The sequence below is a fragment of the Kitasatospora sp. NPDC058170 genome, from assembly GCF_042883905.1.
Taxonomy (GTDB): Bacteria; Actinomycetota; Actinomycetes; order Streptomycetales; family Streptomycetaceae; genus Kitasatospora.
In genome coordinates this window covers 1-114,906 of the sequence record NZ_JBHVUV010000017.1, presented here as the reverse complement: position 1 = coordinate 114,906, position 114,906 = coordinate 1, and the positions used below count along the sequence as shown (strand labels likewise).

The 114,906-nt window shown below is 72.1% G+C and carries 95 protein-coding genes and 1 pseudogene; 44 read left to right on the top strand and 52 right to left on the bottom strand.

Annotated elements, in window-relative coordinates; all coding sequences use genetic code 11:
- Positions 1-813 precede the first annotated feature (813 nt).
- From ACFVVX_RS20390 to ACFVVX_RS20360, 7 genes are all read left to right on the top strand, one after another.
- Positions 814-1,473, top strand: coding sequence for a response regulator (locus tag ACFVVX_RS20390; RefSeq protein WP_387947596.1), 660 nt, complete (start codon positions 814-816; stop codon positions 1,471-1,473).
- A gap of 125 nt (positions 1,474-1,598) precedes the next feature.
- Complete coding sequence (locus ACFVVX_RS20385) at positions 1,599-2,663, top strand: sensor histidine kinase (RefSeq protein ID WP_387947448.1); 1,065 nt, start codon at positions 1,599-1,601, stop codon at positions 2,661-2,663.
- 232 nt (positions 2,664-2,895) lie between these two features.
- Positions 2,896-3,618, top strand: coding sequence for a helix-turn-helix transcriptional regulator (locus ACFVVX_RS20380; protein WP_387947446.1), 723 nt, complete (start codon positions 2,896-2,898; stop codon positions 3,616-3,618).
- A complete protein-coding gene (locus tag ACFVVX_RS20375; protein ID WP_387947444.1) occupies positions 3,611-3,868 on the top strand; it encodes a hypothetical protein in 258 nt (85 codons plus the stop codon). The genes ACFVVX_RS20380 and ACFVVX_RS20375 overlap by 8 nt, the downstream gene beginning before the upstream one ends.
- Positions 3,869-4,183: 315 nt before the next feature.
- Complete coding sequence (locus ACFVVX_RS20370; RefSeq protein WP_387947442.1) at positions 4,184-5,245, top strand: hypothetical protein; 1,062 nt, start codon at positions 4,184-4,186, stop codon at positions 5,243-5,245.
- Between the two features lie 559 nt (positions 5,246-5,804).
- Positions 5,805-6,659, top strand: coding sequence for a leishmanolysin-related zinc metalloendopeptidase (locus ACFVVX_RS20365; protein WP_387947440.1), 855 nt, complete (start codon positions 5,805-5,807; stop codon positions 6,657-6,659).
- A gap of 12 nt (positions 6,660-6,671) precedes the next feature.
- Complete coding sequence (locus ACFVVX_RS20360) at positions 6,672-7,085, top strand: hypothetical protein (RefSeq protein ID WP_387947438.1); 414 nt, start codon at positions 6,672-6,674, stop codon at positions 7,083-7,085.
- 36 nt (positions 7,086-7,121) lie between these two features.
- Here the strand turns inward: ACFVVX_RS20360 and ACFVVX_RS20355 are convergent, their stop codons facing one another.
- The 5 genes from ACFVVX_RS20355 to ACFVVX_RS20335 form a co-directional block, all read right to left on the bottom strand.
- Positions 7,122-7,976, bottom strand: a complete 855-nt coding sequence (locus tag ACFVVX_RS20355; protein WP_387947436.1) for an AraC family transcriptional regulator — start codon at positions 7,974-7,976, stop codon at positions 7,122-7,124.
- Positions 7,977-8,247: 271 nt separating this feature from the next.
- Positions 8,248-10,476 (bottom strand): RICIN domain-containing protein, encoded by a 2,229-nt coding sequence (locus tag ACFVVX_RS20350; RefSeq protein WP_387947434.1) that lies wholly within the window; start codon positions 10,474-10,476, stop codon positions 8,248-8,250.
- A gap of 511 nt (positions 10,477-10,987) precedes the next feature.
- Positions 10,988-11,773, bottom strand: a complete 786-nt coding sequence (locus ACFVVX_RS20345) for a DeoR/GlpR family DNA-binding transcription regulator (RefSeq protein WP_387947432.1) — start codon at positions 11,771-11,773, stop codon at positions 10,988-10,990.
- Between the two features lie 241 nt (positions 11,774-12,014).
- The gene (locus tag ACFVVX_RS20340) at positions 12,015-14,483 is read right to left on the bottom strand and encodes an RICIN domain-containing protein (protein WP_387947430.1); all 2,469 of its coding nucleotides are present in this window, start codon (positions 14,481-14,483) and stop codon (positions 12,015-12,017) included.
- 461 nt (positions 14,484-14,944) lie between these two features.
- Positions 14,945-16,282 (bottom strand): ROK family protein, encoded by a 1,338-nt coding sequence (locus ACFVVX_RS20335; RefSeq protein ID WP_387947428.1) that lies wholly within the window; start codon positions 16,280-16,282, stop codon positions 14,945-14,947.
- 371 nt (positions 16,283-16,653) lie between these two features.
- Here ACFVVX_RS20335 and ACFVVX_RS20330 point away from each other — a divergent pair, with 371 nt between their 5' ends.
- From ACFVVX_RS20330 to ACFVVX_RS20315, 4 genes are read left to right on the top strand one after another with little or no spacing between them, the layout of a single operon-like run.
- A complete protein-coding gene (locus tag ACFVVX_RS20330) occupies positions 16,654-17,952 on the top strand; it encodes an ABC transporter substrate-binding protein (RefSeq protein ID WP_387947426.1) in 1,299 nt (432 codons plus the stop codon).
- Between the two features lie 2 nt (positions 17,953-17,954).
- Positions 17,955-18,938 (top strand): carbohydrate ABC transporter permease, encoded by a 984-nt coding sequence (locus ACFVVX_RS20325; RefSeq protein ID WP_387947424.1) that lies wholly within the window; start codon positions 17,955-17,957, stop codon positions 18,936-18,938.
- Positions 18,935-19,795, top strand: a complete 861-nt coding sequence (locus tag ACFVVX_RS20320) for a carbohydrate ABC transporter permease (protein ID WP_387947422.1) — start codon at positions 18,935-18,937, stop codon at positions 19,793-19,795. Before ACFVVX_RS20325 ends, ACFVVX_RS20320 begins: the two co-directional genes overlap by 4 nt.
- Positions 19,796-19,828: 33 nt before the next feature.
- Positions 19,829-21,808, top strand: a complete 1,980-nt coding sequence (locus tag ACFVVX_RS20315; RefSeq protein ID WP_387947420.1) for a DUF5107 domain-containing protein — start codon at positions 19,829-19,831, stop codon at positions 21,806-21,808.
- Between the two features lie 199 nt (positions 21,809-22,007).
- On the opposite strand, the gene ACFVVX_RS20310 is transcribed toward ACFVVX_RS20315, so the two are convergent.
- The 7 genes from ACFVVX_RS20310 to ACFVVX_RS20280 form a co-directional block, all read right to left on the bottom strand.
- Complete coding sequence (locus ACFVVX_RS20310; protein WP_387947418.1) at positions 22,008-23,309, bottom strand: ABC transporter substrate-binding protein; 1,302 nt, start codon at positions 23,307-23,309, stop codon at positions 22,008-22,010.
- Between the two features lie 604 nt (positions 23,310-23,913).
- Positions 23,914-24,459 (bottom strand): hypothetical protein, encoded by a 546-nt coding sequence (locus tag ACFVVX_RS20305; RefSeq protein WP_387947416.1) that lies wholly within the window; start codon positions 24,457-24,459, stop codon positions 23,914-23,916.
- Between the two features lie 72 nt (positions 24,460-24,531).
- Positions 24,532-24,693 (bottom strand): hypothetical protein, encoded by a 162-nt coding sequence (locus tag ACFVVX_RS20300; protein WP_387947414.1) that lies wholly within the window; start codon positions 24,691-24,693, stop codon positions 24,532-24,534.
- Between the two features lie 312 nt (positions 24,694-25,005).
- Positions 25,006-25,476, bottom strand: coding sequence for a hypothetical protein (locus ACFVVX_RS20295; RefSeq protein WP_387947412.1), 471 nt, complete (start codon positions 25,474-25,476; stop codon positions 25,006-25,008).
- An 8-nt stretch (positions 25,477-25,484) separates the two neighbouring features.
- Positions 25,485-26,831 carry a NucA/NucB deoxyribonuclease domain-containing protein gene (locus ACFVVX_RS20290; RefSeq protein ID WP_387947410.1) on the bottom strand — a complete coding sequence of 449 codons (1,347 nt, stop codon included), beginning with the start codon at positions 26,829-26,831 and terminating at the stop codon, positions 25,485-25,487.
- 35 nt (positions 26,832-26,866) lie between these two features.
- The gene (locus tag ACFVVX_RS20285) at positions 26,867-27,415 is read right to left on the bottom strand and encodes a hypothetical protein (protein ID WP_387947408.1); all 549 of its coding nucleotides are present in this window, start codon (positions 27,413-27,415) and stop codon (positions 26,867-26,869) included.
- 380 nt (positions 27,416-27,795) lie between these two features.
- Positions 27,796-28,572 (bottom strand): AraC family transcriptional regulator, encoded by a 777-nt coding sequence (locus ACFVVX_RS20280; protein ID WP_387947406.1) that lies wholly within the window; start codon positions 28,570-28,572, stop codon positions 27,796-27,798.
- A gap of 55 nt (positions 28,573-28,627) precedes the next feature.
- Here ACFVVX_RS20280 and ACFVVX_RS20275 point away from each other — a divergent pair, with 55 nt between their 5' ends.
- Entirely contained in the window at positions 28,628-29,938 is a 1,311-nt protein-coding gene (locus ACFVVX_RS20275) for a CynX/NimT family MFS transporter (RefSeq protein WP_387947404.1), read from the top strand.
- Positions 29,939-30,033: 95 nt separating this feature from the next.
- On the opposite strand, the gene ACFVVX_RS20270 is transcribed toward ACFVVX_RS20275, so the two are convergent.
- Positions 30,034-32,769, bottom strand: coding sequence for a TIM-barrel domain-containing protein (locus tag ACFVVX_RS20270; protein WP_387947402.1), 2,736 nt, complete (start codon positions 32,767-32,769; stop codon positions 30,034-30,036).
- A gap of 823 nt (positions 32,770-33,592) precedes the next feature.
- Between ACFVVX_RS20270 and ACFVVX_RS20265 the strand changes: the two genes are divergently transcribed.
- The 3 genes from ACFVVX_RS20265 to ACFVVX_RS20255 all read left to right on the top strand — a co-directional run bounded on the left by ACFVVX_RS20265 (position 33,593) and on the right by ACFVVX_RS20255 (position 36,757).
- Positions 33,593-34,855 carry an extracellular solute-binding protein gene (locus tag ACFVVX_RS20265; protein ID WP_387947400.1) on the top strand — a complete coding sequence of 421 codons (1,263 nt, stop codon included), beginning with the start codon at positions 33,593-33,595 and terminating at the stop codon, positions 34,853-34,855.
- A gap of 73 nt (positions 34,856-34,928) precedes the next feature.
- Positions 34,929-35,837, top strand: coding sequence for a carbohydrate ABC transporter permease (locus ACFVVX_RS20260; RefSeq protein ID WP_387947398.1), 909 nt, complete (start codon positions 34,929-34,931; stop codon positions 35,835-35,837).
- Positions 35,837-36,757, top strand: a complete 921-nt coding sequence (locus ACFVVX_RS20255) for a carbohydrate ABC transporter permease (RefSeq protein WP_387947396.1) — start codon at positions 35,837-35,839, stop codon at positions 36,755-36,757. The genes ACFVVX_RS20260 and ACFVVX_RS20255 overlap by 1 nt, the downstream gene beginning before the upstream one ends.
- Before the next feature lie 206 nt (positions 36,758-36,963).
- Here the strand turns inward: ACFVVX_RS20255 and ACFVVX_RS20250 are convergent, their stop codons facing one another.
- A complete protein-coding gene (locus ACFVVX_RS20250) occupies positions 36,964-39,579 on the bottom strand; it encodes a collagenase (protein WP_387947394.1) in 2,616 nt (871 codons plus the stop codon).
- A gap of 610 nt (positions 39,580-40,189) precedes the next feature.
- Here ACFVVX_RS20250 and ACFVVX_RS20245 point away from each other — a divergent pair.
- Complete coding sequence (locus ACFVVX_RS20245) at positions 40,190-41,347, top strand: serine hydrolase domain-containing protein (protein WP_387947392.1); 1,158 nt, start codon at positions 40,190-40,192, stop codon at positions 41,345-41,347.
- Between the two features lie 156 nt (positions 41,348-41,503).
- Here the strand turns inward: ACFVVX_RS20245 and ACFVVX_RS20240 are convergent, their stop codons facing one another.
- Positions 41,504-41,671 (bottom strand): hypothetical protein, encoded by a 168-nt coding sequence (locus tag ACFVVX_RS20240; protein ID WP_387947390.1) that lies wholly within the window; start codon positions 41,669-41,671, stop codon positions 41,504-41,506.
- Between the two features lie 78 nt (positions 41,672-41,749).
- On the opposite strand from ACFVVX_RS20240, the gene ACFVVX_RS20235 reads away from it, so the two are divergent.
- Both ACFVVX_RS20235 and ACFVVX_RS20230 read left to right on the top strand, forming a co-directional pair.
- Complete coding sequence (locus tag ACFVVX_RS20235) at positions 41,750-42,142, top strand: hypothetical protein (protein ID WP_387947388.1); 393 nt, start codon at positions 41,750-41,752, stop codon at positions 42,140-42,142.
- A gap of 185 nt (positions 42,143-42,327) precedes the next feature.
- Positions 42,328-42,762 (top strand): hypothetical protein, encoded by a 435-nt coding sequence (locus ACFVVX_RS20230; RefSeq protein ID WP_387947386.1) that lies wholly within the window; start codon positions 42,328-42,330, stop codon positions 42,760-42,762.
- 41 nt (positions 42,763-42,803) lie between these two features.
- Here ACFVVX_RS20230 and ACFVVX_RS20225 read toward each other — a convergent pair whose 3' ends face one another.
- Positions 42,804-44,306 (bottom strand): MFS transporter, encoded by a 1,503-nt coding sequence (locus tag ACFVVX_RS20225; RefSeq protein WP_387947384.1) that lies wholly within the window; start codon positions 44,304-44,306, stop codon positions 42,804-42,806.
- Positions 44,307-44,421: 115 nt separating this feature from the next.
- On the opposite strand from ACFVVX_RS20225, the gene ACFVVX_RS20220 reads away from it, so the two are divergent.
- The 4 genes from ACFVVX_RS20220 to ACFVVX_RS20205 all read left to right on the top strand — a co-directional run bounded on the left by ACFVVX_RS20220 (position 44,422) and on the right by ACFVVX_RS20205 (position 46,940).
- Entirely contained in the window at positions 44,422-44,946 is a 525-nt protein-coding gene (locus tag ACFVVX_RS20220; protein ID WP_387947382.1) for a MarR family winged helix-turn-helix transcriptional regulator, read from the top strand.
- Between the two features lie 126 nt (positions 44,947-45,072).
- Entirely contained in the window at positions 45,073-45,651 is a 579-nt protein-coding gene (locus ACFVVX_RS20215; RefSeq protein ID WP_387947380.1) for a GNAT family N-acetyltransferase, read from the top strand.
- A 230-nt stretch (positions 45,652-45,881) separates the two neighbouring features.
- Positions 45,882-46,190 carry a hypothetical protein gene (locus tag ACFVVX_RS20210; protein WP_387947378.1) on the top strand — a complete coding sequence of 103 codons (309 nt, stop codon included), beginning with the start codon at positions 45,882-45,884 and terminating at the stop codon, positions 46,188-46,190.
- 129 nt (positions 46,191-46,319) lie between these two features.
- Positions 46,320-46,940, top strand: coding sequence for a hypothetical protein (locus ACFVVX_RS20205; protein WP_387947376.1), 621 nt, complete (start codon positions 46,320-46,322; stop codon positions 46,938-46,940).
- Between the two features lie 147 nt (positions 46,941-47,087).
- On the opposite strand, the gene ACFVVX_RS20200 is transcribed toward ACFVVX_RS20205, so the two are convergent.
- Complete coding sequence (locus tag ACFVVX_RS20200; RefSeq protein ID WP_387947374.1) at positions 47,088-47,642, bottom strand: hypothetical protein; 555 nt, start codon at positions 47,640-47,642, stop codon at positions 47,088-47,090.
- Positions 47,643-47,758: 116 nt separating this feature from the next.
- Here ACFVVX_RS20200 and ACFVVX_RS20195 point away from each other — a divergent pair, with 116 nt between their 5' ends.
- From ACFVVX_RS20195 to ACFVVX_RS20185, 3 genes and pseudogenes are all read left to right on the top strand, one after another.
- The gene (locus ACFVVX_RS20195; RefSeq protein WP_387947372.1) at positions 47,759-48,295 is read left to right on the top strand and encodes a DUF4240 domain-containing protein; all 537 of its coding nucleotides are present in this window, start codon (positions 47,759-47,761) and stop codon (positions 48,293-48,295) included.
- Between the two features lie 208 nt (positions 48,296-48,503).
- A pseudogene (locus ACFVVX_RS20190) lies at positions 48,504-49,184 on the top strand (SPFH domain-containing protein); the annotation flags it as partial.
- A complete protein-coding gene (locus ACFVVX_RS20185; RefSeq protein WP_387947593.1) occupies positions 49,161-50,141 on the top strand; it encodes a serine/threonine-protein kinase in 981 nt (326 codons plus the stop codon). The pseudogene ACFVVX_RS20190 and the gene ACFVVX_RS20185, both read left to right, overlap by 24 nt.
- Before the next feature lie 174 nt (positions 50,142-50,315).
- Here the strand turns inward: ACFVVX_RS20185 and ACFVVX_RS20180 are convergent, their stop codons facing one another.
- Positions 50,316-50,795 carry an RrF2 family transcriptional regulator gene (locus ACFVVX_RS20180; RefSeq protein WP_387947370.1) on the bottom strand — a complete coding sequence of 160 codons (480 nt, stop codon included), beginning with the start codon at positions 50,793-50,795 and terminating at the stop codon, positions 50,316-50,318.
- Positions 50,796-50,908: 113 nt separating this feature from the next.
- Here ACFVVX_RS20180 and ACFVVX_RS20175 point away from each other — a divergent pair, with 113 nt between their 5' ends.
- The 3 genes from ACFVVX_RS20175 to ACFVVX_RS20165 all read left to right on the top strand — a co-directional run bounded on the left by ACFVVX_RS20175 (position 50,909) and on the right by ACFVVX_RS20165 (position 56,474).
- Positions 50,909-51,640: an SDR family oxidoreductase gene (locus ACFVVX_RS20175; RefSeq protein ID WP_387947368.1), complete on the top strand. Its 732-nt coding sequence runs from the start codon at positions 50,909-50,911 to the stop codon at positions 51,638-51,640.
- A 186-nt stretch (positions 51,641-51,826) separates the two neighbouring features.
- Positions 51,827-54,751, top strand: coding sequence for an ATP-binding protein (locus ACFVVX_RS20170; protein ID WP_387947365.1), 2,925 nt, complete (start codon positions 51,827-51,829; stop codon positions 54,749-54,751).
- Positions 54,752-54,983: 232 nt separating this feature from the next.
- The gene (locus tag ACFVVX_RS20165) at positions 54,984-56,474 is read left to right on the top strand and encodes a hypothetical protein (RefSeq protein ID WP_387947363.1); all 1,491 of its coding nucleotides are present in this window, start codon (positions 54,984-54,986) and stop codon (positions 56,472-56,474) included.
- 153 nt (positions 56,475-56,627) lie between these two features.
- On the opposite strand, the gene ACFVVX_RS20160 is transcribed toward ACFVVX_RS20165, so the two are convergent.
- The 3 genes from ACFVVX_RS20160 to ACFVVX_RS20150 form a co-directional block, all read right to left on the bottom strand.
- Positions 56,628-57,035 carry a winged helix-turn-helix domain-containing protein gene (locus ACFVVX_RS20160; protein WP_387947361.1) on the bottom strand — a complete coding sequence of 136 codons (408 nt, stop codon included), beginning with the start codon at positions 57,033-57,035 and terminating at the stop codon, positions 56,628-56,630.
- Positions 57,032-57,694: a hypothetical protein gene (locus ACFVVX_RS20155; RefSeq protein ID WP_387947359.1), complete on the bottom strand. Its 663-nt coding sequence runs from the start codon at positions 57,692-57,694 to the stop codon at positions 57,032-57,034. Before ACFVVX_RS20155 ends, ACFVVX_RS20160 begins: the two co-directional genes overlap by 4 nt.
- 140 nt (positions 57,695-57,834) lie before the next feature.
- Complete coding sequence (locus tag ACFVVX_RS20150) at positions 57,835-58,776, bottom strand: alpha/beta hydrolase family protein (protein ID WP_387947591.1); 942 nt, start codon at positions 58,774-58,776, stop codon at positions 57,835-57,837.
- Positions 58,777-59,010: 234 nt separating this feature from the next.
- On the opposite strand from ACFVVX_RS20150, the gene ACFVVX_RS20145 reads away from it, so the two are divergent.
- Positions 59,011-59,577 carry a TetR/AcrR family transcriptional regulator gene (locus ACFVVX_RS20145; RefSeq protein WP_387947357.1) on the top strand — a complete coding sequence of 189 codons (567 nt, stop codon included), beginning with the start codon at positions 59,011-59,013 and terminating at the stop codon, positions 59,575-59,577.
- A gap of 13 nt (positions 59,578-59,590) precedes the next feature.
- On the opposite strand, the gene ACFVVX_RS20140 is transcribed toward ACFVVX_RS20145, so the two are convergent.
- Positions 59,591-60,325: a class I SAM-dependent methyltransferase gene (locus ACFVVX_RS20140; protein WP_387947355.1), complete on the bottom strand. Its 735-nt coding sequence runs from the start codon at positions 60,323-60,325 to the stop codon at positions 59,591-59,593.
- A gap of 161 nt (positions 60,326-60,486) precedes the next feature.
- A complete protein-coding gene (locus ACFVVX_RS20135; RefSeq protein WP_387947353.1) occupies positions 60,487-62,301 on the bottom strand; it encodes a ricin-type beta-trefoil lectin domain protein in 1,815 nt (604 codons plus the stop codon).
- A 547-nt stretch (positions 62,302-62,848) separates the two neighbouring features.
- Here ACFVVX_RS20135 and ACFVVX_RS20130 point away from each other — a divergent pair.
- Positions 62,849-63,208: a UBP-type zinc finger domain-containing protein gene (locus ACFVVX_RS20130; RefSeq protein ID WP_387947351.1), complete on the top strand. Its 360-nt coding sequence runs from the start codon at positions 62,849-62,851 to the stop codon at positions 63,206-63,208.
- Between the two features lie 56 nt (positions 63,209-63,264).
- Here ACFVVX_RS20130 and ACFVVX_RS20125 read toward each other — a convergent pair whose 3' ends face one another.
- Together ACFVVX_RS20125 and ACFVVX_RS20120 are read right to left on the bottom strand one after the other, a co-directional pair.
- On the bottom strand, positions 63,265-64,209 hold the full coding sequence (locus ACFVVX_RS20125) for a DUF5996 family protein (protein ID WP_387947349.1): 945 nt from the start codon (positions 64,207-64,209) through the stop codon (positions 63,265-63,267).
- Between the two features lie 214 nt (positions 64,210-64,423).
- Positions 64,424-65,302: an alpha/beta fold hydrolase gene (locus ACFVVX_RS20120; RefSeq protein ID WP_387947347.1), complete on the bottom strand. Its 879-nt coding sequence runs from the start codon at positions 65,300-65,302 to the stop codon at positions 64,424-64,426.
- 155 nt (positions 65,303-65,457) lie between these two features.
- On the opposite strand from ACFVVX_RS20120, the gene ACFVVX_RS20115 reads away from it, so the two are divergent.
- The 3 genes from ACFVVX_RS20115 to ACFVVX_RS20105 all read left to right on the top strand — a co-directional run bounded on the left by ACFVVX_RS20115 (position 65,458) and on the right by ACFVVX_RS20105 (position 67,618).
- Entirely contained in the window at positions 65,458-65,787 is a 330-nt protein-coding gene (locus ACFVVX_RS20115; protein ID WP_387947345.1) for a PadR family transcriptional regulator, read from the top strand.
- Positions 65,788-65,789: 2 nt separating this feature from the next.
- Positions 65,790-66,179, top strand: a complete 390-nt coding sequence (locus tag ACFVVX_RS20110; RefSeq protein ID WP_387947343.1) for a DUF1048 domain-containing protein — start codon at positions 65,790-65,792, stop codon at positions 66,177-66,179.
- A gap of 197 nt (positions 66,180-66,376) precedes the next feature.
- A complete protein-coding gene (locus ACFVVX_RS20105) occupies positions 66,377-67,618 on the top strand; it encodes a serine hydrolase domain-containing protein (RefSeq protein ID WP_387947341.1) in 1,242 nt (413 codons plus the stop codon).
- A 228-nt stretch (positions 67,619-67,846) separates the two neighbouring features.
- Here the strand turns inward: ACFVVX_RS20105 and ACFVVX_RS20100 are convergent, their stop codons facing one another.
- The 7 genes from ACFVVX_RS20100 to ACFVVX_RS20070 form a co-directional block, all read right to left on the bottom strand.
- Entirely contained in the window at positions 67,847-68,854 is a 1,008-nt protein-coding gene (locus tag ACFVVX_RS20100; RefSeq protein WP_387947339.1) for a TolB family protein, read from the bottom strand.
- Entirely contained in the window at positions 68,851-70,140 is a 1,290-nt protein-coding gene (locus ACFVVX_RS20095; RefSeq protein ID WP_387947589.1) for an MFS transporter, read from the bottom strand. The genes ACFVVX_RS20100 and ACFVVX_RS20095 overlap by 4 nt, the downstream gene beginning before the upstream one ends.
- A 2-nt stretch (positions 70,141-70,142) precedes the next feature.
- Positions 70,143-71,417, bottom strand: coding sequence for a discoidin domain-containing protein (locus tag ACFVVX_RS20090; RefSeq protein ID WP_387947337.1), 1,275 nt, complete (start codon positions 71,415-71,417; stop codon positions 70,143-70,145).
- Positions 71,418-71,729: 312 nt separating this feature from the next.
- Positions 71,730-72,638 (bottom strand): DUF6585 family protein, encoded by a 909-nt coding sequence (locus ACFVVX_RS20085; protein ID WP_387947335.1) that lies wholly within the window; start codon positions 72,636-72,638, stop codon positions 71,730-71,732.
- Positions 72,639-72,830: 192 nt separating this feature from the next.
- On the bottom strand, positions 72,831-73,910 hold the full coding sequence (locus ACFVVX_RS20080; RefSeq protein ID WP_387947333.1) for an alpha/beta hydrolase: 1,080 nt from the start codon (positions 73,908-73,910) through the stop codon (positions 72,831-72,833).
- 135 nt (positions 73,911-74,045) lie between these two features.
- Positions 74,046-75,203 carry a serine hydrolase domain-containing protein gene (locus tag ACFVVX_RS20075; RefSeq protein WP_387947331.1) on the bottom strand — a complete coding sequence of 386 codons (1,158 nt, stop codon included), beginning with the start codon at positions 75,201-75,203 and terminating at the stop codon, positions 74,046-74,048.
- Positions 75,204-75,440: 237 nt separating this feature from the next.
- The gene (locus ACFVVX_RS20070; protein WP_387947329.1) at positions 75,441-78,041 is read right to left on the bottom strand and encodes a helix-turn-helix domain-containing protein; all 2,601 of its coding nucleotides are present in this window, start codon (positions 78,039-78,041) and stop codon (positions 75,441-75,443) included.
- 157 nt (positions 78,042-78,198) lie between these two features.
- Between ACFVVX_RS20070 and ACFVVX_RS20065 the strand changes: the two genes are divergently transcribed.
- Complete coding sequence (locus ACFVVX_RS20065) at positions 78,199-78,435, top strand: hypothetical protein (RefSeq protein WP_387947327.1); 237 nt, start codon at positions 78,199-78,201, stop codon at positions 78,433-78,435.
- Positions 78,436-78,468: 33 nt separating this feature from the next.
- On the opposite strand, the gene ACFVVX_RS20060 is transcribed toward ACFVVX_RS20065, so the two are convergent.
- The gene (locus ACFVVX_RS20060) at positions 78,469-79,914 is read right to left on the bottom strand and encodes a WGR domain-containing protein (protein WP_387947325.1); all 1,446 of its coding nucleotides are present in this window, start codon (positions 79,912-79,914) and stop codon (positions 78,469-78,471) included.
- Between the two features lie 230 nt (positions 79,915-80,144).
- Entirely contained in the window at positions 80,145-80,606 is a 462-nt protein-coding gene (locus ACFVVX_RS20055; protein ID WP_387947323.1) for an SRPBCC family protein, read from the bottom strand.
- 411 nt (positions 80,607-81,017) lie between these two features.
- Between ACFVVX_RS20055 and ACFVVX_RS20050 the strand changes: the two genes are divergently transcribed.
- From ACFVVX_RS20050 to ACFVVX_RS20030, 5 genes are all read left to right on the top strand, one after another.
- A complete protein-coding gene (locus ACFVVX_RS20050) occupies positions 81,018-82,088 on the top strand; it encodes a serine protein kinase RIO (RefSeq protein ID WP_387947321.1) in 1,071 nt (356 codons plus the stop codon).
- Between the two features lie 417 nt (positions 82,089-82,505).
- A complete protein-coding gene (locus ACFVVX_RS20045) occupies positions 82,506-83,093 on the top strand; it encodes a hypothetical protein (protein ID WP_387947319.1) in 588 nt (195 codons plus the stop codon).
- A 62-nt stretch (positions 83,094-83,155) separates the two neighbouring features.
- On the top strand, positions 83,156-83,815 hold the full coding sequence (locus tag ACFVVX_RS20040; RefSeq protein WP_387947318.1) for a hypothetical protein: 660 nt from the start codon (positions 83,156-83,158) through the stop codon (positions 83,813-83,815).
- A 79-nt stretch (positions 83,816-83,894) separates the two neighbouring features.
- Entirely contained in the window at positions 83,895-85,973 is a 2,079-nt protein-coding gene (locus ACFVVX_RS20035) for a hypothetical protein (RefSeq protein ID WP_387947316.1), read from the top strand.
- Positions 85,974-86,166: 193 nt separating this feature from the next.
- Positions 86,167-86,694 (top strand): NUDIX hydrolase family protein, encoded by a 528-nt coding sequence (locus ACFVVX_RS20030; RefSeq protein ID WP_387947587.1) that lies wholly within the window; start codon positions 86,167-86,169, stop codon positions 86,692-86,694.
- Positions 86,695-86,773: 79 nt separating this feature from the next.
- Here ACFVVX_RS20030 and ACFVVX_RS20025 read toward each other — a convergent pair whose 3' ends face one another.
- Entirely contained in the window at positions 86,774-87,607 is an 834-nt protein-coding gene (locus tag ACFVVX_RS20025; protein WP_387947314.1) for a PIG-L family deacetylase, read from the bottom strand.
- A gap of 236 nt (positions 87,608-87,843) precedes the next feature.
- On the opposite strand from ACFVVX_RS20025, the gene ACFVVX_RS20020 reads away from it, so the two are divergent.
- Positions 87,844-88,524 (top strand): class I SAM-dependent methyltransferase, encoded by a 681-nt coding sequence (locus ACFVVX_RS20020; protein ID WP_387947312.1) that lies wholly within the window; start codon positions 87,844-87,846, stop codon positions 88,522-88,524.
- Between the two features lie 148 nt (positions 88,525-88,672).
- Here the strand turns inward: ACFVVX_RS20020 and ACFVVX_RS20015 are convergent, their stop codons facing one another.
- The 11 genes from ACFVVX_RS20015 to ACFVVX_RS19965 form a co-directional block, all read right to left on the bottom strand.
- A complete protein-coding gene (locus ACFVVX_RS20015; protein ID WP_387947310.1) occupies positions 88,673-90,115 on the bottom strand; it encodes a M1 family metallopeptidase in 1,443 nt (480 codons plus the stop codon).
- Positions 90,116-90,197: 82 nt separating this feature from the next.
- Positions 90,198-90,725: a nucleoside 2-deoxyribosyltransferase gene (locus tag ACFVVX_RS20010; protein WP_387947308.1), complete on the bottom strand. Its 528-nt coding sequence runs from the start codon at positions 90,723-90,725 to the stop codon at positions 90,198-90,200.
- 86 nt (positions 90,726-90,811) lie between these two features.
- Positions 90,812-91,462, bottom strand: a complete 651-nt coding sequence (locus ACFVVX_RS20005) for a class I SAM-dependent methyltransferase (RefSeq protein WP_387947306.1) — start codon at positions 91,460-91,462, stop codon at positions 90,812-90,814.
- A gap of 117 nt (positions 91,463-91,579) precedes the next feature.
- The gene (locus tag ACFVVX_RS20000) at positions 91,580-93,463 is read right to left on the bottom strand and encodes a hypothetical protein (protein ID WP_387947304.1); all 1,884 of its coding nucleotides are present in this window, start codon (positions 93,461-93,463) and stop codon (positions 91,580-91,582) included.
- 151 nt (positions 93,464-93,614) lie between these two features.
- Positions 93,615-94,895, bottom strand: coding sequence for an MFS transporter (locus tag ACFVVX_RS19995; protein ID WP_387947302.1), 1,281 nt, complete (start codon positions 94,893-94,895; stop codon positions 93,615-93,617).
- 147 nt (positions 94,896-95,042) lie between these two features.
- Positions 95,043-96,284 (bottom strand): ATP-dependent carboxylate-amine ligase, encoded by a 1,242-nt coding sequence (locus tag ACFVVX_RS19990; protein ID WP_387947300.1) that lies wholly within the window; start codon positions 96,282-96,284, stop codon positions 95,043-95,045.
- Positions 96,281-97,462: a DegT/DnrJ/EryC1/StrS family aminotransferase gene (locus ACFVVX_RS19985; RefSeq protein WP_387947298.1), complete on the bottom strand. Its 1,182-nt coding sequence runs from the start codon at positions 97,460-97,462 to the stop codon at positions 96,281-96,283. The genes ACFVVX_RS19990 and ACFVVX_RS19985 overlap by 4 nt, the downstream gene beginning before the upstream one ends.
- A complete protein-coding gene (gene blsG, locus ACFVVX_RS19980; protein WP_387947296.1) occupies positions 97,459-98,625 on the bottom strand; it encodes an arginine 2,3-aminomutase in 1,167 nt (388 codons plus the stop codon). The genes ACFVVX_RS19985 and blsG overlap by 4 nt, the downstream gene beginning before the upstream one ends.
- Positions 98,626-98,820: 195 nt before the next feature.
- On the bottom strand, positions 98,821-99,774 hold the full coding sequence (gene blsF, locus ACFVVX_RS19975) for a CGA synthase-related protein (protein ID WP_387947294.1): 954 nt from the start codon (positions 99,772-99,774) through the stop codon (positions 98,821-98,823).
- Positions 99,762-100,751 (bottom strand): cytosylglucuronate decarboxylase, encoded by a 990-nt coding sequence (blsE, locus tag ACFVVX_RS19970; RefSeq protein WP_387947292.1) that lies wholly within the window; start codon positions 100,749-100,751, stop codon positions 99,762-99,764. The genes blsF and blsE overlap by 13 nt, the downstream gene beginning before the upstream one ends.
- 98 nt (positions 100,752-100,849) lie before the next feature.
- A complete protein-coding gene (locus tag ACFVVX_RS19965; RefSeq protein ID WP_387947290.1) occupies positions 100,850-102,103 on the bottom strand; it encodes a hydroxymethylcytosylglucuronate/cytosylglucuronate synthase in 1,254 nt (417 codons plus the stop codon).
- Between the two features lie 366 nt (positions 102,104-102,469).
- Here ACFVVX_RS19965 and ACFVVX_RS19960 point away from each other — a divergent pair, with 366 nt between their 5' ends.
- Positions 102,470-104,125 (top strand): ATP-binding cassette domain-containing protein, encoded by a 1,656-nt coding sequence (locus ACFVVX_RS19960; protein ID WP_387947288.1) that lies wholly within the window; start codon positions 102,470-102,472, stop codon positions 104,123-104,125.
- A 109-nt stretch (positions 104,126-104,234) separates the two neighbouring features.
- Here ACFVVX_RS19960 and lanL read toward each other — a convergent pair whose 3' ends face one another.
- From lanL to ACFVVX_RS19945, 3 genes are all read right to left on the bottom strand, one after another.
- Entirely contained in the window at positions 104,235-106,922 is a 2,688-nt protein-coding gene (lanL, locus tag ACFVVX_RS19955; RefSeq protein ID WP_387947286.1) for a class IV lanthionine synthetase LanL, read from the bottom strand.
- Between the two features lie 2 nt (positions 106,923-106,924).
- The gene (locus ACFVVX_RS19950) at positions 106,925-107,092 is read right to left on the bottom strand and encodes an SflA family class IV lanthipeptide (protein ID WP_387947284.1); all 168 of its coding nucleotides are present in this window, start codon (positions 107,090-107,092) and stop codon (positions 106,925-106,927) included.
- Between the two features lie 358 nt (positions 107,093-107,450).
- A complete protein-coding gene (locus tag ACFVVX_RS19945) occupies positions 107,451-108,221 on the bottom strand; it encodes a YqjF family protein (RefSeq protein ID WP_387947282.1) in 771 nt (256 codons plus the stop codon).
- A 261-nt stretch (positions 108,222-108,482) separates the two neighbouring features.
- On the opposite strand from ACFVVX_RS19945, the gene ACFVVX_RS19940 reads away from it, so the two are divergent.
- Entirely contained in the window at positions 108,483-109,856 is a 1,374-nt protein-coding gene (locus ACFVVX_RS19940) for an FAD-dependent oxidoreductase (RefSeq protein WP_387947280.1), read from the top strand.
- Here ACFVVX_RS19940 and ACFVVX_RS19935 read toward each other — a convergent pair.
- Positions 109,843-110,517, bottom strand: coding sequence for a DJ-1/PfpI family protein (locus ACFVVX_RS19935; RefSeq protein ID WP_387947278.1), 675 nt, complete (start codon positions 110,515-110,517; stop codon positions 109,843-109,845). The two genes, ACFVVX_RS19940 and ACFVVX_RS19935, sit on opposite strands and share 14 nt — an antisense overlap.
- A 71-nt stretch (positions 110,518-110,588) precedes the next feature.
- Between ACFVVX_RS19935 and ACFVVX_RS19930 the strand changes: the two genes are divergently transcribed.
- A complete protein-coding gene (locus ACFVVX_RS19930) occupies positions 110,589-111,542 on the top strand; it encodes a helix-turn-helix domain-containing protein (RefSeq protein WP_387947276.1) in 954 nt (317 codons plus the stop codon).
- Positions 111,543-111,577: 35 nt separating this feature from the next.
- Here ACFVVX_RS19930 and ACFVVX_RS19925 read toward each other — a convergent pair whose 3' ends face one another.
- Together ACFVVX_RS19925 and sigJ are read right to left on the bottom strand one after the other, a co-directional pair.
- Positions 111,578-112,984 carry an MFS transporter gene (locus ACFVVX_RS19925; protein WP_387947274.1) on the bottom strand — a complete coding sequence of 469 codons (1,407 nt, stop codon included), beginning with the start codon at positions 112,982-112,984 and terminating at the stop codon, positions 111,578-111,580.
- A 261-nt stretch (positions 112,985-113,245) separates the two neighbouring features.
- Positions 113,246-114,199, bottom strand: coding sequence for an RNA polymerase sigma factor SigJ (sigJ, locus tag ACFVVX_RS19920; protein ID WP_387947272.1), 954 nt, complete (start codon positions 114,197-114,199; stop codon positions 113,246-113,248).
- A gap of 171 nt (positions 114,200-114,370) precedes the next feature.
- Between sigJ and ACFVVX_RS19915 the strand changes: the two genes are divergently transcribed.
- Positions 114,371-114,775: a hypothetical protein gene (locus ACFVVX_RS19915; protein ID WP_387947270.1), complete on the top strand. Its 405-nt coding sequence runs from the start codon at positions 114,371-114,373 to the stop codon at positions 114,773-114,775.
- Positions 114,776-114,906 lie beyond the last annotated feature (131 nt).

Here is a 114,906-nt window from a genome sequence, read left to right as displayed (position 1 = left end):
TCGCAGGGCGACCCGAGGCGCGACGAGGGCCCAGCCGCGGGTTGCGGCTGGGCCCTCGCGGTGTGTGGCCGTAGCCGTTGGTGGGCGCACCTGCGGCGTTCGGGTCCTGCCAGTCGAGGTGGAGGGCGGTGAACATGGGGAAGGCCCGGAAGATCCGGGCGAGGGAGTCGGCTCACGCCTCCCGGGACTTGGCCTCCTTGGCGATGTTGTGGAAGGCCTCGCTCAGCTCTCCCAGCCGCCGACGTCGATCCTCGAGCAATGAGTCCGATCGCAGTCGTCGCAGAGCGACCCGAGCTCGGAAAGGTGTACATCCGGGCCGGTGTACGAAGGTCCCATTTTGCGGGGTGGAATCCACAGTTAGGTTCAGCCACGGAGGGAGAGGCGCTCGGCTTTCTCGTGCCCATCGGTTCAGAGGAATTGAATTACTCCCGTCGCGATTGTGCTGTTCCAGCCGTTCCAGCCGTTCCAGCCGACCGGTGCCGACTCGCCCCCAGGGGGAGGCGCCGCCGCAGGGATCGTGAGGCAAGCTGCACGGCGCGAAAAGGCCTACGACCACCGATTCATCCACTCACGACCATGCGGACCGGGGCCCGGCGAAGCGAGAGCCCGGAGGCACCCCCGGAGGCACCGGCTGGACCTGAACTTACCCGGCGATCGATCGGATACGGTCGGATATCGTCTGGCGGCGGCTGCGCGTTTGCGGCTGCGAACGGGGCGGGCCCGAAACGGTCGACCGGATCCGGTGGAACAGAACGACGTGGAACAGAACGACGTGGAACAGAACGACGTGGAACAGAACGGCAGGGCATGAGCGTGATCCGGGTTGTGGTGGTCGATGACGAGGCGCTGATACGGTCGGGTTTCAGCCTGCTCCTGAACGCCTCCGCGGACATCGAGGTGGTGGCCGCGGTCGCCGGCGGACAGGCCCTGGACGCCGTCGCCGCGCACACCCCGGACCTGGTGCTGCTGGACATCCGGATGCCCGACATCGACGGCCTGATGGTCCTGGGCCACCTGATGCAGCTGCCGCAGCGGCCCGTCGTGGCGATGCTGACCACCTTCGACTCGGACGAGTACATCGTGCAGGCCCTGCGCTCGGGCGCGTCCGGCTACCTCCTCAAGGACACCGACCCGGACGACCTCGCCCGCCAGGTCCGGTCGTTGTACGGGGGAGCCGCCGTGCTGGCCCAGAAGGTCGTCGCAGCGGTGATCGACGGCTACCTCAGCCACCACCGCGAACTCGCGGCCGCCGCCGCACACACCGCCCGCCTGAACGAACGCGAGCACGACGTCCTGCTGCTCATCGCGGAGGGCCTCTCCAACGGTGAGATCGGCCGACGTCTGCACCTGAGCGAGGGCACGGTCAAGGGCCACGTCAGCGTGGTGCTGGCGAAACTCGCGGTCGACAACCGTGTCCAGGCCGCCCTGTGGGCCCAGCGTGCGGGCCTGCTCGCCGAGAGCGGGGCACGGTGAGCGCGGCCGGGTGGGCCGTCGGTACACGGGTGAAGCCCCGGGCCGGGTGGTCCCTGCCGTCGTGGGCGGGGGATGCCCTGCCGGCACTGGGGCTGCTGGCCGTCGATTGGGCCAGTGCACTGGCCATGGCCCGCTACCAGTTGGACCCGCAGTACCACTTCGTGGGTTTCAACGCTCAGGTCGTCATCTGTGAATCCCTGGCCGCGCTGGCCCTGCTGTTGTGCAGGCGGTATCCGGTCCTGGTGTTCGCGGTCACCCTCCTGCTGATGTTCCTGCCGCAGGGAGCTTCGGTATTTCCGGCCCTGCTGGCGCTGTCCACGTTGGCGGAGCGCTCGTTGTGCTGGACGCTGGGCAGTTCGGCGGTCTATCTGGTGGTGGACTCCTGCCGGTACTGGCGGACGCCCAGTCCGTACGACCTGACGGCCGACCCCCTGTACGTTTCTCATCTGACCCATTCGGTCCTGCTGGTCTGTGCGGCAGTCTGTCTGGGGCGGTTGTGCCGGGCCCGTCGGGACCTTGCCCGGAGTCTGGCCGAGCTCCGCGAGGCCCAGGAGCACCAGCGCGAGCTGCACGCCCAGGCCGTCCTGGCGCGTGAACGGGCGCAGCTGGCGCGGGAGATGCACGATGTGGTCTCGCACCAGGTGAGTCTGATCGCGGTGCGGGCCGGCGCCCTGCAGGTCGGTACCGGGAGTGCCGACACGAGGGAGGCGGCCCGGACGATCCGGAAGCTGAGCGTGACCACGCTGGACGAGCTGCGGCACATGGTCACCCTGCTCAGGGCCTCCGGCAGCCGGGACACCGGGATCGCCCCGCAGCCCACCATCGAGCAGCTCGCGGACCTGGTGGCGGGCAGCGGACTGGACGCCCGGCTGGTGGGCGAGGTGCCCGCCGACGCCAGTGCGGCCGTGCAGCGGGCCGTGTACCGGATCGTCCAGGAGGCCCTGACCAACGTGCGCAAGCACGCGCCCGGGGCCACCGCCGTGGTCGAGATCTGCTCGTTGGGACCGGGCGTGGACGTGACCGTCACCAACTCCGCCCCCACCCGGCCCGGCCTGCGACTGCCCAGCTCCCGCCACGGGCTCATCGGCCTGCGCGAACGCGCCGAGAACCTCGACGGCACCCTGACCAGCGGTCCCACCGGCACCGGCGGGTACCGCGTCCACGCCGCACTGCCCAACCGCAAGCACTGACGGTGGCCACCGCGCCACGCACAGGTCCGCCAGGACCGGCCGCCGATACCTCCCCGGCCGGACCGGACCCCGCCGATCGGGGGTGCGAGGTCGGCCACCCGGCAGGCAACCCCCGGCCGACCGGCGGGCGGGAGGGCCGGCCGTCCGGCGCGTTCGTCCAGCCGATCGGGGGGTCGGCTTCGGTCGTCCGCCCCCGGCCTCGCCGACCCGCGCGAACCTAGGATTACCTGGCATGAACATCGCACTGCCCACGTGGACCGGCCCGGCCACCGTCGATCAGGTCGACACCGGATGGAACACCTGCCGTCCCGTACCGCCCGCCTCCGCGCGGCCTCTCGCGGCACCACCCTGCAAGGAACGGAAGACCTCATCGATGACACCCCGCACGCTGTCGAGGTCCGCCGACTGCCCTTGCGGGGGCACCGTACTTGCCACTCTCCGGTCACCGCGTGACCTGTCCGTCCTCACTGCGCGGGAGTCCGACGTCCTTCTCCTCCTGGGCTCCGGACTGGGGAACCTCCCCATCGCGCTGCGCCTGGGGATCACCGAGCGGACCGTCAAGAAGCACGTGACGGGAGTCCTCGGCAAGCTCGGCGTGCGCTCACGACTGGAAGCGGGCCTGGTCGCCTTCCTGCGGCACGACCACCTCTGCCGACAGAGGGTTCCGCCCGAGGCCGCGGACGCTCGGAACCCGGACGGGGCGCAGCGGGACGACCGCGAGGGCGGTACGGCCGGTACGGACGTCATGCGGACGGTGTTCGACTCCGCCGAGGCCGACGCCATGCGCGCCGCGGCCCGTGACGCGGCGCCGGAGGACCCGACCCTGGCCTACGTCCTGCTGGATCTGGCCGACCGCGGCATCGACCTGAACGGCCGCCACACCTGGGCCGAGTTGAAGGCGCAGCGTGGCCTGAGCGAGGACAGCCCCGGGGCCGGAGAGCAGTGCGTTGCCTGACCGTCAGCCCCGCCGCGCGCTCGTCATCTTCCACGAGGTCGCCGAACATCAGGTCGCCGCACTGGACGACGCAGCCCTCGCCCGCCTCGACCCCCACCTGACCGTCATCGCGTTGTGCCCGGACATCGCCGGTGTACGACTGCACCTCGACAGCCCGGTTCTGGAGTACGCCGAGGACGGTGTCCGGATCGCCTACCTCCCCATCGCCTTCGACACGATCGTCCTCATCGCCCATGTCGAGGTCCACTGACCCCAGGTCGAGGTCCGCTGACCTCCTCGCTCTGAGCCCCGGGCTTCGGGAACGGGAGGCCGTCCGGCCACCGCCAGGCGACTCAGTGGCAGTCCCCGAGTCGCGGTGGACCAGGTTTCGGGAGCGGGTCGCCTGCGGCATCCGGTTGAGGCGGTCGGACCGGTGGCGTGTCGGCCTCGGGTCGGGGGAGTCGGCGGCCGGATACTCGGGGCGCGAAGGCCGAGGTCGCCGCAGGCGCGGTGATCGGCCTGGTCAGGCGGCGTTCAGAGCCCGCCGGTGCGGTGGGTGGTGCCGCCCGTGAGGATCCCTTGAGGAGTGGATGTTCCCATGTCGAACACGTCTGTCCCGGTGCGCCGGGCATGCCGGGTGCTGTTGCCGATCCTGTCCGTCATCGCGCCGATCGCGGTGGTCGCCGCGACGCCCGTGCAGGCCGCCACGGTGTCCTGCACGGTCAACGGCAGCCCCGTCACGGGCAGGACCATCAGCGGCACGGACGGTGATGACACGATCGACTGTCACGCGATCCCGTCCGGGGTCGTGGTCAACGGGCTCGGCGGCAACGACACGATCACCGTCAACGTCGGGGAAGAGCCGAGCAGGGGCACGGTCGGCAACCGGGGCGAGATCAACGGTGGAACCGGTGACGACAGGATCACGGTGCGGGGAGGCGACGGCGACGGTGCCGGCGGCGCGGGAGCGGCCGGCAACACCGGGGAGATCTACGGCGGTGGCGGCAACGACACCGTGGACGTGACGGGCGGCAACGGGATGGAGGGCAAGCGGGCCGCGCTCCTCAGCTGTGGCAACGGCGGGCGCGGCGGTGATGGCAACGACGGACACATCAGCGCCCACGGCACCATCACCGTGACCGGTGGGAACGGTGGCAAGGGCGGCTTCGCCAGCGTCGACGAGGACTGCGACGGCGGTCATGGCGGCGACGGCAACAACAGCCGCATCATCGGCAGCGGGTTCGACAGCAGGGTGACGGCCATCGGCGGGGCCGGGGGCTACGGTGCCGCGGCCGGTGAGGGCGGCGACGGCGGGATCGGCAACGACGGGCGCATCACCATCGACCACGGCGTCGAAAGCTCGAAGCCCTCGGTGGAGGCCTACGGCGGACGCGCCGGCAACGGGGGTGAATCGAACAACCTCGAGCGCTACGTCGGCGGCGGGGGCGAAGGCGGGGACGGCAACAACCGCACCATCGACATCCTCGACGCGGGCAAGGGCTACTACGTGAAGGGCGGCGACGGCGGGAACGGCCAGCCTCCCGGCGCGGGGGGCAAGGGCAACGACGGCAAGGTCAACACCACGCCCGCGAAGAACTACGAAGCGCCCGGCGGGTCCCCGGGGACGAACGCCTCTCTGCCAGGGTGACGGTGGCGGGAGGGCGTCGTCGGGGTCCGGGGCGCGTACCCGACCCGTCGGACGCAGAGGTGCGCGGGCGCAGGAGGGGCACGGGTGACCGGCTGCCTGCGCTGCGTAGCTGGTGAATTGAAACCACCGCGAGAGTGGACCGGGTGGTTTTGATTCGCAACCAGCCTGCAGCCGGTCCGCAGCCGGTCCGGACCGGTCCGGACCGGCTGCGGACCAGCAGTGGGTGCGTCGAGCCGAGTTGTGACGAACCGTCACCCGCCGCCCTGGCAGGGCGACTCCGCAGGTCGCGGCCCGGCCGAACCCCCGATCCGCTACCGCCCGCATTGCCTCCGCCACTCAACGAATAGGGCGGAAAAGGACGGTGCCGCACCGCCAGAACGGAGGGACAATCGAAGGAGAGGGGCCGGACCGTCGACCGTGCCCACGGACGCGGCCGACACGGGAGCGCCACCCCGGCGCCCGGCCGAAGGACCCGACCCGGTGCGCCGAGCACCCGACACGCTCCCGCTCCCCACCGCCGGCACCCTGACGCAGACCTCCCCCAAAGGGGTCGGAACCCATGAGCATTCACGAAACCCACATCGAGCGCGCCGACCGCGCGGCCGCGAAGCGCCTCGCCGACACCGAATCCCCCTTCAGCATCGAAGTCGAGTTCCTCGGCGGACTGACCGAAACCCAGAAGAGCGCGTTCAAGGACGCCGCCCACCGCTGGACCCGCGTCATCGTCGGCGACCTACCCGACGTGGTCATCGGCGACCGGATCGTCGACGACCTCCTCGTCCAGGCCGAGGGCAAGCTCATCGACGGCCCCGGCGGCACCCTGGGCGAGACCGGACCGACCCGGCTGCGCCCCGGCCCCGGCCCCTCGAAGTTCCTCCCGGCCACCGCCCTGATGTCCTTCGACCAGGCCGACCTAGCCGCCATGGAGGCCACCGGCACGCTCGTCGACGTCATCACCCACGAGATGGGGCACGCCCTGGGCATCGGCTCGGTCTGGAGCCGCAAGCACGTCCTGCGCGGCGCCGGCACCCACAACCCGACCTTCGTCGGGCCGAACGCCCAGCGGGAGTTCGCCGCCCTCCTGGACGGCGGCGCGCCCAGGCCCGTCCCCGTGGAGAACACCGGCGGCCCGGGCACCGCGGACAGCCACTGGCGCGAGAGCGTCTTCGACAACGAGCTGATGACCGGCTTCGTCGGCCGGGCCGGCAACCCGCTGAGCCGGCTGACCGTGGCCAGCCTCCAGGACCTGGGCTACGTCGTCGACGTGGACGCCGCCGATCAGTACGCGTTGCCCAACCACCTCGAACTCGCCGTCAGCGGCAGGCTGCGGACGCGCACCGCTCCCATCGACATCGGCGTGGTGGTCCCCACCGTCCCCGAGATGTTGCCCGCCGACAGTCTCCAGGCCGCCTGAACGACGCCCGCCATGACGGACAACAACCCACCCCGCCGAGTGGGCGAGCCGTACGCCGTCCGGCGACCCGAGGCCGCCGTCCTCGGGAGCCGGTCCGTCGTCCCCCGGGACAACGTCGTACGCCCCCCGCCGAACCGGTTCACCCACGCCCTGACCACCGACCAGTCCTACTGGTACGACGACAGCGGGCCCGACGGGCCACCCGACGGAACCGTCTCCACCGGCACCGCCGTCGCCCTCCTGGTCCGGACCGACGGTCGCTGCCGGGTCGTCACCCCCGTCGGCCTCTACGTCACCGTCCCCTGCACCAGTCTCCGACTTCTCGACCAGCTCCCCGACGCACCCCGGTCCCGGCCGGGGCCACCCGACGACGCCGCGCCACCCGACGACGCCGCCGACCCGGGCGAAGCGGGGCCTCCCGGTTGAACCGGCCGGTCCACGGCTGCCCGGGGGCCTAGCCTCTCAACGAGGCTCCTGCTCAACGGACTTCCGGCTCAACGGGCCGCCGACCGGATTGTGCACCTTCCTGAAGTGATGCGGCGCCTGCCCCACCCGCCTGGTGAACAGGCGGGTGAAGTAGGCGGCATCGGAGTATCCGACGCGGCGGGAAATGTCCGCGACGGTGCGGTCCGTCGTCAGCAGGAGGCGCTTCGCCACGTTGATCCGGGTGCGCAGGATGTAGTCCTTCGGGGTGGTCCCGGTGGCCCGGAGCATCTCACGACGCAGCGTCGGCTCGTCCATGCCCAGTCGCCGGGCGTGCTCGCCGATGCTGACGGAGTCGGTCGCCCGCTCGTCGAAATGGCGGACGAACGGCGCGAGGTCCTTCGTCCCCTTGCCCGCCAACAGCTCGGCGAGGAGCCGGTGTACGAGGGACGAGGTGAGGACGTCGCGATGGGGCGAGCCGGAGTCCGCGGCCGCGAAGAGCTTGTCGAAGATGCGCTCCATCCCGTCCGGCGATCCCTGCAGCAGCGTCACCGCGGCGTCCCGCTCCAGGGTCCCCAGGACTTCGTGGGTGCGGGCGGCCGCTCCGTTGAAGAGGACCCAGCGCTCCGACCATCCCGTGGGGTCGGGCTGGTAGGCGTGGTAGACACCGGGGAAGACGACGAACACCGCCGGGGCGCGCAGGGGGACCCGCTTTCGCGGGAGGTCGCCCCAGGCGAACCAGCCGCCGCCCCTGACGACCATCATCAGGCCGTAGCAGTCGAGCACGCGCCCGTCGAACTGGATGCGCTTGATCTGCTGCCATCCCACTCCGAGACACTGCAGTCCGAGCCCGCTGTGCTCGGGGGCCGGGGTGAGATAGCGGGCGAACGCCATCAGGCCACGCTCCTTCGGGGGCGCCCGTTGACTCGATGTGACGGCTCGATGCGACGGTTGGGTGAGGGAAGTCTGCTTGTGAGTGACTGAAAGTAAGTGAATTCACGCAACTTCAATCACTCGATCTGCAAGGATGATGGGCGACCCGCGGTGCGCTGTCAACCCGGCCCGCGAGCCGGTCGTCGGGTGACGAGGGGGCCGCCCGGAGGCAGCCCCCTCACGCACGTCCCCTCACGCACGTCGTGTCGGGGAGGCGATCAGGTCACCGTGCTCACCGGATCGTCCACTGCTGGGCGGCGGAGCCGTTGCCCGGCTGCTGGGTGACCAGCGCGCCGTCGGCGGTCGAGGCGGTGGTGAGCAGCAGCCCGCTCCTGACGGACGCGACGGTGTACGCTCCGCCCGCCTGCCTGGTGACGGTCCAGTGCTGGTTCGTTCCGCCGTTGCAGGTCCACTGGACGACCTTGGCGCCCGCGCTGGTGGAGCCGCCGCTCACATCGGCGCACAACCCCGAACGGCCGTTGACGAGTTGGTAGGAGCCGTCGGGCTGCCTGGTGAACTGCCAGTTCTGGTTGGTTCCGCCGTTGGCGGTCCAGGTGACCAGCTGGGTGCCGGGCGTCGTGCTGTGGTCCGGGTCGTCCAGTGCCTTGCCGCCCGTGACGACGGTGCGTGTCCCGGTCAGGTCGGTTCCGGCCGCTCCGACCGCGGTCAGGGTGAGGGTCTGCTCGCCCGGGGCACGGGTGCCGCCCACCGGGTTGCCCGTGCCGTTGGTCCAGTAGCGGGCGGGGGTGGTCTCGGTGAGCCGGGTGGATTCCGCGGAGAGTCCGATCACCAGGCCGCTGTAGCGGTTGACCAGGCGGTACGTGCCGTCCTTGACCCCGGTGGCGGAGGCGTTCGCGATGACGAACCACTGCTGTCCGACGGTGGGCCCGCCCGTTCCGGGCGCGGTGACGGTCGGTTTGGCCGCCCAGGCCCGGCCCGAGGTCGCCGAGGAGTCGACACCCAGGAGGCGGCCGGTGGAGGAGTTGGTGATCCGGTACGAGCCGTCACCGTTGGCGGTGAACGACCAGGCCTCCAGGGCCGATCCGGTTCCGGCGGCCACCGACGTGGTCGTCGGGCCGCCGGCGGTCTGGGCCAGGACCCGACCGGATCCGTTCGCGATTTGGTACGTCCTGGCCGGGTCGAAGGGTGCGGTGGCGGGCGTGGGGGAGTCGATGGTGATGTCGGCGTACTCGCCCGAGGAGCTCGCGCACGCGATCGAGCAGTAGGCCCGGAAGGTCTTGCCGACGATGGTGGAGCCGGTCCTGTTCGCGCCGTCGAGGAACCAGCGGTACCAGGAGGCGTCGTGGTAGCTGCCGGTGTCGCCGATCAGCGTCCACTTCTGGGTGGCGAGGTCGTCGGTGGCGTAGAACTGCCTCGGCGCGTTGCCGCTCTGGTCGACCTGCTGCGGCTCGCCGATGTACAGCCCGAGGTAGGCGTTGTAGGTGACGTCCATCACGAACAGCGGTGACGTCGCCGGGGCCTTGCCGGCCGCGACCTGCTCGGTGACGGTACCGGTGTTGGCCGGGTCGTACTCCGCCGACGCGGGGGTGTAGCCGGTGCCGCCGGCACCGGTGACCGGCACCATGTTGCTCTCCCTGCCGCCCACACCGGGCTGCGACCAGGCGCCGTCGTACCACTTCTGCCAGGTCCCGGGCGCCATCTTGCCGGCGATCGGCGCGCGCGCCACGTGCTCGTGGAACGCCTTCCACCCGCCGGACTTGTCGACCAGGCGCGAGCCGTAGAAGACGTAGAAGTACCCCGAGGCGGTGTCCACCAGCAGGCGCTGGTCACCGTCGCCGTAGGAGTAGGTCTTGCCGGGGAACGCCGCGGTGTCGTTGCGCGTGGTGCTGTACGGGGAGGTGATGACCTTGGCCTTGATGGTCCAGGTCCTCCCCTGGTCCTTGGAGACCGCGTAGTCGATGGCGTCGAAGTGGAGCCCGTCGCCGAAGGGCTGCGGGGTGAACTCGTTGTGGACCAGGCCGTACCAGTCGCCGCTGTCCGGATCGACCCACACGCCGGACAGGTCGCAGTAGTTCCGCTGCGCGTAGCCCGAGCCGGCGGGGGCGGCCGTCGAGGTCAGGCCGGTGGGGCTGTTGTTGCACCGCCAGGTGGTGTCGTTGTTCCGGTCGCTGCTGTTGGCAGGGTTGACGGCGTCGCTGATCGCGCTCGACCGGGTGGCGGTGTCGAGGTTCGTGCCGGTGAAGAAGTCCCAGTAGCGGGGCTCGTTCGTGCCGTACAGCGCCGCGGACTGCTGGAAGTAGAACGTCCCGTCCTTGTCGGTGAAGGTGGCGGCCGGGGTGTCGGTCGGGTACGCGTAGGAACCGGTCGTACCGACGGTCACCGTGTAGCCGGGGGCGGCCGCCGCCGCGGTGGCGGCCGGCAGCACCGCCGTGCTGGCGGCCACCGCGAGAGCCGTGGTGACGGCCGCGGCGGCGAGCCTTCTGACGAGGGGTACTGGCATCGGTGAACTCCTTCTCCTTGACGGTCCGCCCGCTGAGGGTGCGGTGGACCGGCGCCACCCGGGCACCCGACTGGTCGACGCCGCCCGGCGCGCAGGTCCTGGTGCGCAGGCCCGGCGCGCACGTCCCGGCGCGCGCCGGGCGGGTCGGCGATGAGGTCGGCTGCAGCCCGGATGGCCGGCGTGAGGCCCTCTTCTCCGTCCGGGCTCGTCGGACGGAGGGCGGTGCAGCGCGTGGGCGTCCTGTGCGGGATCGCCTGTCGGCGCGAGGACGCGACGGGCCTGCCTGCCGCCGTAGCGGGGACCGGGGCCGACCGCCGCGGCTCTTGCGCGATCACTCGGTTGAGTCACGGACATCATGTGAGGCGCGGACGGCACTGTCCATCGACAATTCCTGACGATGACTTGGACTTTCCGTGTGCCGTGCCGTGCCGTGCCGTTCCGTGCCGTGCCGGGGCAGCCGGCCGGACAGGTGAGGGTGCTCAGCGGTCCCGTCGGCCGAGGCCCGGGCCGGTCACACGCACAGGACGTCGATGTTCCTGGACGCGAGCTGCTCGGTGATCTCCTTCGGCGCGTCGGTGTCCGTCACCAGGACCGACACCGAGCCCATCGGGCAGACCTGGGCGAACGCCCGCTTGCCCAGCTTCGAGGAGTCCGCCACGACGATCACCGTCGCGGCGCACTCCGCGAGCGCACGGTTGGCGGCAGCCTCCCCCTCGTCGTGCGTCGCCGTGCCGAAGTGCGGGTCGACGGCGTCGACGCCCAGGATCGCGTAGTCGAGCGAGAGTCCCTGGAGGGAGAGCGCCGCGAGGGGGCCGATCAGCTCGTAGGAGTTGGTCCTGGCGATCCCGCCGGTGACCACCAGTTTGATCTGCGGGCGGATCGCGAGTTCGTTGGCGATGTTGATCGCGTTGGTGACGACGGTCAGCGCCGGGGTCCCGGGCTCCCCGGCGAGATCGGCTCGGACGGCCAGTTCGCGGGCGACCTCGGAGGTCGTGGTGCCGCCGTTGATCCCGACGGTCGAGCCGGGCGGAATCAGATCGGCCGCGGCCTTGGCGATGCGGTGCTTCTCGTCCGCCCGGCGGGCCGTCTTGTAGCGCAGCGGAAGGTCGTAGGCGACGGTACTGAGCACCGCGCCCCCGCGCGTTCGGGTCAGCAGCTTCTGCCGGGCCAGCTCGTCCAGGTCCCGGCGGATGGTCGCGGCGGAACAACCCAGCAGCTCGGCGGCCTCGATGACGTCCAGGTTGCCCCGTTCACCGAGGACTTCCAGCAGTCTGGTCCACCGGTCGTGGGCACCCATCGAGTTCCTCCTTGCTCGGCCCCGAAGGCTATCGTGCACGACGCTTCACATCCAGGTGGGCCCCGGTCGTCCGGTCGACCCGACCCGACCCGACCCGACCCGACCCGACCCGACCCGACCCGACCGGGCCCGGCCCGGCCAGGGTCCGGGAAAGCAGGAAAGGGCCCCGCGGACGGTTGTCCGCAGGGCCCCTCCGGTCGGGCCGGTCGGGCCGGTCAGGCCTGCCCGCCCGGGCGGACCGTCAGTTGATGGTCCAGTGCTGCTGGGCGGAGCCGGTGTCGTTCTGCTGGGTGACCAGCGCGCCGTCGGAGGTGGAGGCGGTGGTCAGCAGGAGGCCGCTGCTCTTCGAGGCGATCGTGTAGCCGCCGGTGACGGCGGTAACCACCCAGCGCTGGTTGGTGCCCCCGCTGCAGGACCACTGGATGATCTTCGCGCCGGCGGCGCCGGAGCCGCCGTTGACGTCCATGCAGAGTGCGGAGAGGCCGTTGGCGATCTGGTAACTGCCGTCCGTGTTCTGGGTGAAGACCCAGTTCTGGTTGGCTCCTCCGTTGATGCTCCAGGTGTCGAGCTGGGTGCCCTGGGCCGTCGAGTGGTCGGGGTCGTCCAGGGCCTTGGTCCCGGTGGTCACGGTGTGGGTCCCGCTGAGGACCGGGTTGACGGCCCAGGTGAAGGAGGTCGTGCCGCTCGCGGTGCCGGAGGAGGCGGTGACCGCGACCGTCGAGGAACCGGCGGTGGTCGGCGTACCGGTGATCAGTCCGGCGGGGCTGATCGACAGGCCGGCGGGCAGGCCGGTCGCCGAGTAAGCGAGGGACTTGCCCGCGGAGTCGGTGGCGGCGAGCTGGAGCGAGACGGCGGTGCCCGCCTTGCCGGACTGGTTGCCGGGGCCGGTGAACGTGACGGTCTCGGGCGCCGACCCGGTCGAGGTCAGCGTCAGGGTCTGCTCGCTCGTGCCGCGGGAGCCGCCGACGGAGTTGCCGGTGGTGTCGTTCCAGCTGCGGGTGGGCGTGGTCTCGGCGAGCCGGCCGGTGGTCGAGGAGAGGCCGATCACCAGTCCGCTGTAGCGGTTGACGAGGCGGACGGCCCCGGTCGAGGTGTTGTCGGCGGACTTCCCGGGGATGACGAACCACTGCTGTCCGACGCTCGGACCGCTCGGTCCGGCGGCGGTGACCGTCGGCTTGGCACCCCACGCACGGCCCGAGGTGGCGCTGGAGTCGACGCCCAGCAGCTGGCCGGTGGCGGAGTTGGTGATCCGGTAGGAGCCGTCGCCGGTGGAGGTGAAGGTCCACGACTCCAGGGCGGTTCCGGCCGCGGTGGCCACCGAGGTGGTGGCGGAGCCGCCCGCGACCTGGGCGAGGACGCGGCCGCCTCCGCTGCTGATCCGGTAGGTCCTGGTCTCGTCGACCGGTGCGGCCGCCAGGGCGGAGGCGCCGAGAGTGATGTCGACGTACTCGCCGGAGGAGCCGTTGGAGCACTCGAACGCGCAGTAGGAGCGGAAGGTCCTGCCGACGATGGTGGAGCCGGTCCTGTTCGCGCCGTCGAGGAACCAGCGGTACCAGGAGTTGTTGGTGTAGCCGCCGGTGTCGCCGATCAGGGACCACTTCTGGGTGGAGAGGTCGTCGGTGACGTAGAACCGCTGCGGCGCGGCGCCGGACACCGCCTCCGGCTCACCGATGTACAGCTTCAGGTAGGCGTTGTAGGCGATGTTCATGACGAACAGCGGGGACTTCGGGGGGAGCTTGCCGGCCGCGATCTGCTGCGCGGCGGTCCCGGTGTTGGCGGGGCTGTAGTCGCCGGCCACGGGGGTGTACCCGGTCTGGGTGGGGGAGGTGACCGGGACCTGGTTGCTCTCCAGGCCGCCGACACCGGGCTGCGACCAGGCGCCGTCGTACCACTTCTGCCAGGAGCCGGCGGCCATCTTCGAGGAGATGGGAGCACGCGCGACGTGGGCGAGGCTGTCGCTCCAGTTGCCGTTCTTCTCCACGATGCGCGAGCCGTAGAAGACGTAGAAGTAGCCCGAGGCGGTGTCGACGAACAGCCGCTGGTCGCCGTCGCCGTAGGAGTACGTCTGGTTCGGGAACTGCGTCGTGTCGTTGCGCGTGGTGGAGTACGGCGAGGTGAGGGCGTGGTCCTTGATGGTCCAGGTCCTGCCCTGGTCCTTGGAGACCGCGTAGTCGATCGCGTCGTAGTGGATGCCGTCGCCGAACGGCGACGGGGTGAACTCGTTGTGCACCAGCCCGTACCAGTCACCGGTGTCCGGGTCGACCCAGACGCCCGCCAGGTCGCAGAAGTTCTTCTGGGAGTAGCTCGCGTTGCCGACCGAGACGGTCGCGTTCAGCCCGGTGGGGCTGTTGTTGCAGCGCCAGGTGGTGTCGTTGTTCCTGTCGTTCGCGTTGTTGGGGTTCACCGCGTCGCTGATCGCGCTCGACCGGGTCGCGGTGTCGAAGTCGCTGCCGGTGAAGAAGTCCCAGTACCGGGGCTGGGTGCTGCCGTAGAGGGCGGCGGACTGCTGGAAGTAGAACGTGCCGTCCTTGTCGATGTAGGGGGAGGCCGGCGTGTCGGTCGGGTGCGGGTACGCGACCGGCGTGCCGACACCGATCGTGTAGGTGGCGGCGGGCGGGGTCGCCGACGCCGGGGACGCGACGGCGCCGGACACGGCGAGCAGGGTGGCGGCGACCACCGTCGTCAGCGCTCTGCGAGGGGGAGAGGACACGGGTACTCCTTGAGGGGCAACGCGCGGTGTGGGGGAGGGGGAGGCCGTGAGCAGCGGTATCGGCCTGGGCCTCGGCCCGTTCGGGAGCCGGACGGGCCGGGACCGGACGGCCGGGACGGCCGGGAGGGATCGCGGGGGTGGCGGCGCAGGGCAGGCCTGGGTGAGCGTTCCTGCGCAGCGTTCGGGATCCCGTCGGCCGTCGCTTTGGAGCCGTAGCCGTAGCCGTAGCCGTAGCCGTGATCGGGGCCGCAGTCGTCGGGCGTCGGCCAGGTCGGCGCGACACGGGGCGACTTCTTGCTTCAAGTTGCTCACCAGAGGGCTTACCTGAGCAACTTGAAGCAAACCGTGGCAGTGCCCGAGGGGGAAGTCAAGACATTCCCGGCCGCAGGTTTCGGGGGAGTGCCGCCGGCAGGTGGGGAGGCGGAGGTGGCGACCGGGGCGCCGGGCGCCCCGGTCGGGCCTCAGGCGGAGCGGGCGCCGTCGTCCTGCGCCACCGGCCGGACCGGTACGACGGAGGGGTCCTGGAAGATGCCTTCGAGTGCCAGGTGCGCGCCGCCCCGGGCGGCGTTGGAGAGCCCGAGCGCCGAGGCGGTCACGACGACCCGCTCGGCGGTGGGTGCGATCCTGCGGTCGTCGAGCACCCGCTGTACCGCGTCCACGAGATAGCGGCCGAACACGGCGAAGTACCCGCCGAGGACGATCCGGGGCGGGTTCAGCACGTCCACCAGGATGCCGAGCCCGAGCGCCAGGTCGTCCGCGATGCCGGCGAGCGCGGCGAGGGTGCGCGGCTCCCCGGCGTCGGCCCGGCCGAGCAGGTCGCCGAGCCGTTCCGCCAGGTCGATCGACAGGTCGTGCACCCGGTCCGAAGGGTCCGCGGCCGCGTCGAGGAAGGCCTGGAGCCCGACGGCGACCTCCCAGCAGCCGGTCCGCCCGCAGGCGCAGGGCCGGTCGAGCCGGTCGAGCTTCATGTGTCCGATCTCCGAGCCGCGCAGCAGCTTGCCGCCGGAGATGCTGGCCCCGCCCACGCCGATGCCGCCCGTGACGTACACGAGCTCGCGGACGTCGGCGCTGGGGGCGGCCAGGTACTCGGCGAGGGCGCCGGACTCGGCGTCGTTCTCGACCAGGACGGGCGGCGCGTCCCGGCCGAGCCGGGTGCGCAGCTCACGGGCCGCCTGGACGCCGCGCCAGCCGAAGTTGGTGGCCACGGCGACCGTGCCGGAGGTGGCGTCGACCGATCCCTGGGTGACGAGGGTGACCCCGATGGCGTGCATCCCGCGTTCGGCCACCGCGCTGAGGCCGTCCGCGACGAGGTCGCCGACCTCGCGCAGGGCGGCCTGTGGGGTGAGTGCGGGGACGTCGAGGGCGCGGCGGTCCTCGTGGACGATGGCGCCGCTCAGGTCGAGGGCGAGCACGGTGATGTGGTCGGGGCCGATCTCGGCGCCGATCCCGCAGATCCAGCGGCCTTCGAGTTCGACCATGCGGTGCGGGCGGCCGATCGTGCCGGCGCGGTCGAGCTCGCCCTCGCGGACCAGTCCGCGCTGTATCAGGTCGGCGACCAGGACCGAGACCGTGGCCTTGGGCAGGCCGGTCGCGCCGGCGAGGTGGGTGCGGGACTGCGCGCCGTTCTCCCGCAGGTGGCGCAGCATCACGCTCAGGTTGGTGCGGCGCAGCGAGGCCTTGTCGGCGGGCTCGGGGTAGCCCGCCATGATGCCGCTCGCCGCGGGGGAGGTGGTGCCCGCGTGGGCGCGGCCGGCTGTGCCGGCGCCCGTGCCGGTGGTGCCGCGCTGGTCTGGCCGCACGTGGTCTCCTCGTTCCGGGGCCTGCCCGCAGGCCGGTGCTGATCTTGAGCATGTTAGTTGATGCACCGTCTGAAGTAAGCGTGCGGACGGTCACCGACTGTAGGTGTTGATCGAGTGACGGAAGCGTACCGGCGGGTGGCCGGAGGTGCGCAGGATCGGCCACATTCCGCTGCAGGCCAGGTGAGTTGGGTGGATCGGCCGGCATCGCGAGGTGGTCGGGCCCGTTCACAGAACGTTCCGGCGAACCCCTTGACAGCATCATTCTTAATTAACACACTAGCCGAACTAACAACCCGCAGTGTCAGGCGGGTCCCCCACCATCGCACCCGGGCAGAGCCCCATCTGCGGTAGGCAGTAGAGAGGACCTCCCCATGAAGTCGCGCCCGTTCAGAGCGGCCACCCTCGCCATGGCGCTCACGTCGCTGGCCGGCGTCGCCGCCTGCAGCTCCGGAGGGTCGTCCGACCAGGCCTCCGGGCCGGTCACGATCGAGTTCTGGGGCTGGGCCCCCGGATACGAGAAGTCCGTCGAGCTCTTCAACGCGGCCCACCCCGGCATCCACGTCACCTACAGCAAGATCTCGCCCGGCTCCAAGGGCGGCTACACCAAGATGCTGAACGCGGTGAAGGCGGGCAACGCCCCCTGTGTCGGCTCGGTCGGCTTCGAGACCCTGCCGACCTTCGCCGCCGCCGGCGCCCTGCAGGACGCGACGGCCGCCGCCGCGCCCTACGCGAAGGAGTACGCCTCCTGGGCCTTCGCCCAGTCAGGGGTCGCCGGCCGCACCTACGGCCTGCCGGTGGACATCGCGCCGATGGCGCTGATCTACCGCAAGGACCTGTTCGCCAAGTACGGCATCACCAGCGCCCCCAGGACCTGGGACGAGTACGCCGCCGACGCCGCGATCATCCACGCGGCCGACCCGAACGCGTACATCACCTACTTCGGCAACGACGCCTACAACTTCGCGGGCCTGGCCTGGCAGGCGGGCGCCAAGTGGTTCGGCACCGGCAACGACAAGTGGACCGTCGACGTCAACGACCCGGCGACGAAGAAGGTCACCGCGTTCTGGCAGGGCCTGATCGACAAGAAGCTGGTCAAGACCGTACCGAGCTTCGACACCGCGCTCTACAAGGGCATGGGCGACGGCACGATCCTCTCCGACGTCAACGCGGTGTGGGACACCCCGATCCTCGCCGACAGCGTCAAGCAGACCTCCGGCAACTGGGCGGTCGCCCCGATGCCGGTCTGGGACACCGCCGCTCCCGCCTCCGGCAACGCCGGCGGCACGCCCAACGCCGTGCTGAAGGGCTGCAAGCACGTCAAGGAGGCCGTCGAGTTCGCCCACTGGTTCGGCACCGACCAGGCCAGCGTGAGCAACCTGATCAAGGAGACCGGCATCTACCCGGCCGCCGTCTCCGGCCTGGACAACCCGGCGCTGTCCGAGCCGGACCCGTTCTACGGCGGCCAGAAGATCTTCGACGTCTTCAAGGACAGCGCGGGCCACGTCGATCCGAGCTTCCAGTGGGGCCCGGTGATGACCAAGACCTCCGGCGCGCTCGGCGACGGCCTCGGCAAGGCCGGCTCGGGCGGCACCAGCCTGGACGCCGCACTCGCCGACGTCCAGGCGCAGACCGTGGCCGAGATGAAGACCCAGGGCATGGAAATCGGCTGACCATGCACCCCTCACCCACCTCGTCCCCGGTGCGCTCCGTCGAGCGCACCGGGGCGGCCCCGACACCGCCCCGGCCGGCGGCGGGCCCCGGGCGGCGCCGCAGGACCGACGGCCGCCGCTGGGCCCCCCTGGGATTCCTGTCGCCGTTCGGCGCACTGTTCGTCATCACGTTCATCGCGCCGATCTGCTACGCCCTGTACGAGAGCCTGTTCAAGTCGCACCGCTCCGGGCTCGGGCTCGCCCCGCCCTCCACGGTGTTCACCGGGCTGTCCAACTACACCGACGCGCTGGCCGACCACGCCTTCACCTCGTCCATCGTCCGGGTGCTGCTGATCGGCATCGTCCAGGTGCCGCTGATGCTGGGCCTGGCGCTCGTCCTGGCCCTGCTGCTCGACGCCCGCCGCACCCCGGCCAAGCGCTTCTTCCGGCTCAGCTTCTTCCTGCCGTACGCCATCCCCGGTGTCATCGGGGGGCTGATGTGGTCCTTCCTCTACCAGCCGGACGTCAGCCCGATCGCCGCCGCACTCGGCCACGCCGGCCTGCACGTCGACTTCACCTCGGACGGCCTGCTGCCCTGGTCGGTCGGCAACATGCTGACCTGGGGCTGGACCGGCTACAACATGATCGTCATCCACTCGGCGCTGAAGGCCATCCCGGCCGAGTTCACCGAGGCGGCGGAGCTGGACGGCTGCACCGGCTGGCGGCTCGCCTGGCACATCAAGATCCCGATGGTCCGGCCCGCCCTGGTCATGACCACGGTGTTCTCCATCATCGGGATGGCCCAGCTCTACAACGAGCCGGTCATCATGAAGGCCGTCGCGCCCAACCTCTCCAGCAGCTGGACGCCGATCATGGCCGCCCAGAACGAGGTCGCGGCGAACAACTACCACGCGGCCGCGACCCGGTCGGTGATCCTGGCACTGGTGATCTTCGTGTTGTCCTTCGGGTTCATGCGGTTCGTCAACAAGCGCGGAGGCTCCCAGTGAAGGCCACGAATCCGGTGAAGGCCACGAATCCGGCCGGCCGCGCCGGGGTGATCGCCGTCCTCGTGCTCGCCGCGGTGTACTCCCTGCTGCCGGTCTGGTGGCTGGTCGTCTCCGCCACCAAGAGCAGCAGCGACCTCTTCTCCAGCAACGGCTTCTGGTTCGCCGGACGGATCGAGCTGGTGCACAACGTCTCCACCCTGCTCGGCGTCCAGGACGGCATCTTCGGACGCTGGCTGCTCAACAGCCTGCTCTACGCGGTGGGCGGCGCCGTCGTGGCGACACTGCTCTCCGCCATGGCCGGGTACGTCCTGGCGAAGTACACCTTCCGGGGCCGTGAGGCCGTCTTCAACACCATCCTCGGCGCGATCCTCATCCCGGCCCCGCTGTTCGCGCTGCCGCTGTACCTGATGTTCTCGGCGACCCACGTGGTCAACACCTTCTGGGCCGTCTTCATCCCGAGCATCGTCAGCCCGTTCGGGGTCTACCTGGCACGCATCTACGCGGCCGCCGCCGTCCCGGACGAACTGCTGGAGGCCGGCCGGCTCGACGGGGCGGGCGAGTTCCGGATCTTCCGGTCCGTCGCGCTGCGGGTGCTCCAGCCCTCGCTGGTCACCATCTTCCTGTTCCAGTTCGTGACCATCTGGACGAACTACCTGCTGCCGTCGCTGATGCTCGCCAACGACCGCCTGCAACCGGTCACCGTCGGCCTGGTCGCCTGGAAGGAACAGCGCGGCCAGACCGTCCCCTACAACCTGATCATCACCGGCGCGCTGTTGTCGGTCATCCCGATCGTCGTGATGTTCCTCCTGCTCCAGCGCTACTGGAAGGCCGGACTGACCTCCGGCAGCGTCAAGTAGCCCACCCATCGACCCATAAGAGGCAGACGACAGATGAGTGAGCTCCGGCTGACCACGCTGACCCTGCCGACCGCCCCGGTCGGCCCCGTCAACCCCCTCCCGCCGCTCTTCGCCGGCGCCGACCTGCACGAGGTCGCCGACGCGAGCCAGGCCGACGACGAGATGCGGCACAACATCGGCTACGGCCGGGTGCCCTCCGTCATGCCGTACCTGGTGCAGGACGGCTACACCCGGGAGCGCGCGCCCGCCGACCACCCGGCCGCGGTACTGGAGAACGCCACCCTGCGCGCCACCTTCCTGCTCGGCGCCGGCGGCCGGCTCTGGTCACTGGTCCACAAGCCGACCGGGCGCGAACTGCTCTTCCGCAACCCGGTGTTCCAGCCCGCGAACCTCGCACTGCGCAACGCCTGGCTGGCCGGCGGCGTGGAGTGGAACATCGGCACGATCGGCCACGCGCCCACCACCTGCGAGCCCCTGCACGCCGCCCGTGTGCTGCGCCCGGACGGCACCCCGGTGCTCCGGATGTGGGAGTACGAGCGGATCCGCGGCGTGGTCTTCCAGATCGACGCCTACCTGCCGGACGACTCGCAGGTGCTGCTCGTCCACGTCCGGATCACCAACCCGCGCGACACCACGGTGCCGATGTACTGGTGGTCGAACATCGCCGTGCCGGAGGCGCCCGACGTCCGGGTGCTCGCCCCCGCGGACGCCGCGTGGCAGTTCTCCTACGACCGCCGGGTCCGCCACGTCGCCCTGCCCGCCCCCGACGGCCGGGACCTGACCCGCACCACGCAGTCCCGGGACGCCGCCGACTACTTCTTCGACGTCCCCGACGGCAGCAGGCGCTGGATCGCCGCCCTCGACGCGGGCGGCCGGGGCCTGGTCCAGGCGTCGACGGACCGGCTGCGCGGCCGCAAGCTGTTCCTCTGGGGGCAGGGCGAGGGAGGCGGACACTGGCAGGACTGGCTGTCCGAGCCCGGGAACGCCTACCTGGAGATCCAGGCCGGACTGGCCCGGACCCAGCTCGAACACGTGCCGATGCCCGCCGGCGCCCGCTGGTCCTGGGTCGAGGCCTACGGACTCCTGGCGGCGGACCCGACCGCCGTCCACGGCGAGGACTGGGCCGCGGCCCGCGAGGCAGCCCGCGCGGGCGTCGACGCGCTCGTCCCGCAGAGCGTGCTGGACGCCGAACTCGCCTCCTCCGCAGCATGGGTGGACCAGGAGCCGGTCGAGCTCCTGTCGACCGGCTCCGGCTGGGGAGCCCTCGAACGCCATCGGCGCGCCCGGGCCGGCGAACCCCCCTTCACGCCGTCCGGCACCCCGTTCCCCGACGCGACGCTCGGCCCCGAACAGGAGCCGTGGCTGGAACTCCTGGAACACGGGCGCCTCACCCCGGCCGAACCGGAGCAGGCACCCGCGTCCTACCAGGTCGACCCCGCCTGGGAGAAGCCGCTCAGGAACGCGGACGGCTGGCTCGCCCTGCTGCACCTCGGCGTCCTGCGCGCCTACGCCGCAGACCCGGAGGAGGCCCGCGAGAGCTGGCAGCGCTCGATCGGGAGCCGGCCCACCGCCTGGGCCTGGCGCAACCTCGGCGTCCTCGCCGACCGCGCCGGCGACCTCACCGAGGCGGCCCGGGCCTACCGCGAGGCCCTCCGGCTGGAGCCCGCCCTGCTGCCGCTGGTCCTGGAGAGCGCCGCGGTCCTGCTGCGCGCCGGGGCGCCGCAGGAAGTCCTGTCGTTGATCGCGGCCCTGCCCGGGGCCCAGCGCTCGCCGGGCCGGGTCCGCTGGGCCGAGGCGCGCGCCGCACTCGACTCCGGCGACGCGGAGCGCTGCGGCCGGCTGCTGCACGAGGGCATCGAACTGGCCGACGTGCGCGAGGGAGAGGGCTGCCTGCACGAACTCTGGTTCGCGTACCAGCGGGCGGCGGGCGGCGCGGGCGCTGACGCCGGCTCCGCTCTTCCCCTGCCGCGCGAGTACGACTTCCGGATGCTGGCTGCGGACGGGACCGGCTGATCGAGGCAGCGCCTGCGCCCGGGCGCTACCAGCGGCAGCGCCGCTGAGCGACGGCCCTGTCTGGTGCCCGGTGCGTCGACCGCAAGCATCGACCTGGCGGCCATGCACCACCACGAGCCCGTGGTGGTGCATGGCCGCCGGGGTTTTCCCGCTCCGGCCGGAGTCTGACCGGTCGGAGTCCGTCCGGGCGCGGCCGAGGTCAGTCGGCGGCGGTGTCGATTCCCTTGCCCCGCATGGCCTCGACGGTGCGGTCACGTGCGGTCTGCAGGGCTGTGCGCAGCGGCGTGCGCTCGGCCACGGCCTTGGTGAGTTCGCTGCTCAGGACTGCGGAGGTCTCGGTCATCACCGGCCCCCAGGTCCAGTTGGTGCCGTTCCGGGCGGCGTTGCGGAAGACGTCGAAGATCACCTGGTTGCCGAAGTACGGGTCCGGCCGGTTCAGCGCGGGAAGGGAGTCCGCGGCGATCGCCGCAGGGTAGATGCCGGCCTTGTCCACCAGGATCTCCAGGGACTTGCGGTCGCTGCCGAGCCAGTCGGCGAACTCCAGCGCGGCCCCAGCGGCACTGCAGCCCTTGACGAGCGCGGTGGCGGACCCTCCGTCGAAGCCCGCGGAGGCGTCGCCCGCGTTCCACCGGGGCATGGGTGCCACCGCCCACTGGCCCGCGGCTCCCGCCGCCTTCTGGGCGAGCAGGCCCGAGAACCAGGCGGGTGCCGGTACGGCGGCGATCGTCCCGTTCTGCAGGCCGGTGAACAGGCCGTCGCTGTACGCCTTCTCGGTCTTGACCAGGCCCTTGTCGAGCAGCGCCTGCCAGTAGGCGGTGACCTTGGAGCTGTTCGGGTCGGTGGTGTTCACCCTCCACGTACGCCCCTTGACGTCGAACCAGCTTCCGTTCGCCTGGGCGGTGAGAGCGGCGAACCACCAGGGGTCGTCGGGTGTGAACAGCGTCAGGTGGCGCTCCGGAGCGGCCTGCCGCAGGCGCGCGGCGTCCGCCGCGAAGTCCTGCCAGGTGGCCTGGGGCTTCAGGCCGTACCGGGCGTAGACGTCCCGGCGGTAGTAGAGGGCCATCGGGCCGAGGTCGACGGGGAACCCGTAGACCTCCCCGGCCACGCTGGTCTGCTGCCAGGCGGGCTCGCTGTACTGGACCCGTTCGTTGATGACGCTCTGTCCGATCGGCTGGAGCGCTCCTTCGGCGACGAAGCTCGGCAGGGACTCGTAGCCCATCTGGATCAGGCACGGCGCGGTGCCGCCCTTGACGGCGGACTGGATGGCGGCGTAGCCGCCCTGACTGCCCGGCGTGATCCTCCGGAACTCGACGCGGACGCGGGGATGGGTGGTGTTGAACTGCGTGGTCGCCTCCTGGTACCCGGGCGCCCAACCCCAGAACGTGAGGATCGTCGGCGGTGCCCCCTCGGTGCCCGCGGATCCGCACGACGCGACGCCGGTGAAGGCACCGAGTGCGGCGAGTGCCGCGAGTGCGCGGCGAGGGGTGGAGGGTCTGCTCATGGGGGTGTCCTTCGCGAGGGGCGGCGTCGGGTGGTGGGTGCGGGGCCGCGCGAGCCGCACCGGAGGTGGGGGCGGGCTCGCCCTACGGGAGGCCTGCAGCACCGAAGTCGGAGCGGTGCCGGGTGCGGTGACGCCCGGGGGTCGCCCCGGCGTGAAGCTCCCCGTGGACGGCTCGGCGGCTCGGGGGGTGTGGCCGCTGCGGCGTGGTGGGGGATCGGCAGGTGCGCACTACGGGAGAGCGGATCTGCAATGATATGCAGTATCGGGCCTCATATTGCGCAACTGTCAACATAAACAGCCAAGATGTTGCATGCGACGCCTCATCGTGACCTGTGGTCTGAGGTGTGTGGCCTCAGGGTGTGGGGGTGCTGCACGGTTGGGCGCGGGTGGCCGGACGCCGCGCGACAGGCGCCAGTCGCGTCTCCCGACCGGACGCGGTCGCCGACCCTATCGAACGGGGAGTCGGCCACTGACGGGGCAGCACGGGTGACGATCGTTCGTCGCCCGTGCTGCGGTGCTCTCCAGGGTGTCGCGCCGACGGTGGGCGCTCGGTGTCCTGCGACGGTGATCTCGACCGTCCACCAGGGGAGTTCGACCGTCCGGTCTAGGAATCCGAGTGCGGTACGGACCGCGCCACCGGGGAGGCGGCGGCGACCGGCTTGTCGGGCTGCCGGTCCTGCGGCACCGAGGCGTGCAGCCTCCGGATCGTCCGCAGGAGCTCGTCTCGGTGCTTGGCCGACTTCACCCAGGCGGGTAGTCGCTCCACCAGGCTCATCGAGCCGGGGACTGCGGCACGCTCACGCAGTCCGGCGGCGATGTAGCCCTCCAGCAGGTCGAGATGGGCGAGGTTGTACGCCCACAGCTGCTTGCCGCCACGACACTCCGCGGCCAGCCGGAGCGGCAGTCGGAAGTGCGGGTCGACCGGCCTGCCGAAGGCTCGGCAGCTCTGGAACTCGTCCGTGGCGAACCCGCAGCCGCCGCACCGCAGTCGCCGACGGGTGAACTCCCGGTCCCTGAACCGGCGGTGCTCGCACTCGCCGAGCCGCGCGAGGATGAGAGCGCAACCCCCGCACTGCGGGCAGCGGACGAGTACCTCGTCGGCGAACTCGTACACCTTGACCCCGGGGCCGGTGAAGCGGCCGTCCGTCATGCCCTCCGCGCCGCTGGACCGACGTGCCCGGTGATCATCGCATCCGGCAGCGGGGTGCGCTGCCGGATGCGCTCACACGGTCGGGCCGGTCAGGCTCGCCAGGGCCCGGTGGGCGCGCCGGGCGGTGCGCTCGGCGCGGTTCTTGAGCCGCAGCGCGCGCATGATGCGGTTGTTCTCGGCCTCCCGCAGACGCTCGTCGATGGTCGCCCGCGCAACTTCGAGATGGTAGGTCATGATGCTCCCCCAGTCGATGGGTGATCCGTTGGCGCCACTGTGACGCCAACCCCTCAGATCACCTTCTGTGCTTCAGACTCTACACCCAAATGCGGCCCAGGGCCTCGCATTTCACGGTCTGTTCAGATAATTGCCTGCTGATCGAAGGGAAGGTTGCCGATTGGCTCCCGACTTCGTGGAGGCGCTGAGCCACCCCGCGAAGCCGGGAGCGACGCCGCCCGGTCACCGGCCGGAGGGGCCGGAGGGGTTGGACGAGGGGCGACAGGTCGGTGGTTCGGACCGTCCGGTGGCCTGCGGGGATGGCTGCGGCTGTCAGCGGGGCCACAGCTGCAGCAGCCAGTGCTCGGCCCGGTGGGGGAGGGCGTCGCGGGTGGGGTGGAGGGCGCTGCGGTAGGCGGTGAGGGTGTAGCGGCCGGGTGGGAGGCGCAGGGCCGTGCCGGTCGGGAGGTGGGAGACCCCGGAGGCGAGGGTGAGGCGGCCGCCCTCGAGGTCGACGCTGAGCCGGATCCGGCGGGGCCAGTGCCCGGGTGGGGGCGCGGGCGGTGCGGCCCAGTGCTGGAGGGTGACGTGGGGGTAGTGGTCGGACAGCGCGCTGTTGAAGGTGACGGTGCCGGCCGCGGTGGTCGCGAGCTGGTCGCGGTGCGGGGTGGGCGGTCGGTCGTCGGGGTCGCCGCTGGGTGCGGCGGCGGTGTCGACGAGGTGGAAGAGATGGTGTTCGGCGCGCACTTCGGTGGCCAGTTCGGCGACCGGTGCGGCGGGCGGCTGTCCGGCCGCCGGGTCCACCGGGCGGGTCAGGGATCGACCTGGACGTGGAAGGGATCGTTGGTGAGATCACTGCCGAGGATGCGCCGGTTCTGGTAGAAGGCGCTGAGCCTGCCCCCGGAGCCGCGGTTGTCCCAGTCGTGGATGGGTTCGACGCTGTAGTTCTTCAGGTTGTCGTCGGCGCCTTCGAGGGTGGACGCGAAGGGGTACTCGTCGCAGTCCAGGCCCTCGTGGGCGTAGTCGGGGAAGTACTTCTGACAGGCGGCGACGGCGACGGTGCGGTGGGCGTCGATGGCGGCCTGGTCGGCGACCCGGTGCAGCGGCGCGGCGCCGGGGGCGCCGGGGATCTGCTTGCCCGGGGCGTCGGGGACGGTCTGGTCCGGGTGGTACTGGGCGGTGACGATGTGGTCCGCGGACTCCGGGTGGTCGGAGCGGTGGATGTGCAGGGTCTCGGTGACCCAGGGGAAGACGCAGCCGTCGCCGGCGGCGGTGGTGATGAGGTACGGCGCGGAGTCGCAGCGGATTCCGCTGTTGGGGCCGTCGTAGGGGTTGGCCGCGCCCTCGCCGATGACCGAGACGTGTGCGGCGAGGTCGGCGTAGCTGATCAGGGCGGTGCCGAGGCCGCCGGCGGGGTCCTGGCGGAAGGAGTAGTAGCGGCTGGTGACGGAGCCCTCCGCGGCCCACAGTCCGATGGGCTGGACGTAGGGGCCGCCGAAGCCGCTGTCGACGACGCAGGGGCCGAAGCCGGGCCGGGCGGTGCAGGTGACGTTGAGGCTGAGCGGTACTTCGGCGATGTCGCCCTCGAGGCGCCAGTTGTCGAGGACCTGGACGACGTCGACCTCGCGTCGGGCGTTGTGGCCGTACTGGATGTCGGTCATCTCGGCGTCCGCGCTGCCGGTGACGGAGCAGAAGATCCACCAGCACGCGACGTGGGTGGGGTGGAGGTGGAAGGCCTGGCAGCTGACGAACCGCGACTTGCCGTAGCCCTGGTCGTGAAAGGCCGCGTCCTGTTCGCGGCACTCGTAGGAGGGCAGCTCGTCCTGGCCCGAGCGCCTGGCGGCACGGGGGGCGTGGTTCTCGCGGGGCCCGGGCTCCATCGCGCGGATGCGTCCGAGGAGCTGGTCGAGGGGCAGCTCGTGGCCGGGCTCGGTCAGCGGGACGTGGGCGGGGGCCAGCAGGACGTAGTCCCGGCGCGCGGAGGCGTCACCGGTGTCATCCGCGTGGGCGGGGACGGCGGCCGTGGCGGCGGCCAGCGTCAGCAGGGCCGTGGCGACGGCCGTCACCGCGCTGCGGAGCCGAGGCCGGAGCCGGGGCCGGCGGCCGGGGTGGTGGCGGCCGGGTGCGTGGCGGTCGGGGGTGTGGCGGCCTGCGCGCATCGTTGCCTCGATTCCTCGTTCCGGGAGTCCGGGGATCATGAGCGGGGGTCGATGCGCCAGCCGCGGGGGTCGCCGATCACCTCGGTGGAGGTGTCGGTGATGACCTGTCGGGTGTAGCCGTCGCGGAAGAGCCGGTACTTCACGTCGAACGCGGCGAGGTCGTTCGCGCACTTGCCGCTGGCGTAGCAGTGGTCGACGCGGATCTTGAGGACGACGGTGCGGTAGTCGGGCGTCTGGTCCTGGTTCTGGAACCAGGCGCGGACCTTCCAGCCGGCGAGGCCGTAGCCGCGGTTCGGCGCGGCCTGGACGACGTCGAACCTCCATTCGTTGGCGGGGGTGAAGGCGCAGGCGTTGATCGAGGTGTCGACCTCGGCGGCGCGCTCCCAGTCGCCGTAGATGTTCTGCGCCTGCAGGTGGTAGGTGGCCGAGGGGGCGCAGGCGGAGGCGGCCTGGTCGGCGCTCGCGGTGGCGGTGGCGGCCTGACCTGCACTCGCGGAGGCGGCGGGTGCGGAGGCGGCCACGGCGGCGACCGTCAGGGCGGCGGCCGCGAGTCGGAGCCCCGTGCGCGGGGACGTGCTGTTCATCCGGTGTCTCCTCGTCATCGACTGTTCGTGAACTACCCATTGAGCGTGACACGTAGTCATCGGTCGGGCACGTGCTGTCGTCTGAGTGGATCCCCCGGCCGGGCCGACCCGCCTCCGCCGTTCCTCGGCCGGGTTCTCGTGCATCGGTGGGCCACGAGCCGGCCTGCGCCGTTGCAGTGAAGCGGGGGCGCGGGGAGCCCCGGGGGGCGTGGAAGGTCGCGCCCGGCGCCTTCGCGGGCTTCCCGGGCTTTGCGGTCGGCTGCTCGTCGATCGGGCGCCGGTGCAGCCGGAGGAGGGTCACCACGGCGCCGAACAGGGCGACCAGGGAGCAGGGTTGGGTCCCGTGGTTCTTATCTGTCCGAGCCCCGGCCGGGCCGGACCTAGCTCTCCTCGGTGGGGAGTTGATGGTTGCGGTAGCGGCCGGGGGTCTCGCCGACGAGAGCGGCGAACGCTTCGATGAAGCTCGTCGGATTGGCCCAGCCGCAGGCGAGGGCGGTGTCGGTGACGGACTTCCCCGCGGCGAGCCGGGTGAGCGCGTGGTGGACGCGGAGCTGAGTGCGCCACTGATGGAAACTCATCCGGAGGTCCTGCCCGAAGAGCCGGCTGAGCGTACGCTCACTCGCCCCGACGCGCGCACCGAGCTCGGCGAGAGTCTGCTGATTGGCAGGGTCGGCGTAGAGGATGCCGGTCAGCGCCCGGAGCCGGTCGTCGGCCGGCTCGGGCAGGTGCAGCGGCTGCTCGGGCGCCGCGGTGAGCTCGTCGACGACGACCGCGTGCAGCCGGTCGACCGCCTCCGGCGTCCGCCCGCCGGTGTCCGGCTCCTCGGCCGTGAGGGCGAGCAGGGCTTCGCGGGCGAGCCCGGAGACGGTGAGCACGGCGGGATGCGCGGGCAGCCGGGTGGCGAGTGCGTCGAACAGGAACAGGATCCGCATGTCCGCGTTGCCGTGCGCGGTGTGGTGGTGCTCGAAGGCCGCGGGAGTCCACGCCACCCGGGTCGGCGGAGCGATCCAGGTACCCCTGGCGGTGGTCACGGACAGCACGCCGGTGGCCGGATAGACCAGGTGGCCGCGGTCGTGGGCATGGGTGGGCAGCCGCTGCCCGTGTGCCAGGACGATGCGGCCGCGTTCCGCGCGATCAAGATGGCGGGTTTCCGTCATGGATTGGCATCCTATCGGTAGCCCGCCGCCGCGGCTCCGCCCGAGAGTGGACGGCATGACCAGCCCAGTGACCCATCAGGCCCCAGCGGCCCGCCCGTCGGCGTCCCGGCAGCCATCCCCTCCCGGACCGGCCGGGGCGCGCACCCTACAAGCCGCCGTCGCGTTCAGCCTGGCCGCGCTGAACCTGCGCATCGCCGTCGCGTCCCTGTCCCCCGTACTCACGGAGGTCGAGCACGACGAACACCTCTCCTCGTTCGGCGGCGGAGTCCTCTCGACGGTGCCGGTCGTCTGCTTCGGGGCGTTCGCGTTCCTCGCGCCCCGGCTCACCCGCCGCTTCGGGCCCCACCACCTGCTGTGGTACGCGCTGCTCGCGCTGACCGGCGGCATCGTGCTGCGCTCGGTCCCGGGCGTGCTCGCCCTGTTCGGCGGCACCCTGATCGCCGGTGCGGCGATCGCGGTCGGCAACGTCCTCATGCCGCAGCTCATCAAACACGACTTCGCCGGCCGCGCCGGGCTGATGCTCGGCTGCTACTCCCTGGCCCTGTCCGGCGGAGCCGCGCTCGCCGCGGGCATGGTCGTCCCGCTGGAGTCGGCCACCGGCTGGGGCTGGCGGCAGGTGCTCGCACTGTGGGCGGTCCCGTCCCTCGTCGCCGCCCTCGCCTGGCTTCCCGAACTGCTCGTGCCGGACCGGCGTTCCCCGAACCGCCGGCGACCGGAGCCGGTGGAACAAGGAGAAGCCGCTACTGCCGCACCCGCACCCGCGCCTGCACCCGCACCCACACTCAGGGCGCTGTGGCGCGACCGGACCGCCTGGGCGGTGACCCTGTACATGGGTCTGCAGTCCCTCGGCTACTACGCGATCCTCTCCTGGCTGCCGACGCTTCTGCAGGACCACGGCATGAGCGACGGCCAGGCCGGATGGATGCTCTCCTTCTCCAGCTTCCCCGGCATGGCCGCATCCTTCGCGGCACCCTGGCTGCAGCAGCGCCTGCGCCCGGCCTTCGCCGCACCCCTGGCGGCCGCCCTGCTGTGCGCGACCGGCTTCGTCGGCCTGCTCACGTCCCCCGTGTCGGGCGCCTATCTCTGGATGACCGCCCTCGGACTGGGCCAGGGCCTCGCCGTCGGTCTCGCCCTCGGCTACATCGTCGCCCGCTCGCCCGACGCGCACCACACCGGCCGGCTCTCGACGATGGCCCAGGGGGTCGGCTACCTCATCGCCTGCCTCGGCCCGCTCGGTCTCGGTCTGCTGCACTCCGCGAGCGGGGGGTGGTCGCTGCCGGTCTCCGTGCTGCTCGCCGTGCTCGTCGCGCAGACCGTCGCGGCCTTCGGCGCGAGCCGCGACCGCCATGTCCTGACGTCCTCCTGAAGGCCGGAGCCCGCGCCGACACCGGGCCCGCACCAGTCACGACACGTGATGAGGCACCAGCCCGGGAGCTGGTGCCTCATCACGGCAGACGGACCCTAGGGGGAGGGGTTCCCGGTGGCGGTGATCTCCGCGGCGCTGGTCCACGGGCCGCGGTTGCCGGCTTCGGTGAGTGCCCTCAGCCGCAGGTACCGGCCCGGTTTCGCCGCGAACGCGACCTTCTTCGCGGCGGCGGTGTCCGCGAACGTCCCGGTGGCCACCGGCGTGCCCCAGGACGTGGTGGAGTCGGAGACGTAGATCTCGTACCGGCCGATCCGGCCGTTGACGCCGCCGTCCTGGCGGGGCAGGTAGGTCGCCGAGTCGACGCCGTAGCGGGCGCCGAGGTCGATCTGGATCTCGTGCGGCAGCGGAGCCGAGGCGCTCGTGTACTTGCTGTGCCAGATGGTGCCGGCGCTGCCGTCGAAGGCGTTGGCCGCGCCGCCGTTCTCGCCGGCGGTCTCCTGGCTGTCGGTGTACGCGAGCTTCCAGCCGGTCTGCGGGATCGGCGCGCTCGCCGTTACCGGGGTGCCGGCGGGGACGGTGATGCCGGCGGCGGTGACGGTGAACGCCCCACCGGTGCTGCCCGTCTTGATCCACAGCACTCCGGACCGGTCCGCAGGGTCGAAGTACCAACCGGTGCTCGCGCCGTCGTAGGCGGCCTTGCTGCTCAGCGCGGCGAGCGTGGTGGCGCCGACCTTGACGGACGCGGGTGCCTCGGCGCTGTGGACGGTGAACTCGTAGCCGCGCGAGGCGGGTTTGCCGGTGTAGCTGCCGGTGGGGGCGCCGACCGACAGGGTGACGTCGCCGGTGCCGGAGGCCGGAGCGGTGACGTCGACCTGCTGGCGGGCGTAGGCGCCGGACTGGTAGGCGCGGGTGGTGCCGTCGTCCTCGTAGAGGTCGAAGGAGGAGTTGCCGCGCGGGTAGACGTCGTAGGTGAGGGTGCCGAGGGGCTTCTCCCCGGTGTAGTTCATCTGCGGCCACATCGGCACGATGCCACCGGACTTGACGAACAGCGGCAGGGTGTCGAGCGGCGCGGAGTAGCCGTCGAGCCAGCCCGGTCCGGTGTAGACCCGGCCGGTCCAGTAGTCCGTCCAGCTGCCCTCCGGCAGGTAGATGCCGTCCCTGGTCGACGTGTCGCTGACCACCGGTGCGACCAGGAAGGAGTCACCCGCCATGAACTGACCGCTCGTCAGGTTCCCGCGTGCGACCGGGTCGTCCGGGTACTCCAGGACCATCGCCCGCGTCGAGGGGACGCCGGTGTCGTTGGCGACCTTGCTCATCGTGTAGAGGTACGGCATCAGCCGCATCTTGAGCTGGAGGTACTTGCGGTTGATCGACAGGTACGGGTCGGGGAACCGCCACGGCTGCTTGTCGTTGTAGCCCGCCGACGGATTGGTGGCGCCCCACCCGGACATCGTCATGAAGGCGGGGGTGAGGGCCTTCCACTGGAGGTCGCGGACGTACGTCTTAGGGCTGCCGCCGAAGATGCCGTCGATGTCGCCGGAGGCGTAGTTGAGACCGGACAGGCCCGCACCGGCGATCGAGGGGACGTGCCAGCGCATGGCGTCCCACGTCCCGCTGGTGTCGCCGGTCCAGACCACCGCGTTGCGCTGGGTGCCGGCCCAGCCGTCCAGGGTCCAGACGAAGCGCCGCGCGTCGGAGTTGTCCTCGATGCCGGCGACCGCCTGGCGGACCCCGGCGAAGGCGCTCTTGTAGCCGCCGCCGATCCACGCCACATCGGTCTTCACGGCACGTGAACCGGCCGTTCCGATCTCCCAGTTGATGTCGCCGAGGCCGGTGGACGTCCACAGCCCGGTGTTGAAGCCCTTGCTCTTCAGGTCGGCCACGGTGCCCGGCAGGCCGGTGTACCCGCAGCCGTAGCCGTCGTTGGGCAGGAGCCAGCCGGACGGCATGTCGGCCGCGCGGGCGTCGGCCGCGTACCCGGCCACGTCGGGCGTGGTCTGGTGGCGCAGCCGGTTGTGGTCGCCCGTGTAGGCGGGGTTGGAGGCGTTGAAGCAGTCGGCGTTGCCGAGCTCCAGGCCCCAGATCGGTGCGAGGAACGGTTTGCCCGTGACGTCGGTGTACCCGTCCAGCACGTCCTTGAGCGAGCCGCCGGCGAAGTACCAGGCGTCGAAGCGCTTCTCGTTGTGGGTCAGCGCGGTCGGCGCGCCGAAGTCGTACGAGCCGGGCGCCCAGGTGTTGCGCATGACCCCGTAGCCGTTGGTCGACATGTAGAACGGGGCCGGGCTGGCGTTGCTGTTCTCGGTCCAGGTGTTGGACACGGAGATCGGGACGGTCCTGCCGCGCAGGGCCCACTCGCCGAGGTGCAGGCCGGTGCCGTAGAACTGCTCGTCGCCGCCGCGGCCGAGGTGCTGGGTGGTCTGCGTTCCGGTCCAGCTGGTCGGTTGCGACTCGGCCCACACCAGGGTGGAGTTGTCGGCCTTGTAGAGCGCGAAGGTGAGCGGTGACTTGTTGATCCGCAGGCTGATGGCGGAGGTGCCGATCCGCCAGTAGGACCCGGCATCGGTCAGGCTCGCACCGACCGTGCCGAAGCCGGTGTTGACGGCGAGGTCGGTGCCGGCGGGATCGTTGCCGAACGTGCCGTCCGGTGACAGCCAGATCCGGAAGATGTCGGCCCTGGCGACCGTCACCCGGGCGGCGGCTCCGCCGGAGGCGGTGACGGTGAAGGTGTCACCGGAGCGGCTGACTCCCGTGACGTTGCCCGCAGTTGCGGCGTGCGCGGCGCCGGCGGGGCCGAGTACGGCGAGCAGCGAGGCCACGAGCAGGAGTGACACCAGGGCTGCCGCACGGCTGAGGCCGGGGCTGCCGGACCGGGGAACAGGACGAGGAGTGGAACGCATGCGTGGACGCCTCCCTGGATGGGCCTTTCGGGCGGACTCGGTCTTTCGGACTCCGGTGCGGGATCGGTGCGGGATCGGTGCGGCGACGAAGGCGGACGGGTTGCCGGGCACCGGGCGGAACGCCGCCCGGGTGCGGACGCGGTTTGCCGGGGCCCGCGCACGGTGCCTCCTGCGGACGGGAGACCTGGGAGAGCCGGGGCGCCGCGCTCGGTCATCCGTGACGCGAATCGAGCACCGTCCTCCGCCATGGATGCTCGATGATGGCCAGAGTGGCGCCATTTTGAGCAGTAGTCAACATGTCGAAGGGGGTACCCGCGTGTGTTCCGGGGGCTATCATGATGTGTGCATGCTAGAAACAAGCCCCTGGATGCACCCCGCACGGTCGGAGGTGACGGCGCCGGACCCGCTGTGCTCGACCATCGTCCGGGTTCGCCGCTGCCGGTCGGCGCCTCCGGGCGCCGGGTGGAGGTGAACACCCGCGCAGGGTTGCCTGACTGACGGAGCATCGACAGACAACGGTCCGGTAACAGGACCTGGACCAACGGGCGTTGCTCGTGAATACTTTCGCGACGCGGCAGATGTCTTTCGGATCTGCTCGAAACCCTCTCAATGCAAGCATCGGTGAACATGATCGGGTCGAAGCGCCCCGAGAATCACCGGCGCGCTGCCCGGGGAGTCCGAAGGCCGCTGCCGCTCTCCACCCAGGCCCGGACCCCGACCCGGACCCGGGCCCGACAGCGCGAAGGCGGTTGGTGCGGTGAACGGACGAGTGCTCGGTCTTGCTGCGGTGTGCGTGGTCACTTCCCTCGCTCTCACGGCGTGCGGCAGCGGGGGACCTTCGACGGACGGGAAGGTCACCCTCAAGCTCGTCGCCGCCGACTACGGCGACAAGGCCTCCAACAGTTCGAAGACCTACTGGGACGGCGTCGCCACGGCGTTCACGGCGGCCCACCCGGACATCTCGGTCGACGTCCAGGTGGTGAACTGGAACGACATCGACAAGCAGGTCAAGACGATGATCCAGAGCGGCAACATCCCGGACGTCCTGCAGACCGGCGGCTACGCGGACAAGGTCGCCGACGACCTCCTCTACAAGGCCGAGGACGTCCTCTCGGGCGAGACCAGGGCCAACCTCATCGAGAGCTTCGCCAAGGCCGGCGAGGTCAACGGCGTCCAGTACGGCATCCCGTTCGTCTCCTCGGCCCGCGCCCTCTTCTACAACAAGGCCCTCTTCCAGCAGGCCGGCATCACCGGACCGCCCACCACCTGGGACGAGGTCCGCCGGGACGCCGAGCTGATCAAGGCGAAGCTGCCCGGCATCACCCCCTACGCCCTCCCCCTCGGCCCCGAGGAGGCCCAGGGCGAGAGCATGATCTGGGAGCTCGGGAACGGCGGAGGCCCCACCGACAAGGGCGGGAAGTACGCCATCGACAGCCAGGCCAACATCGACACCTTCGGCTGGCTGAAGTCCAACGTCGTCGACCCCGGCCTGACCTACGCCAATCCCGCGACCACGGACCGAAAGACCGCGTTCGCCGACTTCGCGGCCGGCAAGGCGGCCATGCTCAACGGCCATCCCTCGCTGATCCGGATGTCCGAGGACGGCAAGGTCGACTACGGCGTCGCGCCGATCCCCGGCAAGGCGGGACCCCTCGCCTCCACCCTCGGTGTGGCGGACTGGTCGATGGCCTTCAAGGCGAACGGCCACCGCGACCAGATCAAGCAGTTCCTCGACTTCGTGTACGCGAAGGACAACACGCTCAGGTTCGACGAGACCTACAACCTCATGCCGGTCACCAAGGACACCCTGCGGGAGATGACGGTCAGCGGCAAGCACAAGGACCTCGAACCGTTCTTCACCCTCCTCCCGCAGGCCTCCTTCTACCCCCTCGGCGACACCAGTTGGGATGCCGTCTCCGCCGAGCTGAAGAAGGGCATCGGCAGCGCCGTCGCCGGCGACCCCGCCAAGGTGCTCGGGGACCTCCAGAAGAAGGCGCAGGCCGCCGTCGCGAACAAGTGACCGCACCGTGCCGTCCCGGCGCCGCCCCCCATCGGCGCCGGGACACCCGCCCACGCTCCGGAAGGCGCCCACCGTGCCCCTCGACCGCCCCTCCCCGAAGGCCGCCCGGGGCCCGCGCCTGCACAGGCTCGGACCGCTGCCGTGGATCGCCCCGGCCGTCCTCCTTATCCTGTTCGTGGTCCTCTGGCCCGTCTACGAGATGATCCGCACCTCCTTCCTGCGGATCAGCACCAGCGGCTTCGTCCGGGGCTCCGCGGGCCTGGACAAGTACCGCAAGCTCCTCGACGAGCCCGACCTCGGCCACGTCCTGCTCGCCACGGTCGTCTGGACCTGCGCCGTGGTCGGCCTGACCATGCTGATCGCGCTCGGCCTGGCCCAGCTCTTCGGCCAGCGGTTCCCCGGACGGCGGTTCACCCGCTGGGCCCTGATCGCGCCGTGGGCCGCCTCCGTCCTGATGACCGCCATCGGCTTCAAGTGGATGCTCAACCGGACCGCCGGCGTGCTCAACACCGCGATGACCGACCTCGGCCTCGTCGACGGCCCCGAGGACTGGCTCGGCGATCCCGCGACGGCCTGGCCCTGGATGATCTTCGTCGCGGTCTTCGTCTCGCTCCCCTTCACCACCTACACCCTGCTCGCCGGACTGCAGACCATTCCCGACGAGGTGTACGAGGCCGCCAGGATGGACGGCGCCTCCACGCTGCAGAGCTACCTGAGGATCACCCTGCCGCTGCTCCGGCCGGCCTTCCTGGTCGGCGTCGTGATCAACCTGATCAACGTCTTCAACTCCTTCCCCGTCATCTGGGGCATGACCCAGGGCGGTCCGGACAGCGCCACGTCCACCACCACCGTGTTCATGTACCAGCTGAAGAGCACCGACATCGGCGAGTCCGCCGCGATGTCCGTCGTCAACTTCGCCCTGGTGGTGCTGCTGGTGCTGGTCTTCCTCAAGGTCAGCCGCTGGAACAAGGAGGAGGGCTGATGGCCCCGCTCGCGAACCCCGTCCGGCGGCAGGCCCGCAGCGCCGCGGCACCCGGCGGCCCGGCCGTCCCCGCGCGCACCGGGCCCGGCGGCCGGGCCGCGCGCCGGACGAAGCCGCGCACCCTCGTCGTCGCGACGGTCGCCTGGCTGCTGGCAGCGCTCTTCCTGCTCCCCTACGCGGCGATGGTCCTCACGGCGCTGCGCCCCGCCGACGAACTCCGGGACGCCACCTACCTGCCGCGGCACTTCGCCTGGTCGAACTTCGTGAACGTCTGGCGCGACTCGACCCTCGGGGACAACCTCAAGGTCACGCTGCTGGTCGCGGCCGGGTCCACCCTGCTGGCCCTGCTGGTCGCCCTGCCGGCCGCGTACTACACCGCCCGGATCCGGTACCGGGGCCGAAAGCTCTTCCTGCTGCTCGTGCTCGTCACGCAGATGTTCCAGCCGACCTCGCTCCTGGTCGGCCTCTACCGCCAGTTCTACCGGCTCGGCATGCTCAACTCGGTGTGGACGCTGATCATCTGCAACGCCGCCTTCAACCTGGCCTTCGCGATCTGGATCCTCACCGCCTACATCTCCTCCATACCGGTCGAGTTGGAGGAGGCCGCCATGATCGACGGCCTCGGCCGGCTCGGTGCGCTGCGCCGCGTGGTGCTTCCACTGGCCATGCCGGGCGTGGTCACGGCGGTGATCTTCACCTTCATCTCGGCCTGGAACGAGTTCGTCATGGGCCTGACCCTCTCGACGGTGCCCGGCAGTCAGCCGTTGACGGTCGGCATCAACAGCTTCGTCGGCAACTACACCGTGCAGTGGAACTACCTGTTCGCGGGGTCGGTCCTCGCGATCGTGCCGGTCGTGGTGCTCTTCGCCTTCATCGAGCGGCAGGTGGTGTCCGGGCTGACCGCGGGCTCGGTCAAGTAGCCGTCGCTGCGGCGCTGGGAGCTGGCGACCCGGTGGCCGCAGCCGCCGAACCGGCACCCGCAAACGCAGGACGCTCGGCCGGGAGGCCCCGGCCGAGCGCCTGTGTGGACTGGTCGCGGCCCGGTCGACTCACCGGGTGCGGTGGTGCGACTGCCGCTCGATCCGCCGTCCGGGTCGGCCCCGATGCGCTTCGGCGGGTCGGGGGGTCAGAACTGGGTGCTGACCGTGACGCCGCTGAAGTCGGTGACGGCGTACAGGCTGAGGTAGCGGTAACCCGCGGTGGGGTTGGTGATGGTGACGGACTGGGTGGTGCCGGTGCCGGTGGAGGAGGCGGTGAAGGCGCTCGGCGAGGCCCAGGTGCCCGGGTTGTAGTACAGGTGCGCGGTGCCGGTGCCGCCGGAGGTGGTGACCTTCAGCGTGGTGGTGCCGGCCGGCAGGTAGACGTACAGGTAGTCGGTGTTTCCGGCGGTCGCGGCGCGGCCGGTCCGCGAGCAGTTCCTGCCCATCGCGTCGGTGCGCTGCTCGGTGCAGTTCGGCAGGGCGACCGGGGCGGCGGTCACGGTGACCGAGGCCGGGGTGGTGGCGGTCCGGCCGGTGCTGTCGGTGGTGGTCAGGGCGACGGTGTAGGTGCCGGCCGCCGCGTAGGTGTGGCTCGGGTTGCGCTCGTCCGAGGAGGTTCCGTCGCCGAACGTCCAGCGCCAGGAGGTGATCTGGCCCGGGCCGGTCTGCACGGACCGCTCGCTCACGCTGACGGTCGCGCCGTTCACCGAGGTGTCGAACAGGGCGGTCGGGCCGGCGGCGTAGCAGGCGCCGGCGGCGCAGGCGGTGAGCCAGGCGTCGAAGTCGGCGTCGTAGGAGGTGCCGAGGCTGTTGTAGACCGCGTAGCCACCGGTGTAGTCACCGGTACGGAAGCGGCCCAGCATCTTCTGGACGTCGGCCGGGTGCTTCTCCAGCATGTACCGGACGGCCAGGTAGCCCCACGGGTAGACCCGGGTGGTGTCCGAGTTGCCGTAGGTGTTCTGGAAGACGGTGCTCAGCTTGTAGGTGTGCAGGGCGGCCTGGGCCATCGCGTCGGTGTCGGTGGTGGCGCGGTAGCTGTAGGAGACGTACTCGGCGAGGCCCTCGACCCACCAGATGTCCGGGACGGACGTCTGGGTGGTGAAGTTGCCCTTCATGTCGTAGATGCCGTCGAGGTAGTGGGTGTACTCGTGGTTGAGGTTCCACACCCGGGCGGTGTCACTGTTGTTCCAGGCCTTCTGGTACATCACGTTCGCGGCCCGGTTGTTCGGGTCGGTCGGGTCCATGACGGTCTGGCCGCCGTTGTCGGTCGAGTTGCCGAAGATCGCCCACGAGTACGTGGTGTAGTCGGTCTTGTTGGCGAAGATCCCGAGGGTGACGGTCTTGTTGTACTGGTTCGGGATCGGTCCGTTGTCCTTGACCACGTTGTGGAAGAACGCGTCCTCGTTGCGCAGGCTGGTGCAGACGGCGGCCAGTTCGGCGGCCGACAGCGCCTGGGCCTGGATGGTGCGGTTGTCGCAGACCAGCTGGTTCGGCAGGACCACCGAGGTGAGCTTGGCGGGCAGGTTGCAGATGTCGTAGTACGAGCACTGGTTGTTGTCGTAGACGGTGGCCTGGAAGGCCGTGTGCACGTACAGCGACGCGTCGGCCGTGAGGAGCGGCGCGGCGTTCAGCACCTGCTTGACCAGCGGCTTGGCCACGGCCTCGACGGTGGGGCTGCTCCCGGCCATCCGGCCCAGGTCGTTGCCCGCGTTGGTGTCGAGGACGGCGTTGGGCCCGCTGAGCAGGTCCTTGTGGTTGATCGCGAAGTTGGCGAGGGAGGTGACGAGGCTCGGGTCGGCGCCGACCGCGTTGACGAAGTTCGGGTTCGCGTTGCCCCGCCAGAGCGGGAACCTCAGCACGGAGTTGACCGCGCTGACCATCTTCGGGATGGCGTTGTAGGAGTTGTTGTAGTCGTCCAGCACCCGCTTGTAGACGCCCAGGTAGTCGGCCTGGATGTTGGCGCTGTCGGTGAGTGTCAGCACTTCGAGGAGCACGCCGCCGTTGCTCTCGGAGACGTCGTGCCAGCGGGCGCCGGCGAAGAACGCGTCCAGGCCGCCCTTGACGGCGGCGGTCAGCTCGCCGGTGTACGGGCCGGCCGCGTCGGGGTAGTAGGACTGGATGTAGTAGCCCACCCGCAGGTAGAGCACCAGCTGAAGGATGCCGGTCGAGTTGTCGCCGGTGTAGGCGGCCGCCAGGTCCTTGAAGGCCGCGGCGACGGTCAGCATCCGGGACTGCTTGAAGATGGTCGGGTCGGTGCCGCCGTTGGTGAACAGCGCGGAGACGCAGTCGGTGGTCGAGCTCCTGAGGAACGCGACCAGGTCGGCTCCGGTACGGCCGGCGAAGTCGGCCGGGGTGCAGGTCTGCGCGGCGGCCTCCGCGGCCGCGCCCGACTGGGCCCGCGCCGCCGGGGACTTGGGCTGGACGGGGGCGCTCGGTGTGGCGGCCGGCTCGCCCATCAGGGTCTGGCTGAGCAGCGCCGGGGACAGCGGGGCGGCGGGCGCGGCGAGGTTCTCGGACCCCGTCGTCGCGCCGGCGGTGGACAGGCCCGCGGGCCTGGCGGCCGCGGCCGCGATCGCGGCGGGGGTCGTGGCGGCGGGCGTGGTGGCGGGCGTGTTGGCGGCGGGGGTCGTGGCGGTCGGGGCCGGTCCGGCGGTGACGGCAGGAGGTGCCGCGAAGGCCTGGGCCGGCAGCACGGCGGTGGCCGTGGCGCAACAGGCGACGACGCCGGCTGCGAGCGTGGAGAGACGTATGCGCAGGTGCACGCCGAGTCCTTCTTGAGTGGGGGGGCAGCCTGACGTGGGGTCAAGCCGAATGAGGGATGGCGTGGATCCTGTCACCGAATGAAGGTGAGAACAATGTCACAGGTCATATGTCATGGCAGTTTCAGCCACCTCGCCGCCCACCGCGCCCGCCGTGTGGCTGACCTGCGACGGTGAAGGCCCGTGCAGGCCCGGCGTGCGGGCGCCGGACGGCCGTCACGTCACGCGCGGGGAGGTCGCCCGCGGCCCCGCAGGCCGACGGGCCGCGCGGAGTGGCCGATCTGCGCTCCGGCCCGGGACGGGGCCTTGCCCGCGGGCCGGGCGCGGACGACGCGGGCGATGTGGACGACGCGGGCAACGCGAACGACGCGGGCGACGCGGGCGACGGCGACGGGGAAGGGCGCCGGCGGACGCGCGGCGTTTCACGGTGGCCCCTCCTCACCGCCTGGGCGGGGGTGGCCGGGGCTGCTGCTCCGATCGGTCGCGGGAGTGTTGCCCCGACCAGGTGACGGCTGCGGCCGGTCGGCGGTGGCCGGGGTGCGGCGGGTGATGCGGTGGGGCGGGCGGTACCCCTACCGCCCCACCCGCCGGCCCCGCCCCCCAGGAGCTCCCCATGCAGCTGACACGTCCGCGCCTTCGCCCGCTGCTCGCCGTGCTGGCGGCCGCCTCCGTGCTCGGCCTGGCACCAGCACCCGCCCAGGCCGGCCAGGCGCACGACGACGCCCGGCTGCAACGACGTCTGGACGAGCTGGTCGCCCGGGCGGACGGCCCGCCCGGGGTCATCGCCGTACTCCGGCACGGTTCCCACCGGGAGACGCTGCGGGCCGGAGTGGCCGAGGTGGGGAGCGACCGGCCGCCGCGGCCGACCGACCACATGCGCATCGCCAGTGCGGCCAAGGCCTTCAGCGGAGCGGTGGCACTCGGACTGGTCGACCGCGGTCTGCTCGGACTGGACGACACGCTCGCCGAGCGCCTGCCCGCGCTCCCCGCCGCCTGGGGCGCGGTGACGTTGCGCCAGCTGCTCAACCACACCAGCGGGCTGCCGGACTACAGCTCCTCGTCGGAGTTCCGCACGATCATCCAGGCCGACCCGCACCACGTGTTCGAATCCCGCTGCCTGCTCGACTTCGTCGCCGGCCAGCCACTGGAGTTCACCCCGGGCTCGCAGTACGCGTACTCCAACTCGGACAACATCGCGGTCGCCCTGATGGCCGAGGCCGCCTCGGGCAGCCGCTACGAGGAACTGCTGCGCACGGTGGTCTACCGTCCGCTCGACCTGCGGCAGACCAGCCTTCCGCAGGGCTACCGCCTGCCCCGGCCGTACCTGCACGGCTACGCCGTCCGGCCCCCCGCCGCGCCCGAGGACGTCAGCACGCAGTTCGGCGCCTCCGGAGCCTGGGCCTCCGGCGGGATCGTCTCCACGCCGGACGACCTGGTGAGGTTCATGGGCGGCTACGCCGGAGGCCGGTTGATCGGCCCGGCCGTCCGCCGCCAGCAGCTCACCTTCGTCGACGGCGCCTCCGAGCCCGCCGGGCCCGGCCGCAACGAAGCCGGGCTGGCGATCTTCCGCTACACGACCCGGTGCGGCGTGGTGTACGGCCACACCGGAAACACGGCCGGCTACACCCAACTGGCCGTCGGTACCCCCGACGGCAGCCGCTCGCTGGCCTTCTCGGTCACCTCGCAGGTGAACCAGTCCGGCACCCCGGAGCTGCTCGCCGAACTCCGCGACATCCAGGAGGACTTCGTGTGCGCGCTGCTGGCTGACTGAGACGTCGGCCCCGCCTTGGCGCATCCCCGGCCGTCCGGGATCCGCCGAGGCGGGGCGGCCCGTCGGCCGGTCGGCCCCGGTTGCTGTGCACCGCGGTAGGTCTACGGGTGCGGCCGGTGCCTCAGCGGGGCGGGCGGCTCAGGTGGGTCGAGTGCCTCAGCGGGTCGGGGAGGTCTGCGCGGTGAGGGACCAGGGCGCGGCCCACAGGGGGACGACCTTGACGGCACCGGCGGAGCCGCGGGTACGGCTGCCGGTGGCGTGCGCGGGGGTAACGGTGGACGGGACGGTCCGGGCCGGGGCGGTCATGGTGTTCTCGGTGGTCATGTCCGGGAACCTATCCGGAGGCACTGACAGATCAGGACCCTCAAAACCGGGGACGAGACGCCGAGTTAGGATCCCACGGTGAAGATCTGGACGGAGCGCCCCACCAGGACCGACGTCGAGGCGGTCGTCTGTCACTACTTCAGCCTGCTCCGAGCCGGGAGGATCCCCGAGGCTGTGCAGCTCGTCGACCACGCCTCGGTCCGGCACGTGCTCAGGTCACTGTGGGACGGTTCGGTCGACGCCGGTGTCGATGAGGACGAGGCGAGCGGCACCCCTGCTGCCGACCAGTGGGAACAGGACCTGTCCTGGCTCCGCGAACTCGAACTCGCAGACTTCCACTGGGGCTACGAAGCCACCGGTTTCTACGTCGAGATCCTCTACCGCGCGCGGATCATCGAGGTGTCACTGAGCTTCCGGGTCAAGCCTGTCGACGCCGGCTGGGTCCTCTCGGGTCCGGCCACCCTCTGGTAGTTCGGCGGTAGTTCGGCCGGAACCCCCGCCGGGCCCTTCGCGCGTGGGTCCGACCAGTGGCGCGCGAGGCCCCTGAAGATCGTCTCCCGTGTACGTGGTGATCGCCTTCCGGGCCGGTTGTCAGTGCCGGCTGCCATGCTGCCTGGCAGAAGAGGACGGCAACGGGTGAGCAAGGGCTGTGTGCGATGGGTTTCGAGGGCCAGGTCTGGCGTTTGGTACGCCGGGAGGAGTCGGTGGGCGCGATCGCGGGCGAGATCGTCGGCGAGATCGTGATCGAGGAGGCCGACTTCCCGTGGCTGCACGGGCGCTTCGTGCCGGGGGAAGCGTTCCCCGCCGTCCAGCCGCTGTTCGCCCGTTCGCTCGCGCTGTCCGAGGCGGAGGACTGGGAGGCCTTCGACGCCGCGTACGAGGAGATCACGAGCACCGTGTCGATGGTCTCTCCCGCGGGCCCGGTCGCCGAGTTCCTGCTGCACATCCAGGACGACGAGGCCTGGTTCCGGTGGAGCGACGAGCCGTTCGGGGACGGGCGGGGCGAGCGTGAGGCAGACGGTTCCGGGTCGTCCGCGGGCAGTGGCGCCGACCTCGACGTGCCGGAGATGACCCCCGGGCTCCGCGGCTGAACACCGTCCGCCGCGGAGCCCGGCGATCGCCCGGCCGGGTTTCAGACGGTGAGACGCTGCTGTGGGTCGGAGCCGTCGGCTGCGGGCTCGGGCGTGACGCCGTGCTGCTCCTCCTCGGGGCGGCCCTTCCTGGGCAGCAGGAAGGTGATCGCGAGGAACGCCAGCAGCAGACCTGCCTGGACGATCAGCGCGCGGTGGAAACCGGCGGTGAAGTCACCGGTCTCGGCCTGCGCGAAGAACACCGAACCGAAGACCGCGACGCCGATGGAGCCACCGACCGCCTGGACCGCCGACAGGACGCCGGAGGCGGAACCGATCTCGTCGTCGTCGACCGCGGCCAGGATGAAGCCGAACAGGGCGGCGATCACCATGCCGGCGCCGACGCCCGCCACCGCCACGCCGGGAACGATGTCCCGGATCGAGAACGAGGCGGCGTCGAGGCCGTCGAGCTCGAACCACAGCACGGCCGCGCCGACCAACTGGACCAGTGGGCCGATCTGCAGCACTCGGCGGCCGATCCTGTCCGCGAGGAACGCGCCGCTGACGGCTCCGCCGATCGCGGTTCCCACCGCGAGCGGCAGGTTGCCGAGCCCTGCCTCACCGGCGGTGAAGTGCCGGCCGATCTGGAGGAACAGGGTCAGCACGAGCTGCGTGCCGATCAGTCCGCCGAAGAACAGGGCGATGCCGCCGAGCCCGACGGTGAAGGCCGGCTTGCGCAACAGGCCCGGGGTCACCAGCGGTTCACGGCCTGCGGCGGCGGTTCGGCGCTGCTGGACGGCGAACAGGGCGAACCCGGTCACCGAGGCGGCCATGCACAGCCACGTCCACAGTGGCCAGCCGTCCTCCTGTCCCTGGTTCAGCGGCAGCACCAGCAGGGCGCAGGACACCGCCACCAGCGCGGCGCCGGCCACGTCGACCCGTACCGTGCGGTCGCCCGCCTTCCTGGGCACGAACTTCGAGGCGATGATCAGCGCCGCGGCTCCGATGGGCAGGTTGATCAGGAACACCGACCGCCAGCCCAGGTCGAAGAAGTCGCCCTCGATGAGGAAGCCGCCCAGGACCGGGCCGATGATGCCGCCCAGGCCGAGGACCGGTCCGAAGACCGCGAAGACCCTGGTGAGCTCGGGTCCGGAGAAGTTCTCCCGCAGGAGGCCCAGGCCCTGGGGCAGCAGCATCGCTCCGGCGGTGCCCTGCAGCAGGCGGAAGGCGATCAGCGACCCGGTGTTCGGCGCGAGCGCGCACAGCAGTGAGCTCGCGGTGAAGGCCGCCAGGCCGATCAGGAACATCCGGCGCCGACCGTAGCGGTCGCCGAGCCGGCCGCCCAGGACGAGGCCGGCGCCCAGGGTGAGGGCGTAGCCGCCGATCACCCACTGCAGTCCGGCGGAACCGGCACCGAGGGATTCCTCCAGGTCCGGCCCGGCGACGTTCACGATCGAGGCGTCCAGGAGGTCCATGATCTCCGCGACGATCATCACCGCCAGGATCAGCCACCGCCACCGGTAGGGCTCGGTCGTCTCGTCAGGGGTGGGGGACGGGTCACGCACGCCAGATACCTCCATGGTGAAGTAATTCCATGATGAAGGTAAATTGATGGCGGTAGGTTGTCAAAGCGGGCTGCGGTGTGGACCGCACGGTACGAGGGAACGGTGGAGGGTCTGCATGGAGGAAGCGATGCGCGACGGCGTCGCCGAGCAGCGTGAGCGGCTGATGGAATCGCTGAGGACCTACGGCGGCCGCTACACCGAACTCGGCCGGCGCTTCGCCGCCTGGCTGGGCCTGCACTCCACCGACGCGACCGCGGTACTGGAGATCGCCGCCGCCGAGGAGCGCGGCACGCCCCTGTCACCGGCGCGGCTGAGCGAGCGGATCTCCCTGTCCACGGGAGCCACCACCGCGCTCCTGAACCGTCTCGAAGCGGCAGGGCACATCACCCGCGCCCGCGAACACTCCGACCGGCGCGTCGTCACCCTGCGCAGCGGCGCCCACATCCAGGAACGGGCGGACGAGTTCTTCGGCCCGCTCGCCCACCGCCTCGACTCCGCGATGTCGCACTACCCGCCGCAACTCCTGGAGCAGTTCGAGGCGTTCATGGCCGACCTGAACGCCACGATGGACGCCCACCTCGCGGAACAGGGCCCGGCGGCACCGGCCTCCGCCCACGGGCCGGGTGGCCGGACGCCCTGACCGGCGCGGTGTCGACCACGGCGGGTCGGCAGCACCCGAGGCTCGGTGAGGGGTGAGGCCCCTGGCCGGGGTTGATCGGTCGGCGAATCTTGATCGCTTCTGAGCCTGTTGGCTAGGTTGGCCGTCATGACCGACCACAGGGCCCTCGCCTGGCCACCCGCCCCGATCAGGACCGAGCGGCTCGTACTCCGCGCGGCCGAGGCCCGGGACCGCGCGGCGGTCATCGAGCTGAACGCCTCGTCAGAGGTGGGCACTTACCTCGGCGGCCCGCGACCGCGTGCCGAGCTCGAACGCGCGGTGCCCGAGGTGCCCGGGCAGCGCCCCGGCTTCTTCGTGGTCGAGCTCGACGGAGCGGCGATCGGCACGGTCCAGCTCGACCCGCAGGACCCCGTGCGTCCGGCGGCTCGCCGGGAGGCCGGGGAGACCGAGCTCGGCTACCTGTTCCTGCCGCAGGCGTGGGGGCACGGGTACGCCACCGAGGCGGGCGCGGCGGCACTCGACTGGTTCGCCGGCGCGCTGCCCGGTGAGCCGGTGGTGCTCTACACCCAGACCGCCAACCTCCGCTCGATGCGCCTCGCGGCGAAGCTCGGGTTCACCGAGCTGGAGCGATTCGAGGCATACGGCGCCGAGCAGTGGTTCGGCGTGAGGCCGCCGGTGTGCGGTGCCGGCCGTGGCCCTCTACCGTCCGGTCCGCCCCGTCGGTAACCTGGCGGCCACTGACCGCTCTTGGGGGAGACGGCATGGTTGCTGGAGACTTCGCGCGTTTGGTGGGGCGCCGAAACGCACTGCGCTACCTGGGCCTCGGGATCCTCGGGACCGTGGTTTCCGCGTGCTCGGGGAACGGATCCGGCGGGGGACCCAAGGTGCAGGCTGTCAAGGCTTTCGCGAAGGGGACATGGTCCTACGAGTCCAACCAGGGTCATGAGGGAAGACTCGTGATCCGCAGTGACGGGACGTGGTACACCACCCAGTGGGGCGGGGTCGGCGGCCGGTGGAAGTACGCGGGCGGCGTCGTCACGGTCTCCGACCCTATGGATCTCGGCAGCGCCGACCAGCAGCAGGACTCCCTCACCGTGAGCGAGGTCCCGGGGGAGATCGCCCCCGATCTCGGCAAGACCTTCCCCCTGGTGGCGGGGTGGGCCGAGGTCGGAGGAGAAGGGGACCTCGACGTACAGGTGACGGGGCAGACCGTCCGGTTGAGCTTCGGCGGTGGAAAGCGTGTCATCACCTGCACACGGGCATAGCGGGCACGGGCCACAGGGCCCCGGTGAGGTGAAGCCCCTTCTCCGGGAGGACACCGAACTGCGGGTTGTCCCGGCCTGGTAGCGCGTGCAGCCACTCGCTTCACCGGAATCCTTGCGAAGATCCTCGGTATGACCGCTCTTTCTCCCGCCGCCCGCGACGACTTCGACGACCCGTTCTCCGAGCTCGGTGATCCTGTTCTGTCCGTCGCTGACAAGGGGCGGGGCTTGCTTGCCGTGGCCGGCGCGCACGAGTACGGCATGGCCAGGACGGTAGGCGTCTTCGATGTGACCGGCCGTGCTCGCCGCCGCTGGCTCCTGAGCTCACGACATCCCGTGAACGCGATGGCCTTCCACCCGACCCGACCCCTGCTTGCCGTGGGATCCGGTGACTACGACGGCGGGTACTTCTTCGAGGGAGAGCTCCTGCTCGTCGACCTGAAGACCGGTACCACCCTGTCGCTCATCGAGCATTTCCTTGGCCGCCAGGTGCTCGGACTGGAGTGGCTGAACGACCAGGACCTTCGCGTCCTGATGGCGCCGCCCGACGACTGGAAGGACCGCAAGGCCCACGTGGAAGGACACATCGCCGTGGTGCACCGCGCCGACTGGACCGCGGTCGGGGCCAAGACGCTCACTGGCCGAGACCTGGCCGGCCCTCGCGTGCCGGCGCCCCGCCCGGACCACCGCGAGGCCGCACGACAGGCCGTTGCCCGTCTGACGTCGCCGCGAACCCGCCGACACCATCGCTAGCGGGACACGCGCGTGAGGACGTGACCCCGAGGCAGGAGCAGGCAGCAGAGTTCATTGGCCTTCGCGGGGCGGCGGCGAGTCCGGCGCGGTTGCGGTTCGCCATATTCCCCGGAGAACTGTGGTGCATCAGGCATGGTTGCCGGCTGCTCAGGCGGTGTCCGCCGAGGTGTCGAGGGAGGTTGCGAAGGCCGCGAGGGTGGTGAAGTCGTCGTTGCGCAGACCGATTCGTGGATTGACGTGGTGGAGCAGGGCGGGTGCGCGGTGGTTGGCGGCCACGTGTGCGTGGTCCGCGTCGCCCTGTTCGTCGTCCACCCAGGCGAACGGTCGGCCGTCGGCGTACTCCACCAACGGGTCGCACTTCCAATGAACGCCATCAGGGCGCTCGTTGAGCAGGGCGCTACCGAAATCGACGAACGGCAGTTCGGGCAGACCGACCGCAGGTCCGATCCACCTGTTCGCGTCGCCCATCCAGGCGGTGGCCCAGCAGATCTCGTAATCGAGGGCCAACAGCGCCCGCCCGTGATCGGGGTTGAGCCATATCCGCAGCGGCCTCCTGTGGGTCCGCAGGGTCCCGGGCTCCCCGGCTGCCCCGTTCTCCTGGGGGATGCGGAGGGTGGTGTAGCCGTCGGGGCGCCTCTCCGGCTTTGCCGCATACGGATTCAGGGGTCCGTCGACGTCGAGGAACAGCAACGGCCGAGTCATGGCACCTCCGAACTTCCGCTTCGCACGATCTTCCGGCCGGCCTCATCCGCCTCACCGGCCGGCCATCCCGGACCTGCGAACCACTATGTCAGAGGTCGGTGGCATGCTCAGCGGCCATGGACACCCAGCAGTTCTGGAAGCTGATCGAGGAAGCCCGTTCACAGGTTCCGGTCCCGGACAACGGTGAAGCGGTGGCCCATCAGGCTGCCGTGCTGCTCGCGCTTCGCCCGGTCCCGGAGATCGTCACCGCCCAGCAGGTCCTGTGGGGCCTGATGGCCGACTCCTACCGGGCCCCGCTCTGGGGAGCCGCCTATGTGATCAACGGGGGATGCTCCGACGACGGATTCGACTACTTCCGCGGCTGGTTGATCACACAGGGGCGGGTGACTTTCGAGCGCGCCATCGCCGATCCCGACGCACTCGCCGAACTCCCCGCCGTGCGGGCCTTTGCCGGGGACGGGATCGACATCGAGTGTGAAGAAGCCCTGAGCATCGCCTGGGACGCCCACCGGACTGCCACCGGGGAGGACCTCCCAAGTGACGCCTTCAGCATCCGGTACCCGGATCTGGATCCGGACTGGAGCTTCGACTTCGACGACGGCGACGAGCTGAGCCGACGGCTGCCTCGCCTGAGCGCGCTGTACTCGGAGTAGCGACGCACCGGCCGGACCGGGGTGCCGCCGTGCCCGCCCCGGCCTCGTTCCGGTGGTGCGTTCCGAGGTTCTGCCCAACAGCCATCGCCCGAACAGTTCCTGTCGTCCCGTCAGTGAATTCCAGCCCGTTCACGGGGGTGGATCTGGAAGACTTCCGCACGGCACAATCTGAGGCAGCGCAGGGACGGCAGAGTGGGCGGGGGAGCCGTTGCAACCGATCGTCATCGTCCTGGTCATTCTGGTGGTGCTGATCTCCATCACCGTCGTCAGGGCGATCCGTGTCATTCCACAGGGCAGTGCCGCCGTCGTGGAACGGTTCGGTCGCTACACCCGCACCCTCGACGCGGGCCTGAACGTCGTCGTCCCGTTCATCAACAAGGTCGGCGACCTCGTCGATCTCCGTGAGCAGGTCCTTCCCCTGCCGCCCCAGCCGGTGAGCACCCGGGACAACGTGGTCGTCGACATCGACACGGTCGTCCACTACCAGGTGGTCGACATCCGGGTCGCGGTCTACGGGGTGGCCAACCACGTCCGGGCGATCGAGCAGCTCACCGTCACTGCGCTGCGCAGCATCGTGGGCGGCATGGAGCTGGAACGGACGCTCGTCTCCCGCGAGGAGATCAACGTGGGCCTGCACCGCGTGCTCGACGAGGCCGCCGGCGCGTGGGGCGTCCGTGTGCGCCGCGTCGAGGTCAAGGCCATCGAGCTGCCCGTTTCCGTCCAGGAGTCGTTTGAGCGGGAGATGCGCGCCGACCGGGACAAGCGTGCTGCCATCCTCTCCGCCGAAGGCGTCCGGCAGTCGGCGGTCCTTCGCGCCGAAGGGGAGAGGCAGGCCGCGCTGCTGAAGGCGCAGGGCGAGCGCGAGGTGGCAGCCATCCTCTCCGGCGGGAACGGCGGGAACGGCGGGAACGGTAGGAACGACGGAGGCGGGGCGTCGCACCACACACCGCAGTCGCCCGTCCGGGCCGCTCCCGCTCCCGCTCCCGTCCCCGGACACCAGCCGCTGCGGCAGGACGACCCCCGCCGCATCGGCCGGTACCACCTGACGGCCCGGCTGGGCCAAGGGGGCATGGGGACGGTCTACCTCGGCCGCTCTCCCGGGCAGCGCCTGGTCGCGGTCAAGGTCATCCGGCCGGAGTTCGCCGCGGACCTGACGTTCCGGGAGCGGTTCACCCGCGAGATCGAGGCCGCACGCCGTGTCGGCGGATTCCACACCGCGCCGGTGGTCGACGCCGACCCGCACGGCGACCCGCCCTGGCTGGCCACCGAGTACATCCCCGGCCCCTCGCTGCACGATGTCCTCGCGCAGCAGGGCGCCCTGCCCACGCGGACGCTCCACACCCTCGCCGCCGGCGTCGCCGAAGCGCTCGAGGGCATTCACGCGTGCGGCATCATCCACCGCGACGTCAAACCCAGCAACATCATCATCTCCGCCACGGGTCCTCGCGTCATCGACTTCGGGATCGCCCGGTCCCTCGACAGCACCGCACTCACCAGCGCCAACCACGTCGTCGGCACGCAGGGCTTCCTCGCCCCGGAACAGCTCACCGGCGCTCCGATCACGCCTGCCGCGGACCTCTACGCCTACGGCATGGTGCTGTGCCACGCGGCCGGAGCCACGCCGCTCACGAAGGGCGAGTCGCTGGAGTCGGCCCTCAGCCTGCTGCCGTCCCGCTTCGTCGGGATCATCACCCGGTGCCTCGACCATGATCCGAACGGCCGACCGACCCCCACCGAGGTGCTCGAACAGCTCGCCCGGAGCGACTCGCCGCCCGAGGACTGGCTGCCGCCTCCCGTGCGCACCATGGTCGACCTGTACAGCGCGCCTACCGCCCCGGCGCCATGACCGCCGCCGGACGGGTCCGTCCCGGGTCGTGACGTCCGTGACGTCCTGGGCTGCTTCCGCGTGACCGCGACGCCGTGACCGCGACGCCCTGACCGCGCCCCCCGTGACCGCGCCCCCGTGATCGCGACGCCGTGACCGCGCCCCCGTGGCCGCGATCAGTGCGGCCGATCGCGGTCACGGGCCCGCGTTCAACCAGGCGCCGATCCTCGGCAGGGCCTCGGGGCCGCTGTCGCCCTCCACCGATGCGGCGAGGTCGGCGATCGTGACGGCGGCCAGCGACGCGCGCCACGCCGCGTCGGCCGCTCCCATCGCCCGCGCGATCGGGCACTGCTTCGTGCACTGCTCCGGCGGCGTCCCCAGCGGTCCGCGCTGACGTATCTCGGTGCAGACGAACGCGGGACTCGCCCCGTCGACGGCCCGCACCACGTCCAGCAGGCTGACCTCCTCGGGCTTTCTGGTGAGGACGTAGCCGCCGGTCTTGCCCTGGACCGAGTGCACCAGGCCCGCGCGGGACAGCGCCTGCAGCTGCTTGGCCAGATAGCTCGGCGACACGTCGTGCAGCGCGGCCAGCCGAGCCGCCGGCACCGGATCGCCGGCCGCGGTCAGCACCACGCAGCAGTGCAGTGCCCACTCCACGCCACCGGACAGTTTCATGCCACCTCCACTTGACTCGGACAAAGGATATCCGAGTACTATCTCGGATATCAGCTGTCCGAGTTTGCGGCGGGAAGCGGGGGCGCGGCTCGGCTCACGAAGGAAGGCGCACCATGAAGATCACCGTCATCGGCACCGGACTCATCGGCTCCCAGCTCGCCACCGAGCTCACCGCACGCGGCCACCAGGTGACCGCCGCGTCGCTGTCCTCCGGCGTCGACCTGCTCACCGGAGCCGGCCTCGACGCGGCGCTCGCCGGCGCGGAGGCCGTGGTGAACGTGACCAACTCGCCCACGTTCGACGAGCAGTCCATCGAGTTCTTCCGGACCACGGTGGGCAACCTCCTCGCCGCAGGCGAGCGGGCCGGTGTGCGCCACCAGGTGGTGCTGTCCATCGTCGGCGTGGACCAGGTCGCCGAACTCGACTACTACCGGGCCAAGACTCTCCAGGAGGAGCTGCTGCGCGGCGGTCCGACGCCCTACTCGATCGTGCGGGCCACGCAGTTCTTCGAGTTCATGGAGCCGACCATGTCGTGGACCTCGGACGAGACCGAGGTGCGACTGCCCGCGACGCCGCTCCAGCCGATCGCCAGCCGTGACATCGTCGACGTCCTCGCGGAGGTGGCCACCGGCACGCCGCTCGGCGGGGTGCTGGAGATCGCGGGCCCCGACACGTTCACGCTCGACGAGATCGGCCGCATGACGCTGGCCGCCCGGGGCGACCGGCGCCCCGTCGTCGTCGACGACCGGGCGGGCCTGTTCGCCGCCGTCCACGGGGACGTCCTCACCCCGGGCCCCGGCGCCCGCCTGGCACCGACCCGCTACCAGGACTGGCTCAAGGGCTGACCACGCCCAGCGGCGCGAGGCACTGCGCGGCGCGCGCCGCTGACACGCCGGACCGGACCAGGAGCCGCCGGGTCGCCCGGGCGCCGTTGCACAGCGCAGGAGTGGCTCGTAGCGTCGTGGTGTGGGGTCCGCCCTGTGTGGTCGTGGTCGTGGTCCGGACGTGTCGGACCGTCGGAGCTGGTGATCGTGTCCGATTCCAATGCCGGTGGGACCGGCGTCCAGCGGGGCCCGGCGATGGTGGGCAGGGACCGGGAGCTGCGGCTCGTGACGGAGGCGCTGCTGCACCCGCCCGCGGTGGTGCTGGTGGAGGGCGACGCCGGTGTCGGCAAGTCGCGGCTGGTCCTGGAGGCGGCGCGGGTGCTCGGGTCGCACGGCGCGCGCGTCCTGACCGGGATGTGCCATCCGCTGCGCGAGCCGTTCCCGTACGGGCCGGTGATCGACGCGCTGCGCGCCGCGGCGCCGCTCATGGCGGCCCGCGCCCCGGTGGTCGCGGCGGCCGCGCCGCTCGCCCCGCTGCTGCCCGAGCTGGCGCCGTGGCTTCCCGACCCGCCCGACGGCGGGGCGCCCGCCGTCGGCCGCCACGCGATGGTACGGGCGATCCGGGCACTGCTGGAGAGCATGCAGGCGGTGACCCTCGTCGTCGAGGACGTGCACTGGGCGGACGAGGCGACCCGGGAGTGCCTCCTCCTGCTCGCCCGGGACCTGCCTCCGGGCCTGGGGCTGGTGGTGACCTACCGGCGCCAGGACCTGCCGTCGGGAGCGGCACCGCTCGGGAGCGCCTACAGCCGCCCGCCCGGAGTCACCGGCGCGGTCGTACCCCTGCAGCCCCTGGACGGGCCCGCGATCGCCGAGCTCGTGTCGAACGCGCTGGGCCGTCCCGCCGCGGACGGTCTCGCCAGGGCGGTGTTCGAGCGCAGCGGGGGGATTCCCCTGGTCGCCGAGGAGGACGTCCACGCGCTGGCCGCCCTGGGAGGGCTGAGCGGTGACGGGAGCGGCGGGAGCGCCGCGCAGGCGGTGGACGAGGCGGGCGCGCTCAGGTCCGCGGGTGTCCCGCGGTCCCTGCGGGAGGTGGTCGCCGACCGCCTGGCGGCGCTGTCCGCGCCCGAGCGCGCGGTGGTGGACGCGGCCGCCGTGCTGGAGGTCCCGTCGAGCGAACCCGTCCTGGCCAGGACGGCGGACCTGGCCGCGGGCGACGCCCAGGCCGCGCTGACGCAGGCGCTGCGCCGGGGCGTGCTGAGCGAGCACCCGGGTCTGGTGTACGGGTTCCACCACGTGCTGTACCGGCAGGCCGTTTACGACGACATCCCCGGGCCGGTACGCACGCGGCTGCACCGGCGGGCCGTCGGCGTCCTGCTGGAGGAGTCGCCGCCGCCGCTGGTCAAGGTCGCCCACCACGCGCGGGCGGCCGGCGACGGCGAGGCGTGGCTGCGGTACGCGAAGGCGGCGGCGGAGCAGGCCGCGGAGGTCAGGGACGACGGCACGGCCGTCACCCTCCTCAACGACATCCTCCAGCACCCGAACCTGACCGCCGAGGACCGGTCCCGGGCGGCGGTGGCACTCAGCGAGGCCGTGGTGACGCGGATCGAGTACCGGCGCAGCACCGCGCTGCTCCGGCGCATCCTCCACGACCCGCAGCTCGCGGTGACGGCGCGCGGCGAGATCCGGCTGACCCTGGGTCGGCTGATGGTCAACCAGGACGACGATCCCGACGGGCGCCTGCAGCTGGAGCGGGCGGTCGAGGAGCTCGGCGAGGAGCGGCCGGAGAAGGCGTCCCGGGCGATGGTCGCGCTGGCCCTGATGGACGACACCACCGCGCGGGAGCAGCGGCGGTGGCTGGAGCGCGCCGAGCAGCTGCTGTCCGGGAGCGGTGACGAGGCGGCGTGGGCCGCGTTCACCGTCAACAAGCTCTCCTGCCTGGCCTCGCGCGGCGATCCGGGCGTGTGGGCCGGTCTGGAGGCCCTGCCGCGCACGGGGCCGGCGCCGATCCTCTTCGAGACCGCCCGCGGCCTGTACAACGGCGGCGAGGCGGCCGCGCTCCTGGGCGACGACCGGCGGGCCCGCCGCCTGGCCGAGGAGGCGCGCCGACTGGGGGAGCGGCTGGAGTCGGACATCCTGACGGGGTACGCCAGGGGGACGCTGTTCCACACCTCCTGGAGGCAGGGGCACTGGGCGGCCGCGCAGGCCGAGCAGGCCGCGCTGCGCGCCGACTACCCCGACCTCGTCACCGTGCAGTGGGAGGACAAGCTCATCGCCGGCGCGACGGCGGTGGCCCGCGGCGAGCTCGCGCAGGGCCTCGACCTGCTCACCGACATCGTGCGCAGCGGAACCGGCCGCCACGTGCTGTGGGAGGCCGCCGCGTGGATCTCCAGGGTCCGCCTTACCCAGGACGACCCCGATGCCGCATGGGCCCTGCTGGCGGGGCCGCTCGCCCAGATGCGCGCCACCGACCACTGGGCCGCGGGCCATCCGCTGATATCGGTGGTCGTGCGTACCGCCCTGCTGCTCGGCGACGCCGGTACTGCCCGCGATGTCGTGGAGAGCGCGGAGGAGGCGACCGCGGACTGCGACACCCCGGCCGCCCGTGCCGCCCTGCACACCGCGCGGGGCCTGCTCTGTGCGGGCACGGACCCCGTCCGCGCGGGCACCGAGCTCGGGCGTGCGCTGACCCTGCGCCGGGACATCGGTCGCCCCTACGACACGGCCCTCGCGATGGAGGACTGCGCCGCGGTGCTGGCCGCGACCGCTCCCGAGCAGGCCGTCGACCTCCTGAACCAGGCGCTCGGCACCTACGAGGGTCTGGGTGCCCTCTGGGACGCCGACCGTTGCACGCACGCCCTGCGCGGGCTCGGCGAGATCCACCCGCAGCCGCGCGGACGCACCGGCTACGGCAATGAGCTCTCACCGCGCGAGGCCCAGGTCGCCCGGTACCTCGCCCGGGGCGCGACCAACAAGGAGATCGCCCAGGCGCTCTTCCTGTCCCCCCGGACCGTCGAGCAGCACGTGAGCAAGGTGCTGCGGAAGCTCGGGGTCACCCGCGCGGCCGTGCCCGGCATCGCCGCGCTTCCCCCGGAAGCCGGTCCCGGCGGTAGCCGGTCGCAGGACGGCCGGTAGGGCCTCGCGGCGCGGTCCTGACGAGGGGTCACGGCGCCGAACCGGTGGGCGCCGTGACACCGGTGCCCGTTCGGCCCGCCGATCGGGGAAGCCCGCGTCCCGCCGTGAAACGGTTCGGCCGAAACGCTGGTGAAGTCTTCGTATATCGAATACGTTTCACTGGCGCCGATCGGAGGCCGGCCTCCGATGGGCTGCCGAGCCCCCGTACCTCCCCCACCCACCGGAGGATTTCGTGACCGGAACACCCCAGCCCGTCGGTCGTAGATCGGTCCTGCGCGGCCTGCTCGCCGCCGGCGCTGCCGCGTCCCTGCCACAGATCGTCAGCCTGGCGAGCGCCTCCGCCGCGGGCATCTCCACCGGCTCCTACGCGATCCGGTTCGACCAGGCCGCGAAGCAGACCATCGCCGGCCTCGGGTTCGAGATCCAGTCCGACTCGATCGGCTCCGGCAACCAGGGCATGCCGGACCTGGTCAGCGGTGTGCCGTACGACCTGACTCCCGCGGAGCGCACCCGCTTCCAGCAGCAGATGCTCAAGGCCGGCCGCTCCGACCGGGGCTTTCGCTACTGCCGCCTGGCGATGGGCCTCTACCACCGCGGCCTGACCCCCGACCGCAAGCGCTTCGTCGACCGCTACGAGAACCAGACCGCCCTGCTGGCCGACATGGTCCGCGGGGCCGGCGTCGAGGGTCTGGCCGTCGAGTACTGGTCCCCCGCCCCCGGCTGGAAGGCCAACAACAGCCTCATCAAGGGCAGCCTCGCCTCGGGCATCGACCTGGCGGCCTTCGGGGACGCCCTGGTCGACGATCTGAGGTACCTGTCCGACCGCGGCCTGAGGATCTCCTACTGGGGCCTGCAGAACGAGCCCCGCTTCCAGACCAACTACGCCTCCTGCGCGTACACGCCCGCCCAGTACCTGGCCGCGCTCAAGGCCGTCGCCCCGAAGATCCGCGCCGCCCACCCCGGCGTGAGGATCCACGCGGAGAGCCTGGACGGCTGGAAGAACGACATCGGCAAGGCCCTCACCGCCTCGCCCGAGGCCATGGCCCTGATCGACGGCTGGAGCTTCCACCGCATCGGCAAGGACAGCACCGAGCAGATCACCGGCGACTTCACCTCCGGCGCCGGCGGCAAGCCCGTCTTCAACAACGAGTTCGAGTACCTCCAGAGCCAGGGGCCGATGACCGACTGGCGCACCGTCAACACGGCGCAGTCGATCATGAACTGGATGACCTTCCAGAACTCGCCGACCTGGTGGTGGCTGCACGCCCTCAAGCCCACCACCAACGCCGAGTCCGAGGGCTACTCGCTCGGCTTCTGGCGCCCCCCGCACGACACCGACTTCTCGCACCACGCGCAGATCCAGGTGGGCCACTGGGACTTCAACCCGCGCAACTGGAACGCCGTCTCGGGGTTCGTCAAGTACATGCCCTGGGACTCGGTCCGCTACCACGTCGACGAGCCCCGCCACACCGACGGCGCCTACTACTCCGAGCACCGGATCATGGCCTGGCGCACCACGGCGGGCAAGCCGGTGTTCGCGCTCACCAACCGCTCCGCCACCGAGCCCTTCACCTACACCGTCGACACCCAGACCGCCGCCGGCTTCCAGGGCCACCGCTACGGCCCGGCCACCAACGACCGGACCCTCGCCGCCAAGACCGGCCCGACGCTGGAGATCACCGTCCCGCCGCTCTCGATCGAGTTCTGGGTCCGCACCCCCTGAGACCCCGGGCGCCGGCGGCACCGCTCATGGGTAGCGGCCGTTCTCCGCGCTGGGTGACCCGACACCTCGAAGCGTGGGGAACGGCCGCTTCCGCTGTCCCGGGAGGAACCGCAGATCAGCAGGTCGGGTGACCTGTGAGGTCGGGCAGGGAGCTCAGCCCGCTGCGGGAGCGGCTGCGGGACCGGGGCCGGGGCCGGGACCAGGCCCGCCTTCCCCGTCGGGGGCCTGGTGCCCTTCGGGTCCTGCGAGCGCCCCGGGATCCTCCAGCTGGTGGATCAGCGCCTTGAGCGTCGCGATCTCGTCGTGCAGGGCCTTCTTGCCCGCCTTGGTGAGCTGGATCCAGGTGCGGGCGCGTTTCCCCTCGTAGCCCTTGTCGATCGTGACCAGACCTGCCTTCTCCAGGACGCCGAGGTGCTGGGAGAGGTTGCCGGCGGTGAGGCCGAGCGTGCTGCGCAGGTACGTGAACTCCACCCGCCGGGTCTCCTTGGCCACTGCGAGGATGCCCAGCCGGACACGTTGGTGCACGACGTCGTCGAGGCTGCTGGTGGGGTGTTCGGTCATGCTGCGGACCGTACCCGGACCCGCTGCAGCAGGGCGAGTCCGATGCCGCCGAGGAGGAGCACGCCTCCTTCGAGCAGGATGTTCGGGAGGAAGCGCCACGGCGACGGGTCCAAGATGTCGACGGGGCTGAACATGGCGGCCAGGTAGGCGCAGGTGATGGCGAGGAGCACCCAGCTGCGCTCGATCCGGGCGAGCAGCAGCAGCGCCAGCCCGATCGTGCCGGCCGGGCTCACCACCGTGTCGAGGAACAGGACGAGTGGCGCCGGCCCGTGAATCCAGGTGAGGAACCCCGGGGACAGGACCGTCCACGTCACGTAGACGGTCATGAGCGCGACCAGGGCGATACCCAGTGCCAGGTACGGTCCGACCTTGATACCCAGGCCGAGCCGGTGGGAACGGCGCAGGTAGAACCAGTAGATCGCGCCATAGGCCAGCATCAGTGCCACCGGCCAGTACCACATCGCCGGCGGCAGGTCGGGGGCGTCGGGGTCGCCCTGGCCGTAGCGGACCACCGGTGCCGCGCCGAACCGCACGGCGGCGAAGGCGAGAAGGGGGAACCAGGCGCCACGCTGCTCACGGCGGACGTGGTGGACCAGGGCCCGCTTCATGTCCAGGAGTTGGCGGGGGTCGCTGGGGGACGGGACGGGCTGAGTCGTCATGCAAAGAGGTTTGCATGACAAACCGATTGAGTCCAGAGATCTGTTTGCGTATTGCCCTCAAGGGCAGGGGAGAGGGGGCGGGTCGCTGCGGTGCCGGGCTCGCGGTCGTCCCCGCCTCCCCTCCTCCCGTTGGGGTCCGCCTACTTGCTCTGCAGCCTCCCCAGCGGCTCGGGGTCCGCGTCCAGTGCGGTGGCCGCCGCCGTCCAGCCGGTGTCCTCGGGGTGGAGGGCGCTGCGCAGGAAGGCTGTGCTGAGCTGCTGGATCAGGGCGACGCGTGCGGGACTCTCGTCGGTTGTCTCGGCGGCCTCGTACCCGGGGATGCCGCCGAGCGAGTGCTCGGCCCCGAACAGGGTGAGCAGGCTCTTGCTGCCCGGGCTGTGGGTGTAGGGATCGGTGAACCAGTCCGGTCCGCGCGTGGACAGGTGGGACCGGTCGTGGTCCCCGGCGACGATGAGGGCCGGCGCGGTCATGGTGTCGAAGGAGGGCCGCAGGAAGGGCAGGTGCTCGGCGGTGAACGGGGTCAGGGAGTCTCCCAGGCCGGTCAGGGCGAGCAGCACACCCGCCTTGACGCGGGGGTCGGACAGGTCCTCGCCGGGTGCGCCGTCGGGGTCGAGGACGCGCGCGCCGAGCAGGGTGCTCGCGCTCTGGGCTCCCCAGGAGTGGCCGGCCGCGGCGATGCGGTCGTGGTCGATGCGTCCGGCGAGACCCGGTACGGAGGCCTCCAGGACGTCGAGTCCGTCCAGCGCGCGCGTGAGGTCCTCGATTCGGAAGCGCCAGATCCTTGGCGTGCGGGGGTCCTCGGCCGGAAGGCCGAGTGTCCTGGAGTCCAGGTGGGTGGGCTGGATGACCACGAAGCCGTGGGCGGCCCAGAAGTCAGCCAGCGGGGCGTAGCCGTTCATCGACCAGCCGAAGCCGTGCGAGAAGACGATGACGGGCAGGTCGCTACCGGTGGCGGGGGCGGAAACGCGGACCTGGAGGTCCTCGCCGCGGCCCGGGGCGGGCAGGACGACCGGCTTCGCGGACACCACCGTGACGGGTGCGTCCGCGGCGGTTCGGGCGTCCTCGGCGTTCTGGGCGTCCATGGCGTTCGAGTCGGACATGGGAGTGCCTTCCGTTGGGTTCTTCGCAGTCCCGGGTTCCGTGGGTTCGGGGCCCGGCGGTGCCGGTGGGTGCTTGTCCTGCACGGACATGCCGGACCGGCCCCCGGTCTGCCACAATGGGCGAAACGGAACCTCGTTCCGCTCACGATACGGAACATGGTTCCGCTTTGGCAATGCCATGGAAGGAGTGCCGCGGTGAACGGTAATGACGAGGGCATGCCAAGCGTGTCGGGATCCCAGCGCAGGGACGCCCGGCGCAACCAGCAGGCCCTGCTGGACACGGCCGCCGCGGTATTCGTCACCTCGGGCGTGGAGGCGCCGGTACGCGACATCGCGGCCAGAGCCGGTGTCGGGACGGGCACGATCTACCGCCACTTCCCCACCCGGGCGGATCTCGTCATCGCCGTCTACCGCCACCAGGTCGAAGCCTGCGCCGAAGCCGGCCCGGCCCTGCTGGCAACCTGCCCGACACCTCACGCCGCCCTCGGGAGGTGGGTCGACCTCTTCGTCGACTTCCTGGTCACCAAGCACGGCCTCGCATCCGCACTGCGCAGCGACGGGTCCGGTTTCGAGGCGTTGCACGCCTACTTCCTGGAGCGCCTCCTGCCGGTGTGCGCCCAACTCCTCGACGCCGCAGTCGCCTCCGGTGAGATCAGCCCCGGCCACGACGCCTACCAGCTCATGCGAGGCGTCGGAAACCTCTGCATCGGCGCCGACAGCGACGTTCGCTACGACGCGCGCCGGATGGTCGAGCTCCTCGTCGCAGGACTTCGCCGGTCGTAGCCGCCCTCTCCGGTCAGGCCAGGGCGACCAGTCGGTAGAGCGGGTCCGGTCGAGCTATGTCCTGGTCCGGCAGCGACGCCAAGTCCCGGCACAGCCAGGCGATCTCCTCGGGGCGGGCCTCGCGACTCCAGGGGAAGCGCCCTGCGCCGATTCGCTCACGCCACTGGCGCGGGCTCCGGCCCTGGCCGATCCCGGCGAAGCCCGTCTCACCGACCGGCCGCAGCCCGTGCCCGGCGCCCAGTTCCACCACGCGGTCGAAGCCGTCGGCCGCGCGCGGGGCGTACTTGCGCCGCAAGGGTGCCGTCACCTCGGCGACGTCGCTCGCGATGCTGAAGGCGGCTTGGTCCTTGTCCACGGTCGTGACCAGGACGCCGCCGCCCCGCAGGACCCGCGCACCCTCGGCCAGCACGGGCGCCGGGTCGGACAGCAGGTGCAGCAACCAGATCAGCACCACCGCGTCCGTGCGGGCCGACCCGATCGGAAGGCGTGCCGCGTCGCCGAGCACCACACCGAGCGGCAGCCGCCCGGAGGCCAGTTCCACCATGCCCTGCGAGCGGTCCACGCCGAGGACCGAACGCGTCGGGCGGCACAGCCGCGTGGTGACGATTCCCGTGCCGCACGCGACGTCCACCAGCGTGCGCGTACCTGCCGGAAGCAACCGTTCGACGGCCTCGGCCGCGGCGGCCGCCCGGGCCTCCCCGCCTCGCGAGACGTCGTACGTCCCGGCTTCACCGTTGTAGTCGATCACCACCACAACCTAACGGAGGTGCGCACCGTGCCTTTAGGGCCGAGCGCGGGCCGTACCTGCCGGTCGGCAGGTACGGCCCGCTGAACTCAAGCTCCGAATCGTCGAGTTGTGGGTCGTCTCACGCGGGACGGTTCACCGGGTCGGACTGACAGGGCCGCCGATCAGAGGAGTTGGAAGGACCACTCCTGCTTCCAGCCGCCCTCACAGCTCCACACACCGAGCTGCTTGAAGTCGGCGTCGTGGGTGAGGCAGTCGTCGTCGGAGATCCGGATCTGGTACCTGCCGTTGCCGACGCTGACGAACTCCCACTTCTGGTTGGAGGTGTTGCCCCAGGCCTGCTGCTCGGCGACATAGGTGTCGGGGTTCTCGGTGAGGTTGAACCCGAGATCGTTGACGATCCGGTAGTGATCCCCGCCCAGAGGCTTGATCGTCCAGCGGGACCCCTTGTACCCCAGGATCCCGCCCACGATCGGCGAGCCCCAGCTCGCGGTCTCGTTGGGTGGTGAGGCGCCCAGCCCGTTGGAGAGCTTCAGGAACAGCGGCCGCTCGGTCGGGATGCCGGAACCGCCGCCGCCCGTCGGGGGCTTCGGGTCCTTCGGGTCGGTCGGCGTGCCCGGTTCGGCCGGGGTGATCACGCCGCCGGACCTGGACTCCAGGACCCACTCCTGCTGCCAGCCCTGCTTGCACGTCCACACACCGAGCTGCTTGAAGTCGGCGTCGTGGGCGAGGCAGTCGTCGTCGGAGATCCGGATCTGGTACCTGCCGTTGCCGACTCCGAAGAGCTCCCACTTCTGCTTGGAGGAGTTGCTCCACGGCTGGAGTTCGGCCATGTAGTTGCTGTTCTCGGTGAGTTCCAGCCCGTAGGAGCTGGTGATCCGGTAGCGACCGCCGCCCACCGGGGTGACCTTCCACTTGGATTCGTTGCCGCCCCGGATCCCGGGGACGACCGACGCGCCGGCCGAGCCGCTGAGCGGGACGGCGCCCAGCCCGTTGTCGAGCTTCAGGTACACATCGGCGCCGTTGGCGGGCGTGGTCGGGGTGGTGGTCGGCGGGGTGCCGCCCCAGGCCCAGTTCTGGTTGGGCGCGTCCCGCTTGTCCTCGGAGCCGCAGGCCCAGGCCGCCACGGTGCTGCCGTTGCCGGTCCGGCCGCTGAAGTCGTCGATGCAGACGTCCTTGGACCGGTCGTCCTGGTCCGTCATGTGCCGAAAACCGCCGCTGGCCGACATGTTCCAGCGCTGACCGGGGATCTCCAGGCAGTCCCAGATCTGGAGCTTGGTCCCGTTCCCGGTCTTGTTGGCCTCCAGGTCGAGGCACTTGCCGTTGGCCGCCCGGAGTTTGTAGCCGTTGTAGGTCCACTTCTGGGCGTCGCCGCCGTTGCACTCCCACATCTGCACGGGGGTGCCGTTCGCGGTGCCGTTGCCGCTGACGTCCAGGCAGGCGTGGTAGCCGGGGGCGCTGACGTCGGGGGTCAGGCTGCCCGTCCTGCTGCCGTAGCCGGAGCGCGCGGGGAAGTGGATGGTGCGCACGTCACCGTCGCACTTGTAGGGCCGCGCGGTGCCCATCCGGCAGGTCCACGGCTCCTTCTTGACGCTGTCGCCGTCGTTGCCGACGAACGCCCAGTTCATGTAACCGCCGTCGCCCCGGTTACGGAAGGTCGACTCCCCCTGGAATACCCAGATCCGGAACTTGTCGTAGCCGGAGGGTTCCTTCTTCTCCTTGTCCAGGAAATGGTTCAGTTTGTAGGTGGTGTCGAGCAGCACGCCCTTCATGTCGGGCTTGTGCTCGTTCGTGAACCACTCGGTGTCATAAAGGTCGGTGCCCACGGTCTTGAACACCATGACGTTGAACCCGGGAAACTTCTCGCTCAACTTCGTCGCGGTGTTCTTGGTGAACTCCGCGTTGTCCAGCTTGTTGAGGTTGGCCGCACTGTGCATGAGCTTGATCACGTCGAAGGTGGCGCTGATCAGCGAGGACATGCAGTTGCCACCGCCCGGCACGGCAGGGGTTCCGCAGGTCTTGTCCACCGGGGCGTTCGGCGCAGCCTCGGCCTGTACGGTCAGGCCGGAGAATACGGCGACTGCGGCGACCCCGCAGGCAAGGGCGCGTTTCAGGCGGGACAGGGGTTGCATGTCGGAATCATCTTTCTTGTTCGGATCGGAGACACGTCTTTCGTCTCGACAAAGATGGATGCTAGGCCCCGGAATCCGCCGTCCCGCGACTCCTTACGGCATCCATACGGCAAGGCCGGGCGGTCTGCCTTTTCGGGCATGGTCGTGGGTGCGGCCGTGAGCGTGGGCGTGGGTCGCAGGACGGTATGTCGATGGCCGTGAGCAGTCGGCCTGGTCGGCGCGGTATCGCGCGGCGCGGGACGGCTCGACTTCGTAGGATGGGAGCGCCCGCCGGTGCTCGCCGCGGAAGCTCCGTGCGAGCGGGCCGGTCGGGATTCGAAGAGACGGTCCGATGGCTTCGACGCCGACGTGCCGAACCGGCGCCCGGCCGAGCCTTCATCGGGAGGCGAGTCCGATGGCTGACAGCCCAGTCCCGGGGATTGACCCCTCCGCGCAGCCGAGCGGAGACGGGTGTGTGGAGTGCCTGGCGGGGGACGGGCCGGGGTGGTGGTTCCACCTGCGGCGGTGCGCCGCGTGCGGGCACATCGGATGCTGCGACTCCTCACCCTCCCAACACGGCACGAGGCACGCCCGGGAGGCGGGGCACCCGTTCCTGGCGAGCTTCGAGCCGGGGGAGGAGTGGTTCTGGAACATCGAGACCGAGCAGTACTACGAGGGGCCGGAACTGGCTGCGCCCGCCGCCCACCCCACCGCGCAGCCGACTCCCGGCCCGAGTGGCAAGGTCCCTGCCGACTGGCAGCTTCACCTGCACTGACCGGCTTCACCTGCACCGACGTGCTCAGAACAGCAGCCGCACCTGCACGGACGGGCTCAGAACGGCAGGGTCGGCAGACGCGGGTCCGTGACTCCACCCGGGCAGGCGAGGCGGCCGACGTCCCAGCCGGCCCGGACAGCTCCGGCCTGGTACGCGCTCTCGTAGAAGTCGAGTACGGCCGCTCGCGGGTCGGCCTCGGTCCGGGCCGCGTCGTAGCGCAGGACCGCGAGGTGGCTGCCGTCGCGTACGCTCCACTGCGCGGCGGCGGGTGTCAGCGGCTCCTCGGCCAGCTGCGCGGGCTCGGGAGTCGTGTAGGAGTAGAAGGCCGGCTCGCCGAGGTCGGCGTCCCCGAACCAGAACCCGAAGCTGATCAGCTCCCGGGAGTACGCCTCGCGGGTCACCGGGTCCACCTGCGCCGGCTGGTCGAGGGCGCGTTCGGAGAACCGGGTGTGGGCGATGTCGAGCGAGTGCCAGAACAGGTGGACGGGGCTGACCTTGCCCGAGAAGCGCGCCGCGAACTCCTCCAGCACCAGCCCGACCTGGCTGAGCACCTGCCAGTGGCGATTGGCCCAGACGGGATCGTAGGCCGCGTGCTCGAAGTCCTCGGCGAACGGCCGGTCGGCGTCGGGCAGCCGGTACGGCCGGGGGGTCTGCACCTCCACCCGGACGCCCAGGCCTGCCAGCGTCTCCAGGGTCTGCCGGTAGAACGAGGCCACGGACTGGCCGAGGAGTGGGAAGGACTCCGTCCTGCCGTCCGCCATCGCGACGACCAGCCGGTGGTCGACGAAGTCGAAGTCGATGGTGAAGATCGGGTTGCCGTCCGCCTGGCCCATGGGCCGTGTGGTGATCCCGCGCCCGGTGAGGTGGAAGGGGACGTTCCACCAGTGGTTGCGCCGCACGCTCGCCGCAAGGCGGACCTTGCCCACCACCTGCGCGAAGCGGTGCACCGTCTCTTTGGTGTCCCGCCACTCGGCGAGCGGCATCGGTGGGAACAGCTCCATCAGGTGTCCTTCCTGCCCGTCCGCCGCCTTTCCATGATGACCGCGGCGGCCCGGACGTGCAGACGGAGGCCGGATTCAGCGGTTGTCGGGGCGGTCCGGACAGTGGTCCACAGCATCGGCGCGGTGTCGGCCGAGAAGCGCTTCCGGTGCCGTGGTCCCCGTCCGCCCCGGCCTGCGGGTGAGGGCTCGACCGACGGGCCTCAGGTCGGGGGCCTCACAGGCCTTGCCGGTGGTCGTGCCGGGCCTGTCCGGCTGCGGCAGTGTGCTCGCGGATCGCGCGGACGATCGTCTCCCAGTCGGCTCGGTCGATCCCATGGCCTGCGCCTTCCAGGGCCAACAGCCGTGCGGCGGGGATCTCCTGTGCGAGTGCTCTGCCGTGTCCGAGCGGGAACATCGGATCCGCGGTCCCGTGGACCACCAGGGTGGGCACGGCGATCGACGACAGGGGTTCTCGCGGCTGCCTGCCGTCCGGAAGCGAGTCGTGGTTGCGCGCGGCGGCGAAGTCGTGCGCACGCTCGACGTCCCGGCGGACGAGGTCCCGGGCGGCGGACTCGTCGAACGGGCGCAGGCCTCCCGCCAGTACGCGCGCGTACTCGACCAGGTACTCGGTCACCGAGGCGGTCTGCGACCAGTCGACCCGGGCGGTCGCTGCGAACCGCAGGAACTCCTCGGTCGGCGGCGGTAGTTCACGGTCGCCGGTCACCGCGGGGGACGTGCTGACCAGGACGAGCGAGAGGACGCGATCGGCGTGGTCGAGCGCGACCAGCTGCGCGAGCGCCCCTCCGGCCGAGACACCCACCAGGTGCGCGGCCGGGATCCCGTAGGCATCGAGGACGCCGACGGCGTCGCCGGCCAGGTCCGCACCGGTGTAGCCGGGCCGGCCCGGCTCGTAGGTCACCGACCGGCCGGTGTCGCGGTGGTCGTACCGGATCACGAACCGCCCGCCCTCGGCGAGCATCCGGCAGAAGCCCTCCTCCCACCAGAGCATCGAGGCCCCGGTGCCCATGACGAGCAGGACCGGAGGGTCCGACCGGTCGCCGAAGTGCTCGGTGCACAGGGCCACGCCTGCTGTGTCGATCATCCGCTCGGACATCGCCGCGCCTCCTCACCACCCCCATTGTGCGACTGCGCGGGCCAGGTGCGGCACCCGGAGACGCCTCCACTATTCCCTCTTGCTAAGTACCGGTAGTCAGCGTTACGGTGTACCAGTAGTCAGTAGCACTGAATAGCTCACGGAGGAGGTGTTCCATGGCCAAGCTTGTGACGGAGATGCTCAAGGGCACGCTGGAGGGCATCGTCCTCGCGATCCTGTCCGGCCGGCCCGCGTACGGCTACGAGATCACCGCGGGACTGCGGGAACAGGGGTTCTCCGACATCGCCGAAGGGACCATCTACGCGCTGCTCATCAGGATCGAGAAGCGCGGGCTCGTCGACGTGGAGAAGGTCCCGTCCGAGAAGGGGCCGCCGCGCAAGGTGTACTCCCTCAACGCGCAGGGACGGGAGTACCTCGAAGAGTTCTGGAGGACGTGGAGCTTCCTCACGGAACGACTGGAACAGCTCCGCGAAGGAGGCGAGTAGTCATGTCCGAGGTCGAGAACAGCGGCTTCCTCTCGAAGGTGATCGGGCCCAAGAAGCGCTGGCGGGCGTACAAGGCGCGCGTCAAGGAGCTTCCCGGGAACCACCGCGCGGCGGTCGAGGCGATCGAGCGGTACCTGATGCACTTCGTGCCGACCGACGCCGACAGCAACGTGTCGATGTTCGAGGACCTCGTCGACCTGTTCGAGCAGGCCGCGGCGGACGGGACACCGATCCGCGCGATCGTCGGGGAGGACCCGGTGGAGTTCGTCGACGCGTTCGTCCAGAACTACTCGGAGGGAGGCTACGTCCCCGGCAGCGCGCGGAAGCGGCTGACCGCCGCCCTCGCGCGGGCCGCCGGCGAGGACGCGGGGGAGGAGGACAGGACCGCCTGACACCCGCACGGCAGACCGTGCCCGGGCGAGCGCCGCGTCATCGGCGGTCCGCACGGCGACGGACGGGCGGAGCCCACGGGTGCACGGGGTGCACGGGTGCCGCACCGGGACGACGTGCATCGAACAATGCGTGTATCGGACACCGTGTGCACCGGAGAACACCGTGTGCACCGAAACCGTAGGCAAGGAGACTCACGATGGGAAAGGGCAACAACGGCTTCTCCGAAGCAGGGCTGCGCAGACTGCGCGAGGTGCTGGAACGGCACGTCGAGAGCGGGCGGATCCCCGGTCTCGTCGCCCTGGTCGGCCGGGGCGAGGAGACCCACGTCGAAGCGCTCGGGACGATGCGCCATGACGGCGGCTTACCGATGCGCCGGGACACCATCTTCCGGATGGCCTCGACGACCAAGCCGGTCGCGGTGGCGGCGGCGATGGTCCTGCTGGACGAGTGCCGGCTGCGACTGGACGACCCGACGGACCAGTGGCTGCCCGAGCTCGCCGACCGGCGGGTGCTGAAGCGGCCCGACGGCCCGCTGGACGACACCGTGCCGGCCCGGCGGCCGATCACCGTACGGGACCTGCTCTCCTCCACGTTCGGGCTCGGACTGGACATGACGGCCATCGGCTCGCCGATGATGAGCGCGTTCTTCGAACAGGGGGTGTACGGCCGGGAGTGGATGCTGCCGGCTCCGGGCCCGGACGAGTGGATGCGTCGCCTGGGCACGCTCCCGCTGATGTACCAGCCCGGAGAACGGTGGCAGTACAACGTCAGCAACGACGTGCTCGGCGTGCTCGTCGCCAGGGTCACCGGCCGGTCGTTCGAGGAGTTCCTGCGCGAACGCATCCTCGATCCGCTGGGCATGAAGGACACCGGGTTCCACGTGCCCGCCGACAGGATCGACCGGCTGCCGCCGCTCTACGCCCCCGATCCGCAGACCGGAGAGTTCGTGGTGGCGGACGAGGTCGAAGGGGGACACCACAGCCGGCCTCCGGCGTTCCAGTCCGGCGGGGGCGGGCTCGACTCGACCGTCGACGACTACCACGCCTACTTCCGGATGCTGCTGAACCACGGGATGCACGGGAGCGAACGGATCCTGTCCCGGCCCGCGGTCGAGCTGATGACCACCAACCGCCTCACGGCCGAACAGCTGACCGCCCTTCAGGCCTGGGCCCGCGGTGTCGTCCACCTGTCGCACGGCCAGGGACAGCACGGCGGCTGGGGCTTCGGGATGGCGGTGCGCACCTACCGCGGCGACTTCGCGCCCGTCGGCCAGTTCGGCTGGGACGGCGGTAGCGGCACCACCACCTACGCCGACCCGGACAACCAGCTCGTCGGCATCCTGCTCACCCAGACCGGGATGTCCACCCCGGACTCGGCGCGGGCCATCCACGACTTCTGGACCACCCTCTACCAGGCAGTCGACCGCGACCCGAAGTGAGCGCGCGGGCCGCTTCCCGGCCCGTCCCGACTCGAAGGTGCCGGTGCCGGTGCCGTTGCCGGGGTAGATGTAGAGGTTGCCGTTGGCGGTGTTGACGGCGGCGATGTCGCTCTTGCCGTCGGTGTCGAGCCTTGATGAACCGCCACTACCCGCAGGCCGCCAGAGCGGTCCTGCGGGTAGTGGTAGGTCGCTGACCTGTCCGTAAGCCCAGTTGGCCCCGTTGGCCGGTCAGCCCCGCTGGGTGCTCGTCGCGGCCGGCACGGCCACCGGCGACGAGCCGCCGGGCACCAGCAGGTGCGGCGCCCCGCCGCCGTCCGCCGGGACGGTCCAGATGTCGCTGCCCTTCCCGTCCCGGCCCGGCAGCGCGTAGCCGAGGGTCTCGCCGTCGAGCCAGGCCGCCTGGTCGTCCACGCTGCGCGACTCGGCCAGCGGGTGCTCACGCATCCCGGCCAGCTCCAGGACGAACAGCTGCCAGGGCGCGGCCGGGTCGGCCGAGACCTTCTTCTTGAAGGCGATCCGGGTGCCGTCCGGCGAGAGCGAGGGGCACTCGACGTTCTCCCGCAGCGTCCGGGCCGACCAGGCCCGGAGGTCGCCCTCGACCAGGTGGGTCTGGCCGCCGGTCGAGACGGTGGCGTAGAAGCGGTTGTCGTCGTCGGCGAAGTTGACGCCCCAGTAGTTGACGTCGGCGGCGTGGTACCGGGTGTCGCCGACGGTCAGCGGGATGGACTCGATCGACTTGACCAGGTAGCCGGTGCGCAGGTCCAGCACCGATGTCCGGGTGGAGAAGCCGCTGGCCGCGTACGAGTCGCCCACGGCGAAGGTGGTCCAGGAGAGCAGCTGTCCGGAGGCCGACACCCGGGCCCGGTTCGGGATGCCGGGCACCGTCACCGTCTGGAGCTCGGTGAACCGCCGGTCGTACACCACCGCCTGGGTTCGGGCCGGGATGCCGGGCAGCGCCCGCAGGCACAGCGCCCGGTCCCCCGCGGCGTAGAACCGGGCGCAGGACGGCCCGTCCGGGGTGCCCGAGGCCGGCCCGTCCGCTGTGCCCGGGCTGCGGGCGACCCGGCCGGTGGCGGTGTCCCGGTAGTAGAGTCCGGGCTCGTTCAGGGTGAACGAGCTCTCTGCCGCGACGAGTTGGTGCTCGCCGCCGCGCTGCCTGGCGTGCAGCACGTACCCGAGTGAACCGCCCAGCAGAACCAGGACGGCGATGACCAGGATTGTCGAACGCGCCTTCATGAGACCTCCCGTCCCGGCAGGATCCGCCATGCGGCGGTGAGTGCGGCGGCCAGCGCGACTGCGGCCACCGCCAGGGCCGGGCGCGGCCCCCAGCACGTCCAGGCCGCGCCGAACCCGGCCGCTCCGACCAGCCGGGCCAGCGCCTGGCCGGTCTGCAGCACGGCGAGCCCGCCCGCCCGGCCGTCGGTCGGCAGCACCGGTCCGGCGAGTGCCATCAGCACGCCGTCCGTGGCGGCGTAGAACACTCCCAGGAGCACCAGGGTGAGCACGGCGGTCGACCACCCCGTCGGAGCCATCAGGGTGAGGTAGGCCGCGAGCAGCGCACCGTGTCCGAACAGGAACGGGGTGCGTCGTCCGGTCCGGTCCGCGATCCGGCCCGCCGGTACGGCCAGCAGCAGGTAGCACGCCGCCGCGCCGAGCGGCAGCAGCGGGAAGAGCGCGGGCGAGAGGTCCAGGCCGCGCTGGAGCAGCAGGTAGAGGAAGGAGTCGCCGATCGTCGCGGCCCCCAGCAGCGCGGCGGCCGTGACCACCCGCCGGAACACCGGGTCGCGCAGGACCGCGGTCCTCTTCCGCGGCGGCTTCGGCCGGACGACCGGCGCTACCGCACTGGCCGACACCGCAGCCCGAACCGGCACCGCCGCCCGAACCGACCCCGCCGGTCCGGCCGGGACGAACAGCACCAGCACCAGCACGCCGAGCAGCCCGACGGCGAAGCTGACCACGAACACCGCGTCGTACGCGTCCGCCGTCGCCCACAGCACCGCGAACGCGACCAGCGGTCCGAGCAGCGCTCCCGTGGTGTCCATCGCCCGGTGCACGCCGAACGCCCGGCCGAGCGCCTCCGGCGGTGCGCTGAGCGAGATCAGCGCATCCCGCGGCGCGGTCCGCACGCCCTTGCCGAGCCGGTCGGCGGTCAGCGCGGCGGCGATCCCGCCCGCCGCGCCGCCGGCCAGCAGCAGCCCGAGCCGGGAGAGCGCCGAGAGCAGGTAGCCGAACCCGGCGACCGTCCGGTGCCGGCCGCCGCCCCGGTCGGCAAGCCGCCCGCCGAGCAGCCGGACCAGCGCCGTGGCGCCGTTGAACAGGCCGTCGAGAAAACCGAATTGGAGTGGTGAGAGGCCGAGCCCCAGCACCAGGTAGAGCGGCAGCACGGCGGTGACCATCTCCGAGGAGACGTCGGTGACCAGGCTGACCGCACCGAGCGCGATGACCGTGCCGGGGACGCGCCGCCCCGCCCCGGTGGGGCGGGGCGGCGCGTCCGAACGGCGGCCGGTGGTGGCCAGGTACATCATCAGTGGCAGCTGTACTTCGGGCTGCTGTCCTTGACCTGGCCGTCCGTGCCGACGTAGCTCCAGCCGTACCCGGAGTCGGTGAAGTCCAGCTTCAGTACGCCGTACTCACCGCTGATCCGCTTCTGGCTGTTCGGCTGGACCTGCTCGATCGGGTAGGGCTCGGCGCCGCCCATCCCGCCGACGATCTCGACGATCCCGTCCGCGGTGGCCTTCCCCTCCGAGTCCTGCGGGGCGAACCGCTCGTAGTGGTGGTCGTGCCCGTTCAGCACCAGGTCGGCCTTGGCGCCGTAGAGGATCTTCCACACCGGCCGGGAGACCGGGTCGTTGCCGTGGCCGCCCGAGGAGTACAGCGGGTGGTGCCAGTAGGCGGCGATGCACTTCTTCGAGTTGGCCGCCAGGTCGGCCTTCAGCCAGTCGATCTGGGCGCTCTGGTCGAAGGCGTTGGAGTCCAGCGCCAGGAAGTGCCAGTTGCCCTCGTCGAAGCTGTACCAGCTCTTCCCCTGCGGGTAGGCGATGCTGCCGAAGTACGACTTGTACCCGGCGAGCGACCCGGCCGGGTCGTAGGTCTCGTGGTTGCCCGGTACCGGGTGGGTCTTGGCCTTGAACGCGCCCCAGCTCTTGTCGTAGTAGTTCCGGAAGTCCGACAGCCGGGCGTCGTCGTACTGGTTGTCACCCATCGTCAGGTAGAACTGCGGGTTGATCTGCTGGGCGAGTGCGGCGGTCTTCGGGTGCGCGCAGCCGCTGTCGGAGGCGGTGCACTGGGCGGCGATGTCACCCGCCGCCACCACGGTGAACCCCCCGCTCGGGGGCGTCCCGCCGTCCAGCACCCCGTACACCTCCATCTCGAACAGCGAGTACCCGTAGGCCGTCCCGCGCGCCGTCCCGTACATCCGGACGTAGCGGCCCTTGCCGGCCAGCCCCGCCCAGTCGTCCGTGCCGCCGTTCCCGGCCTTCTCCTCGGCCACCGCCGTCCAGGTCACCCCGTCGGCCGACACCTCCAGCCGGTACGCCTTCGCGTAGGCGGCCTCCCAAGTGAGCTTCACCCGAGAGATGTTGGCGTTCTTGCCGAGGTCCACCCGCAGCCACTGCGGGTCCTTCCCCTCCGTACTCGCCCACCGCGTGGTGGCGCTTCCGTCGAACGCCTTCCCCGCCGCGTACGACGACCCCTCCGTGGACGAGGCCGTCGCGGCCTTCCCCTGCGAGATCAGCGGATCGACCGCTGCCCCCGCCCGCCCCGACCAGCCGAGCAGCAGGCCGCCGAGCAACGCGAGCACGGCGGCGAACACTCCGACACGAGCAGGTCTTGCTGAGACTCCCAGACGCATCCCTGGACTCCCTGACCTTGAGAAACGGCGAGAGCTGGACACCGGTGCGCTCCATGTGGGAGCCCACCGGCCAAGCGGTGACCGCACCACCGCGGCGGCCGGGTCAGAGCTCTCACTGAGCGCGTCACGCCCCATCGGGAACGGGCGCCGCGCCGAGCCGCCAGCCGACAGAGTAGTAGAAAGTAAAGTTTCCTATCAATAGTTGGGCGGCATCGAACTCCCGTCTGGCCAAAGGCCCCTCGGTGCCGACGGCCGGTCGGCTCAGGCGGCGGGGCGGCGCCCGTTCGCCCGTCGGCGTTCGGCGAGGGTGAGGAAGAGGGAGAGGTTCGGGATCCTGCTCACCGCGGCGTCGACCGGTCCGCGGCGCCTTCCGGCGACCTTGACCGTGACGATCCCGTTCGCCGCCCTGATCTGCTCGATCTCGTGCCAGGGAACCGACCCCCGCGCGGACCCGATCTCGTCCCGGGTCATCCAGAGGGGGCCGAAGTCGAGGCGTCCTCCCGACTCCATCGCGGCTGCGGCTCCGGGGAGTTGTGCCCGGGTCACCGCGTTCTGGATGGCCGGCCCCCAGTCCTGGGGCCTGCCGAACTTCCCCTTCTCCGCGACCTCGCCCATCCGGTCCGCCCGTCCCCGCAGGACGACCCTCCCGCCCTCGGTGTCGGTGACCGTGTACTCGTACGCCGTGTAGCCGCCGGCTCCCGTGTGCCGGACGATGTGCTGGAGGACCGAGGTGCTCTCGTAGCGGACGGTGTGGACCCGGCCCTGCACCACGGCGGTGAGGCCGTGGTCGAAGAGGTCGATCCGCAGGCCCCGGTTCTTCCTCGACGTGGACCGCTCGTGCCAGATGGCGAACGGGACCACCAGCAGCAGCCCGAGCGGGAGGACCGCCATGACCGCGGCCGCCGTCTGGGACAGCGCGAGCGCGATTCCTCCGAGGACCACGATCCCCGTCACGGCGCAGCCGAGGGAGCCGCTCTGCGACTGGGTGCCCGGATACACCGCGCGCCGGCCGCCCAGCCGTTCGCGGGCCGCGGCCTCGTCGATCTGCGACAGGAACCGGTCCACGCCGTCCCCGTCACTGTTCCCGCCGCCCTGCCCGCCCTGCCCGCCTTGTCTGCCGTGCCCGCTGCCGTCCGGTCGGCCGTTCGCCCGGCTCTCCTGCTCGGTCATGCTCTTCCTCCTGCGTTCCGGAACTGCGCACCCGGCGGAGCGAGGGCAGGGTGCGTACGTGTCTTCGTCGTGGGCACCCGGGCCGGCGGCTCACCCGCCGCCGGCCCGTTGAGCCCGTTGAGCCCGTTGAGCCCGAGCCGCCAGGCCTGGCCTGTGCCCGGCCTGTGCCCGGCCTGCGCCCGGCCCCGGGCCTCAGCCCGCCGAGGCGAACGAGGCCGCCAGCCGGGGGACGTAGTCGGCGAGCGCGGGGGCCCAGCAGCCGTAGTTGTGCCCGCCGTTGCAGCTGGGCGACAGGCTCGATCCGTCGCCGTAGTCGACGAGGCGGCTGGCGATCCCGAGCTTGTCCAGACGGGTCCGGACGGTGTGGGTGGCGATTGCGGTGAAGTGGTCGATCGGCCCCTGGTCGCCGGTGTAGAGGTCGATCTCGGTCCCGGACAGCTTGGCCAGGTTGGCGACGGCGGCGGGGTTGACCTCGTTCCAGATGTGGTCGGCGTTGAAGACCGGGTACGGCGAGCCGAAGATCGCGTCGCTGTCCACGTAGGTCCCGTAACCGGTGCACTGACCCGTGCCGGAGGTGGTCACCGCGCACAGCGCGCCCGGGAGGTTGAGCTCCGTGGCCACGACCGTCCCGCGGATCTCCGCCATGCCGAGGTCGATGCCGCCGGACAGGGAGGCGACGTGGCCGAACAGGTCGGGGCGGTACTCGGCGTAGCGCAGCGCACCGTAGCCGCCCATGGACAGGCCGACGACGGCCCGGTGGGACCTGTCGGCGAGGGTGCGCAGGTTGGCGTCGATGAAGGGGACGACCTGCCGGGTGTGGAAGGTCTGCCAGTTGGCCGCGCCGAGGGCCGTGTTCTGCATCAGCCAGTCGGCGTACCAGCCCTTCAGGCCGCCGTCCGGGACGACGGTGATCATCGAGTCCGAGTGCAGGGCGGGCGCGGCCGCGGCGTCGTCCACGGTGCCGGCCCCGCCGTGCAGGAAGTAGGCCACCGGCCACCGCCGGCCGGGGTCCTCGGCGTAGCCCCGGGGGAGGAGGATGCGGATCTTGTGGGTGCCGGACAGCTGGGCGGTGGCCACGGTGAGCGTGAAGTCGGTGCTCGAACGCACCTCGGGCGCGCCGATCCGGGTCAGGCCGAACCCGTCGGCGAAGGGCGGCGGGGCGGTGTCGTCGGCGTGGGCGGGCGCGGTGGTGAGCAGCGCGGTCACGGCCATTGCCGCGGCGACGACGGTCGCCCTCGTGCGGCGGCGCCAGGAGGGCAGGAGCGAGGTCATCAGCGGTCCTCTCGGGTGGGAGTGGGCACGGGTGCGGGTGCGGTCGGGGGCCTCGGCGCGGGCAGGTCCGGCGCGGGAAGGCCCGGGGCGGGAAGGCGCCGCGCGGGGCGCGGCGAGGCGCGTCCGGGGCAGCGGCTACAGCGCGCAGTAGGCGTCGACCGTCGCCTTGCCCGTGTCCTGCTGGCCCCTGGTCCCGGCCAGCAGGTGGAACTCGTTGTTGGCGCGCGCGACCTGCTTGGCGCCGTCGTCGCTCGTGTACCAGTCGCTGAAGTAGCCCAGCACGGCGCCGTTGTGGCTCCAGGCCCACTGCCCGCACGGCAGTTGCACGTGGAGGATGCCCAGGCCGTAGCCCACGGTGCCGTCGGCGGTCACCGGGACGGTGGTCTTGAGCTCGGCCTGCTGCGCGGGCGCCAGGAGCCGCCCGGTCACCAGGGCCCTGGAGAAGGCGGTCAGGTCGTCGAGGGTCGACACGATCGCGCCGGCGGGCCCGAAGGCCTGGATGTTGGAGGTGCTGACGTCCCTGATGCCGATGCTGATCACCGGGTACTCGTACCCGTGCAGGTAGTTGCCGGTCAGGGACGGGTCGGTGGTGGGGTAGGAGGTGTCGCGCAGGCCGAGCGGTTCGATGATGCGGTGCTGGACCTCGGTGGCCGTGTCGTTGCCGGTGACGGCCTTGACCACCATGCCCGCCAGGACGTAGTTGGTGTTGGAGTAGCTCCACTTCTGCCCGGGGGTGCCGGTGGGCTTGCGCTGGGCGAGGCCGAGGTCGACCAGGGACTGCGGCGACCAGGCCTGGTCGGGCCGGGCGTTCAGCGCGTAGGTCAGCGAGAACCCCGTGTCCTTGGCGTAGTCGGGCAGGTCGGAGGTGTGGTTGAGGAGCTGGCGGATCGTGATCCTCGCGCCGTCGTAGCCGTTCGCGTTCACGGCCCCGGGGAGCCACCTGGCGACGCTGTCGTCGAGCGACAGGCGCTGCTCGCCCTCCAGTTGGAGCAGCACGGTGGCGGTGAACGCCTTGGTGTTGCTGCCGATGCGGAACTTCGCCGCCGGGTCGGCGGGCACCCGGGTGGACAGGTTGCCGACGCCCGCGTGCACGTACTGGGTGGTGTCGCCCTGGCGGACCAGGCCGATCACGCCGGGGTATCCGTCGGCGACGCCCTGCTGCGCGCCGGCCTGGAGGATGCCGGCGGCGGTCGGGGTGCCGGCGGTCGGGGTGTCGGCGCTCGCGGGGCCGGCGCCGGCCAGGGCGGCGAGTACCAGCGCCGCACCGGCGGCGGTCAGACGTAGGGGCTTCATCGGACTCCTTGGGCTGAGGGTGGTCCCCGGCGGCGCGCTGCGCTCGCCGTTCCGACGTTGCCGCGGGCGCCGCGAAGGCCTCGGGCACCTCCGCTGCGCCGGCGCCGTGCCGGCCGGGTCCCTCCGATGCTGCTGCCCGGGCGGCCGGTCGGACAGGCCACGGCACCGGCCACATATGACCGGCCGCCCCGGACACCGCGTCGCCGCCCGCCCGCCCGGGCCCGGCTGCGGGGGCCGCTACGGCGATCCGGCCGGCGCCTGCGGTGCGGGTGGGAACGTGGCCGGGGCGAAGGCGGCGTGACGATGACGGAACGTCCGGCCGAGGTGGTGCTGCAAGCGCACGTGCCGGAACTGGTAGACCGCACCGGTCTGCCGAAGCACCCCGCGGTGGTACGCGTCCTCCAGGAACGCCGCAGGCTGCCAAGGCAGCCGGCCGGTCAGCGGCAGCAGGACGCGGGACAGCACCACCCACTGCCCCCAGGCGGTGAAGGCGAGGAGATAGGCGGCCGTCCCGCCGATCCCGCCGACCGCGCCGATGAAGAGGCCGTCCGCCAGCCCCCAGCTCAGCGGCCCCAGCAGGCCCTGGAACAGGTCGACGACGAGGCGCCCGCAGATGGCGATGGCGAGGGTGAGCGCCGGCGCCAGGACGAGGAACTGCCGCCCGACCGTCGCGCGGTTCGAGGACAGCAGACCGGCCGGGGTGGCCGCGGAGGACACGTCGACGGGCGCCTCCAGCGCGGCCGAGAGGCCGAAGACAAGGCCGGCGGCCGATCCGAAGACCAGCCCGAAGCACACCATGTTGATCAGGGTGCCCTCGACCACCTCCGCGTCGCCGAGCGGGATCCCGGTGTAGAGCGAACGCTCCAGCGTGAGGGCGCACGCGTACCCGACGCCCATCACGGCCCCGCCGAACAGGCCGTTCCCGAACCGGGTGACGAAGGTGCGGACGGGTCGGCGGCCGAGGCTCCCGCGCGTGCCGGGCAACCGCAGCCGCACGCGGGTCGGCTCGAAGGCCCTCCCGCCGCCGAGCGTGAGCAGGATCGCGTAGACCGAGCCGAAGGCCAGACCTGCGACCGGGCCCATGAGGCTCCCCTGGAGGAGGATCTCGCCGATCCCCAGCGGGGCACCGAGCAGGGGGCTGACGAGCAGACAGGCGAGCCAGTCGGACAGCGCGACGCTCAGGGAGGTGGCTGCCACGACGGCGGTGATGCGGGTGGAGCGCGGCAGCGAGTCGCCGAGCTGCCACCAGGCGAGGTCCTGCCGGTCGTGCTCGAACCGCGCCAGGTGGTGGGCGAGATGGCCGAGCCAGTGCTGTGCCCGATCTGGGTCCCAGCCCGGTGACCTGGGCTGGTGGCCGGGGGCGTCCCGCTCGGGGGCGCGGTGCCGGTAGACCGCGGGGACGAAGCCCGACAGCAGGTGTTCCTCCAGCGCCCTCGCGGTGGGGAAGCGGGCGGAGTCGAGCAGTTCGGCGGGATCGCGGCCGGGCGTCTCGCTGTAGATGGCGCGGGCCAGGATGACCATGAGCGGGGTGGTGAGCGCGGTGGCGAGGTTCGCGGCGGCCGGCGTCTCCCCGGCCCGCAGCTCCTCGAGGACGGCGTCCCATCCGCCGCCGTCCCTGGTGCCGCTGCCGCTGCCGTTGCTGCTGGTACTGCCGCCGCCGCTGGTGCCGTCGCCGTCGTGGCCGCCGCCGGAGATCGTCCGGGCGGTTCGCGGCAGGTAGTCGACCAGGTCGTCGGGGGTGAGATCGGTCAGCTCGATGCCGGCGGCCCACAGCAGCGGGGCGTGTGCCTCCTGGACCGCCTCGGCGAACTCGCCGCGCCGACTGGTGAGGACGAGCGGCAAGGAGGTGGCGTTGAGCACGTCGAGGGCCTCTCGCCGCAGGCCCTCCGCGATCTCGTCGAACCCGTCCAGCACCGGGAGGATCAGATCGGCGTCGACCAGCGCGGCGGCCAGGGTCGAACCGCGGGGGCCCCGGCGGGCCAGGTGCGGGTGGTCGCGCAGCAGCCGGCCGATCAGCCAGTCCCGCAGCGCGGTGGTCGTCGGGTCCCAGGAGCCGAGGCCGAGGACGACCGGCACCCGGTCGAGGGCGGTCGGGGCCGCCTCCAGGTGGTCCAGGAGGAACCTGATCGCGAGGACCGACTTGCCGGAGCCCGCCTGCCCGAGGATCACCAGCCGCCCGGAGCCGATCCGCCGGTAGACCTCCGCGACGCTCCGCAGATCACCGCTCAGGTCCACCGGGCGGGGCACGGCACCCGGCCCGAGCCGCTGGATGTTCTCCGGGCGGTCCGTGAGACCCGCGGGCGCGGGCTGCCACCGGACCGGAAGCGGAAACGGGTCGTGGACGCGGCGCTGCGCCTCCTCGCGCCGCCAGCGCCGCCGGACCTCCGTCGCCAACTCCTGCGCGGCGTCGGCCAGCACGGCGGGTATCGGCCGGGGCGAGGGGGGCGTGGGGGCTGCGGAAGCTGCGGGTCCGGGCAGTTCGGGTGATGCGGGCAGCGTGGGCGGTGCGGCGGGTTCGGGCTGTTCGGGCTGTCCGGGGGCGTTTCCGGGCGGCGCGGCAGCCGATGCGAGAGGTCCGTCGGCCACGGCGGGGCGCTCGTCGGCCGTCTCGTCCCGCGAGGTCGCGAGGGCGGCCGCCAGGTGCCGGCGCTCCTCCTGGCTGATGCCGAGGGCGTCGGCCAGCAGGTTCACCGTACCCAGCCGGTGGTCGGTGGATCTCCCGCTCTCCAGCCGGCGGATCGTGCGCACGCTCACTCCGGACCGTTCGGCCACCTGCTCCTGCGTCAGGCCCGCCTGACCGCGCAGCCGGCGCAACAGCATGCCGAGCCGTTCTGCCACCGAAGTGCCCCTCTACTCGCCGGTAAGGTCCGGCGGCGAGCCTACCCGTGACACCCGGTCAGGTATGGCCGGTCGCTTGGCCTGTCCGCCGAGCATGACCAACGCCACAATCGCTGCCCTTACGGACCCGTCGCACGGCAGGACACGAGGAGACGACGTGGCATTCCGCTACTGGTGCGGTGAGTGCGGTTTCAGGACGTCGTGGCTCGGCCGCTCCGAGGGGGAGCGGCAGCAGATCGAGCACTACGCCAGGCGGCACCCCGGCACTCCTCCCGGCGGCCATGTCGAGGCCGGCCGGAGCCGGGACGGCGGCTGCGGTTGCGGTTGCGGCTGCCTGCCGCTGGCCGTGGTCGCGCTCCTGCTGCTGGTCCTCGCGGCGGCGTGCCATCGCTGAGGCCGTGCCCGCCGCCGCGCCGCCGCCCCGCCTCTACAGGAGGCGCTTGATGTCGCCGCGGGCCCGGTAGAAGCCGCCGTCACCGGACTCCCGGACCTCCGCCACCAGGTAGCGGGCGCCCGCCACCCGGATGTCCTTCGGGAACTGCACCCGGCGCTCCGGGTCGAAACCGGGTGCCACCACCCGCACCCGCAGCCGGCTGCCGTCCTGCACGCACTCGACCTCGATCCCGGTGGCGCCCGCCGAGCCGGCGGCCACCGTCTCCACCTCGGCGCCCGCCACCGACGCCGTCCAGCCGTTGCCGTCCACCTCGGCGGCCTTCGGCAACTGCCCCTGCTCCGCCGCCAGCACCGCCTGCTCGCTCGCGTCGAGGCAGGCCAGCGACCCGTCCGTGGTCACGATGTAGAGCCGGCCGTCGCGGTACTGCATGCTGTACGCCGAGCCGCAGCCCGTGCCGAGCTTCCACAACCGGGTGCCGTCCGCCGCGAAGCAGTACACCGACGAGTGGTTGTCCCCGGCGAAGACGTACCGGCCGTCCGGCGAGGCCGCGCAGGAGAACACCGACGCGTCACAGCGGTAGCGGGCGGCCTCGGAGCCGTCCGACTTGCGGAGCCGGTGGACCCAGCCGCGCGAGGTGCCGGCGAACACCTCGTCACGCTCCTGCCAGCCGAAGAGCACCTCGCCGGTGGTCGGCACCTGCCACACCGGCTCGCCACCGCGCGCGTTGTAGCGCGCGACGCCCTTCGAGTGGCCGTGGTAGACGGCGTCGGAGTCGCAGCGCACCATCCAGCCGTCCGTCCCGGTGGCGCTGCGCCGCCACTGGAACTCGTCCTCGTGGTCGACCGTGGTGATGCCCCCGCGCGCGTCGGCCACCCCGAGCACGCCGTCGTGGATGTCCAGCCAGTAGATGTCGACGTCCTCGGCGATCTCGTACGCCACCCGGGGCACCTTCCCGCCCAGGTCGTACACCTTGCCGTTGTCGCAGCCGGCGTAGATCCACCAGTCGTCGGCGACGATGCACTTCACGCCGTCGGGGAGCCCGTAGCGGCCGGTGACCCGGCCGTCGTGGGTGAGCGTGTAGACGTCCCCGCGCTCGTTGCCCACCCAGGCGTGCTCCTCGCCGACGAATATCCCGAACGCCGCCGCGCCGGAACGGAAGCGCCACAGAACGGGGGCCTGGCGGGCGGTCGAGCCGCTGCTGACGATCGCGCGGCGGGTCACCGCACGCGGCTGCCGGACCCCGGCCACCGCCGGGGCGTAGCCCTTGCGCACCTTCTCGCCCAGCTTCTTCGCCGCGGCCGAGGCTGCCTTCTCCGCCGTCGGGTACGAGGTCGTGCGAGCCTGGCCCGGCTCCCCGATCCGGCCGTAACGGATGGTCACGGCGAGCCCGGAGACCTTCACCTCGTAGAACTTGTGGGCGCTGCCCGCATCCTCGGAGAGCTCCAGGTACGTGACCTGCTCGTCGACGGCGATCGGCATGGTGGGGCCCCTTTCGGGCGACGGGGGGCGTTTCCGGGCGGCGCCCGGCGACATGACCCAAGGTAGGCCCTGCCACCGACACCGGGTGCGCCGGTGGAGCCGGTGGACGGCTCCGCCCGGCGCTGCGTCATGAACCCGCGTCCGCCCGCGTTCCCGTTCCCCTACACGTCCTGTTGCCCTGCCCCTGCCCCTGCCGCGCCCGTCAGTGCCCTACGCGCTCCTGGGTGCCCTTACGCGCCGGAGCCAGGACCGTCGCCCCGGGCGTCGGGCTCGGCGCCGCGCTCCTCGACGAAGTGCTTGAAGCGGCGCAGGTCGCCCCTCACCATGCGTTCGAGCACGCCCAGCTTGTCGGCGGCCTTCTCGGCGAAGCCGGTGGGCTGGAAGTCCATGGTCATCCTGACGCGCGTGTGGGTCGCGTCGATCGGCTGCAGGGAGACCATGCCGGTGTGCTTCACGTCCTCGCTGGTGGTGCGCCAGGACACCCGTTCGTCGGGGACGCGTTCGGTGAGCTCGGTCTCGAACTCGCGGGACAACCCGGCGATCTTCGTCTTCCAGTGGGCGTGCAGGTCGTCCAGCTGCCTGACCTCCTCCACGCCCTCCATGAACTCCGGGAAGCGCTCGAAGCTCGTCCACTGGTCATAGACGACGCGGACCGGAACGTCCACGTCGATCGACTCCTGCACCTTGCTCATCGCTACACCCACCTCCACGCCGTCCGGGCACTCTGCCGGGTTCTGCCGGTGAACGATCTCCCGAGGCGGAGAGCCGGCCGACGGCACCACCACGAATGTCCGTCCTCCGGTGGCCGACGGCAACCCGGCCGACCGGCTGGGGGCCGCGGGTAATTCGGTTGCGCTGATCTTGAGGGTCGCTAGACTCTGACCGTTCTCGCCGCGGCACCGCCGTGGCTCCGCCGCTGCGCTTCCGTGCTGTGGCGTGAGGACCGACGTGGAGAAGCAGAGGAGGTGTGTCCGGATGGTTGCCGCCGTCTCGCGGCGCGCCCTCGTGTGCGCGCCATACGCCTCCTTCTCTCGTCTTTCGCCCACCGGCTGACGACGCCTCGCAACTGGCGCACGGTGGGCCGTTCCTCAGGAGCCACCGCAGTGCGTGAGCGCTATTCCGACAGCGAAACCTTCTCCCGGGTCCGCCCCAAGGGCGCCCCTCGTCGTGGCCGCCGGTCCGAGCGGTTCGACGACCACGAGCCCGAAGCCGTGTACGGCGAGGCCTTCGGGGCCGGGCTCTCCGGCTTCGACGGTCATGCCGGTCATGCCGGTCATGACGGGCATGACGACAGCCACGGCCACCACGACAGCTACGACAGCTACGAGAACTACGACAACAACGACGGCCACGGCGCCGCCGATGGTCCGGGTCCGGTCACCGACGGCCCGGCCGAGGGCGACCGCTGGTCGACCTGGGACCAGTCCACGCCCACCGAGAAGGGGCCCGAGCCGCGTCCCGCCTGGGTGGTGACCGAACTCGCGGCCGTCGACACCGAACTCGGGATCGTGAAGACCGGCAAGGAGGCCGACGTCTTCCTCCTGGAACGCGGTGTGCCCGGTACCGGCCGGCGCACGCTGATGGCGGCCAAGCGCTACCGCGACGCCCAGCACCGGATGTTCCACCGCGACTCCGGCTACCTGGAGGGCCGCCGGCACAAGGAGTCCCGGATCGCCAGGGCCATGGCCAAGCGCACCGCGTTCGGCAAGGAGGCCATCGCCGGGCAGTGGGCCGCCTCCGAGTTCACGGCCCTGTGCCGGCTCTGGTCGGCCGGCGTGGCCGTTCCGTACCCGGTGCAGATCACGGGCACGGAGATCCTGATGGAGTTCGTCGGCGACGAGAACGGCACCGCCGCACCGCGGCTCGCGCAGCTGCGCGCCGAGGAGGCGGATGTCGAGGACCTGTGGGAGCAGCTCGGCCGCAGCCTGTCGGTGCTGGCCGGTGACGGCTACGCGCACGGGGACCTCTCCGCGTACAACATCCTGGTCCACGACGGACGGTTGGTGATCATCGACGTTCCGCAGATCGTGGACATCGTCGCCAACCCGCGCGGGCGTTCGTTCCTGGAGCGGGACGTGCGCAATGTCGGAGCCTGGTTCGTCTCCCGCGGCCTGCCGGAGCGGCGTGTCGATGAGCTCGTCGAGGCGCTGAGGTTCGACGCCCGGCTGGGGTGACCCGGCCGGGTCCGGACGTCACCCGGGAGGGATGTCACCCGGGAAGTCCGGCAACCGGGAGGTACGTCACCCGCGAGGAGCAGCGCCGGGCGGCGCGGACGCGGCTGCGCCGCCCGGGTGGACCGGCTCCGCCAGGGGCCCGGTCCGGCGGCCGGAGCCGGTGCCGGCCGCCGGCGCCGCGGAGCCTCGTGCTGCCGCCCGGCGCTGCGCGTCGGGGCGAACAGGTCCAAGCTGGCTGTGGCCACGGCCCGGCCGCGGGTTCCTCCCGCGGGGGCCGTGGGCATCCCCAGCGGCTGCCGCCGACGGTCCGTGGTCCAGGCCCGCGCGCGCCGGCGCCGCGAGGGACGGCGGACCCGGGCCGGGGCGCACCCCGAACGTCCGGCCCGGGCCGCGTCCCGAACTCCGAGGGAGGACCTCATGACGTCACCCGCCAACGCATCGCCCGGCGATCCCCGAGCCGCGGCCACCCCACCCCAGGACCTCCGGTTGGAGGCGAACGAGAGGCTCGTGGTCTCGCCGGACTCGCCGCGGTTCGCCGCCGGCTACCGCGAGGTGCGCCCGCGCTCGATCGACGAGGTGCGCAAGCTGCTCGGGCCCGGCAACGTCCCCGACCACGCCCTGCGCCCCGACCATCTCCGCCTGCGCACCGACGAGCTGACGAAGCGCCTGCTGCGCCCGGAGGACCTGGAGGTGAAGGATCCGGTCGCCCGCGGCGAGGCGCGCGGCCTGGCCTACCTGGCCGCGCGCGAGTACGTCCACGCGGCCAGTGTGGCGCCGCTGAAACAGTGGCGTCCGGCGATCGACCGGTGGCTCGCCGACGTGCGGCCGGTCATCCACATCTTCACCGCGGGGGACATCGACATCGCGAACGGTGCGACGCTCACCCTGTCGGCCAACACCCAGGGGCTCGTCGCCCGGCGCATCCGGATGCACGGCAGCGGCCGCATCGTCTGCCGGGGGAACGTGAAGATCAGCGCCGTCTCGGTCGAGGGCACGCCGGCTTAGCGGCGCCGACCCGATTCGGTCGGGACCCCTACCGCGAAACGCACAACGAGAGGTGAGCAACCATGCCTGACATCAACAGCGGCGGCTCGGACGGCGTCGACGGACTCCCCGGGACGGCCGGGGGCACCGGCGCGACCGGACAGGTCGGCGATGCCGGAGTCGACCACTGGGTCGGCAGCGATCCGCCGGGCGACGGCGGCAGCGGTGGCAACGGTGTGAGCGGGGCCGACGGCACCGCCGGCGGTGACGGCAGGAACGGCAGCAACATCGTCCTGGAGGTGGACGACTTCGTCGTCGGGTTCAACGTCAACACGGGCGGTGGCCGCGGCGGCCGCGGAGGTGACGGCGGCCGTGGTGGCGACGGGGGCTTCGGAGGTGGCGGCGGGGAGCCCGCGCACGACGGAGACCCGGACGGTGACGGCGGCGACGGCGGTCGAGGCGGTGGCGGGGGCGACGGTGGCCGCGGTGGTGACGGCGGCAGCGGCGGCAACATCACGATCGTGGCCAACACCATCACGACCGGCACGGTCAGCGGGACGTCGGCCGGCGGCCCGGGCGGACTCGGCGGCGCCGCCGGTGCCGGCGGGAGGGGCGGAGAGCCGGGCACCGGTACCAACGCCGGCGCCCAGGGCAGCCCCGGTGCCACCGGCGAGACCGGCGCGTCCGGCACCAGCGGGGCGGACGGCTCCGTCGCCATCATCGAGCGGGTCCCGACTCCCTGAACCGAGCGGTCCTCACCCCCTGAACCGAGGGATCCCCACTCCCTGAACCGAGCGGGTCCCCATCCCTGACAGGAGGGCCATGCCGGTCCCGACTCCCACGACGGCCCGGCTGGACGGCCTGGTCGGCGGGCAGCTGCGGTCACTTGCGGCGGCTGCCCGCCTTCCGCATGCGACGACCGAGCGGCTCGGCGAGGTGTTCGAAGCCCTGACCCGGGAGTCGCTCGACCGGGCGGCCGCCGAGGACTATCCGGGCCTGTCCCGCATCAACGCCAACGGCCTGCCCTTCCAGTGGTCGGCCTGCTTCGGCACCACGGGCCTGCCGAGGGCCGTCCGGTTCCTGTGCGAGTCCGGCACGCCCGGCACCGGGGCGGGCGAACGGCTGGAGGTGTCGCTGGACCGGCTCGGGCAGGCCTGCCGCGTCCTCGGCCTGCCCGGAGTCCCGCGCTGGTTCGCGCAGGACGTCCTGCCGACCGTCCTGCCGGGGGGCGGGAACCTCCCGGCGCACTGGCGCAGCGCCCTGTGGACCGGGGTCGGTGCGGCAGGAGCCACCGTCGCGCTCAAGCCCTACCTCAACCTCTGCCGGGACCGGCCGCTCGACAGGTGGCGGCGCGTCGGCCGGGTCCTCAGGTCACTGGGCCGGGAGCGCGCCCTTGAGCGGTTGTGCGAGCTCTCCTCGCAGGTGTCGGCCGGGTCGTGGCCGGTCGGTCTCGCCGTCGACATCACGCCCACGGGCGAACCGGGGCGGGTGAAGGCGTACTTCAGATCGGAGAGCGTGACCGCGGCCTGGCTGCAGCGCTGGTACACCGCCCTCGGCGCAGCGGCCCACCTGCCGGCCGTACGCGAGCTGCTCGACGCGTTCCCCCATCCGGACCGGGCCGCCTACCCCGACGGTGCCTTCGTCCTGACCCTCGAAGTCCACCCCGGCGACGGCGCACTCACCCTCAAGACCGATCTCGCCGTCACCCGGTGGAGCACGGGCGACGCGCCCGCCGTGCGGGGCACTGCCCGGTTGCTCGGCCGCCTCGGGCTGGATCCCGCCGGACTCGACGCCACCCTCGCGGCCCTCGGCGCACCGGAACCGGCGGAGGACCGCAGCGATGTCGTCCGCTTCGTCGGGCTCGGCTACGAACCCGACGGCTCGCGCCACGTCAACGTCTACCTCGAACCGCCGTCGGCCACCACGGCCCGGGAGTCCCGGTACGACCGGCCGCCGGGTGGAGCCGGGGCACGCCGACCGGGGGCCGGGCAGCCGTCGGGCCCGGACGTGGCCGCCGCCGTCCAGCGCGGCCTGCGATGGTTGAACCTGGCGCAGCGGCAAGGCTGTTGGAGCGACTACTCGCTGCCGGTCGGCATCGCCGACGGGTGGGTGACGGCCTACGTCCTGGCCCAGTTGCCGGGCCTTCCCGCCGGTCCGTCACGACGTGCCGCCGACACCGCACTGCGGTGGCTGCGCTCCGCCCGCACCCCGGGAGGGGGGTGGGGCTACAACGGGACCTGCGACGACGACGCGGACTCCACCGGTCTGGCGCTGCGGGCGCTGCGCTCGCGCGGTCTGCCCGTCCCGCCCGGGGCCCTGGCGGTGCTCAAGCGGTGCTGCCACCCCGACGGCGGCGTCGCGACCTACCCGCCGGGCTCGCTGCCCGGCGGGGCGTGGACCGCGCCGACCGCCGACGTGACCGCGACAGCGGTCGCGGGCCTCGGCGCGGGAGCGGCCCGGGCGGGCTCCTGGCTCCTCGGACAGCGCGGTGACAACGGCCTGTGGAGCCCGTACTGGTGGCTGACGCCGCTCTACCCGACGGCGTCTTCCCTCGACCTCCTCACCGGGCCGCACGGTCGGCCGGTGGCGAACCGGGTGCTCGAACCGACCCGCGCGGCGGTGTGCGACTACGTGCCCGACGGCCCCTTCGAGACCGCACTCCTCCTGCGCTGCCGGCTCGCCCTGCGCGTCCCCGGACCGCACGAACCGCTCCGGAGCCTCCTCGACCGGCAGAACCGCGACGGCTCCTGGCCCGCCTCGGCCCACCTGCGGCTGACCGCACCGACCGTCCACGAGCCGTGGAGCGTCGTGGACGCCGGCACCGTCCATCTCGACCACCGGGGCATCCTCACCACCGCGACCGTCCTCGGTGCCCTGCTGTCCCTCTGCAGCGACCGGTGAACCGGTGAACCGGCGGACCGGCAGGGGGAGCCGGGGGAGCAGCAGGGGGAGCAGCCGGGGGAGCCTGGAGAGCCGGGGGACCGGGTGGTGGCCGCGCCGACCGGCGACCCCGGGCCGGCGACCCAGGGCGGGTCGGCGAGCGGGGCATCGGACAGGGGGGAGCGGGGGAACGTACGATCAGCCAATGTCTGACATGACGGAAACCAAGCCAGGCTGGCTCGCCCCCGAGGAACTTGAGACCACGAGGGCCCGGATACCGATTCTGTACGTCGAGGCCGTGCCGGTGCGCGTCGACGCCGCAGGCGAGGTCACCCAGATCGGGCTCCTGCTGCGGATCGGGCCGGACGGGACGGTCAGCCGCACGCTGGTCTCCGGCCGGGTGCTGTACCACGAGCGGATCCGCGACGCGCTGCTGCGGCACCTGGAGAAGGACCTCGGACCGGTGGCACTGCCCCGGATCCCGGCCTCGCTGCAGCCGTTCACCGTCGCCGAGTACTTTCCGACCCTGGGCATCACCGAGTTCCACGACCCCCGGCAGCACGCGGTGTCCCTCGCCTACATCATCCCGGTGGCCGGCGACTGCAGGCCGCGGCAGGACGCGCTCGACCTCGTCTGGTTCAGCCCCGAGGAGGCCGCCTCGCCGCTGGTGCAGCAGGACATGCCCGGCGGGCAGGGGGCGCTGCTCAAGCGGGCCCTGGCACACGTCGGCTGCCTGGCCTGAACCCCGTTCGTCCGCCGTCGGCGTGACCGGACCGGATCCTCCGGGTCCGGTCACGCCGACGGCCCGGCTGCGTCGGGGGTCAGCGCAGTCCGGCGAAGAGGTCGTTCTCGGGCAGGGCCGCGCCGGTGGTGTCACGGACCCGGAGGAAGGTCTCCACGCCCATCAGCTCGGTGAACCGCTCCTTGCCCATCTTCAGGAAGAAGATGTTCTCGCCCTGGCTGGCGTGCGCGGCCAGCGCGTCGAACTTCTGGCCGCCGAACTCGGTGGTGTCCACCCAGGTGGTGATCTCCTCGTCGGGGAGCCCTATCTCGGCCATTGCGGCGGCCTCCTCCGGGCTCGGCTCCTCCCAGTCCGCGCCGGACTCGCGCAGCACCTCCCCGAACCGCTGCATCATCGAGCGCGGCGCCGTGGTCCAGTACACCTTCGGCGTGATCCCGGACAGCTCCAGCGCCGCCATCGTGATGCGGTTCGCCTGGATGTGGTCGGGGTGGCCGTAGAAGCCGTTCTCGTCGTAGGTCACGACCACGTCGGGCTGGTAGCGCCGGAACAGTTCGGCGAGGCGGGCCGCGCCCTGCTCCACGGGCGTCCGCCAGAAGGACCCGGCCGCGTCGTTGGCCGGCCAGCCCATCATCCCGGAGTCGGCGTACTCCAACAGCTCCAGGTGGCTGACCTTCAGCACCTCGCAGCTCGCCTCCAGCTCCTGACGCCGCATCGCGGCGACAGCCGCCGGATCGTGTCCGGGCTCGCCGGGCTTGACACCCCCCGGCCCGTCACCGCAACCGCCGTCGGTACACGTGACGAGGACCGTGCGAACGCCCTCCGCCGCGTACCGCGCGAGGACACCCCCGGTTCCGGTGGCCTCGTCGTCGGGGTGGGCGTGTACCGCCATCATCGTCAAGGGTCGGTCGACCATGAAATCCATCCTCCACTCTGGAACGTGCTCGGTCCGAGTCTGCGGCATGCGGGCAGGTGGTCGCTCCCGATATCCGGGTGACTGAGCAACCTGGAGACCAGGAGAGGCAATCGGGAGCCCGCCGAGGTCTGGCGGTGCGTCACCGCGCCCGGCCCTCCGGGACCGCCCGGGCACCGTTGTTGCCGGATCGGCAACAGGACTGGCGCGGCCGCGACGCGGTGGGCGACGGTGGGCCCGTGACCGACAACATCGCAGCAGTTCCGACCGTGTCCGACGCCCTCCCGCCCGTGGACGAGTACCTCGGAGACCCCTCGGTGCGGGCGGAGTGGGACAGCCGCTACGCCGACCGCCAGCAGCTGTGGAGCGGGCGCCCCAACGGCGCGCTCGTGGCCGAGACCGCCGCGCTCACCCCGGGGCGGGTCCTCGACGTCGGCTGCGGTGAGGGCGCGGACGCCGTCTGGCTCGCCCGCGGCGGCTGGGACGTGACCGCGCTCGAGGTCTCGGGCGTGGCGCTGGAACGGGCGGCCGGGCACGCCCGGGACGCCGGTGCCGCCGTCCGCTGGGTGCACGCGGGACTGGCGGAGGCGCCGCTCCGGCCGGCGTCCTTCGACCTGGTCTCCGCCCAGTACCCGGCCCTGCTGCGCACCCCCGACGCCGCGGCCGAGCGCGCCCTGCTCGCCGCCGTCGCGCCCGGCGGAGTGCTGCTGCTCGTCCACCACGCGGGGATGGACACCCGGCCGGCCGATGACAGCGGATTCGACCCGGCCGACTACGTCTGGCCCTCGATGGTGGCCGCGCTCCTCGACGACGACTGGGAGATCGAGGTGGACGAGCAGCGGCCCCGCCTGGCACCCGAGGGCGGTGCCGGTGCGCATCACACCGACGACCTCGTGCTGCGCGCCCGCCGACTGCGCTGAGCCTCCGCCACCCGGGGCACCCCGGGGCACCCACGGCCACGGTCGGTACCGGGTCGGTGCTTCGGATGGTGCGTCGGCCGGTGGCTCGGGCCGTGCTTCGGCGGGGACTGCCCCGAAGGCGGCTCCGTCCCCGTTCGGGGGCGACCGGTCAGCCGTCGATCCGGTGGGCGGCCCAGAACGGTGTCAGGTCCTCGGCGGTGGCGCCCTGGGCGGCGGCCTTGAAAGCGGGGGTGCTGCTCACGCCGTACCAGTGCTCGCGCGCGTATCCGTGGAGCAGACGGGTCATCGTGTCGGTGCCGATCAGCCGCCGCAGCTCGTGCAGGGCGCACGCGCCGTAGTCGTAGACGACGGTCTCGTACCGTTCCGGGTGGTCGTCCCAGTACGCCATGCCGTTGGTGATCCGTTCCCGGGGCGAGACCCACGCGACGGTGCTCCAGCAGCCCGCGCCGTCCCGGCCGAGGGCGAGGTCGGTGGCGTACTCGGCGAACGACTCGTCCAGCCAGGGCTGGTGGTACTGGTCGTCACCGACGATCCCGTACCACCACTGGTGCGCGACCTCGTGGACGAGCGCGGTCGCCTTCACCCGGTCCAGGACGAAGCCCGGGTACTCCATGCCGCTGAACCAGAGGTCGTCGTCCAGGACGGCGTCCAGCTCCGGGTACGGGTACGCGCCGAACGCGCGGCTGTGCGCGTCCAGCGCGGACCCGGCGGTGGCCAGCATCGCCTGCGCGTCCGCCGCGCCGACGCCGGCCGTCCTGTGGACGTTGATCGTGACCCCGCCGGCGGAGACTCCGGAGACGGTGTCGAACGGGCCGGCGGCCCAGGCGAAGTCACGCACCTGTCGGGCGGTCGCCGTGGTGACGGTCCGTCCGGTGGCGCCCGGGGTGTCGGACGAACGCCCGGTGGCGGGTACCCCCAGGGCGGCGGGGTGGTCGAGCACGACGGTGAAGTCGGCGGCCAGGGCGTAGAAGGACTCCCCGGTGTCGGTGAACGGGTCGAGGTGCCAGCCGGTGGTGTCCCGCACCGCGAGCACCGGCAGGGCGTTGCCGAAGTAGCTGTACGCCCCGTGCCGCCCGAACCGGTCGGCGCTGTCCGTGCGTTCGGGAGCCCGCATGGTGACGTCGAAGCCGATCGTGTGGCGCCCGCCGGGACCGAGCGGGGTCGGCAGGGCGATCCGCAGCGCGGTGCACCCGACCGAGAGGCCGTCCTCGGCGCCCCCGACCAGGCGTGTCACGCTGACGGCCGGTGCCGAACAGCCGCCGTGGGCGTTGCCCCACAGCCTCAGGACGACCTCGTGGAGCGGCTCGGTCGAGACGTTGTCGAAGCTCACGCGCTCGTGCCCGGACCAGTCGTCTCCCGAGGCTCCGCCGGTCAGATCGACCGTGTAGGCGGCCGCAGCCGGCGTCCGCTCCGACGCGTTGCGCGGACCGTGCCCTGCCGGTGCGGTGCCCGCGGTGCTGGTAGCCGCTGTGCTGGTGCCCGCGGTGCTGGTGCCCGCGGTGCTGGTGGCCGCTGTGCTGGTGCCCGCGGTGCTGGCGATCAGCGCGAAGCACGCGAGGAGGGCGGCCAGGAGCCGCGCGGACCTGCTCATGCGTGCTCCTCGGGGGATCGGTGGAGGGGCTGTGCGGAGGAGGACCGGGCCCCGGTGCGGCCGGGGCCCGGGCGCTCCCGGTTCACCGACGGCCGGCGCCCTCCCGCTGCCGCAGCACCGCCAGGTCCACCGCCCGGTCGAGGGCCGGCAGGCAGGTGGCGATGTCGGTGTGGACCACGCACTCCACCGACGCCACCGTGTGCAGGCCCTGGACCAGGAAGGTGTACTCCCTGCCGCGCTCCAGCAGCAGGACGATCGGCTTGTCGAAGGCGCTGGCCCAGCCGATCTCGATGTGGGTGCCCGGCGAGGCCGGATGACCGGGCAGGGCGACGAAGACGTCGGCCTTGCGGATCTCGTCCTGGTCGAGTCGGGTGCACTGCTCCGGCTGCATCAGTTCCGCCCCCCACGCCTCACGGCGGTGGGCGTTGTGCACGGAGAGCCCCTGCGCCTCGAAGTGCTTGATCAGGACGTCGAACGGGGCCCGGGCGTCGTCCGGCATCTCTCCGGTCTCCGGGTCCAGGAGCTGGATGAACGGGCCGGCGAGGAAGATCGAACGGATGCCCAGGTCAGGGCGGGAGTCACGGGAGTCATGGGGCAGCGTGATGGCCATGGGGATACCTCCGGAGCAGCGCCGGTGGGCGGTGTCGGGCGAGGGCCGACCGGCGGGCGGTCGTGGGCTGAGGGCGGCGTGCCGGGTCAGTCCTTGAGGAAGCACTGGATGAAGGCGTCGCCGGTGGTGCCGCCATGGGTGTACTCGGTGGTGTCGTATGCGACGAACCGGTGCCGCTCGACCCGGATCCGGCGGAAGTGCGGGAGGTACTGCCAGCGCAGCTCCGGCTTGGTGCTGAAGAACGGGATGAACACGCCGCCGGGACGCAGCACCCGGACGACCTCCGGCATGGTCCTGGCCCACAGCGCGGCGTCCGTCCAGACCTCCAGGTCGAGGGCCGGGTCGAAGAACATCCCGTCGATGCTCTCGGACGGCAGCTCGAAGACCCGCTCGAAGAAGTCGCCGCGTTCGACGGTCAGGTTGTCGGGCACCTGCGGGTGCCGGTCCCGGAACAGTTCCTCGACCTCGTCGAAGAGTTCCAGCACGGTGTGGCTGCGGGTCGCCGGGTTCCGGGCGATGCGCAGGGCGGACAGGCCGAGCCCCAGCCCCACCTCGTAGAAGTCCTGGCCGTACTCGCAGAGCATGTCGGCGCTGGCCCACATCAGGTCCCGCTCCCAGGCCTGCATGGCCTGCTCGCCGCCGATGCTGAGGGTCACCTCGCCGTTCTGCTCGATCAGCTTGATCGCCGGCTTCTCCGGGGGCGTGGTGCCCCGCTCCGCGACGCTCTGGCTTTCCATGGTTCTCCCTACGGGTGCGGGTGGGTCAGGTGCTGTGGGTGGGGCAGCGCGCGGGTCGGGCGGGTCCGGCGGGTCGGGCACCGCGGGCGGGCTGGTGGTGAGGATGGTGCGGGTGGGTCAGGTGGTGCGGGGGACCACCCCGAAGTGGCGGCGGGCCGTCGAGACGGCGAGGTCCTGCACGGCGAACACCGTGAAGTAGTACGCCTGCGGGGCCGTGTCGGGGGCGAACCGCACGCGGAAGGCGACCTCCTCGGCCTGCCCGCCGGCGAGCCGGACCCTGGTCGTGAGCGGCTCCACGGTGGTGTCCTCGCGCAGGTAGCTCGGGACGAAGAGGCCCAGCCGGACCGGGCCGGGCCTGGCCGGGGTGACCGTGGCCCGTACCTCCAGCACGCCGCCCTGCTCGACCTCGTCCGGGGCGTGGGCGAGCAGCGCGGGGGCGTCGGGGATCCGGAAGGTGACATCGCCGCACCGCATGCAGACGGCGCTCGTGGTGTCCAGGACGTGCGGGAGCAGTCCCCGCCGGGTGAACTCCTGCGCGGGGCGCCCGCAGTGGCAGGTGACCTCCCGGACCTGCCGGTCCAGGCTGCTGCGGTCGCCGAAGTGCGCCGGGTAGTTCATGAGTTCGGTCTCGGGGTTGGCCGCGACCTGCTCGGTGATCACGTGGTCGAGGGACTGCAGGTCCGCCGTGAGCGAGGCGTCGATCTGCTCGGGCGACTGGTCGGCGAGGTGGGTGGGCCTGGCCACCCAGAGGTCGACCTTCCGGGCCAGCTTGGTCAGCCGGGGCCGCAGCGGGTGGTTGTGCGGCAGCAGGCCCGAGGCGAGATAGGCGGTGAGCCGGCCGCCCACGGTGAGCAGCAGCGGGTCGGGGCGGTGGTCCGTCGGGGCCGGCGGCGCCGGGGTGTCCTCCGGTGCCCCCGGCAGCCCGAAGCGCATGAACGCCGGGTAGGGGTGCGAGCCCGCCAGGCTGGCGTTGAGGGTGTCGACGGAGTCCGCGCCGGTGAGGGCGCCGTGCATCCAGGCGACGTTCTCCGGCCGGTCGGAGTCGTGCACCGACACGGCCGAGACCACCGTGCGGGCCGGGCCGTCGAGCGCGTTCAGCAGCAGCTGGTACTTCGGGTCGTACAGGGCGAGGTCCGCGAGCGGGCCGCTGTTGCACGCGCTGAGCACCAGCTCCACGGCCTCCACCCGGTTGAGGGGGACCAGCTTGTCCTCCGGCTTGTAGCAGGGCAGTCCGTAGGCGCAGCGCGGGCCGAGCAGCCCGGGCCTGGCCGGGGCCGAGTCGTTGAGGCCGCAGATGGTGAACTCGCCGAGGTTGACGCTGTCGTCCTTGCCGTGGCCCTGGAAGGCCACCCGGCGCCACCGGGTGCCCAGGATCTCCGCCTGGATGTCCGAACGCTCGAAGTCGCGGTCGTCGAAGACCTGGACGCCGGGCAGCCGGGGCGGCCGGTCGGTGTCGGTGAAGAGGCCCAGCGCGTCGATGTCGAGGGCGGGCTCCGCGTACTGCTTGGCCACGTTCCAGACGACCGAGGCGCCGTCCCGGCCGCTCAGCAGCGTCAGTCCGTGGCGCGGGCCGCGGTAGGTCGCCATCAGCAGCGCCCGGACGGGGTCGAGGGTGAGCCGGTCGTAGCAGCCGACGACCAGCAGCGAACCGCTGTGCCGGGCCCGGAACGCCGCGACGTCCGTCAGCTCCTCCTCGCCCACCCACGTCCGGGCGAGCGGGCGGGCCAGCTCCGCGAGTCCTTCGGGCAGCTGCGCCCGGCCGAGGAGGATTCCGACGTCCAGCGGGCTGGGCCGCCGCAGGCCGCCGTACAGTCGGCCGGCGAGCTCGACGCTCTTCTCCAGGTCGGCGCGGTCCTCGGTCGGGACCGGTACGGCCAGGAGCTGCGGGGAGTCCAGGAACTCCCGGACGGCCTGCGGTAACTCCTGCCGGGTGACCGGTCGGAACAGCGGGGCCGGCCCGGAGGGCTGCTCGGGCCGCTGGTCGGTGAGGGCGGCGTTCATGGTGGACCACCTCGTGTCGTCCGCGCCCGGAGGGCGGAAGGATAGGGGGACGGGGGGAGCTGGGCGGGGAGAGAAAGGGGAGCAGCTACGTGCGCGGGCCGGCGAAGGGCCGAACGGCCAGGCGGGGGGCCTCGGGTGTCGGGCGGGGCTGTCATGCCGCACACTCCACCGACGGCGCTGCCTGCCGGGTCAGCAGCCCCCGGAAGCCGAAGGCCAGCCCGGCGGCGGCCAGGGCGGTTCCGGTCGCCACCGCGAACACCGTCCGCGGCCCGAACGGGTCCATCAGCAGCCCGCCGACCTGTTGGCCGAGGGCGTCGCCCAGGACGGTGGCCAGCGACGCCCAGGTGAACGCCTCCGCCATGGACCGCCCGTCGGCGATGCCGCTCACCAGGGTCATCTCACTGGCGGAGACCAGGGCGATGGGTGCGCTGCCCACCGCGAGTGCCAGCGCCAGGCCCAGCTGGGAGCCGGCGAGCAGGGTCAGCCCCGTCCCGAGGGCGTAGGCCAGCAGCAGGCGGGGGAACCGCACCTGGGGGGCCACCTCGGACTGGGACCGGCCCAGCCACAGGGCGCCCAGTGCACTGCCGACGCCCCAGCAGGCGTACACCACGCCCGCGCCGCCCGGAGCCCCGTGCCGCGCGACGAAGGCGGGGATCGCCAGCGTCAGCAGACCGATGGGCACCGCGGAGACGGCCATGATGCCGGTCAGCGCCAGCAGGGCCGGCTCCCGCAGTGGGCCCAGCGGGTGGCGCTGCTGCTTCGGAGCGGCCACCTTCGTGCTGTCGGTGCTGTCGGTGTCTTCGGTTCGGCTGGTGGTGCTCTCGGTGCTGCTCTCGGTGCCGGCGGGCAGCCGGGTGTGCGCCAGCCCGAGCGTGCCCAGGCCGCCCACCGCCGCGACCGCCGTCAGCGCCAGGCCCGCCGAGCCGACCAGCATCAGCGCCGCCAGCATCAGCGGTGCACCGATCACCAGGACCTCCGTGAGCAGTGCCTCCCACAGGTAGGCCGTCTCGCGCTCCTCCTCCTTGAGCGGCAGCCGCGCCCAGAGCGAGCGCATGCACGCGTTCGCGGGGGGCAGCACCACCCCGGCGACGACCGCTGCCGCGGGTTGCGCCCACCCGCCCGGGTGGGTCGCCCACACCAGCACGGCGAGTGCCACCGGGTAGGCGACGGCGGTGGCGGTCAGCACCGCCGAGCGGCCGCTGCGGTCGAGGCGGCGGGCGATCAGCGGGCTGCCGAGGGCCATCCCCAGCGTGTACAGCGCGGCGACCAGCCCGGCCTGGGCGTAGCTGCCGCCCTGCTCACGGACCGTCAGCACAATGGCCAGCGACATCAGGTAGACCGGCAGCCTGGAGACGACGCTCCACCAGGCCGCCCCGGCCACCTGGGGACGTGTGAGCAGGTCGAGGAAGCGACGGGGCAGGCCGCTGGTCACGTGGTCGGTCTCCGTTCCGGGGCCGCCCGGAGGCGGCGGAGTCGGGTGCCGCGCCGTCGCTCGCACGGGCGGTACGGGCGGTACGGGCGGTGCCGGCAGTACGGGTGGTACGGGTGGTACTGCCGGCGCCGGCGGCACGGGTGGGGGTCAGATGGGGAGGGCATCGGCCTCCTGCGCCGGCACCACCTCGATCGTGAACCGGTCGAGCACCCCGCGCATGCGGTTCTCCACCTCCGCGACCGAACCTCCCACGACATGGGCGTACCCCGAGGCGTTGTGCGAGGCCCGACGGGCCGTCACCGGATCGCCGGTACCGACCTTGAGCACGGCGTCGACGACCCCGGGCATCCCCAGGATCTCCTCCCGGGACGTGATCCGCCGGATCCTTCCCGAGCCGGGCAGCGGCAGCAGCAGATCGCCCGCACAGCGGCGTTCGCGGTAGTCCAGCTCCGGGCGCCGACCGAGGTAGACCGCCAAGGTGGCCCCGAACACGTCGAAGCCGTACGCGTGGCCGTGGTTGGCGGGAATCTCGCAGCCCGCGAGCCGCACGCCGATCTCACCCGCGTACACCTCCCCGGCGATCAGGAAGAACTCCATGTGCGCGTAACCGTGGTCCACGCCCATCCCGGTGACGATGCGCTGGACCAGGGCCCGCAGGTCGACCGGCGGGCCCTCGCCGGTGCCGACGCTGATGTTGGCGTTCATCGCGCCGTCGACGATGTCCAGCGGGCGGCAGGGCATCGCGCTCGGCCACGCGTCCAGCACCTCGCCGTCGAGGATGAGCGCGCACACCTCCCACTCGGTACCCCCGAGGTGCTCCTCGACCATCCAGTCCCGCGCGCCGAGGTCGATCCCGGCGAGGCCGCCGGGCCCGGCGAGCCGGTGGGTGTCCACGCAGGCGAAGGAGTCCACCGGTTTGAGCACCACCGGCCAGCCGTGCCGGTCGGCGAACCGCTCGACCTCGTCGGCCGACCGCACCCGCGCGAACTCCGCCGTCCGCAGGCCCAGTTCCCGGAAGCACGCCTTCATGGCGGCCTTGTCCCGGACCAGGGTCACCTGCCGCTCGGTCAGGTGCGGCAGACCGGCGAGCGCCGCGAACCGCTGGGCCGCGGCCTGCCGGGGCTCCGAAGGGTTGCAGAACCGGGTCGGCGGCACCGGCAGCCCAGCCGTCCACGCCCGGTACCGCCTCGCCTCCTCCTCCGGTGCCACGCCCTCGCGCACCCAGAAGGCGGGCAGGTGCGCGGTCTCCAGGAGGTAGTCCTCCGGCAGGTCCAGGCGCGTCTCGGCGAACCGCAGCAGGACCAGCCGGTCGGTCAGCTCCCGGACCGCGTAGCGGGTGAAGGACGACGGTCGGTCGTCCACCATCAACAGCACCTCGGCGTCGGTCACACCGCCTCCAGCACCTGGCGGACGGTCTTGGCCGCGAGGGCCTGCTCCTCCTCGGGCAGCTCCGGGGAGAGCGGTACGCACAGGGTGCGGTCCAGCAGGTCCCTGGTCCGGGCGAAGCCGTCGCGGCTGAGCGCGAGCGGGCCCTCGGGGGCGTGGTTCCACGGAAAGCCGTCGCGGTAGAGCGAACGACGGCCGGTGAGCACCGGGTGGTCGGGCAGCAGGTACTTCCCGAGCGTCCAGTTGGCGACGCCCGCCGCGGTGAGCGCGGCCACCGCGGAGTCCCGCAGCTCCTTGCTCTCGCACCGGAAGCGCAGGCTGACCTTCACGTCACCGGCGGCCCGGGGCCGGACCACCAGATCGGGCCGGTCGGGCAGTTCGGCCATGGCGATGGCGTACATCCGCTCCAGGCCGGCGAGCAGCTCGTCGAGGTGCCGGAACTGCTGGCACTGGACGGCCGCGACCTGCTCGCTGGTCACGAAGTTCTCGCCGAAGTGGGCGTCCTGGTTCCACGTCGGGTAGTGGCCCGGCACCCGCGCCGAGCCGTGGTCGTGGTAGCGGCGCATGGTCGCCCAGGCGTCGTCCTCGTTGGTGACGACCAGCCCGCCCTCGCCCGAGGTGAGGACCTTGTTGTGGTGGAAGCTGAACGTCCCGGCGTAGCCGGCCGTCCCGACGTACCGGCCGTCGGGGAAACGCGCGCCGAGGGACTGGGCGCAGTCCTCGACGAGGTACGGCACGCCCGTCGGCAGCGGTGCCACCGTGCCCTCCATGTGGGCCGTGATCACCCGCTGCGCATCGGGCGGCAGCAGCGTCGGGTCCATGGACAGCGAGTCGTCCGCGTCGACCAGCACCGGGATCAGGCCGCACGACAGCACCGCGCCGGCCACCGCGACGAAGGTCACCGCCGGGATGTGGACCAGGTCGCCGACGGCGGGGCGGGTGGAGATCAGCGCCAGCCTCAGCGCCTCCGTGCAGTTGTGCACGGCCAGGGCGTGCCCCGCCCCCAGCCGCTCGGCCACCGTCCGCTCCAGCCGGGAGGCCATGCTCTCGGTCTCGGTCTGGTACCGGAACAGGACCTGATGCTCGATCACCGTCCGCAGCTCCGACATGTCGGACCAGTCGAGGTAGTTCGCTCCGTAGGGCAGGAAGCGCTGCCCGAGCCGCTTGTCGAGTGAGCTCATGGTGTGTCGGACTCCGTGATCGGCTGCGCCTCACCGCCGACGACCATCTCCTGGCCTCGGTAGTTGCGGAGCAGCAGGCCGTCGGGGGTGGGGGTGAAGGAGGGCTGTGCGATCGGGATCTTGCCGATCTTCGTGGTCAGCACGTACTGGGGGACGCCGAACCCGGTGATGTGGCCCTGCAGGCCGGCCATGATCTCCCAGCCCTTCTCCACGGACGTCATGAAGTGCGAGACCCCGGTGACGTTGTCGCAGTGGTAGAGGTAGTACGGCCGGACCCTGATCCGCAGCAGCTCGGTCATCAGGGTGCGCATGGTGGTGACGTCGTCGTTGATCCCGCGCAGCAGCACCGTCTGGTTCCCGACCGGGATCCCGTGCCGCAACAGGCGGTCGACGGCCGCCGCGGCCTCCGGGGTGATCTCCTTCGGGTGGTTGAAGTGGGTGTTCAGCCAGACCGGGTGGTAGCGGGCGAGCATCGAGCAGAGGCCCTCGGTGATCCGCTGCGGCAGCAGCACGGGGAACCTGCTGCCGATCCGGATGATCTCCACACTGGGGATCGCCCGGAGCCCGGCGATGATCTCCTCCAGCTTGCCGTCCTGGTAGGACAGCGGGTCGCCGCCGGTCAGCAGGACGTCCCGGATCTCGGGGTGTTCGGCGATGTAGCGCAGGTCCTCGTCGTAGGAGCCGCCCTCGTCGTCGCGGAAGTAGGTGCCCTCGACGTCGGTCGTGTGGAACTTGCGGGTGCAGTGGCGGCAGTAGACCGGGCACGCCTCGGTGATCAGCATGATCACCCGGTCCGGGTACTTGTGCACCACCCGGTTGGTCTTGCGGTAGAAGGTGTCCCCGACCGGGTCGACCTCGGCGCCCGGGAACTCCATCAGCTCGCCGAGCGCCGGCACCGCCTGCTGCCGGACCGGACACCCGGGGTCGTCCGGATCCATCAGCGACGCGTAGTACGGGGTGACGCTCCAGCGGTACTTGCCCGCCACCCCCGCGATCGCCTGCTCCTCGTCGGTGCTGAGGTTGATCCACTGCCGGGCCTTCTCGACGGTGGTGATGCGTCGGCGCATGTGCCAGCGCCAGTCGTCCCAGTCGGTCTCCGGGACCCTGGGGCGGATCAGTTCGGGGCGGGTGGCAGCCGTGGGTTCGCGAAGGGTGTCGGACATGGCGGCTCCAGCACGACGGGGACGGGGTGGGCGAGTTGAGCGAGTTGAGCGAGTTGGGCGGGTCGGGCGGGGCAGGCAGGTTGGGTGCGGCGGCCGGAACCGGCGCGCCCGGATCGGCGGACCGGGGAGTCGGGGGCACCGAGGAGTCGGGGGAGAACTGGATGCGGTGGGCCCGCGGTGCGGCCTCCGGAGGGATCACATCGGGGCGAGTGCGAGTTGGCGGAGGGTGCGGGCGACGCGCTGCGCGCCCCGCAGGTCGTCCAGGGCCGGGTCGAGCAGGTGCCACGGCCCGGCTGCCGCGGCCGCGGAGAGGGCCCACAGGCCCGGGTCGCCGGGATCGTCGGCCGAGGGCAGCGGCAGGACCTCGGCGACCTGTTCGGCCAAACCGCGTTGGGCGGGCCCGAGCGGTGGCAGCAGGGCCAGCGGTGCCCGCCGCGCCTGGGCGAGGGCGAGCGCCCCGAGCACCGGCGAGGTCAGGAACACGGCGGCATCGGCATGGAGCACGTCCGGGTCGACCTCGGCGGCCCGGTGCACCAGGACCCCCGGCTGCTCCAGCAGACCGCCCAGGGCGGACCGCAGGAGCGCGAGCCCGGTGTCGGCGACCACGGTGCAGCTCCCGGTGCGGCGCAGCGCGGCATCGGTCAGCTCCCGCAGCGCCCCGGTGGCGAAGGCCTCCGCCTCCGCGTCGGGTACGCCCCACAGGGAGAGCAGCAGCAGGGTGCCCGAGCGGGTCCTGCTCCTGCCGGTGCGCTGCGGCGCGAGGATCCCGGTGGGCCGTGCGCCGCGGGCCAGCGGCCCGGACGGCGGCAGCCACCCGGGCCGGTGGATCCGGCCGAGTGCACGCCCAGGCGGCGCCTCGTCGGCGGCCGGGTCGGGATGCCCCGATTCCAGGTGCACCACCGGCACGCCCAGGCCGAGCAGCCGCTCGGCGGCCGGTACGTCGTCGCAGACCAGTGCTGCGACCGGCGGCGGGTCGAGGTCGGACCGGCCGATCGGACGGAGGTCGCCCAGGTGGGCGCGGACCCGCCGCAGGGCGAGCGTCGAGTCCAACCGGTCCTCGCGGGCGCTCAGCAGCACCCGCGGGCCGTCGTGCGCGGTGCGGCCGTCCGGTGCGGCCGACGCCTCCTGGGCGGAGGTCAGTAGTGCCATGGTCCCACCGCCCCGAGTCGGGCCACGTCGTCGCTGTATCCGGCGGCGGTGGTGGAGCAGCCACTGCACACCGCGGGGCCGCGCTCGCGGAAGTGGTCGGCGTGGGCCCGGAAGACCGGGGTGTCCAGCCGGATCACCCCCTGCTCCCGCAGCGGTGCACCACCGGGCCCGTCGTCGCCCTCCCGGTGGGGGATGCAGCTGCAGGCGAACATCCGCCCGTACTTGCCGTCGACGTAGATGACGTCGTCGGCGACGTGGCACAGCGGTTCGGCGGCCCGCGGGGTGACGGACTGCGTGAAGTACCGCTCCTGCTCCTGAGGGGTGTCGCCGTAGAAACGCTTGCCCATCGGGACCAGCAGGGCGGCCGGATCGGCTTCGTAGATCGGATCGCAGACGCTGCGGACGTGATCGGCGTCGGGATAGGTGATGGTGCGGTCGAGCTTGAGCGCGGACAGCTCCCACTGCCGCACCCCCGCCTCGGTCAGCACCTGTTGCAGCCGTGGCATCTCGGTGTAGTTGTGCGGTCCGACCACGGTGTTGACCCTGGGCAGGATGCCGAGCGCGGCGGCGTCGCGCAGGCCCTGCAGCCCGCTGTCGAACATGCCGGGGGAGCGCCGGTAGACGTCGTGGGTGGCGCCCGAGGCGCCGTCCAGGCTGACGATCACCTGGGCCAGGCCGGCCGCGGCCAGCGGGGCGGCCATCCTGGGCAGCAGCGAGCCGTTGGTGATCAGGGACATCCTCATCCCGCCGGCCGTCCCCGAACGCACCAGGTCCACCACGTCCGGGTGCATCAGCGGCTCGCCTCCGGTGAACCGGATGTACCCCACGCCGGCGTCCCTGGCCTTGGGCACCAGGTCGTCGAAGTCCTCCCGGGAGAAGCGGAACGTGTCGCGGGAGAGGGCGAACTCGCACATGAAGCAGTCGGCGTTGCAGGCTTCCAGGATCCTGATGAAGAGGTAGCGCTCACGTGTGGACACGGGTGGGTGACCTTCCAGACGACTCGCCGGACAGGGTGGGACGGGTACGACGGGAGACGGGTGGCGACCGGGCGGACCGGCACGCGGAGGCCGGCGGGTCAGAAGAGCGGATCCGTGGGGCGCAGGACCCCGAGCAGTGCGTCGGCCACCTGGGCCGCGCCGTCGGTGCCGACCGCGGTGGTGAGCGCGCCCCAGTCGTCGACCCGGGTGGACCGGCGCAGGGCCTCCAGGACGCCGTTGCGCAGGGCGTGGCCGACGGCCTGGCGGTCGGTCCCCTGGGCTGCCGCCCCGATCGCGCCGTAGATCAGCTCCAGGGCGTGGTCCTCGCCCTCCGCGCGGAGCGCCAGCGCCTCGTCCTCGGCGAGCACGGCCTTGGGCCACGGCACACGCAGTCGGGCCCCGAGCGCCTGACTGTGGAACCGGCCGTTGAAGATCTGGCTGAGGTTCTGCGGCGGCAGGCAGACGGTGGGCACCTGCAGCCCGCCCGCCTCCAGCAGGGTGGTCAGACCCGGTGAGGTGAGCAGGACGTCGCAGTCGGCCAACCGGTCCAGGAACGCGCGGTGCCCGAGTGGGCCGGTGGTCGTCCGGGGCGGGGCGATCGACGCGTCGACGAGCCGACCCGCCAGGTCGCCGGGCAGGTTTCCGGCGATGTGCACCTCCTCGACCCCGTAGGCGGAGAGGGCCTCCAGGGCGGCCGGGACGACCAGACGCGGGTAGTGCGCGGGATCCCCGAGCCTCGGTGCCCGCAGACCGCCCAGGCTGACCAGCGCCCTGCGGTAGGGGCGGCCGGTGCGCCGCCCGGCGCCGCGCTCCGACTCCGCGGCGCGGGGCCGGGCGATGACCGCCTCGACCCAGCGCAACTCCCGCGCGCCGGCCAGGATGTCCAGGCACTCGGGCGGCAGCTCGACGCTCTTCTGGGCGCAGTAGACCGTCGCGTCCAGCGGCAGTGCGGCCCGGTCGCCCTCGGACCAGAGGAAGGGCAGGCTGTCGACGAACACCGTGGGCACGCCCGCGGCCAGCAGCGCCGTCGCGGCCGCGCCGTCCAGGACGACCACGGCGGCCCGCACCTCCTGCGACCGCACGATCTCGCGGACCGCGGGGGCCAGCCGACCGGGATCGTCCGGCAGGTCGTACCAGTCGTCCACGGTGTGCTCGGCCAGTAGCGGGCGGCCCAGCCCCGACGCCAGCCCGACGAACCGCAGGCGGGGCACCGACCGCTCCCGCAACGCGGAGAGCACGGCGCTGAGCTTCCCCGAACTGCCCCATCCGAACTCGGCTCCGACGAGCGCGACGGTGACGGGACCGGACCGCGCGGCGGGGGCCGCGGAGTGCGTGGTGACATCGGACGGCATCGGTTGTCTCTCGCATTCCGTGGAGGGGGCACACTCGGGACCAGGGGAGCCCGCGGACACATCCGCGGACGCATCCGTGAACGCCTCCGTGAACGCATTCGTGAACACGCAGGGGCAGAAACGGCCTCCGGTGAGATCTCGTGCTCCCACCCCGAGGCTTCCTTCGGGTGCAACCGTTCCGTACGCGTCTTACTTCGGGCAAGGCATTTTGGCGCGGATTCAGGCCGACGAGTGAATTGCCCGATAGGTCGACTAACTATCATCCGATGAACGTTAGTTGAGGATCCATCACGCGACTGGAGATCAACGGGGAGGTCGCGGTAATTGAATCGCCCACCGAGCGTTCGGCGGCTAGGATCCGTTTCCATGGGCTACCTCGAAGCCACCGGGCTCGGTCACGTTCTCGCCGACGGTCGCGAGCTGTTCCACGACGTCTCCTTCCGGGTGCCGGCAGGCGAAACGGTCGCGCTCATCGGCGACAACGGCGCGGGCAAGACGACCTTGCTGCGCACCCTCGCGGGTGAGATCGCGACCCAGCGGGGATCGTTCCGCTCCCAGGGCGCCTTCGCGGTCATGCCGCAGTTCATCGGCAGCCTGCGCGACGACCGCACCGTCCGGGACCTCCTGCTCACCGTCGCGCCGCCGCCGCTGCGGGCCGCCGCCGCCGCCCTCGACGCGGCCGAGCTCGCCATGATGGAGGCGGACGACGAGCCCACCCAACTCCGCTACGCCCAGGCGCTGGTGGACTGGGGCGAGGTCGGCGGGTACGACTACGAGGTGCTCTGGGACACCGTGACGGTCGCCGCGCTCGGCGTCCCGTTCCAGGCCGCGCAGTACCGGGAGGTGGCGACGCTGTCCGGCGGTGAGCAGAAGCGGCTCGTCCTGGAGGCCCTGCTCCGGGGCCCGGCCGAACTGCTGCTGCTGGACGAACCGGACAACTACCTGGACGTCCCGGGCAAGCGCTGGCTGGAGGAGCAACTCGCCCAGACCAGGCAGGGCGTGCTGCTGATCACCCACGACCGCGAGGTGCTGAGCCGCACGGCCGGCCAGGTCGTGACGCTGGAGGGCGGCACGGCCTGGACCCACGGCGGCGGATTCGCCACCTGGGGCGAGGCCCGTGAGGCCCGCTGGCAACGCGCGGCGGAGCTGCGGCAACGCTGGAGCGAGAAGCACGAGCAGCTCAAGGAGCTGGTCCGGACCTTGCGCCAACAGTCCTCCATCAGCGACGAGATGGCCTCGCGGTACCACGCCGCCCAGACCAGGCTGGCGAAGTTCGAGGCGGTCGGGCCGCCGCCCGCGCCCCCGCGCCGACAGCGGGTCGCACCGGACCTGCGCGGCGGCCGGACGGGAGTCCGGGCGATCACCTGCCGCGAGCTGGAGCTCACCGGGCTGATGCGGCCGTTCGACCTGGAGGTGTTCTTCGGCGACCGGGTCTGCGTGCTCGGTTCGAACGGATCCGGCAAGAGCCACTTCCTGCGCCTGTTGGACGAGGCCGGCGGGGATGCGGCAGGCGGGGGCACGGCCGCGACCGTGGCGCACACCGGTGAGTGCCGGCTGGGCGCGCGCGTCCGGCCCGGGCTGTTCGCCCAGACGCACCGCCACCCGGAGTGGGCCGGCCGGACCCCGGCCGATATCCTCGGTGCCGGCGAGGGCGACCGGGCCGGGCTGGACCTGGAGCGCGCCATGTCCGCCCTGAGCCGCTACGGCCTGGCCGGCGCCGGCCGCCAGAACTTCGAGACCCTGTCGGGCGGGCAGCAGGCACGCTTCCAGATCCTGCTGCTGGAGCTCGCCGGGGCGACCCTGCTGCTGCTGGACGAGCCGACCGACAACCTGGACCTCATCTCCGCCGAGGCCCTGGAGGAGGCCCTGGCCGCCTTCACCGGAACGGTGGTGGCGGTCACCCACGACCGCTGGTTCGCCCGGGTGTTCAGCCGCTTCCTGGTCTTCCGGGCGGACGGCCGGGTGGTGGAGGCGGACGAGCCGGTGTGGGACGAGGGCCGGGTCAGCCGCGTCCGCAGCTGACCCGGGCCGCGCGGCCGTAGTCGGCCCGGTTCGGCCCGGTTCGGCCCGGGCTCCGCGCGGGCACCGCCGCCCCGGCACCGCCGCCACCGCGGCGAGGCCCCGGAGCCGGTCAGCCGAGGAGGCCGAGCCGCTGTCCGCCCCGGTCGTGCAGGCGTCTGAGGAAGGCGAGGACCCCGGCGGAGCCGCCGGCCCAGGTGGCGCTCGACCTGGTCAGGCCGGCGTCCGGGAACACCGGACGCGACGGGGGGCCGCCGCTGCGGCTGAGGATGATCGCGGCGACGGTATCGGCGGCGTCCCAGAACTCCTCGGATCCGGACGCCTTGGCGACGTCCACCATCAGGTCGCCGACCCCGGACAGCCCGCAGCACTGGTTGACCAACGGCATCCGCGGCGCCAGTGCGGCGCAGGTGCGCGCGCTCTGCTGGGCGAGGGCCAGGTACCGGGGTTCGCCGAGCCGGTCGGCGGCCCGGACGAGCACCGCCCCGATCCCGGCCAGGCCCCGGCACCACGAGCCGTAGCGGCGGGTCGCCCCCGGGCCGGTCGCCGCCGCGATGATGCCCGGGGTGAGGTCGGCGAGGTGCGCGGTTGCCTGCCCGGCCCTGCGGACGGCGGCGGGATCCCCGGTCGCGCTTGCGTACTCCAGGAGGAAGTACGCGACACCCGCCTCGCCGTGCGCCAGCCCCTCGCCCAGGGCGGCGCTGCCGATCGTGTCGGCGCCCGGGGGAGTCAGCCGGGCCCGGTCGGACGCCAGCATCCGCTCGCACTCGGCGGCGACGGCGAGGTGCCGGTCGGCGAGGTGTCGGTCGGCGGGCCGGCCGTTGCCGCTCGCGGAGGCGTGGAGGGCGAGCAGCAGGCGGCCGATGCCGATCCCGGCGACGCCCTCGATCAGGTCCGCCTCCGGCAGCCCGCCGTCCGGCCCCCGGGTCGGCAGGGCCGGGTGGCCGCCCGACCCGGCGGACCCGGCCGCGCTCGCGCCGGCCACCTCCGCGGCGCCGGCCACAGTCACGTCCACGCCGTCGGCGTCCGGGGCCGCCGCTGCCTCGGCGAGGAAGAGGTCGACGCCGGTACGGCCCGAGTAGAAGCCCGGCGAGAGGCTCCTGGACTGGCTCGCCGTCCACTGCGCCAGGGCGTCGACGGCTTCGCGCACCCCGGGTCGGTGGACGTGTCGAAGGAGTTCCAGGCCGAGCCCCGAGCTGCCGCCGTAGACGTCGACCGGTGTCGGGATGGCCTCGCGTGCGGCGAGCACCGGGTCCGCGATCCTGCGGGCCTCGTCGACGCAGAACGCGGTCGTGTGCTCGATGATCTCCGCCAGCAGGCCGTCGTCGAGGCGGAGCGGGCCGGGCCCCCGCGAGGCAGCGGACGAGGCAGCGGACGTCCGGGGTACCAGGGGTACCCGGGCAGCCGGGGCCGCCCCGGGCAGCTCGGTCGCCCCGGGCGCGCCGGCGCGGAGCCGGTCGGCGCCGGCCGTCCGTACGGCCGGATCGAAGCTCGACAACGCGGTGATCGTCGCCCGGATCCATCGGTGTTCGTCGCCGGGCAGGGCCCATGCCAGGCCGGCGAGGGTGCGGTCCCGGTTGACGGCGGCGTCCGCGTCGATGACCACCGGATCCATGCCGGTGGCGGCGAAGCAGAGGGTCGCGCCCAGGGCGTAGTAATCGTCGGCGGGCTCGGCAGGTCCGGCCGCGCGTCGAACCGGGTCGCTGTAGCCAGGGGTCGAGCCGTCCGGACCGGTGCCGTCCAGCGCGCTGATCCCGAAGTCGATCACGTGGCATCGACCCGTGGCGTCGAGCACGACGTTGTTGGGCTTGAGATCCCGGACGACCACGCCCCGGAGGTGGATACCGTCCAGGATGCGGAGGAGCTGGGCGGCCAGGTCGGCGAGGGTGCGTGAAGGCCGCGCCTCGTCGTCCCGGTACGGGCCGTTCTCCTGGACCTCCCGCCGCAGGTCCCGGTCGCCGCAGCTGGTCATCACCAGGTACTCGTCCGAGCGGTGCCGGAAGTAGTCGAGTGCGCGGGGCACCCCCGGGACGCTTTCGAGCGCGGCCAGGACCGTTCGCTCGTTGCGCAGCCGGTCGCGGGTGTCCGCGCCGGTCTCGTCCTCGGCCACGAAGGCCCGCGCCTGCTTGACCACCACCGGCAGCCCGGTGCCCAGGTCGACCGCGCGGTAGAGGTTGCCCTGCGGTTTGCGCACGATGCCGGCGGTGACCCGGTAGCGTCCACCGCCGAACCCGGCGGAGGAGCGCGGCCGGGCGTCGTGCCCGGGCCGGTTCTCGAACGGGTCCTCAGCCCAGGGCGGACACCGGTACGCGCCGCCGGCCAGGCCGTCGAAGACCCGGCCGTCCGGACCCGCCATCACCGATTCGAGCCGCCCGCTCCGGCCGGTCCGGTAGTCGCCCGTGAAGGGCCCGTAGCGGTAGTAGACGGGGGAGTGCGGATCGACCCGCCGGTCGCTGACGATCTGCGGGCCCTCCCGGCCGCGCAGCACGGCGACGAGTTCGTCGGCGATCCGGACGACGGTGCCGGGCGCCGGGTAGACCGTGATCGCCTTCCCGACGGCGCCCGCACTCGACGCGCCGGAGTTGATCGCGCGCAGGGTCTCCGGATTCCTGGCCCACTTCGCGTGGCAAACGTGGCGCGACAGCACCGGCAGGACGAGGGTGGTCACGGCGTCGAGGTCGCCGGGCCGGGCCGAGACGTGCAGCTTCCAACCGTGTTCCATCGCCGGCATCCGCGGGTCGTTCAGGTACGACCAGGTGTCATCGGACCATCCGCTGAGGCCGGCGATGGAATCGGCCACTGCTAGGAGTTGAAGTCGCAGGCGAAGCGAGTGGTCGCGGTCACCCACGGGTCGGCGAGACACGCCGTGGCGTCATGGTCGTTGCGGTCGTCGTCCTCGAACACGATGGCCTCGTCGTCGACCACCAGCGGACCCGCGTCGCGGATCTCGTCGATCATGAGTACGGGCATGTGACGCCTCCAGGTCTTGTCGTGCCTCCGGCGACGGCGCGGGTTGCGCCCGCCGCGGACCGCCGGGCCCGATGGGGCCGCGGTCCTGACCCCCGAAGGTAGGGAGGAATGATCGACCTGACAAGAGGTCAGAACGCACGAGTTCGGCCTCGGGGATCAACCGGGGAGCGGTCGGCGGCAAGGGGTGATCTTGCTCGTCGGCACAGTGGTCGCCCGTGCCGACCGGGTGGCTGGAGACCATGTGAGCCGGTCGGCGTCACTCCGACGTGCCGACCACGGCCGGATTTCGCCGGATTTCGCCGGGGGTCACAGTGCGGGCGCCGGTACGGAGGCCGCCGGGCCGGTGTCGCAGGTGCCCTCAGGGGGTCGGGATGCCGGCCGGGCGCAGCGGGCCGCCGAACCGCACGGGCACGCCCGGCGAGTACAGGACGCTGACCGGCGCCCGGACGGGCTCCGGCAGCCCGGCGGCGGCCACCAGGTTCTCGTCGCACTCGGTCAGCTCGGCGCGGTGCAGCGGCCAGCGCGGGTGGGTGTTCGGGAGGTACATCTGCCGGCCGAAGAACTCGCTGTGCATCCCCCAGCGGGCGGTCAGGAAGTGCTCCAGCTCGGTCGGCTCCTGGATCTGTTCGCCGATCCGCACGGATATCCGGCTGTGCACGCCGCGTGGCCCGGGCCAGCGCCGGGCGCTGGTGTAGGTGACGGTGTCGTCCTGCCGGTCGATGCTCATCCGGGCCCAGACGTACGGCAGCCGGAACCCCAGCCGGGCCGTCGCCACCGGCACGAGGCGGGAGGCTTCGAGCGAGCGGAACACCACACCGCGCCGGCCGTGCCCGTCCACCGAGTAGAGCCGCACATTGGTCTCCGGGAACGTCCCGAGGTACGGCACCCCCGGCAGCCGGAACCACCCCACCCGGTGCATCCGGAACGCCACCAGCCCCACGTACGTCACCCCGTCGAGGGTGTCCGGGCGGGTGCCGGGCGGGAGCAGCGGCGCCACGTCCGCCGGGTCCGCCGCCCAGTGCAGGAAGGTCAGATCGAGCCAGGACTGGGTGAGTAGCGAACCGTTCACGGCCCGTGCCGGCTCGGCCGTGACGGGTTCCGGAGCGGCTGTGGGGGCAATCAGGGACATCCGTCGAGGATAGAACGACGAGCAGGGAAGCCGACGGGGACGACCGGGAGGGGTGGGCCATCGCCCGGTGTTCCCGCAGGTCGGGAGTGGTGCCGACGCCGTTCCGGGGCGACTGGTCAAGATCGCCGCTGGCCTCCCCCTCGCGGCGGTGTCCGTATCGCGCCGGGCGACCGGTCCGCACCGCGGCGGACCACCCCGGCTCCCGTTCCAAGATCGACAAGCGCTAGGCTCCGTCCGCAACACGACGCGAAGGGGAGCTCTGTGGCGCGGGTTGCAGTGATCGGCGGAGGTATCAGCGGGCTGGGGACGGCGCTCATGCTCGGGCGGCGGGGCCACCCGGTCACGGTGTTCGAGCAGGACGCGCGGCAGGCCGGGGAGGACCTGGACCGGGACTTCTTCCACTGGCGCAGGCCCCGGGTCCCGCAGGCCGTCCAGCCCCACTCGTTCCTCGCGCCGGTGCGCACCGTGCTGCTCGCCGAGGCCCCGGACGCCTATGCGGACCTGCTGGCACGCGGAGCCACGGAGTACCACGACTTCGACTGGTTCGGTGAGCATCCGCCGTACCGGGCCGGTGGCGAGGAGCTGGTGACCCTGCGCACCCGCCGGATCGTGCTGGAGGCCGCGCTGGCCGCGGCCGTGCGGCGGGAACGCACCGTCGAGGTGCGGCGGGGCCGCCGGGTGGACGCCCTCACCGTCGAGGAGGGCAGCCCCGCCCGGGTCACCGGCGTGCGGGTCGGCGCGGACACGCACCGGGCGGACCTGGTCGTCGATGCGTCCGGTCGCCGCTCGCAGGTCCCCGCCTGGCTGGTCGCGGCCGGCTGCCGCCCGCCCGTGGTCGACAGCCACCGTGCCGGGATCGCCTACCTGTGCCGGTGGTACCGCCTGCGTGCGGACGGCCCGCGCGGCCCCGGGCGGGTCAGGACCGGCTCGGCCGCTCCGTTCGCGCTGGCCGGCGTCTTCCCCTCCGACAACGACACCTTCGCGGTGAACCTGGTGCTCTCCACGGGTGATCCGACCCGCGGCGCGCTCACCGACCCCGCCCTGTTCGAGGCCGCCGCACGCCGATTCCCCGCCCCGGCCGCCTGGCTCGACCTGGCCCCCGAACCGCAGTCGCCCGTCCTGGCGATGGCCGGCCTGGACAACCGCTGGACCTCCCTCGCCGACGAGGACGGGCCGATCGTGACCGGCCTGGTCAACGCCGGGGACAGCCTCATCCACACCAACCCCACCCTGGGCCACGGCGTGGCCCTCGGCCTGCGCGCGGCCCAGCACCTGGCCACCCGTGTCGACCGGATCGCCGCGGACCCGGCCGAGTACCACAGCTGGGCGGCACAGTCCCTGCGCCCGTGGTTCGACGCGCAGGTCGCGGCCGACCGCGTCAACGAGCGGCAGCTCGCCGAGAGCGCACCGCTCTCGGACCGGCGGGCCGCCGCCATGGCCGCCTGTGCCTTCGACGACCCCGTCGTCATGCGGGCCCGGGCCCAGGTGCGGCACCTCCTGCGACCGGCCGACGAGGCCTTTGGCACCGAGGAGGTGGACCGCCAGGTGACCGCCTGGCTGGCCGCCCGCCCGGAGTTCTCGCCGCAGCACGACGGCCCGACCCGGGACCAGTGGGACGCGCTCATCGCGGGCTGAGCGCCTGCCCGGCCGGCCCGCGCCCGGAGCCGCCGGCCACGGTGGTGTGGTCGGCCGTCCACCGGTACTCCATCTGGCGGGCGGTGCGACGGGCGAGGTCCTCGCCGAAGAGCCGGCCCACGATGTGCAGACTGGCGTCGATGCCCGCGCTGATCCCGGCGGAGGTGACCAGGTCGCCGTCGTCGACCCACCGGACGTCGGTGCGCACCCGGATGTCGGGCCACCGCCGGGCCAGCTCCTCCTGGTCCTCCCAGTGGGTCGTGGCCGGGCGGCCGTCCAGCGCCCCGGTGGCGGCCAGCAGGAAGGCGCCGGTGCAGATGCCGAACGTCAGTGCGGAGGTCTGCCGGCGCCGGGCCAGCCAGTCGAGGACGTCCCGGTCCGACTCGACGGCCGTGGTGACGCCGCCGGGGACCACCAGCACGTCGAAGGGCGGATCCTCGGCGAGGGTGTGGTCCGCCACGACCCTCAGCCCGCCGCGGGCCCGGACCGGGCGGTCGGATGCCGCGACCGTCAGGACGCGCAGCAGGGGTCGGTCGTCGGCGGTGCGGGCCAGCCGGCCGGCGGTGCTGAAGACCTCGAAGGGGCCTCCCATGTCGAGGACCTCGACCTCGTCGAAGAGCAGCATGCCGAACGTCAGCGGAGCGGTGGTGTCAGGCTTCATGCCACCAGGTTCGGGCCTGGGGGGCGCCGGCCGACAGTGTCGGAAACGGTGCGCACCGCTAGGATTCCGCCATGCGTCAGCACCGGATCGCCTGCCTCGCCTTCGACGGGATGGCCCCGTTCGAACTGGCCACGGTCGCCGAGGTGTTCGCGGTCCCCCGGCCGGAGCTGGACGTGGACTGGTGGTACCGGTTCGAGCTGTGCGCGGAGACACCCGGGCCGCACCGCGTGGTGGGCGGCTTCGACATCGTGGTGCACCACGGCCTGGAGCGGCTCCGGTACGCCGACACCGTCGTCGTCCCGGGCGTCGCCGACGTACGCCGCGAGGTCTCCCCGACCGTCCTGACCGCGCTGCGGGACGCGCACGGGCGGGGAGCGCGCGTGGTGTCCATCTGCAGCGGGGCGTTCGCCCTGGCCGCTGCGGGCCTGCTGGACGGCAGGGAGGCGACCACGCACTGGCGGCACGCCCGCCTGCTCCAGGAACGCCACCCGGAGGTGACGGTCAACGCCTCGGTGCTCTACGTCGACAGCGGATCGGTGGTCACCGCCGCCGGTACCGCCGCGGGCATCGACGCCTGTCTGCACCTGGTCCGCCGCGACCACGGCGCCGAGGTGGCCGCCCGGGTGGCCCGCCGTATGGTCGTGGCCTCCCACCGCGAGGGCGGCCAGGCCCAGTTCGCGGAGCATCCGGTGGGCCGGGCGCCGTCCGACGACCCGATCGGCCAGGCCATGCGGTACGCGCTGGACGGCCTGCAGCGCCGGCTCACCGTCGACGAACTGGCCGGTGTCGCGCACCTCTCCGTGCGGCAGTTCGAACGCCGGTTCGCCGACGCGGCCGGTCTGCCGCCGGGGCGCTGGATCACCCAGCAGCGGATCCGGGCGGGCGCCGGGCTGTTGGAGTCCGCGGACCATCCGATCGACGCGGTGGCCGCCCGGGTGGGCCTGACCGTCGCGGGGTTCCGCCACCACTTCCGGGAGGCGATGGGCGTCAGCCCCTCGGCCTACCGGCGCCAGTACCGGCGCTGACCCTCACCGGGCCTGGCCCTCGCCGGCGCTGACCCTCACCGGTGGTCCGAGCCGCCGGGAGCCGCGGCCGGGCTGTGCGGGAGCAGCGCGGCGGCGGCGAGGCCGATGAGCCCGAAGGCTGCCAGGGTGATCATCGCGGCGGCGTACGCGTGCGTGGTGAGGCCGGCGACGAGGATGGTGCCGGCGACCGCGGTTCCGAGGGAGGATCCGAGATTCGACACGCTGCGGGACAGGCCCGAGATCTCGCCCTGCCGCTCCTCGGTGAAGCTCGACTGGACGATGTTGACCGAGGGGGTCAGCATCACACCGAGGCCGAGGCCGATCAGGAGCAGTCCGGGGGCGAAGGCCCAGGCGCCGGGGGAGCCCCGCACGATGAGGAGCAGCACGACGATGCCCGCGATCGTGCCGATGAATCCCGCCAGGATGAGGGTGCGCTGGGCGTACCGCTCGGCGAGGCGTTCGGCGGCGAGGGAGGACACGAGGATGCCGAGGGTGGCCGCGGTGAAGATCACGCCGGTCTGGATCGCGTCGTAGCCGCGGACGACCTGAAGGTAGGACGCCACGGTGAAGGACACGCCCATCAGGAGCAGCCACTGGGTGTTCTGGGTGACGAGCCCGAGGTTGGAGACGCGGCTGCGGAACAGGCTGGTGGACAGCAGCGGCTCCTTGCCCGCCAGCTCCCTGGCGCGCACCCACCGGAAGAAGCCCGCCAGGAAAAGCGCACCGAGGGCGAGCAGGGCGAGCATCAGCCAGCCGTTGTCGTCGGCGGCCAGGATGCCGGTGACGACGAGGACGAGCCCGACGGCGGACAGGACGGTGCCGACGGTGTCGAACGGGCGGGTCGGGTCCGGCGGGAGGGGGTCCTCGATCCGGCGGACGAGGATGATGATCACGACGATCACCAGGGCCTGGAACACGAAGGCGGCCCGCCAGCTCAGCGCGGACGTGATCAGCCCGCCGATCAGCGGCCCGGCCGCCGCGCCGACGCCCCCGAGCGCCATGATCGTCCCGAACGCGCGGGCCCGCGACGCCGTCTCCGTGAAGAGCAGCGTGGTGAGGATGTAGACGGGCGGGATGAGCAGGGCCGTTCCCACGCCTTCGAGGATCGAGTTGCCCAGGATGAGGACGCCCAGGCCCGGCGCGGCGGCGCTCAGCAGCGCGCCGACGCCGTACACGAGGAGGCCGGTGACCAGGCACCGCTTGCGGCCGTAGCGGTCGGTCAGCTTGCCGCCGGGGATCATCAGGGCGGCCATCACCAGCAGGAAGATCGTGATCGCGACCTGCACGCCCTGCACGGTGGTGTCGAGGTCCTCGCTGATGTCGTTGATCATCACGTTCATGTTCGAGCCGGCGAAGCTGCAGATGAACTGGGCGAGGGCGAGCGGGGCGAGGATCCGTCGCGAGGCGGCGGGTGAACCTGCGGCCGGGGCGGCGTCGCTCATCGGTGCCACCGCCTTCCCGCCGACATCAGCTCGCGGCGTCGATCTCGGCCTCGATGTGGAGGGGCGCCGCCGACCGGCTCTCCCTCCCCCACGGTAGGAGCCTTCGCGGGCGGCCGCGCGGGCAGGCCGCGGGCGCCCGCCCCCGGCCGGCCGGGCGAGTCGCGGGGTCCGCCGCGCGGCGTTACCCCTGGCGCCACCGGACCGACCGGGCCCCGCCGGGGCGGCACGCGGCTCATGGGTTCGTGGGCTCGTGGCGCCGGGTCAGCCCTGTTCGTCCCCGATCCACGCACCGAGCTTCTCCGGGTTGCGGACCGCCCAGATGCGCGTGATGCGGCCGTCGGCGAGGTCGAACGCCGCCACGGTCACGGTGACGCCGGCGTGCTGGGCGACCAGGCCGGGCCGGCCGTTCACCGTCCGCTCCAGAAGCGTCAGCCCGGGGGCCTTCCCGGCGATGTGGATCAGGTACTGGGCGATGCGCTCGCTGCCCTCGACCGGGCGCAGGGCCGCGCCGACCATTCCGCCGCCGTCGGCGGTCATCGTGGCACCGGGGTCGAGGAGGCCGACCAGGGCCCTGACGTCCGCGGCCTCCCAGGCCTCCTTGAAACTCCGGACCACGCCGGCCTGCCCGGCCGTCGGAGCCGCCAGGGCGTGCTCGTCGCGCACCCGCCGACGGGCCGAGGACGCCAGCTGCCGACACGCCGCGGGCGTCCGGCCGACGATCTCGGCGACCTCGGCGAAGGGGTACCGGAAGACGTCGTGCAGGATGAACGCCACGCGTTCGGCGGGCGTCATCGACTCCAGCACGACGAGGAAGGCCATGCTCACCGACTCGTCCAGGGTGACCCGGTCGGCGGGGTCGGCCGGCTCGGCCCTGCCGCCGCCCACCAGGCCGCCGGACCACTCCGTACGGTCGGGCAGCGGCTCGGGTATCCACGCGCCGACGTAGCGCTCGCGGCGCACCCGCGCCGAGCCGAGCAGGTCCAGGCAGACGCGGCCGGCCACCGTCGTCAGCCAGGCACCGGGCGACTCGACGGCCTCCTGCTGCTGACGCGACATCGCGTACCAGCGGGTGTACGTCTCCTGCACGGCGTCCTCGGCCTCGGCCAGCGAACCCAGCAGCCGGTAGGCCAGGTTGATCAGCCGGCGCCGCTCCCCGACGACCGCGCTCAGGCTCGGCTCGGACCGCTCGTGGGTTGCCTCGGACGGGGTGCTCATCGTTGCGACCGTTCCCTGGTTCTTCTCGTCCGCCTCCGCTCACGAAACGTCGACGAACCACCCCGGCGGACTGTGGGGCCGGCGCTTCGCCTCACATTTCGAGGGCCTGCGTCGTCGAACTACCGAGACACTACCGATCCACCGCCGCGAGGCAGAAGAGGGGTCCGCACCATGGCCACACAGATGACGGTGCAACAGAGCAGGCCCACGTTCGTGCAGGTGGCGATCGCCCTGCAGACCCTGGCCGTCTTCTTCCAGGCGACCACCGCCGGGCTGCTGCTGTCCTCGTCCCACGGCGAGGTGCTGCACAGCGTCGGAGCGCGCGTGATGTACGGCGCGTCGATGCTGTACGTGCTCGCCGCCGTCCTGGCGTGGCGGCCGGGCGGCGGTTCGCCCCGCCCCATCCTGTACGCGTCCGGCTTCCTCGTCCTCGCCTCGGTCCAGGTGGTGCTGGGCGTCGCGCACCGGCCGTCGCTCCACGTCCCCCTGGGTGTCCTGATGTTCGGCCTGAGCGTGCTGGCGCTCGGCCAGGTGCTGTCCAGCCGCGGGCCGGGGCGCTCCGGCACGCGGTCCTAGGGTCCGTCTTCAAACTCCCGCCTGCTTGGCGGCGTTCGGGCACGCACCTCGCCGCGTTGTCGTCAGTCGCCAATGGCCCCCAGCCTTCGGCCGGGAGGTGCCCCCACCGCAGTGGCTCCCTCCTCCGCCTT

Coding starts and splice junctions, on each gene's coding strand:
- ACFVVX_RS20385 (WP_387947448.1), top strand. CDS start 1,599: ATGGCCCGCTACCAGTTGGACCCGCAGTACCACTTCGTGGGTTTCAAC.
- ACFVVX_RS20380 (WP_387947446.1), top strand. CDS start 2,896: ATGAACATCGCACTGCCCACGTGGACCGGCCCGGCCACCGTCGATCAG.
- ACFVVX_RS20365 (WP_387947440.1), top strand. CDS start 5,805: ATGAGCATTCACGAAACCCACATCGAGCGCGCCGACCGCGCGGCCGCG.
- ACFVVX_RS20360 (WP_387947438.1), top strand. CDS start 6,672: ATGACGGACAACAACCCACCCCGCCGAGTGGGCGAGCCGTACGCCGTC.
- ACFVVX_RS20355 (WP_387947436.1), bottom strand. CDS start 7,976: ATGGCGTTCGCCCGCTATCTCACCCCGGCCCCCGAGCACAGCGGGCTC.
- ACFVVX_RS20350 (WP_387947434.1), bottom strand. CDS start 10,476: ATGCCAGTACCCCTCGTCAGAAGGCTCGCCGCCGCGGCCGTCACCACG.
- ACFVVX_RS20345 (WP_387947432.1), bottom strand. CDS start 11,773: ATGGGTGCCCACGACCGGTGGACCAGACTGCTGGAAGTCCTCGGTGAA.
- ACFVVX_RS20330 (WP_387947426.1), top strand. CDS start 16,654: ATGAAGTCGCGCCCGTTCAGAGCGGCCACCCTCGCCATGGCGCTCACG.
- ACFVVX_RS20325 (WP_387947424.1), top strand. CDS start 17,955: ATGCACCCCTCACCCACCTCGTCCCCGGTGCGCTCCGTCGAGCGCACC.
- ACFVVX_RS20315 (WP_387947420.1), top strand. CDS start 19,829: ATGAGTGAGCTCCGGCTGACCACGCTGACCCTGCCGACCGCCCCGGTC.
- ACFVVX_RS20310 (WP_387947418.1), bottom strand. CDS start 23,309: ATGAGCAGACCCTCCACCCCTCGCCGCGCACTCGCGGCACTCGCCGCA.
- ACFVVX_RS20305 (WP_387947416.1), bottom strand. CDS start 24,459: ATGACGGACGGCCGCTTCACCGGCCCCGGGGTCAAGGTGTACGAGTTC.
- ACFVVX_RS20300 (WP_387947414.1), bottom strand. CDS start 24,693: ATGACCTACCATCTCGAAGTTGCGCGGGCGACCATCGACGAGCGTCTG.
- ACFVVX_RS20290 (WP_387947410.1), bottom strand. CDS start 26,831: ATGCGCGCAGGCCGCCACACCCCCGACCGCCACGCACCCGGCCGCCAC.
- ACFVVX_RS20285 (WP_387947408.1), bottom strand. CDS start 27,415: ATGAACAGCACGTCCCCGCGCACGGGGCTCCGACTCGCGGCCGCCGCC.
- ACFVVX_RS20280 (WP_387947406.1), bottom strand. CDS start 28,572: ATGACGGAAACCCGCCATCTTGATCGCGCGGAACGCGGCCGCATCGTC.
- ACFVVX_RS20275 (WP_387947404.1), top strand. CDS start 28,628: ATGACCAGCCCAGTGACCCATCAGGCCCCAGCGGCCCGCCCGTCGGCG.
- ACFVVX_RS20255 (WP_387947396.1), top strand. CDS start 35,837: ATGGCCCCGCTCGCGAACCCCGTCCGGCGGCAGGCCCGCAGCGCCGCG.
- ACFVVX_RS20245 (WP_387947392.1), top strand. CDS start 40,190: ATGCAGCTGACACGTCCGCGCCTTCGCCCGCTGCTCGCCGTGCTGGCG.
- ACFVVX_RS20240 (WP_387947390.1), bottom strand. CDS start 41,671: ATGACCACCGAGAACACCATGACCGCCCCGGCCCGGACCGTCCCGTCC.
- ACFVVX_RS20230 (WP_387947386.1), top strand. CDS start 42,328: ATGGGTTTCGAGGGCCAGGTCTGGCGTTTGGTACGCCGGGAGGAGTCG.
- ACFVVX_RS20220 (WP_387947382.1), top strand. CDS start 44,422: ATGGAGGAAGCGATGCGCGACGGCGTCGCCGAGCAGCGTGAGCGGCTG.
- ACFVVX_RS20215 (WP_387947380.1), top strand. CDS start 45,073: ATGACCGACCACAGGGCCCTCGCCTGGCCACCCGCCCCGATCAGGACC.
- ACFVVX_RS20205 (WP_387947376.1), top strand. CDS start 46,320: ATGACCGCTCTTTCTCCCGCCGCCCGCGACGACTTCGACGACCCGTTC.
- ACFVVX_RS20200 (WP_387947374.1), bottom strand. CDS start 47,642: ATGACTCGGCCGTTGCTGTTCCTCGACGTCGACGGACCCCTGAATCCG.
- ACFVVX_RS20195 (WP_387947372.1), top strand. CDS start 47,759: ATGGACACCCAGCAGTTCTGGAAGCTGATCGAGGAAGCCCGTTCACAG.
- ACFVVX_RS20180 (WP_387947370.1), bottom strand. CDS start 50,795: ATGAAACTGTCCGGTGGCGTGGAGTGGGCACTGCACTGCTGCGTGGTG.
- ACFVVX_RS20175 (WP_387947368.1), top strand. CDS start 50,909: ATGAAGATCACCGTCATCGGCACCGGACTCATCGGCTCCCAGCTCGCC.
- ACFVVX_RS20160 (WP_387947361.1), bottom strand. CDS start 57,035: ATGACCGAACACCCCACCAGCAGCCTCGACGACGTCGTGCACCAACGT.
- ACFVVX_RS20155 (WP_387947359.1), bottom strand. CDS start 57,694: ATGACGACTCAGCCCGTCCCGTCCCCCAGCGACCCCCGCCAACTCCTG.
- ACFVVX_RS20150 (WP_387947591.1), bottom strand. CDS start 58,776: ATGGACGCCCAGAACGCCGAGGACGCCCGAACCGCCGCGGACGCACCC.
- ACFVVX_RS20145 (WP_387947357.1), top strand. CDS start 59,011: ATGCCAAGCGTGTCGGGATCCCAGCGCAGGGACGCCCGGCGCAACCAG.
- ACFVVX_RS20135 (WP_387947353.1), bottom strand. CDS start 62,301: ATGTCCTCGCTGATCAGCGCCACCTTCGACGTGATCAAGCTCATGCAC.
- ACFVVX_RS20130 (WP_387947351.1), top strand. CDS start 62,849: ATGGCTGACAGCCCAGTCCCGGGGATTGACCCCTCCGCGCAGCCGAGC.
- ACFVVX_RS20125 (WP_387947349.1), bottom strand. CDS start 64,209: ATGGAGCTGTTCCCACCGATGCCGCTCGCCGAGTGGCGGGACACCAAA.
- ACFVVX_RS20120 (WP_387947347.1), bottom strand. CDS start 65,302: ATGTCCGAGCGGATGATCGACACAGCAGGCGTGGCCCTGTGCACCGAG.
- ACFVVX_RS20115 (WP_387947345.1), top strand. CDS start 65,458: ATGGCCAAGCTTGTGACGGAGATGCTCAAGGGCACGCTGGAGGGCATC.
- ACFVVX_RS20110 (WP_387947343.1), top strand. CDS start 65,790: ATGTCCGAGGTCGAGAACAGCGGCTTCCTCTCGAAGGTGATCGGGCCC.
- ACFVVX_RS20105 (WP_387947341.1), top strand. CDS start 66,377: ATGGGAAAGGGCAACAACGGCTTCTCCGAAGCAGGGCTGCGCAGACTG.
- ACFVVX_RS20100 (WP_387947339.1), bottom strand. CDS start 68,854: ATGAAGGCGCGTTCGACAATCCTGGTCATCGCCGTCCTGGTTCTGCTG.
- ACFVVX_RS20095 (WP_387947589.1), bottom strand. CDS start 70,140: ATGTACCTGGCCACCACCGGCCGCCGTTCGGACGCGCCGCCCCGCCCC.
- ACFVVX_RS20085 (WP_387947335.1), bottom strand. CDS start 72,638: ATGACCGAGCAGGAGAGCCGGGCGAACGGCCGACCGGACGGCAGCGGG.
- ACFVVX_RS20080 (WP_387947333.1), bottom strand. CDS start 73,910: ATGACCTCGCTCCTGCCCTCCTGGCGCCGCCGCACGAGGGCGACCGTC.
- ACFVVX_RS20075 (WP_387947331.1), bottom strand. CDS start 75,203: ATGAAGCCCCTACGTCTGACCGCCGCCGGTGCGGCGCTGGTACTCGCC.
- ACFVVX_RS20060 (WP_387947325.1), bottom strand. CDS start 79,914: ATGCCGATCGCCGTCGACGAGCAGGTCACGTACCTGGAGCTCTCCGAG.
- ACFVVX_RS20055 (WP_387947323.1), bottom strand. CDS start 80,606: ATGAGCAAGGTGCAGGAGTCGATCGACGTGGACGTTCCGGTCCGCGTC.
- ACFVVX_RS20045 (WP_387947319.1), top strand. CDS start 82,506: ATGACGTCACCCGCCAACGCATCGCCCGGCGATCCCCGAGCCGCGGCC.
- ACFVVX_RS20040 (WP_387947318.1), top strand. CDS start 83,156: ATGCCTGACATCAACAGCGGCGGCTCGGACGGCGTCGACGGACTCCCC.
- ACFVVX_RS20035 (WP_387947316.1), top strand. CDS start 83,895: ATGCCGGTCCCGACTCCCACGACGGCCCGGCTGGACGGCCTGGTCGGC.
- ACFVVX_RS20030 (WP_387947587.1), top strand. CDS start 86,167: ATGACGGAAACCAAGCCAGGCTGGCTCGCCCCCGAGGAACTTGAGACC.
- ACFVVX_RS20025 (WP_387947314.1), bottom strand. CDS start 87,607: ATGGTCGACCGACCCTTGACGATGATGGCGGTACACGCCCACCCCGAC.
- ACFVVX_RS20015 (WP_387947310.1), bottom strand. CDS start 90,115: ATGAGCAGGTCCGCGCGGCTCCTGGCCGCCCTCCTCGCGTGCTTCGCG.
- ACFVVX_RS20010 (WP_387947308.1), bottom strand. CDS start 90,725: ATGGCCATCACGCTGCCCCATGACTCCCGTGACTCCCGCCCTGACCTG.
- ACFVVX_RS20005 (WP_387947306.1), bottom strand. CDS start 91,462: ATGGAAAGCCAGAGCGTCGCGGAGCGGGGCACCACGCCCCCGGAGAAG.
- ACFVVX_RS20000 (WP_387947304.1), bottom strand. CDS start 93,463: ATGAACGCCGCCCTCACCGACCAGCGGCCCGAGCAGCCCTCCGGGCCG.
- ACFVVX_RS19985 (WP_387947298.1), bottom strand. CDS start 97,462: ATGAGCTCACTCGACAAGCGGCTCGGGCAGCGCTTCCTGCCCTACGGA.
- blsG (WP_387947296.1), bottom strand. CDS start 98,625: ATGTCCGACACCCTTCGCGAACCCACGGCTGCCACCCGCCCCGAACTG.
- blsF (WP_387947294.1), bottom strand. CDS start 99,774: ATGGCACTACTGACCTCCGCCCAGGAGGCGTCGGCCGCACCGGACGGC.
- ACFVVX_RS19965 (WP_387947290.1), bottom strand. CDS start 102,103: ATGCCGTCCGATGTCACCACGCACTCCGCGGCCCCCGCCGCGCGGTCC.
- ACFVVX_RS19960 (WP_387947288.1), top strand. CDS start 102,470: ATGGGCTACCTCGAAGCCACCGGGCTCGGTCACGTTCTCGCCGACGGT.
- ACFVVX_RS19950 (WP_387947284.1), bottom strand. CDS start 107,092: ATGCCCGTACTCATGATCGACGAGATCCGCGACGCGGGTCCGCTGGTG.
- ACFVVX_RS19945 (WP_387947282.1), bottom strand. CDS start 108,221: ATGTCCCTGATTGCCCCCACAGCCGCTCCGGAACCCGTCACGGCCGAG.
- ACFVVX_RS19935 (WP_387947278.1), bottom strand. CDS start 110,517: ATGAAGCCTGACACCACCGCTCCGCTGACGTTCGGCATGCTGCTCTTC.
- ACFVVX_RS19930 (WP_387947276.1), top strand. CDS start 110,589: ATGCGTCAGCACCGGATCGCCTGCCTCGCCTTCGACGGGATGGCCCCG.
- ACFVVX_RS19925 (WP_387947274.1), bottom strand. CDS start 112,984: ATGAGCGACGCCGCCCCGGCCGCAGGTTCACCCGCCGCCTCGCGACGG.
- sigJ (WP_387947272.1), bottom strand. CDS start 114,199: ATGAGCACCCCGTCCGAGGCAACCCACGAGCGGTCCGAGCCGAGCCTG.
- ACFVVX_RS19915 (WP_387947270.1), top strand. CDS start 114,371: ATGGCCACACAGATGACGGTGCAACAGAGCAGGCCCACGTTCGTGCAG.